Source organism: Chryseolinea sp. T2 (genome assembly GCF_037203685.1).
GTDB lineage: Bacteria > Bacteroidota > Bacteroidia > Cytophagales > Cyclobacteriaceae > Chryseolinea.
This window is the reverse complement of record NZ_JBBCAU010000009.1, coordinates 230,687-346,029: the sequence shown is the minus strand read 5'-3', so window position 1 is coordinate 346,029 and position 115,343 is coordinate 230,687. Positions and strand designations below refer to the sequence as shown.

Sequence of the window (115,343 nt, the reverse complement as noted above, 5' to 3'; positions counted from 1 at the left end):
GCGATTAATACAACCACTCGTCGACAGGTAAACCTAATTTATCGATTTTTTCTGAATAGTTTGAAAAGTCACAAGCATCATTCGAACCAAATCTTCGCAACTGTTGCGCTGGCGGATACTCATTTTTGGACTTTCTTGTTATGCATTCAGTTTGATCGACTTACGATTATGTTACTATGTAAAAATCGTCGATAAACTGATTTCCGAAAATGATAAAAGTGCCAGATCGTGATGATTATTATCACGAATCGTAGATTGTGAGAAACACCGCAACGGCTTCAACAGCCGGCACGTCGGACTGTTTCACAATGAAACATCGCGGCGCATATCCATACCGTTGCGATCAGGAATCACCGAAAAGAGTCAACTGATAAATATTAGCACGTATCGACAATAATCGGTGTGAAAAAATCCGTCACCCTGGATGATTTCCTCCACACTTTTTAATTCCAAAAATGAGAATTCGTCTCAAGGCGTGATTAGAGAAGACTCTTGTGATCAGCTAATTAGGAGTGCGATGAACTGAGTGACGTATAGCTTCCCGCCGTAAAAGGCAAAAGATTTGCTGTTGCGCAAAACGTTTACGCGCCGATTTCACAGGACGAAAGTCGTGAATCAGCGACAAAGCGTATCTTTGCCCCACTTATGCACTTTAGAAATTTACTATTACTGTGCGTACTGACCGTGGCTGCTCATGCCACCTATGCTCAGTTAAATGTGCGGCCATTAATTCTTGGACAGGATCCAATATCTACCAATGAAAATGTTCCTATCACTATTCCCTTCACTGCGCTTAGAGTAGTAGATCTTGATGATAACTATCCGAATGGATTCACGATGTCCATTGACGCCGGTACTAACTATACAGTTAACGGGCAAGAGATCACACCCGCGAGAAATTTTCACGGTCGCCTCAACGTACCGGTTCGTGTCAATGACGGAGAGGATGACAGCAATACATTGACTTTGATCGTTACGGTAAATGACATCCCTAATGTAAAACCCGTAATAAATTCTGTTCAGTCGTTGTCTACAACACGCGGAACACCGATCACACTTACGCTCGCTGATTTCTCCGTAACTGATCCCGATAATCTCTATCCGGATGATTTCACTCTAAGAATATTCAGTGGTGCAAATTATAGTCGCAGTGGCACAACGGTAACGCCAAACGCAGGATTTACCGGAACGCTCAGCGTAAGAGTAAGAGTTGATGACGGAGAAGATGAAAGCGTCGATTTCAATGCCGATGTGGTAGTAAACGCACCGTTGAACGTTGCTCCCGTAATAACAGGGCAATCTACGTTGACAACACCACAGGCGACAGCCATCACTATAACAACCGGAGATCTTACTGTTACCGATCCGGATAACACCTATCCTCAGGACTTTACTATTTCGCTGCAACCTGGAACTAATTACACGGTCAATAATCTAACGGTTACTCCTGCGCCGGCATTCACTGGCGAGCTAACGGTTCCGGTAAGCGTAAACGACGGAACTACTCAAAGTGCAGTATTCAATCTCAAGATTGATGTAACACCGGTTAACCAAAAACCTCAGATCACCGGACAGGTTGCACTGAGCACTGTTGCTGACTCTCCAATAACAATCGAGTTTGGCAACCTTACTGTAACTGACGATGACCCCTATCCTACCGGCTTTACCATGGCGCTCCGCGCTGGTGCGCACTATACCTTTTCGGGAAGGACAGTCACGCCGGAGGCAGGCTACGTTGGGCCTATCAGTGTTCCTGTCTCTATCAACGACGGAGAAGTTGACAGCGATATCTTCAATGTTGTTATCGATGTTACGCCGAAACCAAATACCAAACCTGTTATCACAGGACAAACTCCGCTTAGCACCTTCATCGCTACTTCGATCACATTAAAACTGGCGGACTTTCAGGTAACGGACCCCGACAATGTGTATCCAAACGACTTTACCCTAAAAGTTTATCCTGGCGTTGGATACTCCTTCAGCGGTACCACCATTACACCGAACCTGCTATTCCTTGGGACGCTTACCGTACCAGTGACAGTCAACGACGGACAGACAGAAAGCGACCGGTTCGACGCAAAGATTCTGGTGACTCTTCTTCCGAACGTTGCACCCGTCATTACGAATCAGACTCCTCTTTCTGTTACTTCAAGCAGTAACCTCACCATTCAGCTTGCAAATCTTTTCGTCACAGATCCAGATGACACCTATCCTAATGGATTTACACTGACAGTTTACAATGGTCAACACTATTCTGTGAATGGAACAACGATCACTGCAGATGCCGGTTTTACGGGTACCTTGAAAGTACCTGTAACTGTAAATGACGGCCATTCTGAAAGTGCGCGATACAATCTTGATGTAACAGTCAATGCACCGGTCAACGTTGCCCCAACGATTACTGCACAATCAACTCTGGAAATTAATGAAGACCAGACACAGAATGTTACACTCGGAATGCTCACTGTAGTTGATCCAGACGATCCCAACTATCCCAGCGGGTTTACGCTAAAACTACGTCCACCGGCTACCAACTCAAACTACACGCTCGATGGCAATCGCGTTGTGCCTGCTAAAGATTTCAACGGCACGCTTAAAGTGCCGCTCGTAGTTAATGATGGCAAGGATGACAGTCCAGTTTTTGAATTAATCATAACTGTAAGGCCGGTCAATGATGCTCCAACTCTTGAGGGACAAAAGGTACTCACAACTTATGTGACCACTCCAATTACAATCAGCATTTCCGATCTGGTAATTAAAGACCCGGACAATGACCCAGGTGATATTACTTTCAGAGTAAATAATGGTCCGAATTATACTTTCAGCGGACTAACGGTAACTCCAAATACAAACTTTAAGGGTGAGTTGAAAGTGAATATTACCCTCAGCGACGGCCGTGCGAATACAAATGCACAGGTCAGTGTCAGGGTAAGCGACACTCCGAACGTAGCACCAATAATAGAAGGTCAGTCGCCCAATCCTTTTATCGTAACCCAGAACACGCCGCTGGCGATTGAAATTACGAAGCTAATCGTCACCGATCCGGACAATACGTTTCCAACAGATTTCACACTTACGGTTCTTAGCGGAGCCAACTACACAGTTTCCGGCACCACTATTACTCCGGCAAGCAATTTCCTTGGTTCGCTTCAGGTGCCTGTGACAGTAAGCGACGGTACTGCCAATAGTGCACCCTTTACGGTGAGTGTTAGCGTTGTTGCCCCGAGTGCAAGGCCCCAAATCACCGGTCAGCAGAGCCTGGTGATGAATGAAGATGAAACACTAACGATCGCGCTTGCTGATCTTCTTGTCACAGACACCGACGATGTTTATCCAAATGGATTCAAACTTGATATTCTCACCGGATCCGGCTATACGTTCAATGGTACTTCTGTGACCCCCGCGAAAAATCTCAATGGATTTCTAATTGTGTCGGTGAAAGTAACAGATGCCGGTGGAAAATCGAGCGATCCATACGGACTGGCTATTCTTATCAAACCCGTTGATGATGCTCCGGTCATTACGCAATTCGAAACGACGCCACTTTCATATGAACCTGGAGCTGAATCCATATTCATCACGTCTGTATTTGATGTTGAAGATGTGGACAATGACTACCTCAGCTTCGCCGAAATAGGCATTCAAAAGAAGGTCTATACGAAGGGCTATGATGAGTTGCTGTTTTCAAGCACCGCAGCTATACGCGGAGTCTTTGACGCCGACAGTGGTAAACTTTCACTGATAGGGTATGCTACGCTGGCAGAATATAAAGAGGCCATCCGATCAATTAAGTATCACTACCGACTCAATGAGGATGAAACAGGAACTCCCCAGGCATTACCGGGAGATAAAGTCATCTATGTCTCCGTTCACGACGGACAGCTCCCAAGCGAGACAAGAACCAGAAGTATTCTCATGGAGACCACAATTGACCTTCGGATTCCAACTGCGTTCTCACCTAACGACGACACCGTTAATGAAACATGGCAGGTGCTCGCACTCTCCAATCCGCAGCAGTGTGAAAATGCACTCGTTCGCGTTTACGACAAGCGTGGCGTGCTGCTTTTCGAATCGCGGGGCATTGAAAAGAAATGGGACGGCACTTACAATGGCGTACTCCTGCCCACCGACACCTACTACTATACAGTGGATCTTAACCTATCTTATGCAAAGCGCACTTATAAAGGCGCGGTATCATTGATGAGATAAGGAAGATGCACCATAGCGAGTTACAATTGAGTCCGGTGTTAAACGGCGTATGTGAATGACCCTGAGGATGAAGATCGTGTTAAGCGCGGCGGCAAACCATTTCAATTAACTGTTTTCGTGTTCTGTCATGCGGGCCCTGATCACGGACTCCAGCTTTTTCTTTCGAAGCTTCCAAAAAGAATCAAAGTAATCAATCCATTCCTGCATTGCGATGAAACCATCCTGGCTCAGGATGCAATAGCGTTCTCTTCCAATCTCGTTGATCTTCACGAAGCCCGCCTCCTCCAGAAGTTTGATGTGCTTGGACACCGCAGGACGGCTGATGCTAAAATTGGCCGCAAGGTCGCTGATCGTAAAGGTTTTATGAGACAGCAGCCGAAGGACTTCGCGTCTGCTCGCGTCAGCAAGTGCGGAAAAGGGGTCAATTGACTGCGTGCGTGGCTTCATATGTTTTTAAGGTTTCAATTAGTCTTCGCCTGATGGACTTTTGCCAGCCGACATTCATGAAGAAATATGCGAGGTAGTTTTTCATCCCTTTAAACCCTTTGTGCTCAAGCAGCAAGTTTGTCCGGGATCCTGCTGGCGTAATCGTCCAGGAAACAATCGTATCGAGGCTAATTGACCCATCGCCCGGCCCTCCCTTCCAGCTAAATGACAATTTCTTCCCTTCGACAACTTCAAGCACTTTGCAATACACCTTACCATCAAACGGTGGCAATGGCCGCGGCCTTGTATGAAACATAAATTCATGACCAACTACCGGACTGAAGTCATTTGGCATAAGCCATTCCGAAAGAATATTTGTATCGGTCAGGCACTGCCAAACCAGCTCCGGAGGAGCATCCAGCTCCCATAGTTGAACAATTTCCTTAGTCATTGTGTAACTTTTTAGTTACGCAATGATACGTAACCCAAAGGTTACATATCAACTTTTTCTGTATCTATTTTTCAGTGCTTAATGTACTGCGTCTATAATGACAATCCAGAGCAGGTGCCGGGCTACCGCTTTTCTGTCCTCCAAAAGCGGTTGTTTGTCCAATTTTCGCATCCTGCCTTGACATTTTGGCGATATTGGAATATGCCTGGTTCTCAGAATACCAACGAAGTTTCCAAATATGGATATCAAAAATATCGCATCGTTCTTCATGTAGCATTCTGGTCATCGATCGTCATATACGATGTCGTTATATGGGGACTCGTTGATGGAAAGTATGTCGAGAAGTTTGTATCAACAATGGCTGAACTGCCCATCAAGATGGCTGCGGCCTATTTTACTCTCTATGTTCTGATCGACCGGTACTTTATCCAAAAGAAATATGCCCGGTTCCTGATCAGCCTGGTCGTTTCCATGTTTGCCTCCGGACTGATTCTCCGCTTCATGGGATACTACTTTCTTTACCCCATCTTCTATCCGCAAGGACTCACAATCCCCCTGCTATTTCTTCCCAAGATTCTGATTGCCATCTTCTATACCTATTCCTGGGTCGCTATGCTGGCGGCCGTGCATGTTGTTCGCAAATTCTACGAACATCAGTATCAGGCTAATCAGTTGTTGTTAACTACCCGTCAACTGGAGAAAGAGAAGCTGGAGGCAGAATTAAAATTGCTGAAGTCGCAAATTCATCCGCATTTCCTGTTTAATACGTTAAACAATCTTTATGCTCTTGCGCTAAGCCAAAGCAGCAAAACACCGGTGATGGTGCATCAGCTTTCCGAGCTGATGAGTTACATGCTGTACGATAGTCACCAGCAACTAGTAGAGTTGCAAAAGGAAGTAACGCATCTTCAACACTATATCGCCCTCGAGCGACTACGATATAATGAGCTCGAAGTAACGTTTGCCAATTATGTCGCTGCTGAAAACATAAAGATCGCACCGCTCCTGTTGCTTCCCTTTGTTGAAAATTGTTTTAAACACGGCGACAAGCATAAAAACAGCTGGATACATTTCGAGCTTTCCCTCAACGATGGAAACCTAACGTTCAAGACGGAAAACAAAAAGCCGGAACGCGCAGACGAGCAATCGCGTGGCGGCATCGGTTTGGACAACGTAAAAAGGCGCCTGACCCACGAGTATCCGCAGCGTCACGATTTACAGATTTTTGACACAAGAGACACTTACCTGGTGGTGCTTCAAATATCACTTAACGGAAAGAGGGAAAAATTAAGAATTAAGAATTAAGAATTAAGAATTAGCGAGAGGAGGATCGTAAGGTTCACCACTATGAATAAAGACCAAACGCAATTGCTTGACTATTGGAAACATCACACTCCAAAACTAACGGAATGAAAATAATTGAAATAAGCGACGTGACATATCACACGTGTAAAATGACGAATAAGGTGGAAGACGAAGTACTGAACCAATTCATAATTCTTAATTCTTAATTCTTAATTCTCATGAGGTGTCTGATTGTTGACGACGAACCCCTGGCCCGGCAGTTGCTTGAATCATACGTTGGGCGAATCGCTGAGTTGTCGCTGGTTGCCAGCTGCGGCAGCGCGATGGATGCGTTCGACGTACTTCAGACGCACAGTTTAGATCTGTTATTCCTCGACATTAATCTCCCCAATACGAATGGGATTGAGTTGTTGAAATCTCTTCAGCAGCGGCCACGGGTTATTTTCACCACTGCCTATCGGGAGTACGCGTTCGAAGCCTACGACCTCGATGTGATCGACTACCTGTTAAAGCCCATTTCCTTCGACCGGTTTCTTAGGGCCATCGGCAAAATCAGGCAGCTGAAGAAATATCAACCCATTGAGCAAAATCAGAATATGCCGTCTGCGTACGATGAAGCCTTTCTTTATCTGAAGGAGAATCGTGAACAGGTGAAAGTATTTCTCAAGGATATCCTGTATATCGAAAGTCTTCGCGACTACGTGCGCGTTAAGACGGCATCGCGTGAAGTTGTGACCTATCAAAAGATCAGTTATCTCGAACAGAGATTGCCACAGAATAAGTTCATCCGCGTTCACCGCTCGTTCATTGTATCCATTGACCACGTTGTGTCATTCACTAATAGTCAGGTGAAAGTCAGCGACTATACGGTTCCTATTGGTCGCAACTACAGGACCTTCGCGCTGGCGGGGTTCATGAGTCAGCCTCACAGGGCGTGACGTTTGTCGGATAAGCAGGTCGTTTGTAAGTTAACAACGGCGAGTGTCAAGGCTGCATCGCTGAAGTCTGTTCATCATGTAACTTCATTGCATCCAGGCCGTGTTTAGCATGTAAATCGGGCGTCGTCTAATCCAAAGCATTTGCCATGCAATGGTGTCGGCGATGCAGATTGTTAGTCAAGCGACATTAATCATAAACCTGCGCAATGAGCAATATTCAACTTACAATAAACGGAGTGAGCAAACACTTCGATGTCGATTCCACAATGCCATTACTTTGGGTGATACGAGACTTTTCCGGTCTAATGGGGACAAAGTATGGATGCGGCGTGGGACAATGCGGCGCATGCACAATTCACATCAATGGAAAAGCCGTTCGGTCGTGCTCCATAACGGTCGGGGCATGCGCAGGAAAGCCTGTCACGACAATAGAGGGGTTAAGCTCTGACGGCACACATCCGCTTCAAACGGCATGGGCAGATGTCGACGTTCCTCAATGCGGCTACTGCCAGGCGGGGCAGATCATGACAGCTGCCGCCTTTCTGGATCAGCATCCTGATCCAAGTGACGATGAGATCACATCTGCAATGAACGGCAACCTATGTCGTTGTGGCACCTATCCCCGCATACACGAAGCGGTTAAAAGAGCGTCGCAGAAGCGCAAGGCCACCGGGTCAGAAACGAAAACAGCTAAACCCTGAGCCTTATTGCCATGAACCGAAGACAATTTGTACAAGCATCTGTGCTCACAGGCGGCGGGCTGCTTCTCACGTTTCATCAATCGGCGGCGCAAATGCTGACTGCTGGTCGCCCGAGCAACGGCGGTGACCATACCAAACAAGTCAACGATAGCGCTATGGGCGACTTGTTAAGCATTTCTGCCGATGGACGGGTGCGTTATCAATTTATCAAGCACGAGATGGGACAAGGCGTTTCCACCGCTATGGCGATGATCATTGCCGAGGAACTATGCGCGGATTGGGAGAAGGTATCGATCGATCTGCCAGATACAAACATGAAGAAGTTTCAGAACGACAGGAATGGAGGGCACGACACGGGCGGCAGCTGTACGATCATCTATCAATACGACGTTTTGCGAAAGGCCGGTGCTACGGCGAGACAGATGCTGATCGCTGCCGCTGCAGCGCGGTGGAAGGTAACTCCAGATGCATGTTATGCTGAAGGACACCAGGTTATTAACAGGAATACCCGCGCATCACTTGGCTTTGGTGCCCTTGCAGGCGAGGCATCCAACTTCGCTCCATCGCCATCGGAATCCATTGGACTTAAGGAAGAGCGAAAGTTTAATCTGATAGGCCAGTCCAAAAGTGCAAAGGTCATCCCGGACATAGTAACGGGTCGCGCAACGTACGGGCTGGACGTGAAGGTAGCAGGCATGCTGATCGCCGTCGTGGAACGTTGTCCCGTCTTCCGGGGGAAAATAAAATCGTATGATGCTAGCGAGGCAATGGCCGTGAAGGGCGTCCGCCATATCTTCACTAATCAACAAGTTGCCGGACTTCAGCGCGAAACTCCTTTCATGCCTCATGACATTCGCGAGGGCGTGGTAGTGGTCGCAGACTCCTTCTGGGCCGCGCAGCAGGCCCGAAGCAAGCTTCGCATTGTGTGGGACGAAGGCGCAAATGGCTCCAAAAGCTCCGCGGATTTTGAACGTCTTGCCGCCTTACGCGCCATCAACAAGACGTCGCCAACTGCATTCATCGGTGATGCCGATGCCGGATCGAACATGGCACATGTAAAACGTACCATCCGCGCTTCCTATGTGTTCCCCCATCAGCTGCACAACTGCATGGAACCGCTGAATTGCACAGCGAAAGTTTCAAACAATAAATGCGAGATCTGGATTGGATCTCAGGCGCCTAACCTTATCGTTACCGAGCTTCAGCGGGTATTCGGCTTCAATGACTCCGACATCATCGTTCACAATCATGTTTCCGGCGGAGGCTTCGGACGGCGATATTATCCGGATATGGCAATCGAAGCGGCGTTCATATCCAGGGAGTCGGGCGGAGCGCCCGTTAAAATGATCTGGACGCGCGAAGACGATCATCTTTTCAACCTCGCCCATCTCTTCCAGCATATGGAGTATCAGGCTTCAGTCGATCAACAGGATCAACTGTATGCCTGGTACGAGAAGGAGATCCGAACTTATACATGGGGAGCAAAGTATGCGGATCCACAACTGCCGTTTATGGCATATGAGATTCCTAACATCCGCTACGACTTCGAACAAATGATCGATGACGAACTCGTGCATTCCTCGGCGTGGCGGGGAGTGGTGGGACACGGAAGGTTCTACAGTGAGTGTTTTGTTGATGAGGTCGCAGCGGCAATGGGAAAAGATCCTTATACCTTCAGGCGCGAACTGCTCAGAAACAAGCGCGACGTTCAAGTGGGCGACATTTATCCGGTGTCGGGATCGCGCACGCTGAGGGTGCTCGATCTCGCTGTTGAAAAATCGGGATGGCTTAAGATGCATTCCAGCAGCGACACCGGTGGAACAAAAGGAATGGGAATGGCCGTTTGTCCCTATGGCAACAGCTACGTCGCTGTTGTGGCGGAGGTAACTGTCAAAGATCAACAATTACGGATCGACCGGATGACGGTCGCAGTTGATTGCGGCCTCGTCATCAATCCTTCCGGTGTGGCTAACCAGATCTCAGGCGGTATCGTCTGGAGTCTAACGGCCCTGCTATACGGTGGACTTCCCATAGTAGACGGCCGCGCCGTCTATCGAAATTTTCATCAGAATAAGCTTCTACGGATGCGCGAATGCCCTCCGATCGACGTTCACTTTGTCGAGACAAACGACACACGTCCATGGGGTGTTGGCGAGATCTCAAGTCCAATGGGTGTGCCTGCAGTGCTAAACGCCATTTATGCGGCTACAGGTAGGCGCATCAGGAAGGTGCCTATTGATATGAAGCTTTTTTCATCCGATGGCACAACTGGCTAACCGCTCGTTATGCCCTTCTTAATAGTGGTGTCTGCACTACCCTTCCCAAACTACAATGTCGTCCATTTCATACCAACCCGGATAGAGTGGCATCTTCAGTTTCTCAATCTCATTGCGTTTGGTCTTTAAAGTTGGAGTAAGTAGACCGTTGTCTATCGACCAATCCGATTTCATCACTACCGCTTTCTTCAATCTTTCGTGGGGATCCAGGCCGTCATTTATACTCTGAAGCAGGGCGCTGAATTCATCGCGCAATTGCTGTTTGCTCTTCACACGACCTGACTGTGATAACACTATCAATGCAATTGGCTGTGGAATTCCCATTCCAACAACGCATACCTGGTCGACCGATGAACTTCCTGTGAACAACATTTCAATTGGAGCGGGGTAAACGTACTTACCCTTGTCAGTCTTGAACTGATCCTTGATGCGACCGGTGATTGTGAGAAATCCTTCTTTGTCAATTTCCCCAATATCGCCCGTGCGCAGAAAGCGTTCATCATCGAATGCTTCCTTCGTTAGCTCTGGTTCCTTGTAATAGCCGACCATATTCCCTGCCCCCTTCACGCGGATCTCACCTCCTGCTGCAATTGTTGTTTCGAAGCATGAGGCCGTGACGCCGACAGTCCCTATTTTATTCAAACCCTTTCGGTTAAGATGGCTGACACAATTTTCTGTGAGGCCGTATCCCTGGAATATCTCTATGTCAAGACGATGAAACCATCTAAGCAATTCTATTGACAACGGAGCGGCGCCGGAAAATATCTGCGTGGCACGTGACAAGCCGAGTTTCCTTTTGATTTTCGATTTTATGATCGTACCAACCAACGGTATGCGAAGCAGAATGTCCAGTTTCCCCTGAGGAATCTTCTGTATTACGCCCTCACGTATCTTCGCCCACAAACGTGGCACGGCGACGAAATGATGCGGCTGGGTGGCTGCCAGATCATCATTAAACGTAGCCAGAGATTCAGGAAACGAGAATGTCGCGCCCAGGTAAATGCCAATTGTTTCGATTGCCATACGTTCTGCAGCGTGTCCCAGCGGCAAAAATGAAAATAGCGATGGCCGTTCACGGAATCCAAACTCTCTCGTTCCTGTAGTTGCTATTACGTCGAAGCCTCCCATGGAGTGCATTACGCCTTTAAATTTTCCGGTGGTCCCAGAGGTATACATGATCGTAAAAATCTCGTCAGGCTTCCAGGCGTAAACCACTGGCAGCGGGGTATTGTTGAGCCACTGTTCCCATTGAATCTCTTCCGATATACCATAGTCACCGATGCCGATCTTCAATATTCCGTCTGGTATGCCTTCCCTTTGTTCGCTGTAGTTGTCGAGTTTTCCGACAAAGATTGCCTTCACTTCGCCATGAGCGAGGATCTGCTTTATCGAAGATGCCGTTAGGGTGGCATACACCGGCACTGACACGTGCCCGCACATCATAATAGCAAGGTCGGCCATGATCCAGTGCGCACAATTCTTGGACAGAATCGACACGTGAGATCGCGGTGGCAGCCCTTTCAGACCAGTGGCTATTCTGCGAATCTCATCGCCAGCCTGACGGTACGTATAAGTCTTCCATTTGCCATTGAAAGGTTGTCTGAGGAACAATTCATCAGGAATGGCCTTCTCCCATTCAAGGAACTTTTGAAGGATACTGCTCATTAACGAAGTACTTTAAAACGGGGATGGTTTGACCGGGTGATTATCTAATGTAATCACAATCCGCGAAAACTGAAAGTCGGGATGAGGGACAGGAACTTGGTTATCTTTGGACATGCCAACAGAAAATACACAACGATTTGGTGATCGCGTCGACAATTACGTACGCTACAGACCCCACTATCCAGAGGCAGTGTTGCACTATCTTCACGACAGCTTTGGTCTTGCACCCAGCCACACCGTTATCGACATCGGCTCAGGTACGGGCATTTCATCTGAGATGTTTTTAAAGAACGGCAATCATGTGATTGGTATTGAACCCAACGAACCGATGCGGACGCGGTCGCTGTCATTATTGAAGGATTACAGCCGCTTTGAGGCAGTTGACGGAACCGCCGAACAAACCGGGTTATCCGATGCATCAGCAGACTTCATTGTGGCGGGTCAGGCGTTTCACTGGTTTGACCGCGACCGCGCAAAGAATGAATTTCATCGCATACTCAAGCCGAACGGAGTCACCGTACTCATGTGGAATGAACGGCTCGTGGATACCGAGTTCGCGCGATTGTATGATCAGCTCATCATCGATCACGCCATCGACTACGTTACCGTCGACCATCGCAATATAGAACCAGCGATGATCGCAGCATTCTTTGCACCGGCGAAGTGCACGCTGAAGACTTTCGCTAACAGTCAGACGTTCGACTTCGAAGGATTAAAGGGAAGGCTGTCATCATCATCTTATGTTCCCAACGAGGGTCAGCCTGGTTATGCGCTAATGATCGAAGCATTGAAGGATCTGTTTAACCAATATTGCAAAGACGACGTTATCACGATAAACTACGATACTAATGTCTACGTGAGCCGGCGTGCCGAACTCTATTGAGCCCAAAAAGGTGCACCGTAGCAGGGCCCCTTTACCCTCATCCGGCCCTTACTACAGTTGCACCTGAAAAAGTACATTTATCTACGCCTCGGCTACCAGGCTACCCTCTGCTTACCGATCCACCTAGTTGTGTTACAATGTTACCCGTTGTGAAATTGCCGCCCGCATCGCCGGTTACATAAGTGCCGCCAGTATACAGACCGTTGAATTCTGTACCGTCTACCACTTCGCCCCCGGTGAAAATCGTGTATGTCTTGTTTAGCTCCAGGCGCGAGCCGCCAATCAACATCGTGTTAAAAGCAGTTGGCGCGAGAAATGTGACCACGTGTGTGCCATCCGTTGACACAACGGAAACTAGCTGGTTGTACTTGCCCGCTCCCATAATTACCGACGGAACCGAAGATGCATTCTGACTAGGTGCACTCGTCGCACCTCCAATGCCCACTACAATACCACCCGTTATCGCCAGTGTACGGGCATCGCAGTCAATACCCGCCTCCGGACCGCTCGCCCCTATCGCAATCACAATACCACCTGTTATCGTAAACGTCCCGTTCGAATCCATTCCATCATTGCCTGCACTATAGGAATAAACCATTCCACCATTGATATTGATGGCCTTGCCTGCATTCAATCCATCGTCCGTTGTGGTTGTTGTAATCGTACCGTCGTTAATCGTAAGAGTACTCTTACTTTCAATCCCCTCGCCTTCTGTCGAAATCACATTGATCTTTCCTCCGTTGATTGTCACGTAGGGATCGATGCTCTCGTCGCCATCTTCGTAGGACGCGGCGATGCCATCATCGGCTACGTTAAAATTGAAGTCACCAGCGTTGATGATGATGTGACCTTCCTCACAATCAATGCCATCGCTTGCTGCAGAGATTTTAAATGTGCCTCCATCGGCGATAAATGCCTCGTTCGCATGAATGCCGTCGGTGGCAGCACCAGCAACCTCGATATTTCCGCTTCGTACGCGAATGTAATCGTCGCTGACAATGCCATGTTTGTAGTTACCGATAACTGTCAGGCTACCTGCTCCACTGAATACCAGCTGTCCCTCGCTGAAGAAGGTTCCCTTCATGTCCTCGCTTGAGGTCGCGTACGTCTTGCCGTCGGTCAATCCATTCTCCGTTCCATCGGCGAGTACCACGAAAGCTGTCTTCGAAGATTGTATGTTGATGGCGGGCCCATCGCTGTTGGTAATCTGCACGCCATTGAGCGTGAGCTTAAACTTATTGTCACTATAGATTTTCACGGAACCATTCGAAGTAATTCCGCTTAGCTCGTAGGCCACTCCTTTTATTGTTGATGTAATAATTACATCTCCGTTATCATCGGCAATTTCGACGCCTGCACCCTGCAATGGATTCAGAATCTCAGTCGGACTGCCGAATGTGATCAGCACGGTTTTGTCGAATGTTGAATTCTCTATCAAATCATCATCATCGCTGCCGTTGTCATTCAGTCCTTCCGATATGCCAGGCACATACTCTGCACTTATCGCTACCGACTCGCCTTCGGTTACTGCCGGAGTGACTTCGTCATTGCTTGAACAACGCATGGCTGACAAGGCGTAAATGAAAATAATCATTAAGTAAATTGCTGCGGGCGTTTCATAACGCGACGCCTGCGCGGTGGTTTTGCTCTTCAATTGGCTCATTTCTCTCTCTCTTACCTGACGAAAAAACGATGCAACCAGCTCAATAAGTGTCACAATCTCTGGCATATGAGACGAGGGCCGGGAATGTGCAGCCAAGGAGGGAGAATGCCGATATCGGATGCCGGAAGTTACGAGGGACACGCGGCCCGCGATCCTAAATCAATGTTTCGATTTCGGACGCTCCTGCCCTGGATCGCACAGCAAATGAATCGCGGAGCGCTGTTATGATGCTTATTTCCCCTGGCACTGAGAGTGGCACGATTATTCACTAGTCAATGCAATTCCGATATCAGCAGTTGCCATCCGCCATGATCACGAACTACTTCACTCTCGCTGCCCGAACGATTCGCCGCTCAACATCTTACACACTTGTCAACGTGCTTGGGCTTACGTTCGGCATCACGTGTGCCATCATCATATTCTCACTGGTTCGTTACCATCTGTCGTTTGATACCTTTCATAACGACAGCGATCGTATATATCGCTTCGTTACGGAAGAGCATCGCGACGATGTAGAGTACGAATCTTCGGTGCCACCAGCCTTTGGTAAAGCATTTCGGGAAGACTATACTTATGCCGAAAAAGTGGCGAGAATCTGCGTTGCTAATTCCTTGCTCTCATTTGAAGATAAAGGGGCAACACATAAGTTCCAGGAAGATATCGCATTTGCCGACGCCTCTTACCTCGAATTATTCAACTTCCCTCTTGCCAGCGGCGTTAACGAACTTGATCAACCTGGTACGGCTGTTATTACAGAACGTGTAGCCAGAAAGTTTTTCGGCGATGAATCCGCTCTCGGAAAGGTAATACGATTCGAAAACAAAAGTGACTTTAGAATTCTGGGAACAATGGCCGACCTCCCCGGCAACACCGACTTACGGTCGGAGATCCTGCTGTCCTATTCGAATGTTAATGAACACAGCAAATGGTACGCCGCCGACGATGCATGGGGTGGTATAACGTCATCTATCAAGACATACGCACGGATGCGTCCGGGTGTGGACCCGGGTGAAGTTGAGAAGCATCTTGCAGACTATGTAAAGAAGTATCGCGCCGGCGCCAGCAATGTCCATCACTACAAACTACAACCACTGGCTGATGTTCACTTTAGTCCTCTTTACAATGGCGCAATATCGAAGACGATCCTGTGGGTACTTTCGATCATCGGTTTCTTCCTGGTCCTCACGGCATGCCTGAACTTTGTGAACCTCGCCACTGCGCAATCGGTGAGCCGGTCGCGTGAGGTCGGCGTGAGAAAGGCGCTCGGGGGATTGAGAACACAACTGTTCTGGCAGTTTACCCTGGAGACGGGAGTGATTGTATTCCTGGCCTTCTTTGTATCACTTGCTCTAGCCACTGCGTTGATCCCGATGGTGAACGAGCTGCTCGAAACGAAAATCAATATTAATCTGGCGGATGGTACCCTTTGGATATTTATGGCGCTGTTGATTGTTGCCGTTACATTCATGGCGGGGGCGTATCCTGGAATGGTGCTTTCAGGCTTCAGACCTGTTCAGGCTCTGAAAGGTATACAAGCCGGGGCCGAGACGTTAAACATCAGACGGGTTCTCATCACCACGCAGTTTTCTATTACTCACATGCTGCTTATCGGACTCATCGTCGTGCTGTCGCAGGTGAGCTACTTCCACAATACAGAACTTGGATATGAGCGTAAGGCCGTCGTGATGATTCCCATGGGATCTCATGACGAGAAGTCAAAGACGTTAAAAGAGCAGTTTCTGAGACTTCCCAATGTTGAGCACGTCACCCTGTGCTATTCGGCACCGGCCGCACCGTACAGTTGGGAAACATCATTTGGCTATGATCATCGTCAGGAAGACGAACCCTTTGGCTCCCGCTTTCAGGCGGGTGATGAAGATTATCTGAATACGTTTAAAATCGATCTTGTTGCAGGTCGCAATCTGCTTCCGTCGGACACCATAAAGGAGTTCCTCGTGAACGAAACGTTCGTAGCCAAGCTTGGCGAGACAAATGAAAGTGTCTTAGGAAAGAACATCGCGTTCAACGACCGGTACAATGGCAACATTGTAGGCGTGCTTGCCGATTATCATGATGAATCGCTGCACACTACGATCAACCCGGTGATGATGACGACATCACTCCACTACTCGAGTGTATACGCAGTGAAGATCAACATGAGCGAGGCAGGCAGTACCTTGGAGGCGCTGGATAAGACATGGTCGGCAATGTACCCGGAACAATTGTACGCTTACGATTTCCTGGATGATCAGACCGCAAAGTTTTATAAGACAGAAGATACGATGTTGGGCGTCATTGAAGTCTTTGCATTCATTGCATTGATTGTTGGATGCATTGGACTGTATGGACTGGCCTCATTCATGGCTTCGCGTAAGACCAAAGAAATTGGCATTCGCAAAGTTCTCGGAGGATCGATTCAGCATATCCTTTGGTTATTTGGAAGGGAGTTCGGTCTCCTTGTGTTGCTTGCCTTCCTGGTTGCTGCACCTGTCAGCGGCATGCTCATGACCTCGTGGCTGAGCAACTATCCCAATCGCATCGATATGGGCGCTTGGATATTTGCAGCGGATCTTTTGATCGTTGTAGTTGTTGTACTGATTACCGTAGGATTCCGTACGTTGAAAGCTGCCACAATGAACCCGGCCGGAGCGCTGAGGACGGAATAATAACGGGGATCGAGTGAGGAACAGTGTGAGAGCGAACAAGCAGGCTATACTGAGTTGCGCATGATCAATTGAAACGGATTTTTCACCTTTTCCCGCGAGTAGGTACGAACCATCTCCGCCATCGTCTTGCCCATCTGAAAAAAGTCCGTACTTAGCACTGAGATGCCTCCGGCAAGTATTTCTTTGAACGGGCTATCATTATAGGCAATGATGCCAATATTCTTGCCAAGCTTCAGGCTTTTTGCAGCAGCTTTCTTAATAACTTCTACCAGATCGGATTCCTCTATTACGATGTACAGTTCGCCAGGCGTCACACGCCGGTCGTTCGTGCATTCGATGATTTCTGACTCAAATGTCTCTTCATTACAAAAGCGCGTGAAACCTCTTCTAATACCGGCGCAATAATAACTCTCCGACGGAAACACCAGGACTAGTTTATTGTACTTCCTGATTTGATGAATACCAGTATATAGTGCAGCGTATATATCGTTTTCAAAATCCTCATAGACGCAGCCGTAAGTCCCGTGTATGCCGTCGAGATTCCTGTTTAGCAACAACAACCGGTCCTTTGGTATTTTATTGATTGCGGCAAGAATCTGAGTAGTCTCTTCAAGGAGGTGCGGCATGATTACATAGTGATCGTATTTGCCGATGTTCTCTATGATGATCTTTTCCAATATCCGGCTGTCGGACTGATGAATGTGCAAATCAACGGACGTGTCGCTATCGAGGTTGTGAACAAAGGAGTTATAGATCGCCTTCTTATGATCGCTTAGTTTATTAAGCACCAGCAATACGCGCCGGCCCGTGGGCGCATTGCCAGAAGTAACATAAAAGCCTTTACCCCGCACGGCAGCAATAACTCCGCGACGACACAATATTCTATATGCCTTCTCCACGGTATCCCGCGATAGAAAGAACTCTTCACTTGTTTCGTTGATAGACGGTATTCTGTCCCCTACTTTAACGATGCCTACCTGTATGTCAGAAACAATTGTATCTACTACCTGTTGATACTTCGGAATCTTTGAGTTCTGATCGATGTACAAAAATCCTTCAAACATAATTTCAATAACACGTTGTATGCTGCACTGTCCTGTGGAGAAATAGCTACATCATCCAATACTATGTTAAGCAATCTCTGAGAGTATATCAAGTAAAATTGTTACGCATTAGGTGCAGGTCAGAGCAGGATATGGGCTCTGAAAAACTACAAGGAATTTTATCGATGCTAACTAAATAACTAACGCATATCGGTTATGAAAAGATTTTTACTTCTAACCGTCTGTTCACTTTCGCTCACTGTTGTTACCGCACAGCAGCGCAACGTGACTGGTCGTGTAACAGACAGCAGTGATGATTCGCCTTTGCCAGGCGTTTCGGTTTTACTAAAGGGAACAAATACAGGCACTACAACGGACGGTAGCGGAACATATACGCTCGCTGTTGATGAGTCAGCTGTGCTGGTGTTTTCATTTATCGGATATGAGTCGCAGGAAGTTGTCGTGGGCACACGCACTACGGTCGATCTCGCCATGAAGCCATCTGTTAGTCAGCTCTCTGAAGTAGTGGTGATCGGATATGGTGAGAAGAGCCGCGCGATGCTTACCGAGTCCATCGGTACGATTGATTCCAAGGCGATCACGCAAATGCCGGTGGCTACACCTGAAGCTGCACTGCAGGGACGCATTTCGGGAGTTCAGATCACGAGTGTTGATGGAACACCAGGATCGCCTGTTGCCATACGCATCAGAGGCGTTGGCACCGTTGGCAATACGGCACCCCTATACGTTATAGATGGTGTGCCGGTGATGACATCCCTCGTGAACGGAAACTTTGATACCTCTCCCAACGCAAGCATACTTTCAACCATTAATCCCAGTGACATCGAAAGCATCTCTGTGCTGAAAGATGCTTCGGCCGCCGCCGTTTATGGAGTTCGCGCTGCGAATGGAGTGGTACTCATCACCACGAAGCGCGGGAAGTCCGGCGTCCCTAAAATTGCCTTCGACACCTACTTTGGCGTGCAAAATTTTCCCAAGCTTCCAAAGTGGAACAACACCGGTCAATATGTTTCCCTTACTGAAGAAGCCAATGCTAATTACAATTCATACAGAAACCTTAACCCAGGTGATGCAGGATATCTCACCATGCACCCCGATCTTCAACCAGGAAGCCCATATCTGAATGTGAACACCGACTGGCAGGATGCTGCGACGGTTACCAATGCACCCATCTTCAATTCGAATCTTTCAGTCTCCGGTGGAACGGAAGCTACGAACTATTTTGTGTCGCTGGGATATTTTGATCAGGAGGCACTGATTCCTCATTGGGATATGTCGCGCTATACATTTCGTGCGAACAGTGATTACAAGGTCGGAAAGAAATTCAAGTTCGGGCAGACGCTCACACTTTCCTATCAGGACACGAAGCGCGGATCAAACAATCAGGGAGATGGATTCATCTTTTCTTCCATTGCCAACATGCCTCCGTTCATGAGTATCTACGATGATCCAAACAATCCGATACCCGGCAACAGATACGGCTTTAACGGCAACCTCGATGTCGCTGGTCTTACGATGCAGAATCAATACGGCGTCAACACGATCGTCGACAACCACGACCGTTACTACCGTCTGTTGGGTGGTATTTATGCAGAACTTGAAATATTAAAAGGCCTTCGCTTTCGTTCGGCTGCGAACCTCGACTTCAGTTATAGCAACAACACAGGATGGAACCCGGGATACACTGCGCCGGAGATGGGTATAGCCAGACCTCAGGCTTACACGGTTACACGCGGCGAAGCGTATACGCAGGTATTTACAAATACACTCACATACACCACCAACTTCGGTGATCACAGTCTTAACGTTCTTGCCGGATTTGAATTCCAGAAACTTCGCGGTAGCGAACTTGGCGGAAGCGGCGAAAACTTTCTCAGCTCTGATCCCGACTATTACACCAGCGTAAAGAATGCCGGCACGTTGCGACCCGTCTATTCATCCGTCAGCAACAACGCGTTCGCCGGCTATATCGGACGCGTCTCGTACGACTACAAGACAAAGTACCTGTTAACAGTTTCCGTTCGTCGGGATGGAACTGCGCAATTTTCGGAAGCCAATCGGTGGGGAACGTTCCCTTCTTTTTCTGCTGCCTGGCGCGTTTCGCAGGAATCGTTTTTTTCCGACGTAGCAATTGTAAGCGACCTGAAAATTCGCGGCAGCTGGGGGCAATTGGGAAATTCGCAGACTTTCCCCTTCCCGCATCTAAGCCGTTACTCGGCAACTCCTGATTATGGCGTTGGCAATACAGGTGCGCAAGCGCCGGCACCCGTCAACTATGTTAACCCATCAATTAAATGGGAGACTGTAGAAACGCTGGACTTTGGCTTTGATCTTTCATTATGGGAGAACAAGGTCAGTCTGCTTGCGACCTACTACGACCGGAGGACGAAAGACTTTCTGTTCAGTTTGCCTATCCCGGCCGTTGCAGGCTTCACGCGTATGCCCGTGAATGCGGGAGAAGTCAGCAACCGCGGCGTTGAGCTTGAACTTGGATACAATACCACCTTTGGCAACGGACTTACCTTCAATGTTACCGGCAATTTCACGACCGTACGGAACAGGCTTGAGTCATTGGCGGAAGGCATCGAAGAGTTTAGCTCGGGCGACTATCGCACGGCCGTCGGCTATCCTATCGGTTACTTTTATGGCTATCAGATGACCGGAGTTTATCAGACACCGGACGAAGCAACGGCTGCCCTACCCGATGACTTTGCCGGCGCCACCAACCGACCTGGGGCCGGCGATGCCATTTTCCAGGACAACAACGGTCCCGCTGCTGACGACGCACCCGCAGGCAAGCAGTTCTCCGGAACACCCGATGGTAATATCACTCCGGAGGACCGGACTTTCCTTGGCAAAACAATTCCGGGATACTTCTACGGACTATCCATAAACGCCGGATACAAAGGATTTGATCTGTCTATACTTTTTCAGGGCGTTGGCGATGTGCAGATCTATAACGCTTTTCGCAGAGATGGTGAATCGCTTCTTGGGCTCGGACGAAACAATCTCAGCACATCGCAAAACCGATGGACAAGCAGTAATCCTACGAACGAAATGCCGAGGGCAATCTCCGGCGACCCCTATCAGAACGGACGATTCTCGAGCCGGTGGATAGAAGACGGCGACTTTCTCCGGCTAAGGAATGTGCAGATCGGATATACTCTTCCTTCTGCCTTACTGCAAAAGACAAAAGCACTCACACGCGCCCGCATATATGTTGCCGGCTCGAATCTTTTCAAGATCACTAATTACTCAGGTCTTGATCCAGAGGTAATGACCTATGGAACCAGCAGCACACACGTGCAGGCAAATACCGACCAGGCAAACATTCCTCAACCGAGAATCCTTCAGGCTGGCATTCAATTAGAATTTTGATCACGAACATTATGAAGAAGATATATATCTCTATTCTTTGCCTTGCCCTTTGTTTCATTCATACCCGATGTGAAAACCAACTGGACCTTGGGCCGGTTGGACAGCTAAGCGAAGATTCGTTTTATAACAACGAACGCGACTTCGAAGCAGGAACATATGGCGTATACTCTGCACTACTCACCCTGATGTGGAATGATCAATGGCTCAATGCGGAGTACCGGCCCGACGACGACATCATTCCCCCGAACAACAGCGCCGATACCAACGAAGACTTCGACTGGACGCCCACGAACGACGGCAACATTGCCTTTCTCTGGAACACTTGCTACATGGGTATATCGCGGGCCAATGTTGTACTCGATCGGCTGCCCGATGCTGCCGACTTTGCCGATGAATCGCAGAAACCGAGATTTGAGGGAGAGGCAAAGTTTCTTCGCGCGTACTTTCACTTCCTGCTCGCAATACATTACGGCACTCCTCCGGTCGTCGATAAAGTTATTGCCGGACCTGTTGATGCAACCAAGCTGCCGAACTCCGAGCCAGGACAAATATGGGACCTGATCATTTCCGACCTTACCGATGCGCAAACCATGCTGCCGGAATCACAGGGAGACGATCTGGGCCGGGCAAACTCCAACACTGCCACCGCCTTGCTGGGAAAGGTATACCTTTATCGCGCCCAATGGGACAATAATGCAACGTACTATCAGAATGCGAAAACCGAACTTACCAAACTGATTGGTAAGTACAGTCTTATTGAAAACTTCGGAGACAACTTCAGCGCTACTGCTGAAAACAATGCCGAGTCGATCTTCGAAGTTCAATTTGTATGGGGTACGGGCGACAATACCTGGTTGCCAACAGATTTTGGTTTGTCGGAAGATCAGAACGTTGGATCAGGAGCTTCACAGCGCTCGGTACATTTTCGTCCGGGCTGTTTTAACGGCGTATGTGCACCTGGTGCCAACGACAGTGGTTACGGAAACACGCATATAACGGCACCTCTACAGGCCGAATTTGAAGCCGGTGATCCGCGGCGCGTCGAAAGCATTTATCTTAATGGAGATGAATACGTTCACTCCGGCGGCGAGACGCCATTTAACAGTGCCTGGTCTGTGTCCGGTTCCACGCCGGCGAAATACATAAAGCATGACGATCCCAGCATTCCTGCCGGAAGACCGAACGCCACACTCAACAACGAGCGGGTGATTCGTTATGCTGACGTGTTATTGATGCTGGCGGAAACAAAACTATTGGGTGACAATGATGTCTCGGGGGCGGCTGAACTGATCAATGAAATACGACACCGTGCTGATCCAACGGATGCCATACTGGCGCCGCGCCCTGCCGGAGCAACGAAAGAACAAATGTGGTCGTTCCTTATGCATGAGCGGCGCGTCGAGCTTGCCGTTGAAGGACATCGCTACCATGACCTCGTGCGGTGGCATCGTGCCGGACTCATCAACATCAAGACAGATATAAATTTTGGCAGGGGTCCGGCTAATGCGAACTGGTCAGAGAAGAACCTGTTACGTCCTATTCCTCAGGCGGAACTGGATGTAAATGGCAATCTGCGGCAGAATGATCCGTACGTGGGTGGGTAGTTACAGTTTAACTTTTTAGTTTGGGTTTAGAGTGGGGTTGCCGGTTAACGCCGGTCCCTGCTCTTTTCGTTTTTCATCATCGTTTACAAGCCGGTACATCGTAACCGGGCCATCATTCCTGATCAGTGCAATGTACGTCTCCTTTCCCTGCAAGAGACGGATGGCGTTCACGGCTCCATCGGCCTTAAAATTCGTATTGCTGTTATCAACGATGCGCCAGTTCCCTTTTCCATCTCCAAACATGATCGTGCCGAGAGAGGCGTCGTAGCGTCCGAAGAGCGTCTCCTGATTATAGCTGTTGCCGACGGCGATGACATCGGAATGGCCGTCGTTGTTCAGTTCAGAGATAAGGAAGTCGTTCACCGTCGACAACTGTGCCTCTTCAGGCAACGGCTGCATGCGGAACTTCTTTCCGCCGTCATTCATAAGTACGCAAGTGGACAGCGTGTAGGCATAGCGTGGCTCGACACCGGCGAGTTCCTCTTCGCGAAATGCATTGGCAAATGATGTCGTTGCATATTTACCAAAAGTCTCAAACCTGCGTTTAAAGCCGGGCACCTGATCAATGAGCACCAGGCGATTGTGTAAAATGAACCTGTCCTGCTCTACCGGATTGTAGTAGTTGATGATCGGATCTACGGAGCCATTCCCGTCGAAGTCTTTGGCAACTATAGTAACCGGGTATTCACGCGAGGGATGAAAAAAACTGTTGGTGCCTGTGTTGCCGGCGAGAAGGTCCGGAAACCCGTCACTGTTGAAGTCACCGATGCGAAGGCAATTCCACCATCCATTAGAGGAGTCCAGGCCAAACCCGGACGTCTTGTTCAGGAATCGACTGCCATCGTTAATGAATACCGAAATCGGCGCCCACTCCCCAGCCGTAACCAGATCGGTTTTCTTATCGCCATTAACATCGATCCAAACGGCGTCGCTGATCATTCCAGCTTGCGCGAGGTCGGCGCCTATCGCGTCCGTTACGTCGGAAAATACGCCACCATCATTTCTAAGCAAAATGCTTCGTGGTGATTCCGGATACTTCCGCGGCGACAGACTGCCGGCAACGAAGAGGTCTGTGTCTCCGTCGATATCGTAGTCCGCAGCGATGACGCACTCACTTGAAGTTGTAATCAGCGGCAGATTCATAGCTTTGGCAAATTTGCCACTACCGTTATTGATAAATAACTGATGGGGTGCCGGATCATCCTGAGAACTTGCGCATGAAGAAGCCACATAAAGGTCAACGTCGCCGTCGTTGTCTGCGTCGAACATTACAGCAGCACCGTCTTCGCGCGAGGAATCTATTGGCAACGGTGTTTGCTTAAATCCACCGGGAGAATACAGAAACAGTTTTCCTGCGACTCCCTTCTCGCCTCCGATGAAAAGGTCATCGAATTTGTCGCCGTTCACGTCGCCTACGGCAACGCAGGGCCCGGACTGGCTGAGTTCGTGCAGGAGCGTGCGGGTCAACTTGATATCGGAGGGACTTTTCTCTTCGTGCGTATAGGCCAGGAGTTTTACCTGCTCGAACCATATGGCGCTCCTCCGGGCCGAGGATACATTTTCGACTTTGGCGTTACTGTTCAGCCTATCATCACCCTTCGATAGACCATCGTTCTTCGCCATTGCATCCCTTTTTGAAAAGGTAATCAATGTATCTGCCGGGACGTCGCGCAGAACAAGCTCTTTCCCATCAATCCATATGATACTTATCGAATCAACTTTCTCAACACCTCCGAGCCCGGCATGAACAATTGGCGAAACAGAAGATTGAAACCCGCGATAAGGAGTCACTTCAAAGTACTGCACACTGTCATGAGTGTAGATCCGGATCTTTTGATTCCATTCAGCTGTGTCGAGGGACTTCAGCTTGAGGTAGTGCGCACCGGCATACTTGTGTTCAGCATCTTTATATTTTGCAGTTGTATTGTTCTCATAGAGAATTACCTCCTGATCAATGTTATTCGTTACCAGATCCACATCACCATCGTTGTCGAAGTCGGCATAGGCGGCTCCGTTTGAGAATGTGGGCAGGTCAGTGCCCCATTCCTTAGTCACGTCATCAAATGCAAGTCTGCCTTTATTACGGAATACATAATTGTTCAGCTTTACTTCCGGTAGTTTTTCAAGTTCTGCATTAAAGTGCGACTGGCGACGTTCTGCTGTGCCGAACGGACTTGCACCTTTCAGGCCAAAGAAAATGAAGTCGAGGTCGGTAACATCCTTCCGGTATCCATTGGCAATGAAGAGATCTTTCCTTCCATCGTTGTCCAGATCGATCAGCAGCGGTGCCCAGCTCCAGTCGGTGCTGCTGATGCCTGCTTCGAACGCTACCTCACTGAAACGGATGGTGCTATCGGAAAACATGCCGCGATTCATCTGCAGTGTGTTCCTCATATACTGCGGCTGATAACCCATGTCCATTGCCATGTGGAAGTGATCGTAGTTCTGGCCGGGAGTCATCATCTTCATGCGTTTGTGACCGGGAGGAAGCATATCGACTACGATGATATCGGAACGAGCGTCGTTGTTGAAGTCGGCGATGTCGACGCCCATGCCGTTGTGTGTTTGATGCGACAGATAGTCTGCGGCCATGTTTTTAAAAGTGCCGTTGTGCTGATTTATCCAGATGAGGTCGTTCGACATGAAATCATTGGCTACATAGACGTCGGGCCAGGAGTCGTTATTCAGGTCGCAGATGCCGACGCCAAGACCGTAGCCTTCGATGAGGATACCGGCATCACGGGATATGTTGATGAAGGTGCCGTCGCCGTTGTTCCGATAGAGGCGATCGGTGCTGGAGGCTTCGCCATTGATGCGCTTAGGGCGAAGGTTGTTCCGGTTAAAGGATTCAAGCGCGTTGGTGACCAGATAAAGATCGGGATCACCGTCTTTGTCATAGTCGAGAAAGGCGCCCATGGTTCCATAGCCATCGTCGTCGAGTCCGAAACTGCGGGCAGATTCAACAAATTCCGGAACGCCATCTTTGATGCCCTTGTTGACGAACAGCAGATCGCGGGTGTTATCAACGCCTGCCCTACCCGCAACAGCCAGGAACACGTCCAGTAGTCCGTCCTGGTTGATGTCGATGACCGAGACACCGGTCACCCAGCGATCTGTTGTAATTCCTGCTTGTTTGGATACATCGCGGAATTTTAGTTTCCCCTCGTTAAGGTAAAGACGAGAGGACACCTGGTTGCCGCCGAAGAAAAGGTCTTCTAGTCCATCGTTGTTGAAGTCGCCGACGCCCACACCGCTACCGTTGTATATGTATTCGTAAGTGAGAGCGTTAAATGAGTCTGTGGTGATGATCGTGTTTTGAAAGTCTATACCCAGCGCGCCACCGTAATGGATTGTGAATCGCTTTTTATTAGTGTCGCCACAATTGACCAGGATAGCGAGCACAAAAAGTCCCATGATGACTCTCGTCATAATGTTCTTAAGACGCGGCAATCGCCTGCTGTCAGACAAGTAGTAGAACGTAAATAACCGCACTTGCTGTTGGCTTAAGTGGTAAGAACAAGCAGCAATTTACTTCGGTCCGCTATAGCCAGGTGTCATGTTGTGTACAGTATTTGGCAAGCTGGATCGCAAGGGTATTTCCGTCGTGCCCGATAATAAAATCCGGTCAAAAATTGCATCATTTTTTTGTGCCTAACTTGCTCAAATGGCACCTAAATTGCTTAGATTAATGACTCAAAAAGCGCGGTATGAAAAGTCATCATATGCGATTTTGAGCTGATTTCGCACATCAGAATGCTGAAACGTAGTTGTAAGAGGGTTCAAAAACCCGTTTTTTTTCGTCTATTTAGCATTTCATATCCTAAAAACGCGTTTTCCAAGCTAATTAAGCATAAAACAAACATCGAGTACGAAAGTCGGACGATACTCTGACGAAAGACTGTCGAAATAATTTTAGGAATATTTGCTTGATGTGTTACTGCAATCTTATTAACATTATGTATGGCTATCATCAATGGAAATCCGGCAGTCAATGGTGCATCTGGCACTGTAGGCAAACTCGTATACAAGCGCTGGCGGGGTAAGATCGTCCTTGCCAATAAACCGGGCAGGCGAAAGAGGACAACGGAAAAGCAACGCGATAATCAGGATGATTTCAGATCGGCTGTCCGATGGGCCAAAAGCGTGTGCAAAATTCCCGAGACGAAGGCCATGTACGCTAAAGGCATCAATGACAAAAAACACAGTGCAAATGCCGTTGCTCTTAGCGACGCCCTTAACCCACCCGAAATCCGTGAGATCGATATACTCACCTATACAGGTGCTCCCGGAGAACTCATTAGAGTGCGTGCTTTTGATGACTTTAAGGTGAAGTCGGTGTCGATCACTATTACTTCGGCCGACGACAACATCATCGAAAATGGTGAAGCACAACCCAGAGGTAAAAAAGGCCTTTGGCGAATGACCACTACGGTAAGAAATGCCAACGCTCCGGGTACTGTTTTTACTGTTTTCGCCAGGGACTTTGCTGGCAATTTGACCACAAAAAAAGCAACCATACCGGTAGCCGGTGGGAAGCCAATATCATCTGAAGGATCGCCAATTACCATTAACGACAAGAAACAGGTTATTAATGAAACAACGGGCAAAAAGGCTACAACCCGGGTAGTTGGCTCTTTCGTCAAAAAGACCTCTACGCGGAAGCCATCCACGACTTCAGGCGAGCTTTCAACTACTTCATCCGGGATTGAAAGTACGCTGGACAAGCCAGGAGAAATGACTGTCAGCCAATCGCCAGGCCCGGAAAATGAATCTGATATAACTCATCATGTTCCCAAGCCGGTTGCCCCTGGTCAAATGGTATACAGAAAAGCAACAAGGCACGATCTGCCTTCCATTGTTGGTCTGCTAGCCAATGACATGCTGGGTAAACAGCGTGAGAAGTTTCAGGACCCGTTACCGAAAGAATACTACAATGCATTCGAGCGAATCAGTGCCGATGTCAACCAGGAATTGATCGTTGTTGAAGATGACCAGTCAGAAGTTGTCGGTACAATGCAACTGAGTTTTATTCCGTACCTGACTTATCAGGGTGGTATTCGCGCGCAGATAGAAGCCGTACGGGTCAGGGAAGATCTGAGAGGTGGTGGACTGGGACAAAAGATGTTTGAATGGGCAATTGAAAGATCAAAGGAACGAAATGCTCACCTGCTTCAGCTCACCACAGACAAGCAACGACCTGATGCCATAAGATTCTATGAGAGACTTGGATTCAAGGCATCGCATGAAGGAATGAAGATGTCACTTTGAGAAGTGTCATACCCCTTCCGTTATCTTTGTATAGACGGCCAATGGCACCCGGGAAGTTAGCTATGATGAGTTTAGCAGAGCATTAAAAGAAAAGTATAGTTGAGCGTATGAGACAGTTCGTTTTCCTATCGTTGCTAATACCATTCCTTTCTCACGGACAAACTCTCTATTCAGGCCCTGGCAACTACGACCACAAATGGTTTCTAAAAATCAATCCCGACAGCTCGATTGTTCTTTTACGCAATATCCAGGACAGTGGCTTCGATGAGTATCTCGGAAGGATTTCAAGGAAGAATGATTCGCTGTTTGTTGTTAAAGTGAAATTACACTTCGAACAGGAGCCCTGCCTATCAATTAACGAATCAGCTTTATACATCCATTTTGATTCAATTTACAGCAGGAAAATTGGTAAGGTTGCGATCGTCTATTCCAATTCTGAAAGTGTTACTATTCCCGTAAACAATCGTACTAAAATTGAAGTCCCGTTAAGCAACAAGATTTCCCGGAGCAACTCTGACAAAGAATTCTTTTATGTTACCGCCAACCATAAGAATCCCATTGACAACAGTGAGATGAGGACTCATTACAAGAACAAAGACAGCTATTGTCTTGGGTTCCGCCAGGGAGAAAGTGAAACCTTTCGGGTTATTATTAAGGATGATAAAGTCCGAAAATTCGGCAAGGTTGGAAGTATTCCCAATTTCACCCTTTCGAAAATTAGTGACTAGGTGCTGGTATTGAGGCGTTCAAACAGGCACTTTTGGTTTACGGTAAAGTACTTGATTAATTGCAAGCTCTTCGATAATCAAACCATTCACGTTATGAACCAATGTTCTCTTCTGTGCATTTGCGTATGCCTTGTATCGCTTCTGTCACGGTGCTCAAACGACAAAACGACAAGCCGCGCCGAGATCAAATCCGAGATCGAACGGATTCTCAAGATTCAAGAGGATGCATACGGCAATCATTCAGAGCACGTGCTTGAGCAAGTGAAAGCCACGTGTATGGACAGCCTCGTGTTCGTTGGAGGAGACACTGGCGGCATGGTGGCTTCAGCAGACTTCTATGTACATGACCTGGCGGATGGATATATGATCAAACCACACGATTACCATTTTCAGATCTATGATGATATGGTCATTGTCAGTTCGGTTCATCAGGGTTACAAACTATTAAGCAACGATACGCTATTACTCAACTCGCGTTCTACAAAGATATTCACCCGCGATGGCGACACATGGAAGATGGCTTATGTTACCTATGCTCCGCTTCCGGTGATGTACAATAAAATTCCAACCGTTGCTGAGAGTGTACTTAAGCGTTATGAGGGTAAGTACCGACTTGACTCCTCGACCGTTGAAACTGTATCTGTACGAGACGGCAAGCTGATCTCAACCATCGGAGCAAGCGATGTAACAGAACTCATTCCGTACAACGACTCGACGTTTCTGATTGACGGGGTCTTTGGGAAGTCGGTGTTTGTGAAAGGTAAGGACGGTCGCGCGACGGGTTACTATTACGAATGGACCGACGGACAGCGGATAAGTTTTCCGGCGGTTAAATAGATCTAGGCCAATATGCCCCCCTAAAAGCCAAGCAAAGGCCAGACAAGGCACAGGATAGAACAGGACAAATTTGCCCTTACAATCGAGTATATATCCGGGTATGAAAAGTCACCTGCTGTTTCTAAGAATATCCATCCTCTTTTTTCTTTTTCAATTCAAAGCCACGCTCGCCCAGGACCCCACTCCTATTCTGGCCAGAGTCAGCGAGCCGTATCCATCAAATGCTTCTGTTACTTCAGCCCGACCGTTGGACAAGCTGGTGCTGGCGAACGTCAACGGTGCGGTTACTGTAAAAGACGGAAATGGAAATGTCTATTTCACAGCAAAGGCAGGTTCAGCAGTTGTGTTTAGCGTAGGCGGTGCGTTGGGTAAACATACCGTATTCGTCACCGATCGTAAGGAAACAAAGGAGCTGTTTTCGTTCACTGTTGACGCTGCAACGCGTATTGATGACGGCGGGAAATATTCATCCATGTTCGACCTCTTCGAGCGCAGTATGCAGACAGACACCGGCAGCGTGCGATGGAACGGGAAGCGATTCCGATATTTTGTTCCCTGGGGACTCGATCATTTTCATACGATGAAAGGGCTGCAATACTTCTACGATTTCGGTACCGAGTTCGTCGACCTGATGCGGGAGGCACAACGCGACGATGGCATGATCTGGAGCTTTGTCGAGCACATGCCCATGGACTACTTCCGCACGAGAGATGCGACAACCGGATACACGGAAAAGATCAAAGACAAGTATTTTGTTCGTCAGCCTACGGAGAACCATCCCGAATACATTTTCGTCGAGACCATCTATCAGTGCTGGAAGGCCGGTGGCAACAAGGAATGGATGATGAAGAATCTCGACGCAGCGTCGCGTGCGTTGAACTATTGCGTTACTGATCCGGCGAGATGGAGTGAGCGGTTCAAGCTGCTAAAGCGCGTATATACTATCGACTCGTGGGACTTCCAGGTAGAGGATGAATACTTGCCCGACCTGGGTATGACGAACACGATGATCATCGATCCTAAGAAGTCAAAGTTCGGCATCTTCTTTGGCGACAACATTGCCTACATAGCTGCATGTCGAGAGCTGGCGGAAATGTACGATGTGTCCGATCGGCGGGAGGAGGCAGACAATTTCCGTATGCGGGCAACCGAAATGGAAAAGCGATTGAATGAGTTGGCATGGAACGGTAAGTTCTATACGCACTTCATTGAAGAAGACCCAAAAGTGGTTAGAAAACTCGGAGTAGATGAGAAGAGTCAGTTAGCGCAATCAAATGCTTATGTAACTAATCTCGGCGTCGGGCGCGACAAGTCCCGGTCAATCACTGAAACGTATATCAAACTAAAAGACAATCTGCCCGTCGGTTCTCCGGGTGAATGGTATGCGATCTATCCACCGTTCGAAAAAGGTTTCGAACTTCATAATGCAAAGTGGCAATATATGAATGGCGGAGTTGGCGGGCATGTAGCCGGTGAGTTGGCACGCGGCGCATTTGAAAACGGGTATGAACAATATGCTTCTGACATTCTTGATCGGATGTATGCTCTCGGCAAAAAATACAACAACAAGATTTACTTCTCGTATACCGGGTCTATTCCTCCTCCTCCTCCACCGCCGCAGTTTAAGACGATCGATCTTCGGGCGCTGGCCAACATGGACACCTGGGACAAGGGTGGCAAAGGATCCATACCCTGGATGGAAGTAAAGCGCGCCGGCGACGACCTGCGAAATCTGCCGACGGGTGAACAGGTGCTCGGTAACATACGGTTTGATGTTATTGATCCGGTTAAGTCCAATCGAAAGGCTGTTGTAGCCGTGGCGAAACGGAAGGGATATCCTGTGTCTGTTGAAGTGCCCGTGAACCGCACGGCGCAATCCATTTACTTCCTGCATACATCGGGAAAGCCGACGTCGGAGAATGTTTCCGGTTCGATATCCATCGTGTACGAGGACAACTCAAAGGCTACGCGGTATATGATCATGGGAAAACAACTCACCTACTGGTGGTTTTCACAGCTTCAGACGACCCACTCTGGCATTGCCTGGTATGGTAACAATGATATCAGCAAAGGCATTGGACTAAGCTGGTGCGCGATCGACAACCCATATCCTGACAAGAAGATTTCAAAGATTATACTTCAATAGGCCGAGGATGAGACCATCTACACCGTATTGGCAATGTCGTTGTCAGACCAGAAACACTATGTGCCAGTAAATCCCGTGAGCTATGGCGGACCTGACAACTGGGCAGCAGCGACAAACATGGCTGCTTTGGTGGAAGGGCTGTGTGGCGTGAAGGATTCGCCCTCAACGGAAGCGTATACTGAACCTACGGTCGCACTGCGGTGGAACCTCACCAAAACGGATACCGTGCAGGTGACCATCCGTTACGCAGCGTCCGACGGTTACGTGGCGTATCGATATGTGAATGATGTGGCGAACAACCGGATCAGCGTTGAGTCGACAGGAAATGCAAAGGCGATCAGGTATCATTTACTGTTACCTGAGGGGGCGTCTAAGGCAATCGTTGTGGAGAATGGAGTTCCGTTGAAGACAGAACGATCCGCGGTTGGTTCGTCGGAATATGTGGATTTTAAAATGAATTCGGATAAGGTGATGAAGTTTGAGGTGAGGTATTGAATTGTTGCCTGTAATAGCTCTGATCTGCGTCGGGGGTACATTTGGCTGGATCATTAATACGGGAAGTCCTGCCTGCGTTTTTGCGGAGAAATTTGAATAGGTTGAATTTTTCATTCATCTTGCGCGCAAGGAAACCCTCGTTAACTGATTAGCTTTTATTTGTGTCTCGTTTTTTCTTCTCTGCCGTCTGCGTAGCGGCATTAACCCTGTTTTCAATCAAGGTACATTCTCAAAACAATTTCCAGCCGGGCAAAGTTGTCATGCATTCAGGTGATAGTCTGAGCGGCATGATAGACGATCAGCTTTGGCGGGAAAATCCGACAACAATCCTTTTTAAGGACCAGGGCGGCAACACTAAGTCATTTGCAGCAACCGACATCGACAGATTCTCGGTATCGAACAAGGAATACGAAAGCATGCGGCTCAGGTATGATTCATCAGGTCATTCGCGTAAGCCGACGACCAGTTCGCTGCCACAGTTCAAAACGTCACATGTATTTGCAGAGCTGCTGATACGGGGGCCAATCACCCTTTATAGGTTCGAAGAACGAAACAACCATATACACTATATTGTTTCTACCGGCGGTAACATTCAGGAATTGGTCAATCATGAATATGAACACGATGGTTTAAAGCAAACCAACAAGACGTACATCAGTCAACTGAAATCAATTATGTCGGACTGCAGTTCTGTAAGTGTAAGTGACCACCTACGATACGAGCAGCAAAGCCTTACCAAAATTGTAGAGCAATACAACCAATGCAAAGGCAGCAGCAGTGTCAGGACGAAAACCGATAAACACATTGATGATTTTGGCGTAGCAGGTTCAATAAGTTCCGATCAATTGGGCGGTTCATCAGCATTTGCAGCAAGCATGGGATACGGCGTGATGGGATTTTGGAACCATAAGTTTCCCGGGCGTCTGTATCGTTGGTCGATCTATTCCGAACTGGGATATCGAAAATTTGGTGATCAGAAAAACGAAGCAAAGCCTTATCAGTATGAGATTTCTTCGTTGAAGTTGACCATTATGGGCAGGAGACACTTCAATGTTGGAGGTGCGCGGGCATTCTATAATCTGGGACTTGGTTACAGCATGGGGCTGACGGATGAAAACAAGTATTTAACCACCAACAGAGTAACAGAAATCGATTCAGAATTTATCAGTGGCGTTATAGGACTCGGCAGCTACATCAATTATAAGTCAAAGGGACCGAGAGTGATTCTAGATGCAAGATTTGAGTATGGCAGTGGCGGTAACTTTGACACGACTGTAACCAAACATTCGTGTATGGCGCTTGGAGTGGCCATAGAGTTTTGACAAACGCAATCTGAATCCACGCTTAAGGGATCTGAATACAATCTTCGGCATCTAATGCAATATCACAGCCTTCTTTACGGCGTCGTTTTCGAACGTTACTGCCTTCTTTGCTTTCGTCGTCCGATTATCTTTGATGATTATGTCTTTGCTTGATGTACCCGAAATGTGAATGAACGTTTCGGTCTCTTCAGGAGCGGTTGAATTTCTTACGATACCGTCTGTACAGTTGTCCAGGCTGACGGCCGGTATGGCTTTGTTTCTGAGGCCTTGTCGTCCGGAGAAGTTATCGACAGTGAAACCAGTGACGTTCTTCATCACCAGTGCCGAACGCCAGGAAGACTCCGTCGGTGTTTCGCTCCATTCGACAGACACGCTGTTGAGTTGAAGATCTCTCAAGTGTTCAAAGACCATCGCGTCAGTGGCGCGTTTGTCTTTGGCGTCTTCAACGTCCATGAACAACTGAACGTTGGTCATGCGAATGTTATCCAACGGCTGCGATGGATGCCCGGTGATCGTTGTTGTGCCGCGGGCCTTTACAACGATATTGTCAATGAAGATGTCACGGATCATTCCCAAGGGCGAGGTCTCTGTTCGTTTCTTCAGCACGAACTTGCACATCTCGGCACTCCCCCACCAGTTCCAATGGCGGCGACTGGTTTCGATTGTGAGGTTGGAAAAGATCACGTTGCTTACCACGGCGCCATCCTGGACGTTAATGCCGAAGCCTTTGTTGGAATTGCGGATAACACAGTTGTTAAATACAACGTGGTGGATATCCGCCTCCCATTCTGTGCCGATCATCAGGGCCGTCGACGAGGAAGTCAGCACGCAGTTTGTCACTGTTACGTTCTCTACGGGGTTGGCCTTCCTTCCGTTTCGGGCAATGGCTTTAAGGACGATGGCATCGTCGGCGGTAATGATCGTGCTGTCAGAAATCGTAACGTTTTTTGAGGAGCAGATGTCGATGCCGTCGGCATTCACGCCTTTCTCCAGATCGGAGTAAATGTATACTCCACGGACGTTCACACGGTCGCAGTCGTTCAACCGAACCGTCCAAAGCGGCGCATTGATGATCGAAATATCTTCGAGGTGAATGTTCGTGCAGTCGTTGAGTACGAACAGAAAGATGTTCATTGCTTCGCGGCTGCGATAGTAGCGCTTCATCTCAATGCCAGCCTGACGGGCGATTTCCTGTTCCCTCGCGATTTCAGGATCAGCACCCCGCACGTTGTCGTAATCGTACCGAGCTAATCCATCGATGGTGCCTTTGCCGGTTACGCTGATGTTTTTTGCGTTTTCGGCAAAGATCAGGGCATCGGAGTCTTTCACGTAGTCGGATTCCTGCTGACTGGCAAATAACGTCGCACCTGCCTCGAGATGAAGGGTAACGTTGTCCAGTAGCTGCACCGTGCCGACGGTATATTCACCGGCAGGGACTTCAACGGTACCGCCACCTGCAGACGTGCAGGCGTTGATGGCATCGCGAAATGCTTTTGTGGCATTGTCTTTCCGAAGTCCTGTAGCACCGTAGTTCCTGACGTTGAAACTGGTTCCATCGGTACCGGCCCCGACATGCGGTACATCCTGGTTCCGTAGATTCCCATTCTTTGTATCGAAGTTGCTTGCGTTCTTACCTACGACGCCTGAGACAGAGCGCATGGCGGCAGTGCTATCTGTCAGCGTTGTAATCCCCAGCACCCCACCGGCGTACGCCAGCATGGTGCGACGAGAGAAGACGCTAGTCCTGATCTTCATAATCTGTCGGTTTAGTAAAGCCGGAGGACCTCTCCGATTTATCAAAAGGGAACATTACAACTCCTGCACAATGAAACACGCAACGTGTGAGCTATTGGTTGCTAGGCCGAAACTACTTTTTCGATGGCTGCAGGCGCAACTATTTCTTCGAAGGCGGCAGCGAGGCCTTCAGGTTCTCGGCTACCTGGAACACAAAGTCCTTGCCTTTGATGAAGCCGCCGCCCCAGGTAGCGTCGTACTTGCTGGCGATCGGCAGGCTACCCACCTCGGAGGTTGCCTTTCCTTTCTTCAGTGCGGCCAGCGTTTGATCGCGGATATCGGCCAACGAATCGCGAAACTTTTGAACGTCGGCCTTTGTACAAAGAGGACCATGACCCGGGATGATGCGCGTTTTGTCATCCATCATAGCCAATAATTTGTCGAGGCTCGAGATAAAGCCGTTGATGGATCCACCGCTTCCATAGTCGATATATGGATAGCCATAGGTAACAAACATGTCACCGAGATGGAAAACATTGGCGGTCTTAAACCAGATCGCCACGTCACCGTCTGTGTGGGCGGGATCGAGGTGGATCAATTCAATATCCTCGTCGTTTAGGTGAACGCTCATGGTGCCTGGAAACGTGACCACGGGCCATGCTGCTTTGTCACGGGGTGGCGTGACTTCTTTGGTCTGCGGATTTGTAGAGCTCGAACTCATACGCTTGCGCACGTTGTCCTGTGCAATGACTGTTGAACCCATGTGCGTGAAGTTCTCGTTTCCGCCGGAGTGATCACCGTGCAGGTGTGTGTTGATCACGAAGCGGATGTCGCCGGGATCAATTGTTTTGATGGCGCCATTGATACGATTGGAAAGTGGGGCAAACTGATCGTCAACCATCACGGTTCCATCGGGTCCGACCAGCACTCCAATGTTGCCGCCAGACCCGGTGAGGAAGTAGAGATGATCTGAAAGTTTTTGCGGAACGACTTTGACGGAGTCGAAGTTTTCCTGGGCCGATGAAATCTCACAGGCCAGTGTGCAAAGAATAAAGAGAGTAAGGGTCTTGTTCATAGCGGGTAGTCGCGCGGGCATGGCCCGGTTTGGTTGTACCCGAATGTAACGATAAAAGGCTGGATGGTAATGAATGAAAGTTTTGTTTCAGTTACAGGCTAATTCGGGATGGTAGCCCGCCATGGAACAGAATTTGAGGAGAAAGCACACCGTGCATTGAGCTTCCTGACATGAATTTGTATTCTTGCAGGCAGCGGCGTAGTTGAGTAAATCCCAAAATGGGTTCAGTTGTTACCTATTCGGAGCGGAAAAATGGCTCTCGAAGAAATCCATAATTATACGACCAGGGGGATGACATATTCCTCGGACATCATATGCCTAGTATATGAGGATTATATAAAACAACACCGGGTCTGGGCGCATCTCGCTTCATGAGGATACCATCTTTATTTATGATCAAATAACGTGGGATCGACTTGACCGCGAGATATCGAAGTAGCACTGACTCAAATTGACCATCCATTCGGAAATGCTCACCAGGAACATCGATCTTGGCAACGGCGCGCTGCCACGGTTTATCGCCTTGGTCTATTGAAATTAGAAGAAACTTCACCTTCTCCTTACCTATCTTAGCAATAAGCTCTCGCTCAGATTGCATCTCTGAAATACAAGGACCGCACCAGCTAGCCCATAAATCAATGTAAATGATTTTACCGTGGGAAATAACCTCAGCAAGTGTCATCCAATTACCCTTCAAATCTTTCATCTTCACATTAAGTACCTCAGGAGGAAATCCTTTTCCCTGCTTCAGGAAGTTATTATACAACTCATTAAGCATGTCATTTCGCGCAGTTTCCTGAGAATAAAACTTGGCAAGCTTGTCATGCAGCTTGGTGATTTGATCACGGTTCTGCTGGCCTCCCACTTCAGTAAGCCTGAAGAATATACCATACAGAATTGCATTTGAAACAGCAGGCACAAAATTCCGTTCTGCAGAGTAAATGTCCTGAGCTACAAAGGTAGAGTCGGTACGCTTTTCTCGAGGGGCCAAAGGTGTGAGAACCGCATCATTGTATGCGCCACAAAGGTTTACAAACGACGGAAATGATAACAATGCCTCATTACCAAAAATTGACTTATCGAAATCTGAGAAATATTGGCTTGGTGTATTAGAAACTCTGGCCAGGGGTTGAAGCAAATAATTGTAGTGGTCAATTCTCAACAAATCTCTTATTATCTGCGATCCATGAGGAGCAATTGCATGAGTAGCACTCAAACTGTCCAGCAATTCAAATGAAACGGCAAGATAACGTTGAGCCGCGGACTTGTATGCAAGCAAGCTGCTATCAGATTCAAATTTGTACTTATACACTTCAAACTGACCATTTCTTTTTTTGTTTCGATAAAAAAATCCGTGAATTGCAGCATTAGCACCCTTAAACTCCAGTGAGTATTGCTTAGGTACGCCATAAATGTTAAAAACGATAGTATCACCCGGAAAACAAAGGACGCTCTCGTAAAAAAGTCCAAGTTGCAATGGATGGCTTGCTTCAATTGATAATTCAAAACTGCCCTCTTGGTCCGGTTCTACACTTACGCGAGTTTCATCCCGTATCAAAGGGTCTTTGAAATAGGATATGATCAATCGCCTATCACTGTCGGCGGGAGCTTTCCAAGTTCCCCTGACTACTATGTTCTTCGCTTGTATAGCAAGACCACTTACCATGATCAGCAGTGTAAAAACTAAGCATAAAACACGCATACCCTCATATAACTTTGAATAGAGAACCCTTCTTAGTAAAGTGCCCAACACAATGCCGGGCACTTTTTAAAAGCTTTACCAGTACCCGCAAACAGCATACGTAGTAAGTGAATACTTGGCCCTACACTCATCAAGCCCTGCATTACAGTCACAACCGCCAACATTAACACTTCCAAGTACAACATCCCACGGATCCTTGCAGGTCGCCGAGCAACCGCCGCCACACCACCGGCCATTATCGTTCGCATGGCACCGCTAAGGACATCTTCGATTTTCTCGAAACTCATTTTTTCTGTGTTCATAAATTTACATTTTGTTTTGGATACGGAGATCTGTTTAGCATTTGCAGGTACAGGTCTTTTAACCCTCTTCCGTCAATATTTTTATGGCATAGCCGTTACTTATTCACATGGCTAGCAGAAAGAGCAGGAATCATCGCTATCAAATCTTCAATTGTGTACTGATTAAGCAGCAAAAATCCATTGAAGCACAGGGTCATTCTCTGCAATCCAGCATTTTGAGCCTATTTCAAAATCAGCTACTAATCCTGAGTTTCTTCCTTCTCAACAAATAATTGAACCATTTCAAAAACTTGCTTAAACATCGCCTAAGATGGCCTATGGCCCACAGCTCAACTTCACCACAACTGTTAATTCAACTTTGATGATACATTACCAAGGCAGATATCGAATTCCGCTGGCAAGCCTGCTATTGACGTCTGCTGCATTTGAAGACTTTTGAATATACCAATAGAGTGCTAATTGCATCGTAAAACTCTCCCGATGCGAGTATGAATTTCCAACTTGTCACTTACAACAATCACGAAAGAAGATTCTGCCAGAAATGTGAGCAGCATGAATACTCCTCATATGAAAATATTACTATCCAATCCGACAATCTTCGCGTTAGAAACATTGTGTTGGTTATCAAAACTTCATCACAACTGATACTTTGCTTACCCCCACAAACCTTAGCAACAAGTTTAGAGGAATTTCCGAATTCCTTGCTAACTAATGCTGTCCCCAATCGTACGGTTGTTCTGTGCAAGGCCGTAGTTTGATAAATCCCTCAACCTACTCTCCTCCCTTGCGCCTCTGCGGTGGAAAATGCGCCTCTTGCCACCTCTGCCTCTTTAATTTACGCTCGAACCCGACATAGTGCTAATTCACTCATTCGCTCCTCAATGATTTCACGGGGCTCGTTATGGCGGATTGAATGGCCTGGATCGATATTGTAATCAACGCGATCGAAAGGGCCGTAATACCTGCGATGGCAAAGATCCACCACCCCATGTCTATGCGGTAGGCGAAGCCCTGTAGCCACTGGCTCATGAAATAACCTCCAACCGGCGCCGCTACACCAAATGCTATTGCCACAAGGATGATGAAGTCTTTAGATAACAGGTTAACAATGCTCACAATCGTTGCGCCCAGCACCTTCCTGATGCCGATTTCTTTTGTGCGCTGCTCGGCTGTAAACATTGCCAGGCCCAGCAATCCGAGGCAGGAGATCACAAATCCCAGCACGGCAAAAGTATTCGTGAGTTTGGTGACGACCTGTTCGCTGTGATATAGTTTGTTGTACTCCTCATCCATAAACTGAAACGCCACGGGATAGTTAGGATTAATCTCCTTGCATACCCTTTCAATGCTGCTCAGGCCTTCTGCTGTTTTGCCCTGTTCCAGGCGTAACATTATTACACCGAAGTATTCGTATTCCTTCACATCGATGAGCAGCGGTTTGATTGGCTCACGAAGCGAGCTCACGTGATAGTCTTTCAGCACTCCAATGATGTGTCCCTTCTTGTTCCACGCCGAGATCCACTTGCCAATCGGGTCGGTCATGCCCATTTGTCGCAGGGCTTCCTCATTGACCATAAAGGCGTCTGCCGAGTCCGTTGCAAATGATTTTGAAAAGCCTCTTCCTTCCACGATCTCAAGGTTCATGATGTTGACGAAGTCATATCCGACAGAAGCAGGCTTGAAGCCAACAGAAACATTCTTCTTCCCTTCCCAGTTGATGGCGTCATCACCTGTGTTGGTCTCATTGAATCCATCCTTTTCGTCGACTACGAAGCCCATGCCGTGGGGCGCCTCAGTACTTCTGTCGACCATCGCGATGCCCGGCATTTTCAACGCGCGCTCCTTGAATAGTGCGTACTTCGGATTCAGTTCGCCTTCAATCTGAATATAGACGACATTGTCGCGGTTGTAGCCCAGATTTGTGTTCTGCACAAAGTTCGTTTGTGAAGTGATCACGATGGTAGCGATAAGTAAGAGGATAGACAACGCGAATTGAAAACACACAAGTCCCTTTCTGAACCATACCGCCGAATGGGTGAAAGTGAGCGCGCCGCGCAGTATTCTCACCGGTTTCAGAGACGAAAGGTAGAGTGCAGGATAACTTCCGGCAATGAGTCCTGTGATGAAAGCGAGACTCAGCGCGGCATACCAGTATACAGGATTGAAGATCGGCGAAGTGATGTGTTTCCCGGTGAGGTCGTTAAACAACGGCAGCAATAGCTGCAGGAGAATAACGGATACGCTAAGCGCCACAAAAGAGAGCAGGATCGACTCGCCGAAGAACTGCCTGATGAGGCTCGAGCGCGACGAGCCAACGACCTTGCGAACGCCCACTTCCCTGGCCCGCTTCAACGAACGCGCCGTCGCCAGGTTCATGAAATTGATGCAGGCAATGATCAGGATGAATATGGCAACTCCGGTGAAGATCTTCACATAGAGCATTCTTCCCTCCCGGGGCTTGCCATTGACGAAGTTTCCGTAGAGATACTGATCGCCGAATGGACGCAGTCCGAGCGAAACTTTCTCCGGCGCCTTTGGATCGACGCGTCGTTGAAGGAACTGATTCAGCTTAACTTCCACCTGTTTTGGATCTGCATTCCCATCGAGGAGAAACGACGTATAGATCTGATGTGAAGGGAAGTCAAGCGTGCGCAGCTGGGCATCCCAGTTTAGAAGGAAATCGAATTGCCAGGAGCTCTGCGGCGCGACGTTCTCATATACAGCATTAACAACAAAGTCCAGGCGATTTTCATAACGCATCGATTTGCCAATGGCTTGCTCGGGAGAGTCAAAGAAGTACTCCGCCATCGATCGAGAGATGGCCATGCTGCTCACATCGTGCAATGCCTTGTCGGGGTTGCCGGCCAGGATTGGATACGAGAACATGTTAAAGAAATCTTTGCCGGCACGGGAGCCTTTAAACTTTTGCATCTTCTCTCCAACCTGGAATGTTTCTGGATGTCCCCAGGGAAGTTCATAGCCTGTCATATAGGCGCTTGTCATCTCAAGTTCGGGGATGGCGAGAGCGAGTTCGTCTAGGGCGTCCGTTGCCGCGCTGTCCTTACGTAGGTTAAAGATCACGTTGAAAGGCGTGCTGTAGCTTCCGGTGGTTTGTCCGTTGCCGGAAACGGTTTGGTATAAAAGAAACAGTCTGTCTCCATTAGCATGAAAGTTATCCATCGCCTTTTCATCCCTCACCCATAAGAAGATAAACAGACAGCAGGTCATGCCAAGTGCGAGGCCGGCAACATTGATTGCTGAAAAAGACTTTTGCCGAACGACATTGCGAAAAGCAACTGTGACGTAGTGATTGAACATGTTCATGCCTGATGATGAATTTGCGTATGGGGATTTCTTTCTTTTAATGGCAAAGGGTTTGATGAAGCCAAGCACGTTTCTGATGTAGTCGATGCGCGCCTTAGCGATACCGTGGCGATTGACCTGATATTCGAATTCTTCCTCGAGGTCGCCCTGAACTTCTTCCAGCAGATGAGAAGCGCAGTACCATTGAAGCAAGCGTGTCGCCCAGCCCGGGGGTGATATCCTTGAATGTTCCCGCTTCATATTCCCTCGATCTTCATGGTTGATGGTAACAGGCTCCAGAGACGCGAACGCACTTCCTTCATTTCATTTAGCGTTGTGCGACCGAAGGCCGTGATCGTGAAGATGCGCTTCCGCCGGCCACCACGTTCCTGAGTGGGCTCGCCAAACTTTGAAACAATCATTCCTTTTTCTTCGAGGCGATGCAGGGAAGCATGGACCTGGTTGAGTCTTACACTTCGTTGTGTTTGTTCGATGATCTCGTGCGTGATTCGTACGCCATAGGCGTCGTCTTCAAGCATCGCGACGATCAGCAGAACGATCTCTTCGAATTCACCTAAGTAGGATCCTTTCATGATGCGTGGATGGATTAAATCCACTTTTGCTGATCAAACGTCCTGCCAGTGTAAAAATGGGCTTTTTGAGCAGATTTGACGGATTGATCGGAATTGTGTTAGATTGATTTGTTCGCAGGCAAACATGGATGTCCGGTAATGGAATGGGATCTAACTGCGGCTTTGCTTTCAAAATAGGTTGATGCCCGCTCGTAGTCAATGGGTAGGGCCGCCGCGAATAAAATGCAGGGTCGGGAGGCAAGGGAGTTTTAGAGTTTTCGGGAGGTGCGTTGATTTGAAAGGGCTTCACGTTTGCTATGGTTTCATTTTGATGGCGCAGTGGTTGTAGCTGGGTTAATTCCGAGACAGCGCGGAGCGCCGCAGGCACGGGAGACTGCGGCTTTGCTTTCCCACACTTTAATACAGGGTGATTGCCTACTGTTGTCTATGTGTAGGGCCGCCACGAATAAAATGCAGGGTCGGGAGGCAAGGGAGTTTTAGAGTTTTCGGGAGGTGCGTTGATTTGAAAGGGCTTTACGTTTAATATGATTTCATTTGATGGTTTAGTGGTCATAGCGGGGTTAATTCCGAGTCAGCGCGGAGCGCCGCAGGCACGGGAGACTGCGGCTTTGCTTTCCCACATTTTAAAATAGGGTGATGACTTTTGTAGTCTCAAAGTAAAATTTATCATTTAGTTATATGAATACATTCAAAATACGTCACTCGGTTGTCTTTAGCTTAAAGCATAAAAAAGGTTCTTCAGAAGAGAAAGCATTTCTGGATGCTGCGAGAAAGTTGTCAGCAATACAAGGCGTGCACCATTTCGAATGTCTTCTCCAGGTAAGTCGAAAGAATAATTTTGATTATGGGTTGTCAATGGAGTTCGATTCTCAGGAGGCCTACGATGCTTACAACAGAGATCCGGCTCATGAGGCGTTCGTCAAAACATTTTGGGTGCAAAATGTGAAGGAGTTTCTTGAGTTGGATTTTGAGATCATGAGATAACAACTACCGATTGCCCACTATGCTACTTCAAACACAGAGGCTAAATCTGCGTCACTTTCTTCTCACGGATTCAGCATTCGTTCTACGCCTGCTCAACGAACCGTCTTTCCTGAAATTCATTGGAGATCGAAAGGTCCGGACAAATGACGATGCGCGCGTCTATATCGCCAACAGATTTATTGCCAGCTATGAAAAGAACGGCTATGGGTTGTACATGGTCGAAGACAAGCAAGGGACACCAATCGGAATGTGCGGACTCGTGAAGCGCGATCCTGTGGAAGATCCTGATGTTGGCTTTGCCTTTGTTCCGGAGGCCTGGCTGAAAGGATTGGGCTACGAAGCAGCCAATGCTGTAATGGACTATGCGCGACATACCTTAAAACTTAAAAGAGTGTTGGGTATAACTGTTCCGGATAATGTCGCTTCTATAAAAACACTGGAAAAGCTGGGATTAAAATACCTTCGCGCGGATGTTACGAAGGATACAAATGAAGCGATCCGCATTTACGAGATCATCATGTGAGCAATTTAGGTCCATGCCTGTCACCAGGGTTGGGTCAGATTAAAAACAGCTATAACAAAAAGTCTATTTATGTGATAACTCTAGAAATGCTGAAGTGTTTTCGCTAGCTTGATCATATTCAGAACGTTGGACTTTAACTCGTTATCGATATGAAAAAATTACTTCACCAGGTCATCATGCTTTTTGTGCTGGGCATTTTGCAAACCATGCTGCCTTCTTCGTATTGTTTCGCTCAATATGGATCAAACGATTATGTGCTCGCCACGCAGGCACAGGTCGATGCGTTTGATCCGGCCGTGCTCCAGGGACGAAATCTGGTAATATCCGGGTCTGACATAACAAACATCGACCGGCTGAGTAGTCTTGTTTCAGTTAGTTCACTCTTCATTGACAACAATCCATTGCTCACTTCCCTTAGCCCGTTGAGTAATATCGACAGCCTGTATCATTTGAGAATTAATAATAACGGAGCGCTGTCAACGATAACTGGCTTTGGCGCTTTGCATGATGTATTCCATCTGGAAATTTCTGGAAACGTGAATTTGACCAGCATCAGTGGTTTTAACGCCGTTCAAAAGTTGGGGATGCTAATCGTCAGTGACAATGCCAAGCTCGCAAATATTACAGGGTTTCAACACCTTACTACCATAAAGTATACAAACAGATATTCATTTGGAAATATTACGATAACAAACAATCCTGAGTTGACCAACTTCGACGGCTTACTTTCGGTGAAAGACGTCGATTACATTGACGTGAGCTATAACGCTAAACTCAGGAACCTGCATGGATTGTCAGGTCTAAGAACAATTTCGGGAATGGGTGTCAATTTCTCCCACAATGCAGTGCTGGAGGATTTTGACGCGCTTGCCAATACTGTGCCCACCGTAGATCCGAGAATTTCCGGCAGTGTAATTGTTTACCTGGACCACAATCCTCTGTTAACGAAGCCCTGCGGTGTTTATCAGATAATTGACAAGTTCGACTATCTTTTAACAGCGAGCAGAGTTAACATCGAAGGCAGCGGCTTTCACATGTATCAGCTTATTGAATGTGGTGCGACACGACTTACAATTCAGCCCGCTGCTTTGGTTGCTTTGAATTTCAATGAAACCTCAGGAACAGCTATCAGCAATACTGGAACAATCAACGCAACATTTTCACGGTCTGCTGGCACACCTCAATCCAGCACGAATGTGCCTGCAAATGCCGGAGGCTCTAACTCGATTGATTTCGGAACGACAACCGGCAACTATTACGTTGAAGGAACTGCGCCCCTGGATGGCCTCAGGAACCTGAATGGATTTACGCTTACCGGATGGCTGAACTGCAAGTCGAATGTAGTGGGAAGTGGAGGCAACCGCATTGTCAGCTGGATCAATAACGGTGGTGAAGGAGTAGATCTTGTTTATCAAAGTAATGGAAGTCTTAGGCTTGGGGTTGACGGTTGGCCAGACAACTCGCCTGCATTTAGCTCTAGTGGAAAAATTCCGACCAGTGCGTCGGGTCCGACCAGCAACTGGCGATTCTTCGCAGTCACCTATCAATCTAACGGTCAGGTTCAATTCTATTTTGGCACCACGACAGCTGATGCAACGCTTGATGTTATTAAAACGTACCCGGGTCCGGGCGTTACGGGAAGTGCTATTGGCAAACTGGCAATTGGGGCGTTCAATGATGCTACGCGAGGTGCCAGCACCTATAATCGTATGTTCCGCGGACTTATCGACGAAGTACAGATCTACAATTCGGTACTTGACTATGAAAAGATACTTGCCATTCAGCACGCGGTAGGATCACCGACACCGACTAAACCGGTAATTACGCTCGTTTCCAAGACATCTAACTCGGCGACTCTGAAGTGGACACCCTCGACAGGGGCTTTTCCCAATAATACTTACGAATTTTATAAAAACGGAACCTTGATGACAGACGGCGTTACATTGGGTAGCGACATCTCTAATCAGGCCACCATCACAGGACTTTCTCCGAATACAACGTATACTTTTGCAATCAAAGCCACGGATATTTTAAACAATTCAGTCTTCAGCGATCCTATTACCGTCAACACTAATCCGGCATCGCTCTTAAGACTCGAGGCTGAAAGTTATAATGGCGGCAATGGTATTGTCCGGACGGCGACAACAGTAGAAAGTACTGATGCCCTTGACTGGATCAGATTTGACAATGTTAACCTTGGCAGCGGATACAATAAAATCACGACCCGATATGCGAAAGGCAACAACGTAAACGGTTCTGCAACGGTAAGGCTGGGCAATCCTACATCGGGAGCTTTGATAGGTACGCTGACCACGTCTTACACCGGTGGCTGGGGTACATTTGCCACGACACAGGCGACTTTGAATGGCGCTTCCGGATTACAGACTGTGTACGTATCGTGGCCAAGCGGGGAGGGAAATGGAAACTACGATTGGTTTGAATTCAGCAATGGCACTTCTGATACAATGCCTCCTACAGCGCCCTCAAATCTCAAGATTGACTCGCAGACGGCCAACAGCGTGACGATGTCATGGACAGCCGCGACCGACAACGTGGCGGTTACACGCTACGAGGTATACAATAACCTGACTCAACTTTTGGGAACATCTGCAACCACGTCTATTACCCTCAGCAACCTTTCGGCAAACACAACATACGGGTTTAGCGTACGCGCGTTCGATGCGGCTGGCAATATTTCATCCTACTCAAATACAGTGGCCTTCACTTTAAATTCACCTCCAGTGCTGCGGCTAGAAGCAGAGAGTTACAACGCCGCCACCGGCATCGTCAGGCAAGCTAACACTGTTGAAAGTACCGATGCATCTGACTGGATAAGATTCGACAATGTAAATCTCAGCAGCGGCTACACAACGATCACGACCAGGTATGCCAAGGGAAACAGTGTTAATGGAACAGCTACGGTAAGACTGGAAAATCCAACTACTGGAACATTGCTCGGAACACTTACGACTACTTATACAGGTGGCTGGGGGATGTTTGCAACTGCCTCAGCTCCATTAACCGGAGCCAATGGTCTGCATACCCTCTACGTAACCTGGCCAACTGGTGAGGGTAATGGCAATTTCGACTGGTTTGAATTCAGTACGCAATCCAGCCAGTCGGCATCAGCTCGCGAAAACATGCCGATCGCGCCACCAACTGTAGTGAACGTTGAAATTGAGTTCGAGAACAAACTGCTCCAAAACTATCCTAATCCATTTTCAACTGAAACTGAGATCGGTATATCGCTGGATCATAACGTCAAAGTTGCGCGGATAGCGGTACGCGATGTTACGGGAAGAACACTGCATGACATTGAAGTCGTGACGCGGGGAAAAACATCAGTTACGGTGTCCTCGGAAACCATGAATTCTGGCTTTTACTTTTATTCTCTAACTGCAGACGGCAAGGTTGTCGACAGCAAAAGAATGGTGCTCATTCGTTAGAATTTTTGGTTTACTCACGAAGCGATCCGGATTTATGAGATCCTGATATTAGGCGCAAGTCTTAAGGCGAACACTAGTCTTACCGTTAGTCACAATTAAGTATTTTTTACAATTGATTTACCTGTAGATTAGATCATTAACCGGGAAACTAAAAATTCAATCGCTATGATTGTTCTGGAAACGCCGCGGTTAATTCTTCGCCACATTAAAGGCAGCGATTTCAATGAACTGCTTCGGATGAACAGTGATTCTGTCGTGATGAGATATGTGGGAGACGGCTCTGTGAGAAATCACGAACAAATGGAGAAAAAACTTGACGTGCTTATTTCGCACTATACGAGAAAGCCGGGCCTCGGAATATGGGCCACGGTGTCGAAAGATACCGGCCTGTTTGTTGGCGCAAGCGGGCTTGTCTATTATGACAATACACCTGAAATCGAGATTGGCTATCGCATGCTGAAGGAATATTGGAACAACTGTTACGCTACTGAGGCTTCGTTTGGACTACTGGAGTATGGCTTCACGAAACTCAAGCTTCAAAAGATCGTTTCATCGGCCCATGTTGACAATCTCGCATCAAGGCGAGTGATGGAAAAAATGGGAATGACTCACGTAGATGACAGAGTTCACTATGGATGCCTTCAGGCCTACTATGAAATAACATCAGAGAAATTCCGGCCAGTCCGTAGTTGATTTCAGTTCGACACTAAGAGTGTGATAAGACCGGGTACAAAGACGTCGTCGGTGAAAGAAGTTTATTAAATTAGCGTTCTTATGAACGGACTTTCACCAGAAAAAATGAAACCAACAACCATCCAGATTGCCTGCATAATTTCTCTGTTCACCCTTTCAAATTTCGTTTTCTCACCGGCGGCAAAGGGCCAGCGAAAAGCAGCCTCTAACCAGGAACTCAGGACCGGTGCAGAACAACTTGATCAATACCTACCCATGCTGAAAGGCAAGCGGGTAGCTATGCTTGCAAATCCAACGTCGATCATTGGCAAGTCTCATTTGGTTGATAGCTTGAAGAACCTCGGCATTAACATTGTCAAGGTCTTCGGACCGGAGCATGGTTTCAGAGGCAATGCAAGCGCTGGTTCTCAGGTGGCCGATGAAGTGGATGCCCGCACAAAGATTCCCATCATATCACTTTATGGAAAGAAGAACAAACCCACGAAGGAGGACCTTGCCGATGTAGACATCATGATCTACGACCTGCAGGACGTTGGTGTCAGATTTTATACCAACATCAATGCATTGGTCCGGCTGATGGAGTCGTGCCAGGAAAGCGGGATACCACTGCTGATCCTGGATCGTCCTAATCCAAATGGTTATCTCATTGATGGCCCGATACTCGACATGCAGTATAAGTCAGGCATCGGAATGTTTCCTCTTCCGATGTCGCATGGCCTTACCGTTGCAGAGTTTGCCCAGATGGCCAACGGTGAAGGATGGCTGACGAACAAAGTTAAGTGCGATCTGAAGATTGTTAAAGTATCCAACTACACACACGATACTCCCTACACGCTGCCCGTAAGTCCGTCGCCCAACCTGAACACGCAACAGGCCGTACTCTTATATCCGTCCACCTGCATGTTCGAGGGAACGTACCTCAACCTGGGAAGAGGCACTTATTTTCCTTTTACCGTTCTGGGAAGTCCCGAGCTGAAAGGGATCTATCCATTCTCTTTTACACCGACCAGCATCAAGGGAATGGCCGAGACACCGTTGTTTATGAATCAGGCGTGTTACGGGCTTGACCTCAGGAATTACGATGTGAGCAAACTGCGCGAGAGCAGAAAGATAAACCTTGAGTGGATTATGGAGCTTTATAAGGCCCATCCTCACAAAGAGAAGTTTTTTGATTCGAGCCTCAGCAGGGAGATGGGTGTAATTGAAAGGCTCATTGGTGTTGGATCGTTTCGACAACAGATCATAGATGGAAAGTCGGAGGCGGACATCCGTGCGAGCTGGGAGCCGGGGCTGAGTGATTACAAGAAGATGCGTGTGAAGTATTTGTTGTATCCGTAGGGTTGATTGGATGCGTCAATTTTTTTGAGCGTCAAGAGATGTTATTCAATTTGTGTTGTGCGTTGCGTGCGATGAAAGCGGAAATGTTTTTGAACGATTGCGCGTCGCACGCGAAGCGTATTATTTCGCTCTGTGCTACAGACAGAAGATCCCCTCCGGGGATCGAATGCAATCTGCTACAGATAGAAGATCCCCTCCGGGGATCTGAATCCGGGATCGAATGCAATAAGAATGTCCGGACGCTCTCTCACTTTCACTCGCGTTGTCCGGACATTCAAAACCACGGTTCCCCAAACGACTAGGTATGCGCGATAGCTTCTGAAGGCAGGCTGATGTCGTCAGTGACCATCTGCGTGCGTATTGCTTTCTTCTTATTCAGGTCGCCCCAACCGAAGCGGGCAGACCAACCATCCATGATCTTATAGATGACAGGCACGACAATCAGCGTAAGGAACATTGAGGAAATCAATCCACCAATGATTGCCCATGCCAGTCCGTGCTTGATCGCCCCTACTCCACCGCTGGCCAATGCGATAGGAATCATACCGATCACCATGGCGATCGTTGTCATGAGGATGGGACGGAGTCGTGCGTTGTTTGCGTGAACGAGGGCTTCGTCGGTGCTATGGCCTTCTTCTTTCATGTGGTTGGCAAAGTCGACGAGCATGATCGCGTTCTTGGCCACCAGACCAATCAGCATGATGACACCCAGGATACTGAATACGTTCAGCGTATTATTTGTCAGGGCCAGCGCAAGCAAGGCGCCGATCAATGACAACGGGATGGAGAACATGACGACGAAAGGTCGTACATAATCATCGTAGAGCGCCACCATGATTAGATACATGATCACGATCGACAGAAGCAACGCCACGCCTAATGTACCGAACGCATCGCCCTGGCTTTCTGCATCGCCACCAAACACGTAGCTCACGCCCACGGGTTTCTGAAGCTTCTCAAGCTTTTGAGTATATTCAGTAACGACCATGCCTGACGGGCGACCGATCACCTGCGCCTGCACGTTTACAGACGCCATCTTATCGCGACGCTCGAGTACCGTTGGGCCGGCGTCGTCAGTTACTTTGGCAAACTCTGATAGTTTGATGCTGTGCTGCCTGTTGTTGACAAACACGATGTTCTCAACATCCTGGCGGCTCTTGCGGTCGAAATTATCGAAGCGAATATTGATGTCATACTCATACTCGCCCTGGCGGAACTTCAGTTTATTATCTGAGTCAGTTCCGGCGAATGCTGTCTGCATCGTAGCACCAACCATGTCCATGCTGACGCCCAGTGCCGCCATCTTATCGCGGTCGAGTTCTACGCGAAGTTCGGGGTTGCCGTCTTCGGCTGTCAGTTTTGGATCAGAGACGCCATCGATGTTTCTAAGTTCCGCGAGCGCTTTCTTGGCAAAGCTCATGGCGCTGTCCTGCTCCGCTCCCATCACGACCAGGTCGATCGCGGCACGGTCTGCTGTGCCCATGATACTGATCGGTGTGGTTGTAACCTTTGCACCCACGAGCATTGCGGCCAGCTGCTGTTTTATTTTTGCAGCGTAGATATCAGATGATTCGGTACGTTCTTCTTCGGGGATCATCGTTACCGTGATCTCTGACTTGTAGGCTGTTGAACTGGAAGAACCCATGCCACCTGCTGCACTGCTCTGACCAACCGTTGTTGTCATCGCCTTGATTAAGGGCTGCTGATGCAGGAAGTTCTCAGCGCGCATAGTCATCTGGTTGGTTGTTTCGATAGACGCATCCTTGGGAAGCTCGATGCCCACCATGAACTGTCCGCGATCGCCTTTGGGCATGAACTCGCCACCGATAAATCCTTTGCCTACGAGCATGAACGAAGCGATCAGCAGCACGATCGTAAGCATCAGGACCCAACGCTTGTGGCTCAATGACCAGCGGAGTAATGACGTGATCCAGTTTGTGAACGCATCCAGCTGACGTTCGAACCAGAGGATGAACTTCTCAAATACGTTCTTGCCCGTAATGTGCTCCAGTTTGCCGAAGCGCGATGAAAGCCACGGCACGACAGTAAAGGAAACCAGCAAGCTCAGCATTGTGGAGATCATCACCGTTACACAGAACTGGCGCAGGATCATCGACACCAGGCTGTTCGTTAATGAAATGGGAAGGAATACCACTACGATCACCAAAGTGATAGAAATAACCGTGGTTCCGATCTCACTCACTGCATCGTAGGCAGCCCGGACACGGTTCTTACCCATCTCCATGTGGCGATAAATGTTTTCGAGTACGACAATGGCATCATCGACAAGGATGCCCACCACCAGTGAGAGCGCGAGCAGCGACATCAGGTTCAGTGAGTAGCCGAACAACCACATACCTGCGAAAGTTACCATCAGCGACAACGGTATCGATACCATTACGATGAGGGCGTTTCTGAAACTATGCAGGAAGAGCAGCATCACCACTGCCACCAGAACGATGGCTATGAAGAGATCTTTGAGCACGTCGTTGGCAGACTCGAGGGTAAACTCGGATGTATCTGTGGCAACGGAAAGTTTAACATTGTTGGCAGCAAACTCTGACTCAATCTTTGTGATCTGCTTATGTACTTCTTCACTTACGGAAACCGCGTTCGCGTCGGACTGCTTCATAATCTGAACGATGATTGTGGGAGTCTGATTCTGGCGAGCCAGTTTGGCAATATCTTTTTGCGCGTCCTGAACGTCGGCAACGTCGCGCAGGCGCACCTGAGAACCGTCTTCGGCGGTCTTAACGACAAGGTCGCGCAGCATGTCGATGTTTGAATATTTTCCCGAGAGGCGAATCGAAAGCTGATCATCGCTGGTCTGAATTCGTCCGGTAGGATAATCGACGTTCGCGTTTGTGACAGCCTGTCGCAATTGAAGCAGAGAAATCTTCTGAGCATTTAACTTGCCCGCATCGACATTTATTTGGAATTCGCGCTCAATGCCGCCCACCAGTTGAACCTGAGCTACGCCAGGGAGGCGGGACAACCGAGGGGCCAGACGCTGGTCCATGAGATCATAAAACTCCCGTGCTTCCAGCCCTGACGTTGCAGAGAGCGTCATTACCGGCAGGTCATCAACCGACAGCTTGTTGAGCGTTGGCGTTTTTGCATCTCCGGGGAGATCTGACAGGCGTGCATTCACTTTACGCTGCGCATCTTCGAGTCCCGCATTCGGGTCAGCACCGGTGTTAAGTTCAACCGTTACGACCGACACACCTTCCATCGAACGCGATGTGAGCTTCTTAATGTTCTCCATCGACGCTACGGCGTCCTCAATTTTCTTCGTCACCGTGCTCTGTACCTCTTCCGGTCCGGCGCCCGGGTACACCGTTGTAATCGTGACCACCGACGTGCTGAACTTCGGCAGCAGCTCATAGTTCAGCGACCTGTAGCTGATGAAGCCCAGGATGCCCAGGATAGTAAAGACTACCACCACCATCGTGGGCCGACTAATCGATATCGCTGTTATTTTCATTGTTTGATTTTTTCGAATGTTAAATTGCACGCGTCTACAGATAAAAGATCCCTCCGGGATCTAAATGTCCCTACGGGATCATAATGCTCTATTGAATGACGGTAATTTGGGTCCCATCAATGAGGTTGATCTGACCTGAGGTGATCACCTGATCGCCAGGCTTAAGTCCATTTCTGATCTCAACGACACTTCCGTGTACGCGTCCGGCCACCACGTTGCGTGTTCTGGCTTTACCGCCGTCGTTCACAAATATTTTGTTGCTGCTCACGCCGCCCTGGAAGGCACTGCGCGGAATGAGTAATGCTGAAGTCTGATTTGCACCCGCAAATTGCGCAGAGCCATACATACCGGCCTTCAGTTCCTTACCTGCAATATTTCTGATCTCAATCTCTATCGGGTAATTAAGTGATGCATCGCCCTTAGCTGAGACGAATGTCACTACACCCTCGTACGTTACTTCAGGGTATACCGATGCACTGACAGAGACTTTGTCGCCTGTTTTGATTTGCACCACCTGGTACTCAGTAACACTGAGTGTAAGCTTCAATCTCTTATCGTCTACTATCTCGAAGATTTTGTTGCCTGGCGCGAGGTAAGAACCAATCTCTACAAAGCGCGCGTTGATAATCCCACTGACTGGAGCTTTGACAAGTGCATTGCTAAGGTTCTTGCTCGCCTGTACAAAATGAGCCTGCTCGGTATCAAGCTGCAGTCTTGCGTCATCAACCTGCTTCTGTGTCACACCGCCGCTTTGCAGGGCCTGTTCATACCGTTGAAGGTTTTGCTTTGCCTGGTCCAGTCTTGCCTGCGCGGCCACACGATCGGCGCTCAGAATCTCGTTGTCGATTCTTGCCAACGCCTGCCCTGCTGTTACGGCACTACCCTCTTTTACATAAAGTTCTTTTACACGTCCCGATGTTTCAGAAGTAAGCTCGATCTGATTGATCGCCTCGAACTTTCCATTCTCTTTGAACCCGGCGTTCAGCGACTGGTGTTCTACCGTATCGATGGTGACGGGCACAGCGCCCGACATGCTCTCTTTAACTATCGCCGTACGCTCAGCATTATCTCGCTGATTGGCGTTTAGCTTCCACGCGATCAGTCCAAGTGCTGCTGCAATGGCGCTGGCATATATTACTATCTTTTTCATGTTATCTTCGTTTGAGTGTTTGATCTGCTTAGTTACTGAATCATCTGCATCAGCGTTCCGCTTGCGCGCATCGTTTCGAGTTCCGCCAGCTTGTAGTTCAGCATGCTCTTGACGTAAATATTTCGAGCCTCTAAAAATGCTGTCTGCGAATCCAGCAGGTCTGTTAGCGAGCTGAGTCCAAGGTTGTAGTTGGCAAGGTTCGCATTGTATACCTGCTCCGATAAGCTTACGTTCTCCTGTTGTGCGCGAATCGTTGTAAGCGTGTTGCGCATTTGAATGTTGGCGCTTTCCAGCGATGCATCCAGCTCAAGTTCCTTTGCTGCACGCTGCTTGTGAAGTTGTCTGATCTTGATCTCGCTTTGTGCAGCACGTGAATGCCTTGAAAGACCGCTGAAGATCGGCACCTGCAGGCGGAGACCCCAGCTGCCCATGCCATAGGTTATCGCCTGGTTCTGACCCGTTAATACCTCACCCATGGTATTACCCATCACGTTGTAGCTATAATTGAAATAAAGATTCAGCTTTGGATAGTTCTCTGCGCGTATAGCATTGCGTTGCAGCGTGCTCAGTCGTATTTGTGCGTCAAGCGACTGCAACTCTGTGCGCGATCCCATCTGACTTACGCCTGCGTCTTCAAGCGTTGGGATTTTGACGTCATCGATATTGACCGTATCCAGCTGAAGCGCTGTCGCCAGCGGAATTCCCATGATCACTTTAAGCTTGTTCATCTTCAGGGCGACATCATTCTCTGCCTGCGTAAGTCTTGAGCGTGTGTTGATCAGGTTGACGTGCATACGGTCGAGATCGACCTTCTTCAGCAGTCCGCTTTTATACTGTCCTTCCGACGCCGTGATCAACTGTTCCAGAATTGCTGTTGATTGTCTCTGAAGTCTTACTTCTTCCATACTGCTCAGCACTTCATAGTATTGCGCAGAAACATCATGGATGACCTGTTCTTTCGACTGCTTCGTATTCAATTCAGCATACTCGCGCCCTGCCCTCGAAGCCTTTAAACCGGTGAAGGCAGCCATGTCGAACACGGGCTGCGATGCGTCTACAGCGACAGCAGAACCATACATAGTTCCGGCTGTGATCTTGGTTGGTGAATCACTACTACCACCGCCAAGTCCGCCGGGCAATACCAGCACCTGCCGTTTGTAGTTGTTCGTAGCGTTTCCCGAACCGTTGATCTGAGGCAAAGTCTTAGCGCGCGTCTCAACGATTTGCTGTTCGACATTTTCCTCTTCCAGTTCGCTTACTTGTATGGAAGGGTTTTCAGCGATCGCCACCTTCAGCAGATCGCTAAGAGAGGCGGGCTTTGTCTGGGCCATTGTAACTGCTGCGCTGCAAAGCGACAGCAGGACGGCCATAAATGTTTTTGTACTCAATTTCATATTAGCTACCAGACTTGTTCGATTGGTTTCGTTCAACTCGCTGGTTATACGACAAAGTTCGGGGCTACGGAGGGCGGAAAAGACCCCTTCCGCACTGAGGCTGACAAAGTCGCTGCTGAAGGGGAAAATGAGCGGGCTGAAGTTTTGAGGTGATTGGACGGTTACCATGGTCAACCGCAAAGAATTCGAATAATCGTATTTGATTTGCATTGTGAGGAGATCAGGCGCTTCGGGCAAGCTCCAGGACGGTTCAGATGCCGTTATCGATTGTTCAGTTAGTTGGTGAGCAGCACGGTGTGCGGATTGAGCGAACTTTGGGGAGGTTTGAAATCACGCAGGAATTGGAGAATATGAAAGGCGTCGTGTATTTTATAGGCGCCCTGGGAGAACAGAGTGAGGAACAGTGTGAGAGTGAAGATAATGGACCAAATTAGCCCACTCTCACACCCACACTCACTCTGTTTTATGGGGCAGTGTGAGAGTGAGAGCGAGAACAGAGTGAGGAACAGTGTGAGAGTGAAGATAATGGATCAAATCAGCCCACTCTCACACCCACACTCACTCTGCTTTATGTGGGCGAAGAAAAGGCAACAAACAATGACAACACAACATAACAAAGTGCAGCTTTTCCTTGGCCGGCACCCGATGGTAGTAGCCGTACCGATCGCAATGATCGTGTACTACACCCTGGCGTTCCTCGCGAATCCGTTTGTCAGTCTCTGGCATCGAAGCACCGTATACGACGTCGCCGTTCAGCTGCTGGGAACCGCTGCTTTTTGTACCGTGATACTCATAGGAAGTTTAAGGATCAGCCGCGTGCTGAATCAACGACTGGCCTGGTCCGACAAGCCACTGCAGAGAGTAATTGTTCAGTTCATTGCACAGCTGATGCTTGCGTTTATCTGGTCGTCGATATTTTCGTTTGTGATGGCCCTCGTATTTTATCAGATCAACATCTTTGATGTTCTGCGAGAGCAACAGTTAAATACAGAACAACAGCTGAACGTGTGGCGTTATACGTTCTCGTCTATAATGCTCTCGATCGTAATCAGCTTTATGCTTGGCGCCAGAAACTTTCGCGTGGAGCGCGATGCACTTAGACTGCAGGCGGCACAACTAAAGCAGATTGCCATGCAGGCCGAACTGCAGTCGCTCAAGCTGCAGCTGGATCCCCATTTCATGTTCAATAACCTCAGTACGTTGTCGGGGCTGATATCCGACGACAGAGAGCTGGCACAAACATTCATCGAACACCTCGCGCGCGTGTACCGGTATATGATCATGAATATTCACAGCGACACGGTTTCGTTGCAGAAAGAGCTTAAGTTCATTCAGTCGTACATATATCTTATCAAGATCAGGCATTCGGAAAACGTTGACATCAGGATTGATATCCCCGATGAATATCTTCAAAAGCAAATCCCTCCTATCACCTTGCAGCTTCTCATTGAGAATGCCATCAAGCACAATATCGCCACCGAGGCCCATCCGCTGAAAATTTCTATCTTCATCAGCGAGGGGAAGCTTATGGTTTCAAATACACTGCAACGGTTACCCAATGCTCCACTGACATCCTCTAAGGTTGGACTCGAAAACATTAAGGCGCGTTACAGGATCGTATTCGGAAGTGAGCCTCTGATCTCGCAGGACGACAAGTCATTTTCTGTTTCGCTGCCGCTGGCTGACTGAACAAATACGCCTATGACATTTGTAATCATCGAAGACGAAAAACCCAATGCCATCAGACTTAAGCGCATGGTGGAAGAGATCGACGCAAGCTACCAGGTAGTTGCTACGATCCACACCGTTTCGGAGGCCGTAGAGTGGTTCACCAACAATCCACATCCCGCTATAGCCCTAATGGACATCCGCCTCGCAGATGGACTCAGCTTCGATATCTTCAGCCGTGTAAAGATCAGCAGCAGTGTGATCTTCACCACTGCATATGACGAATATGCCATCCAGGCGTTCAAGGTCAACAGCGTTGACTACCTGCTTAAGCCTATAGAAAAGGAAGAACTCGTGAACGCCGTTGAGAAAGCGAAGAGTCTGCACGTGAGCGCTTCTACCGATCCTTATATCTCTGAGCTGCTCTCCTACATCAAACGTAAGGATGTTAAATACCGTACAAGATTTTTGTTTCCGTACAAGGATGGATTTAAGACCGTAAACGTCTCGGACATTGCGTTCATTTATTCAGAGGCGAAAAACACGCATATCGTTCTGCAGAATGGCAGCATGCAGCTAGCGGGACAGACGCTGGAAGAGCTTGAGGAGCAGCTGGACCCGGACCAGTTCTTCCGGGCGAACCGTCAATACATTGTAAACATCAACAGCCTGGAATCGATACACAACCACTTTAACGGCAAGCTGAAGGTTGTGGTGAAGAATCATGATGATCACGAGATACTGGTCAGCAAGGAGAAGGCGCCGGTGTTTAAGCAGTGGCTGGACCGTTAAATGCCACTGCAACTGGTGGTGCGAATCAATCGAAGAATTGATAATTGACAATTGATAATTAGGGAGGGGCTTTCGCCCCTTTTTTGATTTTCGTACTTCACGTTTTATGCCCGGCTAAGGCGCACAGTATCATGAGCAGGCACTATGCATTAAGACAAAGCCCCGGCAGGGGCTCCACAATTATCAATTGTCAATTATCAATTATCAATTTCCTTCTCCTGGCACAAGACCTTTTTCCCAGTACATAAACCCATTTCCTGCGCACATAAGACTTGTTATTGCGTTTGGATTTGAGCATTCAAACTAAAATCTTGCTATCTCAAATACTATCGTGTTATCAATTCAAAAAAAGAACCACATGAAATTCAGACTTGTATTATCGTTACTACTTCTGTCAGCATGTTTTGCTGTATCCGCGCAGGAAAAACAATCCCGTAAGGGCAAAAAGGGTGACGCAGCCGTTGCTGAAAAAGGACTCATCAAAATATCCGTTATGTATCCGTTTTCAGAAGGCAAGACCTTCAATATGGAATATTATGAGACCAAACACATGCCTATGGTGGCAGGTTACCTGGGATCAAATCTCGTGAAGTACACTATAGAGAAAGGTGTTGCCAGTGGCATTCCTAATCAGCCCCTGCCCTATATGGCAATCGGCACATTCTACGTGAAGGACCTCAGTGCATATCAGGCTGCAATTGCACCCAACAGAGATGCTATCAGGGCCGACTTCGCGAATTATACGAACGTTGCCCCGGTAATCTTAGTAAGTGAAGTAGTGAAGTAATTGCGTTGAAAGCATTGACAAAGCATCGGGTTCACGGAGTGGCTACCCGATGCTTTGTTTCGTTACCTATAAGAGTTCAGACGTTACTGATTATGGCCTTCCCAGCGTGGTGATCACCTCATCCAACTCCCCTCGAGTCTTTGCATCAGAAGGCCAGGATGATTTCAAATAGTGGGGATTGATACGGGTCAGCGTGTCACTGATCACAAGCTCAGGATGGACTAGAAGACTCTGATGAAGCACTTCGGTGGGCAAAGTATCTACGTGATACTGGCAGATGCCACAAAGTTCACTCCTCTTTTTAAAGAGTTGTTCGAGTGCCAGTTCGTACTCCAGCAGCCTGGAAAAATCCCGACCCGCTCCGAATTCCCAGGTCATATCTCCTGAGGCCCACAAACCTTTATAGCCATCAACAATAGCTTCGTCGAGGGAGTTTTCGAGCTTGAGCAACATTCCGCTTACATCGAAGTCTCTGCCAGATGATACCGGATCGGACGACATGATGAGACGTCCCCGGGTTACCTCTGACTGTACATCAAGGCCACCGGCGGCAAGCGTTGAACGCAAACCGGCTACCATCGGAGCGCTGTTCAAATAAAGAATCCGGTATCCATCTTGGAGCACACGCTGTATGATGACAGCCAGCATGGGAAGCTTCTGAGAGGGCGCGCCTCCGTAAATCAGGCATTGGTGACGACGGTCATGTTCCATAAGCTTACAGAGAGATCCAAAAATTACTAAATTTCTTTCAATGCTGCGTTACCATCAGACAATTCAGTATGGAGACGATTGTCATAAACAACGTACCGGATACTGTACGCGGCCTGCTAAGGCGATTGTGGAATCATCTGCGAGACTTGTTCCAAAGTTCATTTGCTGGCATGACACTCACCAGAAGTCGGGTATAGTTGTCGTGCCGCCCTGGGTTCTGCAGTCGGCGCAACTTGGATGCGAGAACGTGTAGCCCACAATCCCCACACCCTGTACATAGATTGGCTCAAGCAGTATGGTAGTAACGGGTGACATCACACGAAGATTGGCAAGCGGCACTGACTGGATTTCATCGGGCAGACATGGAGCGCGCATCGTCTGGTTAGCAATGTTTCGCGGAAGATCGTTCAAGCCCACGAAGATCCGTTGTTCCTTAACTTCGCCTCCTCCGAAATAGCCAAGGACTACATTGTCGTTATTTTCACCGTGAATGTTGCCTGTTACCGCGTACGGCATCGGATCAAATAATCCGCCTAGTTCTTCAGTAGTTTCTCTCAGCTTAGACCAGAACTCATACTCTGCCTTCGAAAGCGTTCGTTGCTTAACATTAATACTGTATCGTCGCGAAAGCCGTTCCGATCCGGCTGGTACGGATGACAGCTTGAAATTTGAAACCAGGTCATCTGAAAGATTCAGTGTATTGTAAATAAGAATATTGGCAGATGGCAAAGAGCTCCAGCAAATATATATCCGTTCGTCAATGCTTCTTTCAATGGCTTCTCCTCCGATCAACTTGTAGAATGACACAAACGACGAGGTATGCTCCCATGTCTCGTCATAATCCCATTTGTAGTATCGTCCATTTCCCGATGGCTCGTGTGTATTCACATAAAAACCAAGAGCATTTTTGTCCTCACGGAAAATGATACTGTCTATGTTGGGCGTGTGAATTAGTGTGATGAAGTCTGACCGATAATTTTCTCCTGAGGCAAGGGTAATGTTGAGACGGTATTCTGCGTTCATGTCCCACGTAGCTGAAGACGTCACGTAATTGCCTTTGCCTGTGCCTGTAAGATGAACGATGGCTCCGTCGTTGCGTTCGATGAACACCCGGGCGTCGTCGATGACCTCCGGCACAGCGACTGTGTCCAACGGGAGGGCTGCTGTTAACCGAACGTTCGCTGATTGATCCGACGCATTGATAAAACCATCGACAACCAGCAAGTTTAAATCGGACTGACTGACCGGTGCCGGATACGGATCGAGGCAGCCCATGAGGCAGGAAAGGGCGACAGCCAGGGGCTGAAGCCGGAAGGTCAATTTAGGCATGGCAACGGCAATTTACTCTGGCTTACCATGGCCATCAATACCGCTTATAGCGGTAAAGGAAGGTGAAAACGAAAGAGCTACTCCTCGCTGCGTTCTTCTCTTTTCCGATAATAGTAGTGCAGAGATTTGGCGTTGCTTCCACAATCCTCCATGCTGCACCAGCGGCGCATCCCATTCTTAGACGTATCCAGGAACAGCCACCCGCATCTCGGGCACTCCTTTATTCGCTCGAGTTTTCCCGAGAGCAACACGTCCTGTGCTGACTTCACAATGGGTCCTGTGATTCTCAAAAACTGATCTGCATCAAATGCCCATCGGAGCACAATCTCTCCTGATTCTGCAGCCATCTGAAGATGTGGACTATAACGAGCCATTACTTTATTAAACGAATCCAGGTCAGTTGGTTTGATACGTTGTTTCTGACTTAGCGGATAGAATAGATCATAGATGAGCGTCCTGAGCTGTATCGCCTGGGTAAAAAATTCCTTTGCGCCTCTGGAACGTTCCGCCGCGGCCCTTTCAAGAGTTGTGAACGCGGAAGATTCGATTGCCTTCGCTTTTCGTGCCCAGTAAAGCAATTCGTGGAATGATTTTACCAGATCTCGTCCGGAGCCATCTTTCCGGTCGGGAACGGTATTAACGTAGTCTAGGCACAGTGCACCACCATCAAGGCGCAGATCGTCGATCGCAGGAATCTTCATTATTCAAAAATACTGATTTCCAGTAAAACTCATAAAGCCGGTAAAAATATACTTCACCAGTTAAACTAGTTTAGATAGTAATACGTAATATTACCATCAAACAAACGTTTAATGGTAAAGTCCATATTACCAGGCGCGGTTTTGGTATGCCTTTTTGCGGGCGTCCGGGCGCAAACTCAAGACGCAACAGCGTTGAGACCCCTGCACGTTAGCGGCGTCATCAAAATCGACGGCATACTGGACGAAGAACTCTGGGGACGCGCTTCCGTGCTGAATGACTTCGTGCAGTGTCAACCGCAGATTGGCGGGACACCCACGGAATCAACCACAGTCAGATTTCTATATGACGACGAGTTTATCTATATAGGCGTAGAGGCCCTGGATGCCACACCCGAAAAGATTATTGCCACCGGGCTCGAACGTGACATCTACTACGGAAGCGACGATAACATTTCCCTTCTGATTGACACGTATCACGATCAACGACAGGGCATCCTTTTCTCCACGAATACACTTAGTGCAAGATTCGACGAAGAGGTACTTGACAACGGCAATTTTTTTAACGCCGCGTTCAATACCTTTTGGGACGTGCGATCGGCCCGGAATGAACGTGGATATGCTACCGAATTCAGAATTCCCTTTTCATCGCTGCGTTTTCACGCGAGGGATTCCGTCGTGATGGGCATCAAAGTCATACGCTACATTAAGCACAAAAATGAGTTGGCAATCTTTCCGGCATCAGACGCCTCGGTTGCCAACGCCGCCTGGCGGGTGAATAACGCTGCGCCAATCGTATTCGACAGACTCAAGAGCAAGAAACCATTTTATGTTGCTCCATATGTAAAAGGGACTTATCACGACTTTAAATTCTGGAACAGCCAAACTGATCGCGTCGCGGCTGACCGAACCTTTATGCCGCGTAACTATTTTCATCACCGCGCTACTGTTGACAAGGTGATCAGCAACATCGGACTTGATGTTAAGTATGGTCTTTCCAAAAACTTTACACTCGACCTTACCCTGAATACCGATTTCGCTCAGGCCGAAACCGATAATCGCGTCCTGAACTTTACGCGGTTCGCTGTAAATCTGCCCGAAAAGAGAAACTTCTTCCTTGAATCAAAGGATTATCTCGGGTTCACGACCGGATCCGGGGTAATGCTCTTTAACTCCAGAACCATTGGTATTGAAAAGGGTCATATTGTTCCCATTATCGGAGGAGTGCGACTCTCTGGAAAAGCTAACCGACTTCAGGTGGGCTTGCTAAACGTGCAGACGGCTGCAGTGGATCCAATAGCGATCGATCCACAGAATTTCACAGTAGTACGTTTGCGCCAGGAGGTCTGGGACAACGGCAGTTATGTTGGAGGTATTGCCACCAACCGTGCCTCTAAACGCGGCACAAGTTTCCGAAATCAAACGTTTGGAGTTGATGCACTCCGCCGGTTCCGCGACAATCATTGGATTCTCGGCGTTAATCTCGGCGCAACAAATGACCATAAGCAGGGTATTACAGCATCGACTAGTATGGCCAACGTCGTGGTAAACCGGGTGTCGGCACTGGGCTATAACCTTACTTCGTCAATTGAGTACGCTGGACGAGACTTTAAACCCATGGCCGGATTCCGCTTCGACTCATCGTACGTGACGGCGAACATAAGCAACGGCTACATATGGAAGTATAAAAAGTCAGCCAAGATGAACCTGTACTGGGTGACACAACTGATCGACTACCGGTACAGGATCATAAACGACACTCACGAATCGGTGATGACGGAAACAGAACTGGGCACTTCTTACAAGAACGGGATGAGCTTTGTTGTCGCGCCCTTCGCGGGCCGCGAGTACCTGCCTTACGACTGGAATTTTGTAGAGGACGTGATTGTGCCCGCCAATTATTACAACTATCGTGGAATAAGATTAAGGTTCGACAGCAAACAAACCGGCCGCGTGAATTACGCGATCACGACGCGTTATATGGGTTTTTATGCAGGAACCAGATTCAACTTAGTGGCTAGCGGCTATTATGCCATTAATAAAAACTTCCGTCTTACCAGCAGCTGGGAAATGAACATATTTCAATTTCCGGTCCGCTATTCGCAAAGCGGCGTCTCTGACTTTCAATCAAACCTGATAACCTGCGGCGTCGCTTTTTCCCAATCGATATACCTATCTGCGAAGGCACTCATCCAATACGACGACATTTCGAAAACCCTTGGCGGCAATTTTCGCGTTCGCGTAAATCCCAGAGAAGGAACCGACCTGTACATCGTATATAATCCCAGGCTACATACCGCATTCCCTAATCTCGACCGGCCGCTGGTGGATCAGCAGACACTAATAGTAAAGTTTACCAGAACATTCCGTCTGTAAGACTAATTATCTATCGGTTGATTTTAACGTTATCTAAAATAGCCTTCATTCTGACTACCTGATCCTTATTCACCTCCGCCAGATTTCGGACCTCCCCAATGTCTTCCTTGAGGTTATACAACTGTGGCACGCGGCTATTTCCCAGTTCTGTATTCGTGTCTTTGTTAAGCACAGGACCTTCGGAAGGCTCGATGTATTTCCAGTTTCCAACGATAAGGCTAAGGGTAGAATTGAGGGACTGTTGTACCACGTACTCCCTGGACTGCGGCTTCTTATTTAACAACGTGTTCAGGTAGTTCTTGCTGTCGAGCGAATCCGAATTGCTGACCTTTTGTTGCGTGAGTGCAGCGAACGACGCATAAAAATCAATCTGGCTGAATAACGCATTTGACACTTTGCCCGGAGAGATGGTGCCCTTCCACGAAACGATAAAAGGCACACGGGTGCCTCCCTCGAACGCGCTGTACTTTCCTCCCCGGAGCGGACCTGCCGCCTTGTGATCACCCAACTTTGCGACGGCCTCGTCAATGTACCCATCATCGATCACAGGTCCGTTGTCGGAAGTAAAAATGATAAGTGTGTTCTCCATTAAATTATTGCGCGCGAGAGCATCGAGTATATCACCGACGCTGCTATCGAGTTGCAGGATAGCATCGCCCCTTGGGCCCATGCCGCTTTTGCCAGCAAATCGCTTGTTGGGCATGCGTGGCACGTGGATGTCGTGCGTAGAAAAGTAAAGAAAGAATTTTTTTGACTTATTCAGGTCGATGAAGTCTACTGCCTTTTTGGTGATGACGTCTGCCATATCCTCGTCAACCCACAAAGCTGATTTTCCACCGGTCATATAACCGATCCGGCTCACTCCGTTGACGATAGTCTGATCGTGGCCGTGGGAGAATTTCATCTTTAGCAGTTCGGGATTTGATTTGCCTGTTGCGTCGTGATCGTTTAATGGCGGGCCATAGCTGACCTTTATCGGATCAGCGGGATCGAGGTTTACAACTCTATGATTTTCAACGTACACGCAAGGCACCCTGTCGCCAGTGGCCGGAATGAGAAACGAATAGTTGAAGCCAATTTCAAGAGGTCCAGGTTTGATATCGCCATTCCAGTCAGGACCACTTTGAGGTCCGAGTCCGAGGTGCCACTTGCCGACGACGCCAGTAGTATACCCCGCCCGTTGTAGCATGGAAGGCAGCGTAGTTCTGTTTGTGGGTATTAACAAGGCCGCGTTTCCCGGCGCAATGCCAGTGCCTCTTTTTCTCCACGCGTACGTGCCTGTGAGCAACGAGTATCGGGAGGGAGTGCAGGTTGCAGATGTAGCGTACGCCTGTGTGAATCGTACTCCGCTTGTTGCCAGCCGGTCGATGTTGGGAGTTGCAATTGTCTTGGCTCCATTGGCGCCAATGTCGCCGTAGCCGACGTCGTCCGTGTAGATCAGGACGATGTTGGGCGTGCCGACAATTTTCTGACTCCAACTGGTACAGGTTACGGAGATCAGGATGATTATGGTGTGCAGGATTCTTATAGCGAGCTTCATTTGAGCGATAATAATGAAAAAAATCCCACCGCGAAAAGGCATTGCGATTTCGGGAAGCTCCGTACCATTAAACTCTTTGGCTAAATGATCTCCAATTGCTAAATTCAGATTGAAGAAGTTCCAAGAGTAACCGTTGTACATTAACAACTAATGAAATGAATAAAGCTCTCCTGGCAGTACTATTCTCCTGGCCGCTTTTAGTTTATTCTCAGGAAAAGGAACCCGAAAAGACGCTCCGCTCTGACACCGTAGTCATCACAGGAAAAATCAACATTCCTATCAACGCAAAAGGGCAAGTCGTTGCAACATTCTATATTATCGATTACCTGTTGGCGGCTGAGCGCACTTACTTCTCGGTCATAGATTCAACGGGGAATTTTCACGTTAGATTCTTTCTCAGGAACACTCAGGATATTTCCTGGAGATTTGATAAAGCTCAACCTTCCCGCCAGCTATTGCTGGCTCCGGGTGATTCTCTGCACATCGTTGTAGATCAAAGCGGGTTTCACTTCAGCGGCGCCAATGCGAAGGCATCGAAGGACATACATAACATGCGAACTCCTGAAGAAAGCACTCAATACTACTATGAGCGTGAGAAGGGACTAGGCCTGGAGCCGGAAGAATACCTGAAGTTCTGCAAGGAAAGGTTTGACAAAGATGCGCAATGGGTTGAACAGTATTGCAAGGAGAGAAATTGCTCTGCACTGTTCCTGGAATGGTATAAAAGCAACAACGAAGTCAGCTACTTCTCGGACCTACTCGCGTTCAGTTGGAAAAGTCTGAACTATGGACTTGGTAGTACTGTGAGACTACGAGGCGAGCGTAAGCTTAAGTACGATTCATCATTCTGGTCTTCCATGAAACCCAGTGATCCCGCATATCTGCTATCGTCACGTTTTATATTCTTACTGAACGGCTATTCGCACCGATATACCCGCGAATCTTCGGCGCCAGCGGAAGCACAAAAACTCAAATTAAGTCGTATCGCCGAGATCCTTAATCAAAAGGTAACGACGGAAAGCAATGATGCCGATACCAGAAAGGAGCTGAACTTAATAAAAGAAATGTACAGGATGTCGGAGCAGGGCGAACCCGTCGACACAGCCATGCTCAGGGTTTACTGGAAGATCGCTGAAAGATACGATACCGAGCTTAAAACAATGGAAAGCAGGTGGTGGATTGAAAGGCACGCGGCGAATCTCACAGACATTGCGGATACCAATATTGCCGATATCCTTTTGGTTCAATTCTTTTCGAATGCGCAGGAAGACTACAACGACATTGATTATCTCTACAATACAGTCTTTCCGAAAATAAGAAATGCACAATACCAAAACATTGTGACGGCGGAGTATACAAAAAACAAGTCGCTTCAGAAGGAAGTGATCGTTGACACCAACGGCATCCGCTTTGTGCGGGTGAGTCTTAACAAGACTGGCGATCAGTTGTTAACGCAGATTGTAAAACAGAATCCTGGCAAACACATTCTTCTCGACTTCTGGGCAACCTGGTGTTCACCGTGCCGATCGGATTTTAACAAAATGAAGGCGCTGAAGGCAAAATTGCCTTCTGATAGTATTGCGTATGTCTATCTATGCTGTCAGTCGACACAGGAGGACTGGGTAAAGGACGTTAAGAATATGGATGTGAAGGGGCAGCACTGGTTTGTTTCGCAGCTCCAGTACAATGATCTGCAGAAGAAGCTTAAGATTTCCGGGTTTCCCTCCTACCTGCTGATTGATGGAAATGGTAAGATCTACAAGGGTTTTAGTTTGTGGGATGAAGAAGCGTTTGTAGAAAAGATCCGAGGGATCGTGCGCAGGTGAGGTATTTGAAAGTGAAGAAAAAAAAAGGATGAATAAATTACGTTGTATGAGCGACATCATTTTGATGCTGTCGAAGTAAGTATACGAATATTATCCAATAGGGCTACCCATGGTGAACCGCCAGCATCCAGGGTACCTGTCGTTATTTAGCATCATCGAAAAAAAGATCAAGGTTTTCCTGATTGGGATTAAGATTTCCAGAAGATGAATGTGTGCCATGATAATTCCCCTTACAGCAGATTTCAACGCCGTGGCAAAGATTAGTTATAGAAAAAATTTATTTGAGGTTACCAAGGTTTACAATTTGCTATATACTTGCCGGTTTTGAGATTGCGCATCAAACTCCCAGTTGTCATGATTAAACTTCTACGTCTCATTCTCCTTTTAGCAATCCTTTCTTTCGGCGCTTCCGGTGCCTTTGCGCAGATTGAAGATTATCGCCTCTGGATTTCCAGAAATGCAGGTGGAAACGGCTATGGGCAGATTTCCAGCGTGAATGCCGACGGCTCTGCTTACGATCCAGGATATGTATTTCAGGGTAACATGGACGGCAGTGAAGCAACTGCCCCGTTAAAGGGGAAGGATGGTCAGCTGTATGGCACCACTAACCGGGGTGGGAAATTTAACCGCGGTACGCTATACCGGCTTGCCCCAGATGGAACAGGTTACGAAGTTCTCGTCGACTTCGATGGTGAAACTGGCAGCAGTCCCCGTGATCTGACGGCCGCCAATGACGGCACACTCTATGGATTAATAAGCGATTTGGATCACCAGCGGTTATTCGCGTATGATCCCGGTTCACAAATGCTGGAAATCGCCTACGATTTTGCTGCAACGGAGGCAGGATACAACATTCATCTCAGCGCGGGCGAAGATGGTGTTATTTATGGCACGTCCATTAATACCAGTTACGATGGCAGTCACTTGTTCAAGATTGATCTCAACACCGGTACTTATAGTCAAATCCACTCCTATCCGCATCTCAATCTTGGCGCACCATTGCTGGCCTCCGATGGAAATCTTTATTTTACTGCTGAGGGAAGTAACCAGCCTGTGTACGGCGCGGTTATTTATCGGACCTCGACTGACGGGTCCAGCTCGAGCGTTCTCTTTGATATCAGCACGATAAATACAAATTCGGCGTTCTACAAGTTGTCTGAGTTCGAAGGATATCTGTATGGGGTTATTTATCCCGGTGTCTATCCATTTGCTGTATTTCGCGTATCACTGGACGGCACTGACCATTCTGCCGTACATACATTTTCGTTCGGTGAAGCCAGGTCGGCTATTGGTCTTGAATTAAGAGCAGGCGGTTGGCTGTATGGTACGGCGGGGAAAGCAGATAATAGCTCGTTTCTATATCGCATGCAACCCGACGGATCTGAGTTTAGCATAATTGACGAAAACAGTCCCCCGTCGGGAGTAGAAGAAGATTTCTACACAGTTGAAACAGTGGCTCTCAAGCAGTCTATAATGAGCTTGAGCTCACATGGTAGACGAACAACGCTAAAAAACTTTCCACTCAACGACGTCGAGCCACTTTACGTCGCGTCACTTCCAACGGGTGGGCTAATGGGCAGGGTAAGTAAAGGTATTTTCACTGTTTCTACGGACGGGACGAACACTTATAAGAAATGGCCGATCGACACTCAGCCTAATGAGGATTACGCTGAAAGCGGAGCGATTGCGGACCAGCAGGGTAACTTATATCTTCAATGGTCGGGTTCCAGGCGCATTGTCAAGATCTCGCTGGACGGCACGCAGTCGACTGTACTAGAGTTTGATACACCTGACTACGCTAACTCACTAACAGCAAAGTTATTTCTTTCATCAGACGGATATTTGTACGGAATCACGAACGCAGGCGGACTAAATGACAAATCGCGGCTTTTCAGAGTAAAAACTGACGGCACAGACTACAGCGTTCAGCATTCATTCGATGATAACAACTATGCCCAACGTCAGCCGATAGCCTTTGAACACGATGGGTACCTGTATGGCGTTTGGAAGGGAGGCGCCAATAACTCAGGTTATGTGTACCGGTTCTCCACCACCGGAAACACATTCGAAAATATTTTGGACTTTGACGCCGGTACAACGGTCATGTTTGAATATGTCCGGATGTTCAAAGGAAGCGATAACATGATTTATGTAAACTCGGTGACGGGTGGCTCTGAAGGGAAAGGTATCATATTCCGGTTCGCGCCCAACGGCGGTGGATATGAAATTCTTCACGAGGTTTTAAGTTCCAGTCCCGAACAGGAACATTTTCCTGCCCAGGTTGTTGAAGGTCCCGATGGAAAACTTTACGGGATTACCATAGGCGCCTTAAATCGTCCGGCCGGGGTTCTGTTTGCAATGGACAAGGACGGGGAGAACTTTCATGTGACCCATCAGTTTGCCCCTAATATAAATGGGCTATACATCGCGGAAATGGAGATTTTGTTTGCTCGCAAGAAGGACCACGACATAACGTTTGCCCTGGACGACAATTTCGTCTGCGGTGGCGTACCGGTCACCCTGAATGCTTCATCAACTAAGGGTCTGCCCATTAGTTTCCGGTCAGTTAATCCGGCTATCGCAACCGTGGAGGGATCAGCATTAAAATTCGTAGGTGCAGGCGAGACAACTATCATAGCGGAACAGGTATCCAATCCGTTTTACACCAGATCGCCGGCGACGCAGATCATTACGGTTGAGAAAGGTACACAGATCATTCCTTCTGACGATATCGAGCCGATTACCATTCCCGCGCAAACGGGAACCGACGCTACTGTAACGCTACCGGCTACAACCAGTTCTGGGCTTCCCATCACGTACACGGCCATAACCGACAACATCACTGTTGATGAGAACAAGATCGTCATCCTTGAGGCCGGGCGTGCGATAGTGGCTGCGGACCAGGAAGGAGATGAAAACTACTTTCCAGCTGCGCGAATCGAAATAGCTTTCTGCGTAAACGCTCCGAAACCAATCATTACGAGCGAAACCGCTTCAAATGCTGCTTTGAAATTGAGTTCATCTAATAAGATCGGCAACCAGTGGTTTTACAACAATGAACCCATCGCGGCCGCAAGTGGTATCTCATTGGAGATTTCAGAAACCGGGCTGTACAACGTACAGACAACAATTGAGGGTTGCCAGAGCGAGATGTCCGACGGTTACGAGTATACCATCACGGGTATCAACACCATTGAAGATGCGTTCCGCGTATATCCGACCGAAGTAACGGACAAGCTGGTGATCGAAAAAACGCAGGACTACGAAAGCACTTTCGAAGTCAGCGTAATCGATCTGGGCGGCAAGGAAGCATTGGGAGTATCTGCTTCCGGCGAAAAGCAACTGTATGACCTTAGTCGCCTGCCAGGCGGAATATACATTGTGAGAATCAAAACTGCAGAGACGGTTCATCGAGTCAAGATTGTGAAACGGTGATCGAATAGTACAGCCCGGGCTGACACCCCAGTCTCACTCTGGTTCATCTGGTGGGAATAATTTTGATACTGCACGCATGCATCCAACATATACCCTACGTAGTATGGACGACATCATTTTGCAGCTATCAAAGAAAGTATATGAATACTACCCTATAGGACTTCCTTCTCTTAACGAACAGCATCCCGGTTACGAATCTTTGCGTCTCATTATTGAGAAAAAGATCAATTCGCTGATCGCCAAACAAGAAACGGAATGGACAAGGTTGGCATCGCGCGTACAGGCCCAAACAGGGTATACCGTCTATGATCAGGCCTATGAGCAGTTTCCTAATATCGTGCTGAGAATAGACCTAGGCGAGGAAAGCATGCGGCGCTTTACTGTGAGACGAAATGTTTACCTCGTTGTGTCTTTACTTACTGACCATTTTACAATCTACTGCGACGAAGAAGTACTACTTCGGCAGGGTTCTGAGCATCGAATAGTTGCACGAGTTCTCTCCAAACGATACGCCCCACAGGAATCATTTAACTTGATTAAGGATTTAGAATCTACTATGGGTGATATGTTTCCCGGACACCAGCACGTTTCTCACGATCTCCTGTTTGGCGTGAAGATGAACGGAGGTGTACCGCATGGAGAGGACCAGGAGTCAATGAGGCGGAGCTTTCCTCTTTATAATTTTCTGTTTGGAAGGTTTCCGTTTTTTGAAATGGCGGAAATTGCAGAGTAAGAACGGGCGCGTAGAAAGCAGGGTGAGGAACAGTGTGAGAGTGAGGAAGTGGGAGGAACAGTGTGAGGAAGAGTGAGGAACAGTGTGAGAGTGAAGTGCTCCGCAGTGTGAGAGTGATACACTTCATTGTAATTATATGGAAATCGTTGATGATGATCACTCTGAGACTAATTCAACGTTGGCCATAATAAACAGACACGTCACACCGAAATTGAGACGATTTCCGTGGAAGGGCAAGGTCAATTACCAATCTTCATAACCACGTGATGTTATGTCGCTGTATTGTTTATCAAGTCTCTTCTGCAGACCCTCCTCTTGTGTGTAGCCCGCAATCTTAATGAGGCCCTTACTGGAACTTTTATTCGTTACGGGCGGCGTCATACAACTGACGTTCATTCCAGCCCGCTGCATTGCAAGCGTTCTATTTGAAAAGGCATTGTCATTGGGTGCTTGCCCGCAAACTTCAAAGGTTTTCTTTGAGTCGTCCCGCAGGATTAGCCAGAATCGAGTGATCATCATAGCAAGTACTTGTTTAGTTCCATACAAAAGATCGCGGTACAAATCAGAAACGAATTAATGATTTTGTACTTGGCGATTTCAAAATATTGAGGCAACAAGGACTGCTCTGTTCTGTTCTATGATTAGTCACGGCGTTATAGGTATAGTAGCAAAAGTATATAATAAACTACTATCCAGGGAATTAGTAGGCTACGCAATACAGTGTGAGGAACAGTGTGAGAGTGAAGTGCTCCGCAGGAACAGTGTGAGAGCGAAGTGCTTCGCATAATCACACCGCTTTCTTTTCCAAATTTTTAATCATTGCAAAGAGTATTCTTGAAAGCTCATCGGCGTGCTCGTAAAATCCGCGGAACGCAATTTCATCAAGAGCTGACTCGTCTTTGAGTACGTCAAGGATAGCGATGCATTCAAAAAGGGAGCTCCTCGCCACGACGTAAAAATTCCTTCGGTCGGGTTTGCTGAATCGCCCCGAGCCTTCGGCAAGATTTAGGACTATGCTAAATGCGGCTCTTCGGAGCTGATCGGAAGTGGTACGGTCCAGGCTCCTCGACTTGATGAATTCACGAATGGAACCATTGAAGGTCTTTGCCTTTTTGTAGACGTGGAGTCTTTCGAAATCGAACATAAAGTAAAGACAGAGTGGAACAAGGTCAGAGTGAGGAACAGTGTGAGTGAAGGTAAGGGAAATGCCAGTGGGATCTGGATGTGTAAGAGTAGGGAATAGAAGACAATAAAAAGGCAGGAATAATGGGAGCGTGTGAGAGTGAGGAACAGTGTGAGAGTGAGGAAAAGACAGCGAAGGTGTTTCGCTTTCGCTCTCACACTTTACTCTCACTCTGTATTAGTGTGGGGAACAGTGTGAGAGTGGAGGAAAAAAACAGAGCGAGTGTGAATTCGCTCTCGCTCTTCACACTCGCTCTGTTTTTTGTAGTCCGTACGGGAAAAATACCCCTCTTTTCAACACTTTCACATTCTTTACAAAACCTTTCAGATTATCAGCACTTTATGCGTATTTTTGGGATGCCCGATGTAAAGTATTATTAAGCTTTTACAGGCTTCTAGTACTCATTGCGGTACTCACCACTATCACCAAACGCATTTTAAGGCGATATGAGCAACGATCTTCGCGGACTACGGGTTTACTACCTTCTTGACCAACGAAGCATTCCTGCCCGAAATAAAGGGAGAATCCTGGCACCTATCCGAATCGATCTGAAGTACCCACAGGGCGCCGAAATGATACACCTTCGATTTCCGATCGGCCTGAAGGGTAACCCAAAGTACTTCCACGATCAACAGTTCCGCGGCGGGGAAACGAACGGGGAAGAAAAAAACCAAATTCTGAAAAACCTGAAGGGCCATGTCCAAGCGATCTATCTCGCAGGGATAAATGCAGGCCAGCTTCCGCCCCGGGAAGAATTCAAGGCGCGGATTCTCGCGTTCTTCAAAGAAGCCAAAACTGAAAAGACCATTTCGGGGCATTTGGATGACTACATCCAATACATGAATGCACGAAAAGAAGCCGGCAGAATTAAGGGAAAGTCGGTCATCTACACGCTTGAAAAACTAAAGGGGTACCTCGAAGAATTATATCGCCGGTCTGCCTTCGGTTTTGAATCAATTGATGCCAATTTTGAGACCCGTTTTCTTCAGCTACTCGTTGAGAAAAAGCTTGGTCCAAACACAATCTCCACGTTCGTCAAGCGACTGAAGATGTTCTTGAATTGGGCAACCATCAACAACCTAAATCGAAATGCGATTTACAAATCCTTTGAGCTAAAAGAAGAAGCGCGGGAAATTGTCGCATTGTCCGAGATTGAAGTACAGGCCCTGGCCAATCTAACCTTAGAAAAGCACAAGAATATCACGCATGGCGGTACGAAAGTCGTTCGCGATTGGTTTATAGTTGCTACTCAAACAGGATTGCGATACAGCGACCTTCACAAGATCGCGCAGCCACAATTAACACCAGTGCCTGGCGGATACGACCTTCGTGTGAAGACGATGAAAACAGGCGCCGAAGTCGTCATTCCTGTTTCGCCAGTCCTGTACAACGTCTTCAAAGAATACAACTTTGAAATGCCCCTCCCCCCTAGCAATCAGAAATACAATGCAGGGCTGAAGCGTATTGGAGAAAAGGCAAAACTGACAAAGGAGTTGTCATCACACGTTGCGCGCAAAACCTTCTGTACTGTCCAATACTCGAAGGGAGTGCCTACGCAATACATCATGAAGATTTCAGGCCACCGAACAGAAAAAGAATTCTACCGATACATCGGTGTCGATGGCAGTGAGAATGCGCAATTGATCCGCAAGATGAACACCGACTTCGTAATTCAGCACGAAGAAAAGGCGAAGATGACGGTTAACAAATAGCCATGCGACGACGCAAGCCGGAAAATGAATCAATTAGTTTCGTGACAAAAGAAACTTTTGAACAACTCGTTGCTCGACTCAATGGACGTCCACGGCCAATGTATCCCCGGCGACTTGCGATCTGGCTCGAATTCTTCAAGCCTGCAGAAAACACTTTTGAGCGAAGGAAAAACATCATTCCGCCCTTGTCAGTGGGCTATGGAAATCAGCGAATATCATTCGCCCCGGTTAGTGAATCAGAAATTCAAGCATATCACAAATTGATTGGTAAACACTTCCCACAGGGTCAACCAAAGGGAGTCAAGGCCGAGACCATCCAAGAAAGAATACAATGCGCTCACGCCGTAGAAAAGCTCATGTTTCAGCACGGCATTGGTGTTACCAAGGCCATGGCGTTATATTCTGAAAGAATACCAAGCAAAATCCGAAAGACAGAACGCGCCGTTGCATTTCTAAAGGAAATTCGGAAAGCTTACTATCGCCGCGCCTTATTCGTCAGTCCAGCAATTGCCGAACAAATGGCAACAAGGACGTTTGGGCAATTCAAAGAGGATGGCAGAAGAAAAGGCCAATATCGATCAAGTTCTATTGATCGAGAACTGATAAGCTATTTCGCGAGCGTCGAAAATTTCAAAACGATTCAAGAGGCTGCAATCATCAAGAAGTGAGCCGTTTGTGTCATTCGACCGGCAAACCTTGCGCGCTTTTTTTTGGTTGGCATAAGTTGCTGCAATTTTCCATTGTTAAACATCAATTACAATGGAATCAACAGCAATGTCGGTGCTCACTCCCGGTGAAGTGATGCAGATTTTCAAGATCTCACGCCCCACGTTCGGCGACTGGTGTCGCAAAGGAATTTTTCAAAAAGTGTCTATCCCCGGTCGACGACGTACTTATGTCACAAAGGCTTCCGTCGACAAGCTTCTTCAAACTTCGAAGCCGGTGGCCGACTGACATTTCATGAATTCCAAACACCAAAATCAATTCACACTATGCAAACCATTTTCGAAAAGCTTCGAGCGATGCGAACAACGCATTGACCTAAAAGCCCGCGCGTCAGTCGGCGAATTCGACTACACTTCAATTCTACCTAACGATGTTCAATCCAAGCAGCAACTTTTCGAGCGGTTGCGAGCTGAAGGCCTCGAAGAAACGTCGGCACTTTTCAACGTAATCTTCGAACGGTACGGATCAACACTAAAACTTAGAAAATAGCTTATGGCACTAATCTATGACTATCAGCCAGACCGTGACCAAGCGTTGAAGGCTTGGGATGTTTCGAATTCGAGAGGTCCACGAATGGTGGAGGTGGCGAATCGAATCAGCGACGAAACCGGCTTTCGTATATCGCCCACGTTGGACGCCGATCATGCACCTCTTACTAGCCTATTGAAGGACATTCCGACGTTCCTAAACTTCGAGATTTTTCCGCATTTAGTCGATCGGGCAGTTGACGAAGTCTCCGACAAAATACTTCAAGGTGTGTTCGATCAACGCGATGGAATACTAGTGCCAGGGATGCCTAAAATGTCGCTTGATGCATTCAAGAAAATGTTCGTTCCGCCGCGGAAATCAATTATCGAATACTGTGGCCATGGCTATGCAATAAAACATTCGCTACTACGGCTTTCATCTTCATCCCGCAAGCTTGTAACCAGCAACTTCACAATCAGAAAAGGAACTTTGAATGTGGATCCTGATTCGAGGCAACAAGTGTCCGACGCATTAACGCTTTTTGCTTCTGATCGACAACGTGCCTTTCACGAGGAAGCATGCGAACTGCTAAAACAGCTGGCAGGACTCGAATTCAAGTATCGCCAATCCACTGGTTTTATAGTGAACAGTCTTCACGATGGCCGCTATGAATTCAACTTGAAGCAGCTGGCACACATCAAATAAACAGGTGACATTTTTCAGGCGGAAACAGGATTCTTGAATGATTGCTAAGAAGGGAACAAACACACGATTCAAGCCAGGTCAATCGGGCAACCCATTGGGCAGACCAAAGAGATTGCCATCCCTTGACCGCGCTCTTGTCGATGTGCTTGGAAAGGTTGACAAACATGATGTCACAGTTTTGCAGCGAATAGTCGAAGCGTTGGCCCGTAAAGCAATGCGCGGTGATATCAGAGCAGCTGAACTTTTGCTTGACCGTGGATTTGGTAAAGCGAAGGCAACCTTGGGGGTCACGGTCGAAGGTGAGATAACGCAATTTTTGAGAATGACACCCGAAGAAAAGCTTGCCTATATCAAAAAACTTGAATGCGATGAATGACAACAAAGATGCCGCGAAGGCACTAAAGCAAATTGAACTGATCAAGAAATTCGGGCATCGGCCTGATACCTGGCTGTATGATATCAATCAGCCGGAAATAGTTTGGCAACCCGATCGCCCCGACGTCAAGATTTCATTGGATGAAGCTGAAGAAATTGTCGACGCACTTGATTTACCTGCGATTGTGGTATTGCCAGACAATGGCCAATGAATGAGTGAAAAAAAGCGGGTATCAAACGCCATTCGATACCCGCTTTCAAAAAAAAGAATGAAATGTCCGGGAGTAAAATTACAAATGAAGTTCGCATTCCGCGAAAGATCTTGTCCGAAGCCCTTCGACGGCGGGAGATACGTGCACTTCACGCATGCGCGATCGCTAAAATCAACGGTGGTCACAGGATGGAATTGAAGGCGCTACAATCAAAGATTTCAGTCAGCGACCGGACGCTTCGCCGCTACATCGAAGCAATGATGGCACGCGGTTGGGCCGGCTGCGACGGGCAATACCTTTTCCCACGAAGTTGGCGGCGATTGAAAGTATCAAAGCGGGGCGGCTTGTTCCTGGCAAATTCAACAGCGACGACTAAGGATTTGGAGGTGATGGCGTTTGTTGCCTCGCTGAAAAGTCTTATCCGGAACTTGGGTAGTCCTCGCTCGCAAAAGGGAAGAGCTACGCCAAAGGACTACCCGAGCCGGTATTTGTGTAAAGCATTGGGGATAACCGAACGAACCTTCCAACGCTTAAAATCTCGGGCCGTAAAGGAAAAGCTAATTTCAGTCAAAAGGCAATATCACGTTGTTGGCAAGGCAAAGCACGCAAAGGCTTTGATTCAAAACCTTCCCGGCCTACCGTTGTTTGTCAAAGAAGGGAAGACTATCTACCCGATCCCTTCAAGGATTGACTTCTTGGTTTAGTGTTTCCCTTTGGAATCCCTTCTAATAACCACGCCATTTTTGTCCAAAGTGAAAATCGATACCTTTGCAATCAGCCACTTAAAAGTCCGGGGCGCCCTGGTGGCTGGCGCTCAAGAATCCTGCTGCATTATTCGTCCGTGAAAGGACACAGGTTGAAAAAATGCGAGCCCGTTACGTGTAGCGGGCTTTTTTTTGGACCCAACAACCATATTAAGTTTATTGTTCTTACCTTATCTTTACAATACTTAAACTTTAACTGGCTAATGCGTGATAAAGTGTGGTCGGCACTTGTCAATCTTAAATTCAAGGGTTACGTGATCGCCATAATGTTGGGCAGGTTTCAAAAGCGAGGCAGAAACCTAGATGTATTCCTCGCGGTAGCATCATCTACGAGCATAGCAGCTTGGGCGCTTTGGCAGAAATTTCAAATGGTGTGGGCGGGTGTTATTGCACTTTCGCAAGTGCTCACAGTAGTTAAGCCCTACTATCCATTCAGAAAGTATGCAACTGAATTCACTTCAAAGTGCGCCAAGGTAGAATTGCTCAACATCGAATATGAAAGGCTTTGGGACAAAATGCAGCTTGGAACAATTTCAGAAGAAGACGCGTCGGAAACCTATTATTCCTTGCAACGGCAGGTCAGTGAAGTGATGATGTTTGGTGAAGACACAATTTTCGAAGTACCAAAATCAGTAGAGCAAGAAGCAACCCAACGGGTGGCGATATTCTTAAAGGCTAATTATCAAGTTTCGATATTGAAAGAATCAAACAGTAACTAACATGGCTAAGCAAGATCCTAAACCATCAGGAAAAGCGCCCGAGAAATTCACCAACGTTGACCGGCCTGAAACCAGAAAGACTATTCCCGATTTCAAGCTGACTCCGCCACCCCCGCCGCCACCTCCAAAAACTGAAGGTTCGAAGTAGTTTCCCAACTTTAAGTACTCATTGAAGTACCCATTCCCACAAACAAAAAATGCAACACACTGTTGTTTAGCATGTTGCACTTGTATCCAGTAGTCCGTACGGGAATCGAACCCGTGTTACCAGAATGAAAATCTGGTGTCCTAACCCCTAGACGAACGGACCGTCTTTTTCTATTTAAAACACAACTTTTGACCTCTCGATTTGAGCTTCCCGGAGGGCATCTCCAAAACGAGGACGCAAATATAGATCGCAGCTGATTAAATGCAAATTATTTGCAAACCTGTGCAGTAAAATTTTGCGAATCGGCCCCGCAATTTCGTTGGTTTTAGCCTCTAGGCTGTTATTTTTGGCATCTCTTTAAAAATTTAACCAGACATCACAATGACGAAAGTAGGAATTAACGGTTTCGGACGCATTGGACGACTTGCGTTCAGAGCCGCCATTGGCCGTAAGGACATTGAAATTGTCGGCATTAACGACCTCGTTGATCCCGAGTACATGGCCTACATGCTCAAGTACGACTCTACTCATGGCAAGTTCGACGGAACAGTATCTGCCGAGCCAGGCGCCCTCATCGTAAACGGAAAAAAGATCCGTGTGACTGCAGAAAAGGATCCCGCAAACCTTAAGTGGAATGAAGTTGGAGCCGAAATCGTCATCGAATCTACCGGTCTCTTCCTCACACAAGCTGACGGACAAAAACACATCACTGCCGGCGCCAAGAAGGTTGTCTTCTCCGCTCCTGCTAAAGATGACACTCCTACTTTCGTAATCGGTGTTAACGATAAGAAACTTACAGCACAGCACACGATTGTATCAAACGCTTCCTGTACCACAAACTGTTTGGCTCCTATCGCGAAAGTTCTGAACGACAAGTTCGGAATCGCTGAAGGTTTGATGAGCACTATCCATGCTGTGACAGCAACTCAAAAGACCGTTGACAGCCCTTCTATGAAAGACTGGAGAGGTGGCCGCGGTGCATATCAGAATATCATCCCTTCATCAACCGGCGCTGCCAAAGCAGTATCGCTGGTAATCCCTGAACTGAAAGGCAAACTTACCGGTATGTCTTTCCGCGTACCCGTTGCTGACGTGTCCGTAGTTGACCTTACCGTTCGCCTGGAGAAAGCAGCGAGCTATGAAGATATCAAGAAGGCAATGAAGGAAGCATCTGAAGGTGAGTTGAAAGGTATCCTCGGTTATACAGAAGATGATGTTGTATCTTCTGATTTCCTCGGAGATGCACGCACTTCAATTTTCGATGCAAAAGCTGGTATCGCCCTTAGCGACAAGTTCGTGAAAGTGGTTTCATGGTACGATAACGAGTGGGGTTACTCAAACAAGCTGGTCGACCTCGTGGTTGCCCTTGCCAAGCTTAAATAAGCTTCCGGATCGACTAAATAGTCATCTGAACCATAAGCAGTTAACAAAAAGGCTGTTCCGGTAAGCGGGGCAGCCTTTTTTAGTTTTATCTTAGTGTAAAGAGGTTTGTCCGGTTTAGAACTGAATCTGCGGGATATGGAGGGGAATCGTAACTCTTCCTGATCACGGACGCACTGGCAAATACTGCCGGCCTGAACGACACGTTGATTCTATCAGAAAAACCGATGGCCCTTAAACAGCATCGTTCACCCATTGGCTATCCGGAACTGTGAGCACGTATTACTCCATATTAGGGATCGATTCGAGAGCTGATGCTACTTCCGTCAGGGCTGCTTATAAGAAGCTGGCTATGGCGTACCACCCTGACCACAACCCAGGAAATCCGGAAGCCGAGGAAACTTTCAAGATGGTGAATGAGGCGTATCAAACGCTGTCGGACCCTGTCAAGCGAGCGCGTTATGACGGACTCCTCTTTCCTCAATATACGATCCCACTCAATTATGACTATGAACGACCGCGGCGCAATCTGAGACGCCCGGTGCCTGCCCGGCCATACTATCAGGTCGACAGTCAGTACTTTCGGATGCAAGCCGTATCGGTACTGGTCTTCGTAGCTCTGGCCGGACTTGGGTTCGCTTTGATGAGCATCATTCACTATGTAGTTGAACGTCGCCAACTCGAGGCCTACATGCAGGAGACCAAAGAGCTGGAGCATGCCGGTGTCCTTTTTGCCTCGGGTCAGTTTGATGATGCCTTTGGTACCGTTCGGCGGCTCACGGAAGAAGCGCCTCTTGAGTATCGTCTCCGGGCAACCAGCGACAGTCTTGAGCATGCGCTACGCGATCTGGCGAACGTACACTTCGATTCAAAAGAGTATCAGGAGGCAGCGACACTTTATGCTATCCTCGCCAGAAATGAGGAGCCCGCATCTGTCGAAACGCTTAGGAAGATTGCCATGACCGAGTACTACATCGGCGACTATGTTCAGTCTCTGGAGGCGATGAAAGAGCTTCACCGGCAGTACCCGGAAAGCCCTGAACTTGTATATAGTATTGCTTTAATGAATCTCGATAAAGTCCAGAATATCAATGAGGCAATGCGCTACTTTGAAATCGGAAAATCACTACATCAGAGGCGGATCCGGGAGCAGTACGGAATCTCATTTGTCAACCTGGTGAATCCGGCCGGAGTGGTTGAATTGTACTTTGACGTCCTTCACGGCAGCGCCCGCTGTAACATTCTTTTGAGCAAGTTTGATGAGGCGGTAAAGGACTGCGACGATGCGGTGAAGATCCGTCCTGACGTTGGCGATGCGTATCGGTTAAGGGCGCTTGCAAATGCCCGGAGGCGCAAGATGGAAACCGTATGCCGGGACCTGGCCAGGGCAAGGAGACTGGGGGCGAAAGATCTTGAGGTGCTGGAAAAAGAGTTCTGCCTGTGAAGACAGTGTGAGGAACAGTGTGAGGAACAGTGTGAGAGTGAAGAAAAGGAATAAATATGTATCGCTCTCACACTCCACTCTCACTCTGATTCCTTCTGGCGACCCGGAATGCGCCGTGGCCGGAATCTGATCTGTCCGTAGTTGCATCTCGCCTGATGATGACTATTATCACGCATTAAATCGTCGTAAACCGTTACTTTTACCCGGCCTTTCGGAGCGCTTCCGCGGGGGCACGTTAAACATTGACAAAGAACCCTTTAACCAGCAATTATGGCAGCATTGAAAGATGATCAGATCAAGTCGGTTCAGAAGAGCTATTTCAACATCCTCGCCCTCTTCCTTGGGGGTGATGTTATTGAAAGCCGCTTTCTCCGGTGCCTGCTCAAGTGGGGCTTTCAGCTGAAGCTTACACCTGAAGATCTTAAGAATGCCGATGTAGATATTTCACACCTCAGTTTCACCAGCATTGGTGACAAAGTTGATAAGCTCGAAGCCATCTATCACCTGGTGTATATGATCTATCTCGATGAGGTAGTGGAAGACATTGAGCTTGAGGTTGCTACGATATATGCGGGCAAACTCGGATTCAAAGCGGGCATTGTCGCCGAGTTGTTCAAATCCATAGCAACTGAAACCTTCGATGAAGGCAGCACAAGAAACGTCAGACAAGAAGTTATAGATTTTCTTAACCTGTACGAGGTTTAATTACTGAAAATCATCATATTAGTGGCTTGTATTGAAAGTAACGCCCCATAGGCAATACAAGTTCACTAACTGATGTTGCACCGCTTTTTTTGCATCATTTGTACATTTTTGCTCCTGATCACCTCAGCGGGTGCCGTATGCGTTGCACAGCAACACGCAGATATTCACGCATTTATTGACAACTGGCATAAGGCAGCCGCGGAAGCTAAGGCCGATGTATTTTTTGGGTCGATGGCTTCAGACTGTATCTATATCGGCACTGACAAGACAGAGCGCTGGACGAAAGCGCAGTTCATTTCCTTTGCTAAACCATATTTTGATAAGGGAAAGGCCTGGGACTTCAAGCCTTACGACCGTGACCTTCATGTAACGTTGGAAGGCAAAAGTGCATGGTTTTCCGAACTTCTTACAACGTGGATGGGAGTGTGCCGGGGGTCCGGAGTATTAGCGAAGGAAAATGGCAAGTGGGTTTTTAAGCAGTACCATCTGTCTGTGACGGTCCCGAACGATCTCGTCAGGGATTTCATCACGCTCGTAGAGAATTTTGAACGGAAGGCCAAGCCTTAGATTTTTTGGCATCCTTCCCATTTTGAATAAAAACGGAGCTGAAGAGGCATACATACTTCTTTGCTACCAGCGTATGATTTGGCTTTAGTTTCGGTGGAAGGGAGGTCCTTCTATTGACGATTTTTGTTTCATAGCAACTGCGACTTTTATGACTTATCCAAGAGCAACAACATCAAACTCCAAGACCTCGACACGGCTTCGCCAAATACTGGTACTAGTGTCGACCATCGTGGTGGGCATGCTGGTATCGGTCTTTGTTAACGCGTAATACTTTCAAGGTTCGACATAAGTTTTTACTAAACTGAATCCCGGTGAAAACCGGGGTTCCCCCCATGCTGCAAGTGATCGGCGATCAGAAGGGCTGACACCGATGACGAGCAGCAACAACCTGGTTAGTTTTAGTCCCGCCTTTCCGGCGGGACATTTTTTTTAGCTTTACGGGATGGACTTAACCGCCGAGAGCTTCCTCACCTACCTCGCTCAGACCACCGACTCTCCTTATCTTATAAGTATTGACCGTGCCGAAGGATTGTACCTGTACAGCCCGGACGGAAAGCGCTATGCCGATCTTATCTCAGGGATAGGTGTGACCAGTGTGGGGCACAGGCATCCTCATGTGATAGAGGCAATAAGGCAGCAGCTGGATCGTCACATGCATGTGATGGTGTATGGAGAATTCATTCAGTCAGCTCCTAACCTGCTGGCCCGAAAGCTGACCTCGAAATTGCCAGCGGGTCTCAACTGCTGCTACTTTGTGAACTCGGGAACGGAGGCCAATGAAGGAGCATTGAAGCTGGCGAAACGACACACCGGAAGGACAGAGATGGTTTCGTTCCGGAAGTCGTATCATGGCAGCACTCATGGTTCGATGAGCGTATCCGGAAACGAGGTGAAGAAGCAGGCGTTCAGGCCGCTGCTTCCTGATGTTGCGTTTATAAATTTCAACGTTGAAGATGATCTCCAGCACATAACCGAACGAACGGCCTGCGTAATCGTGGAGACTATTCAGGGTGATGCCGGAGTTCGCGTCCCATCAAAGCGGTACATGAAGTTGCTGAGAAAGCGATGTGATGACACAGGCGCCATGCTCATCCTGGACGAAATTCAGTGCGGTATGGGCAGAACGGGTACCCTGTTTGCCTTCGAACAGTTCGACATCGTGCCGGATATCCTTACCGTTGCAAAGGCATTCGGCGGAGGCCTTCCGATCGGCTGTTTTGTTGCCAACCGCGATGTCATGAGAGACTTCACGCATGATCCTATGCTGGGTCACATCACGACATTTGGAGGCAACCCGGTATGCTGTGCCGCCGCGCTGGCGACTTTGGAGGTAATCGAAAACGAGCGTTTGCTCGAAAAGGTGGAGCAAAAGGGTAAATACTTTGAGAGTCTGCTTACGCACAGGGGCATCAAAGAAATACGTCGTATCGGACTTATGTTTGCCATCGACTTCGAATCGGCCGATGTGGTATCGCGCATTGTTGAAGAAGGCAAGAAACTGGGCGTGATCTGCTACTGGTTCCTTTCGCACCCCTACTCTTTCCGCATTGCGCCACCGCTGACCATTACGAATGACGAGATCAAAGAATCCGCCGCTCTCATTTTACAGGCGGTCGAGAATGCTTACATTCGATCATGAATGCTGATCAACCGGCCGACCGGCTGGACTACCTCTACAAACTGCTTGTTGTCATTGGCCTGCTCATTACCGCTACCATCCTGGCCGCAGATATCGTTGTGCCCATGGCGTTTGCCGGATTTCTTTCTGTCGTGATGTTACCGGCAATAAAACGGATGGAAGCGCGTAAGATCGGAACCGCGCTTTCGATCACTATAGTTTTATTCGCCACAGTCATCCTGATGGGATTGGCGATGTGGCTCGTGGTCAACCAGGTCGTTTCACTTATCAACGATCTTCCCAATCTTCAGGCGCGTTTCGAAAGTTCGCTTGACAAACTCAGCAGTGTCTTACTTAGTGACTTCGGCATAAGTACAGTTGAGCAGAAGAAGCTATTAGGTGAATTCATGCGCACTGTAAGCTTTTACCTGGGTGACGTGCTGCTCACCACAACTAACGCAATATCCACTGCCATTCAAATCCCGATTTATATTTTCCTGTTCCTTATCTATCGCGATAGGTTCAAGCAGTTCTTCATCTCATTGTCGCCGCGATACGAGGAGCTTGGCTGGCATCGCGATGTTGAAAGAGTAGTTCAGGGTTACATTTCGGGACTTACCCTGGTGACTCTTATCATAGCTGCGCTTAACTGCGTTGGGCTGCTGGCACTGGGAATTGATCATGCCATCTTCTTTGGAATATTATCGGGCGCACTTACCATCATTCCTTATGTTGGTATAATCATTGGAGCCATGTTTCCGATTGTAATGGCGCTCATCACCAAAGACAGTGCCTGGTATGCTGTCGGTGTTGTTATTGTATTTCTGATGGTGCAGTTCCTGGAAGGAAATTTCATTACTCCGCGCATCACGGGCTCTAAGGTGAGCATCAATGCGCTTGCTGCCATCATTGCTTTGCTGGTAGGTGGAAAGATCCTTGGAATACCAGGAATGATTCTCGCTGTTCCTGCTATAGGGGTACTGAAGATTCTGCTCTCTCACAATGAACGGTTGAAGCCTCTGGTTATCCTTCTGGAGGATCAACCCATTGAGTCGCCGCCGCCCCCGGCTGAAACCGTGGATCTGGAAAAAGCCAGCGAGGTATAATGAAGTATTACAATTTTTCTATCACCAGGTTGTGGTTGGTATAGATACAGATGTCGGCAGCAATGTTGAGGCTTTCGCGTACGATCTCTTCTGCGCTCAGATGAGTAGCATGTTTCTTTAAGGCCAATGCGGCGGACTGAGCGTACATGGCGCCCGATCCAATAGCGGCAACCTGATGATCTGGTTCGAGCACGTCGCCGGTTCCCGAAAGGATCAGGATTTCATCTTTGCTTGCAGTTATCATCATCGCTTCGAGCCTTCGAAGGAAACGATCCATGCGCCAGTCCTTGGCCAACTCTATGGCTGCACGCTTCATGTTACCGCCGTAGCTGTTCAGTTTTTCTTCGAACCTTTCTATCAGCGTGAAAGCGTCGGCAGTCGATCCTGCAAAACCTGCGAGGATCTTTCCATCAGCAAGCTTCCTGATCTTTCGCACATTGCTTTTGGCAACGTAGTTGCCCATTGTAGCCTGTCCGTCTCCGCCGATTGCGAGCTGCCCATTATGAAGGACAGCGAGTATGGTTGTTGCGTGAATCTTTTCCATAGTAGGGCAATTGACAATTGACCATTGATAATTGATAATTGACAATTGATAATTTTAGAGGCCCCTTTCGGGGCCTTTTAGTTAGTGTTGGAGAATCGGGAAATACTAATCCCAAGTTTCCCGAATCATTATAAGCAAATACCGGAGATCAGTATTCTAAAGTATTAGAACAGTAGAGCTAGATCAAAATTCTGACCGGATCTTCGAGAAGTCCTTTCAGGGTCTTGAGGAAGGCCGAACCAACAGCACCGTCAACGGCTCTGTGGTCGCACGACATCGTAACCTTCATGATGTTTCCAACAACAAGCTGACCGTTCTTCACGATGGCTGTTTCCTTGATACCGCCAACGGCGAGGATACACGCGTCTGGAGGATTGATGATGGCCGTAAATTCTTCGATGCCAAACATACCGAGGTTGGAAATCGTGAATGTGCTTCCTTCCCAGTCAGATGGCTGGAGTTTCTTATCGTGGGCTTTTTGTGCCAGTACCTTTACCTCCTGCGCGATGTGAGACAATGACTTGCTGTCAGCGAATCGAACTACGGGAACGAGCAATCCGTCTTTAACAGCGACCGCTACTCCGATATGAACGTGGTGGTTCTTGCGCATCTTATCGCCGAGCCAGCTTACGTTAACGTCGGGATGCTGACGCAACGCAGCAGCTACTGCCTTGATCACCATGTCATTGAAAGATATTTTAACAGGACTGATCTCGTTGATGCTCTTGCGTGCTTCAACGGCTTTGTCCATGTTGATCTCCATTGTGAGATAGAAGTGCGGCGCGCTGAATTTGCTTTCCGCGAGTCTGCGGGCAATGGTCTTGCGCATCTGCGATACTGGCACTTCTTCGAAGCTTTCCTGACCGACCACCTGAGGCAATGAAACAACAGGCGCTGCAGCACCTTCTTTCTTCGTGGCCGGAGCTGCTGCGCCCGGCTTGAAGTTTTCTACGTCCTTCTTGGTTATACGTCCATGATCGCCTGATCCTTCGATCTGACCAATATCGTATCCTTTATCTTTCGCGAGTTTCTTTGCCAATGGGGAGGCTTTGATCCTTCCATTGGAAGCGTGGTCTGCAGTAACAGCTGTTTCAACTGGTGCGGCTTCCGGCTTCTTTTCTTCGGCTTTACCGACCGGTCCCGATCCCGAACCTTTTGACTCATGTGCCTTAAGGAGCGTCTTCCAGTCAGCATCTTTCTCACCGATGACGGCAAGTACTCCGTTCACTGTCACCGCTTTGCCTGCATCGGCACCGATGTAAAGCAGCGTTCCGGTATTGTACGATTCGTATTCCATTGTGGCCTTGTCGGTTTCGACCTCAGCCAGTAGTTCTCCTGACTTAACGCTGTCTCCCACTTTCTTGTGCCAGGCGGCGATTACGCCCTCCACCATGGTATCGCTCATTTTCGGCATCAGTACGACTTCGGCTTTAATGCCGCTGGTATCGATGGCTGCGGCTTCCTTCTTAGGCTCCGCAGCGGGTGCTTCCGCCTTTTTAGGCTCTTCTGCTTTTCCGCCCGATGCAGCAGCATTTGACGCCCCTGCCAGCAGTGCTGAATAGTCCTCGCCTTTGTTTCCGACTATGGCCAGTACATCATTCACCTTTACAGCCTGACCCTCAGGCACTCCGAGATAAAGTACGGTCCCCGTATTGAAAGACTCGTAATCCATCGTAGCCTTGTCTGTTTCTATTTCGGCCATTAATTCTCCCGACTTCACTGAATCACCCACCTTCTTATGCCATTTGGCGACCACTCCCTCGGTCATGGTATCGCTCATCTTCGGCATTCGTATGATCTCTGCCATTGGTCTGTATGTTTAACTAAGCTCTTAAGACTTTAAGACGCCAAAAATAGTCTGAAATAGTCCGAATTTCAAGCCGGTCAGAAGCCGATGTTCCCGATAAAAAACTCAAAAACCATCCCAGCGTCGTTGAATTTGTTCTCCAACCTGTAGGTGGATCGCAATCCCACTTCACCGCGCGGCAAAAGTCTGAAAATATTGAAGTCGATAGTTGCTTCAACCCCGAGGGATTGGTAGGTCGCATTTGTCGGGGATTGGTAGACATCGAGGTTTTTGATGTCATAGTAATACTGGTATCCCTTCCCCTGGCCCCAGTCGTAGAAGAAGTTTGCCTTAAGTCGCTGGATATTAAGGATCGGCCCCAGCGCTATGTCGGGGTACCAGACGGGAAGCGCATAGTTGAACTGTGCCGTGGTGAACTCTGCGTCGTCGGGATAGCTGTGCCCGCGTGGTTTGGGTATCCGGTTTCTGAATGTGTAGGTATTTGGCTGATAACTTTCCAGTGCGTGTTGAGTAGCGAGGCGTGTATAGAACACGTGGTGCTTTGCAAGACCGGGGAAGTAAAAGGCACCCCGGGCAGCAAACAGGTTGCCCTCGAAATCACCGCCGAATGGAGTTGAGAGATAGTCTATCTCCAGCGTCTGGCCCCACCGGTACAGGAAGTCGCGTTCGCTGCGCTTCAACAGATTGCTAAATGAAATATTGAATCGGTTGTAAAGAAGGTCGCCGTCGTTCAATTGATCCTGAAACATGTACGCGAGCGTATCATTGAGAAATGTGATTCGTGAAGGGCCTTTATATATGACCTCGTTGTTTCGGGTTACTGTATTGTTAAAATCAGTCGTGTGCGTGTAGCCTACTGCGTTACCGATGGTGAGATTGCGGTTATATTTGGATCTGGTTAGCAGAAGTGGAATCCGAAGCCCCCCTTCCACTGTGGTTTCCTTCCATTTAAAATCGGCCTCTGCTCCGAAAGCGGTTTCCTTATTTTCCCGATCTCCGTAAGAAACATTCAGATCGATGATCGGATACAGTCCCTGATAGCTAAGACCGCCTTTCCATCCGGAGGTATGTTCGTCGAGGTCGTAAAAGTATCCGGCGTTAAACTCGAATGTACTCAGCAGATCACGTGAGAAGATACCAGCATTAATCTGAACAAGGTCGTTGCTCACGTATGGCCCCCAGGTGTAAGGGTTTACGATACCCGAGATCTTATGGTAACGTGAAACGGGATATTTTTGCTGAGGTATGGCTGACCAGAAACCTGCTCCATGCTCCTGGTTCACCAGGGTTTGAGATAAACTGGTGTTGTCCTCTGGCGGAGGCGAGAAGGGTTGCCACGAAGATGGATCAAAAGCTACCCGGACTATGCTTAATCCATCACGGGTCTGTTCACTGTAATAGATCCATTTGCCATCTGGCGAAACGGTCGGGCTATAGGCCCCATACTTACTTGACGTGACCTGGAAGCGTAAACCGTTTGTAAGATGAATTGCGTAGATGTTATCAATTCCTGAGACGGGTGACGCAATGAGAAGATAGTCGCCATAAATGTATGGATGACCAATGTTTTCATTAGCCTGTGGTATCAAATCGCGTGTGGCTGACCCTTTAACATCCATCAGGGTAACTGTTTTGACTCCTGACTGACCTTTCAATAACACGATGGATTTTCCATCAGGAGTCCATCGCGGCATAGAAAGGAAGTTGTTGTCAGTATTGGGGAAAGCCCTGACCTCGCTTCCAGATGCGACGTCAATAATCACCAACTGATGCTGGTAGTCGCTTGTTGATCGAATTGCTGCTACTGACTTTCCATCGGGTGATAGTGCTGGCGCTACTAATCTGCCGTGTGGATCACTAACGATGCGTGTCTTGCCTGTACTCAGGTCGTAAATCTTGATGCGCGAGAAATTCTTCACACGCCAGCGCGGATTGAATCCATATTCGGCCCAGGCAAGTCTGCCTGCACTGGCCGATAACATGCCGGCATCATTCACATAGCCCGGAGTAAATACGGTTCTTATTCCTCCCTTCTCCAGTAAAACAAACTGTTCAATGTCGCCAATGCCTTCCTTCATGGCAATCACAGAGCCATCACTGAGCGCCTGTGGGTATTTGAAATCCGTGTATGCTTTGCCACTGCTTTTGAAAATTGTCTCGAACGGTGTGATTTGAAGTTTATCGACTTCGGCCTGCCACTCCTTCTTGAGCTCGGCTGCCATATCATTAAACACCCCGGTGACATATCGGCCCGTCTCGCGGTGTAATGCATTGGAGAAGGTGAACGGCATGATTGGCATTCCCCATGCCCGTGTGGTGACTTTGTTCCAGATGTCGGGGTCGCCGGTCTTACGCCTCAGATAGCTTACCATGTGATAACCCAACACATAATGGTCGGGTATCTGATGTTTGTAGGAGCGCAGGTATTGCTTGTGATAATTGAATGTTCGGCCTTCGAGAAAATTTGTTCTGAAAACGAGATCGAATCGCGGAATCTTACCCCGACCCGATGGCGTGAATGTCGTTTCTGTTGCCACTGCATCGCCCTCCCACAGCCATTGAGGCGCAGCTATGTGCGACATCCCTACGAAGGTGGTACCACCAAACAGAAAGTAAATCGCCTTGTTCAGCCCCCGTGTTGCCTGCTTGTATTGTACGACGTGACGGTACTCATGTGATGCGAGCATGTCGAGCCAATCGTTGGTACCGACGAAATTATAATCCTGTGCCGGCATCGTGTAGAATTCCGAACGCCGTGGCAGGTAGGATACAAATCCATTTGATTGGGATGACTGATTCTGAAGAATGATGGTGATACGCCTGGGAGTTTCTCCCATTGACTTTGCTTCAGGCGTCTGGATGTGTTCGAGCGTATTGGCCACCCGTTGGGCCTGGACATCAAAACCCTGCGGAAACAAAACCCTGAAGTGCGGGGTCTGCACCTGATCAAATTTCAGATTTGTAGGGTTGTTCTCAAGAACCGACTGCGCGACGGCACCTACATAGAACAGGCAAAAAAGAACACCGGCCAGAAGCGCTTTCATCAGTTCACAATGATACTGGAAATATGTGCTTCCGGCCGGTGAAATGCAAACATCCCGGGCGTCTTTCTATGCTTAGTGAGACATAAGACGCAACAGAGATGCCCAGTTGATAATAAACGGCTACTGCTTCACTACGACTTCGCTCACGTCAACGGAGCTCGCCTGGAAAAAGCCGAGCGCACCATTCGACAAGTTCGAACGCGAATTTGAAGGTGGCTGTCCGAAAAGGCCTCCGTCGTTGGTCAACAGTCTCTGCAAATCATTATAGAACACAAATGCGTCGCGCGATATGCTATACATTTCTACTCTTGCCAGATCGCCTGGGGCATAGTAAACCGGCGAGGGAACACCATCGATGTTCTCACCCAACAGTTCATCGTCGGCATAATAGATGTCGGTATCGGAATAAACAGTCAGCGAATCGTTGCGATAGAATTTAAAGAGGTAGTAATCGGTTGTATTCTGTGGCTCTTTCGCGAACATCAGGACCTCATAAAACTTACCTGCCTTATCCGGATCGTCGCGTTCCTCTTCATTGATCTGGCTCGTCAGCGAATCGATTTTAGTTACCGGGTTAAGAAGGTCATTTGCTTCGTAAACCTGTTCGTCTACCAGCACCTCCAGGTGATAGTTTCTGCCAACAACTCCTACAAATGGTATTGTCGGAAGATAGTAGCCGGCAGAGTCTGCTTTGCCCCCGGGGTTATGAACAAAATCGTAGTGGTTCCCTGCATCGTCGGTTACGGTTACAGCTGCATTCTCGATCCGAGGAGACGCTCCAGTTTCATAAAAACCTGAGGAACGGGTGACCTTCACATACTGGTAGCCGGAAATATTGGTCACTTGTCCTTCGATAATTACGTGCGGCTGTCCCTGAGATACGTCGAGCATAACAGTCTTCTCGCATGCTGTCAATGCCAGGGCCACAACAAAAAGCGATAATATATTCAGTTTCATTTTTTCAGAATTTGAAGTTGTACGTAATAGAAGGAAGGATCGGGAAGAGATAAATCATGCGCGCTTCCTTCGTGCGTCCGTCGCCAATCACATCACCATCGTCGTTCTTTGTCGTTCTGGTGTATATCGTAAATGGATTTGCGCGGTTGTATACGTTATAGATGGACAGCACCCATTGACCGCGCCACTTCCTATCCCCTTTCGGACGAGGATTGTAGGTGGCCGATATATCGAGACGATGATATGCCGGCAGCCGGTAGCCATTGCGTTCCGTAATGACGTCAGGATTGTAATTCTGATATTCAAACTTCGCAGTTGGGACCGTTGTAGGACGGCCGGTGCTGTAGGTAAAGTTTGCGCCAAAGCTCCATTGAGGACTGAGATCGTAGGCTGCCTGGATGTTAACAACGTGACGGCGGTCGTAGTTTGCCGGGAATGTGCGACCAAGGTTAACACCTTCGATCTTGCGCATCGTCTTTGACCACGTATAGCCTACACTACCCGTAAGCTTGCCCTCGCGGCGCGCAAGGAGGAGTTCTGCCCCATAAGACCATGACTTACCCTGGCGGTATTCAGTGGGAAGATCTTCATTGAAGAACACTTCGGCATTATCCGCAAAGTCGGTTACGTTGCTGATGTTCTTATAGTATGTCTCAAGAGAGAACTCATATTTATTGTCCATAAAATTCCGGAAGTAGCCGGCGGCAACCTGATCGGCGAGTTGTGGCTTCAGGTAATAACCGCTTGGGTTCCACGTGTTGAAGGGAACGGGCACGGTACCTGCGGCAATCAGGTGAGTATTCTGAACCATGCGGTTGTAAGACAGCTTCACAGATTGACCTTCGCCAATGATGTACCTCACACCGATGCGAGGCTCGAGATTAACATAGGTCTTGATGTTATCCCATGCGCCATACTTTAGGGTATCGCTGCGTTCAACATTGATATTGTCTTTGGGATCGACGTATGTGTACTGATCGTATGGTCCGATGTTCTGAAATATCGACAACCTTAGTCCATAGTCCAGGGAAAGTTTGGGAGTTACGCGCTGCTGGTTGCTAATGTAGAACGCGTGATCAAGTGCATACATGTGCTCAAGTTCGACCTCTTCAAAGATTGAGGCTTCGGAATTTGGTGATATGCGACCAGGCGAGAAGCGTCTGCCGGTGACATGGTATCCGAATGTCAATTCGTTGTTTGTATTGATGAAGTAGGCCAGGTCGTACTTCACGCTCATCTCCTGCAAAGAAGAGGTCCATTTGAATCCTTGCGTAGGATCTTTAAGTTCCAGTTTGTAATCAAAGTTGCTGGCAATCGCTGTAAGATTAGAAAAGAGCCTGTCGCTGAAGAGGTGATTCCACCGAAGCGTTCCTGTTGTGTTTCCCCATTGGAATCCAAAATCATCTCCAAACTTAAAAGCGTCGCGTCCGCTGTAAAAGGCGGCAAAGAAGCGATTGCTGTTGTTTGCCTTCCAGTTGAATTTGGCATTGACATCGTAGAAGTTTACAAGATTGTCCTGGCCGGCCATTTTCATAAACACGTCAACGTATGACCTACGCGCAGAAATAATATAAGAGCTTTTCTCTTTTTTTAGTGGCCCTTCAACCATCATCCGCGCTGCCATTGAGCCAATGCCACCCGAACCATGAAACTCTTTGTTGTTTCCATCTTTGGTTCGGACATCGAGTATGGATGACAGACGGCCACCAAAGCGGGCCGGTATTCCACCTTTGTACAATTCTGAATCTTTGATGACATCTGCGTTGAATACAGAGAATAACCCGAACAAGTGTGACGGATCATAGATCGGGGCTTCATCTATGAGTATCAAATTCTGGTCTGCACTTCCTCCGCGCACATAAAAACTTGAAGTGCCCTCCCCGGCGGTGATTACTCCAGGAAGCATCTGAATGTTCTTAATGATGTCGACTTCTCCAAACAACGCGGGCAACTTCCGGACCTGATTCATGTCGAGAGTATTCTTGCTCATCTGCAATGAAACCACGTTCTCGTCGATGGCGCGCTCGGAGATAACAACTTCTTCCATCACTTCGGCCTCCGCGGACAGCTGCACATTATTTTCGATATCATGATCGAGGGACACCGATTGCTTTTGGATCGTATAGCCCAGGTAACTGAACTGCACGTCATAAGTTCCTTTGGGAAGTGTTAGCGAATAGAAGCCATATGAATTGGTGACGGTACCTGCTTTCAATGCCGGAATGTAAACAGACACACCAATCAGTTCTTCTCCGTTGGCATTGTCTTTAACATAGCCATTCAGCGTGAACTTCTCCTGTGCCCATGTGGCAAGGCTGCATGATATGAACACAACCGTTATTAATATTCTCATCATTCGTTAGGGGTTTTGTAGCCTTCAGACAATCGTACCAGCATTTACCCCTACACCCTTCAAAACAAAATGCAAAATATGATCGCTGAACACTCTCATCACACGTAGGGAGCGCGAAAATAGTTACTTTGCCAACGTTTAATTTATTGTTTCACCAAATAAGGGGGAGATTGTAAGCAATTGACATTTATTGCCTTTTGCCGCACATACAATCTTCAACGCGATTATGTTCAAGCGATTGAAAGAGCTCTATCAGCAATACAAACCTTATGTAAGAATTGATCTTGTAATGTACGGGGTGTTGTTGCTGCTGATTGTACTGTACTTCATTTACAGTCTCATCTTCGATTAGGAACATTGAGGACGCGTTCGTAATCACAAATCAACGAGCAATACAAACGTTGTAGGTGGCAATCCGATCCAATCACTTTTATCGTCGTGCAGGATTGCCTCAGTTGCCTTTAACGAAAGTAAGAGTTACTGCCAGTGCTGCTTGCTTTAGAGGATTAGCGCTCACTGCCTGAGGTTGGCAAATGAAAAATTGAGCGTTAGTAACTAACATATGTCTCGTGTCGCGCCGGGAATCTTCGAAGAGCTACAGTCCGCGGAGGAGCAATAACAAGTCCATTATCTCCCGGCGGATTTTCAACAGCTGAAGAGCAAGTGCGCCATCGATCTTTTGAGCCTGGAGACTATTCATGATTTCCTCATCGCTCAAATATTTTCTTTTGTGTGTCGTCGTCGCCATATGACTTTAGTTTTTGCATCATATCCAAGCCTGTTAACAACAGTGCCAAAGTCTTCGATCATCCGATTATAACCTGATTTACAACGATTTGCAATAACGTCAGTTCATTCAATTGCAGGTAATTCGAGCGCAATTATTCCCCATTCTGGGTAGTCATGAATATGTGAAGATGAGCAGTGCGTTTTTCGCGGGCCAAAGCTAAAAGTGGCAAGCAGGAATTTATAGATCCTCTCGCACGACGGAACTGTCTAAAAAATAAAACCCGGTCATCAGTGATGACCGGGCCAAAACGCGAATTTTGATTTAGTGCTTTATCAAGCCTCGGGACTTTTTATCCTCCAGCGCTTGTGATGATGATCTTCATGTGTTTCGGGGAACAGGAGCTTTACAATTCTGAAGGCGATCAGCGCAAACACTCCGTAGGCGGAGATGAAGCAACCGATGATCAAGAGAATGTTCATAGGGGTATGGTTTGACATCTCCAGAGAGAAATTGATGCCACCTGCTCCCGGCCACCCCTGCCGGCATGATGGAGAAACATGAGAAAAAGTGCGTTTCCAGGGGAAATTGTGAATATTTTTCACCATTTGACGGCCTATTTCAGGTAGCCTCTTTAAGAACTGTGACCGTCAAAACCGGACCATTTTGAGACCGAATTTCGGCCCTAAGTCCTGAAATGGGCGTCGCAACGACACGAAAAACCTCACTAAATTGATGAGCGGCCCATGCGCTCGCGAATTCTTTGTTAATTGCTCCTGCGCCAGATTCTTCGTTTCCTGATGCTCAAGATTGACTGCCACACGCATATCCTGCCGCGCAAGCTGCCGAACTGGACTGAGAAGTATGGCTATGGCGATTTCATCTACCTTCAGCACCACAAGAGGGGCTACGCCAAAATGATGCGTGGCAACCAGTTTTTCCGGGAGATCAGGGAGAATTCCTGGAACCCGGAGTTAAGAATCCGGGAGTACGAAAAGTTCAACACCAGCGTTCAGGTCGTTTGCACTGTTCCAGTGATGTTTTCGTATTGGGCCAAACCTTACGACTGCCTGGATATTTCACGCTTTTTAAATGATCACATAGCCGAACTTATTCAGGGGCATCCGCAAAACTATTTAGGGCTCGGAACCATCCCCATGCAGGACAGTGAGCTTGCGGTGATGGAACTGGAGCGTTGTAAAAGTGTCGGATTAAGCGGCGTGCAGATTGGATCGAACATTAATGACCTGAATCTGAATGAGGAGCGGTTCTTTCCCATTTTTGAGGCCTGCGCGAAGCTTGGTATGGCGGTTCTTGTACACCCCTGGAATATGATGGGCCAGCAGCAAATCCAACGCTACTGGCTGCCATGGCTGGTGGCTATGCCTGCCGAAACGACCAGGGCAATTTGCTGTATGATATTTGGCGGAATTTTTGAAAGATTGCCAGAACTCAGAGTGAACTTTGCACACGCGGGTGGGTCGTTTCTGCCCACTATTGGGCGCATTGCAAAGGGATTCGAATGCCGTCCTGATTTAGTGGCCATAGACAACGCTGTTGATCCGAGGAAGTACCTCGGCAAGTTCTGGGTTGATAGTGTCACGCACGATACTTTTATGCTGGAGTACGTGCTGAGGCTGCAAGGATCGAAACGTGTCACACTGGGTTCGGATTACCCTTTTCCGCTGGGCGATCTGGAGATTGGAAAGTTCATTGAAAATATGAACCTTGACCAGGAGGTGAAGGCGGATATATTTTACCGATCAGCGCTGGAATGGCTGAATGTTGATATTGAAAGATTTAAGGAATGAACCGAACGCTACCATTAGTATTTATACTGTTTACCATACTGCTATCACGGAACGTCTATGCGCAGCAGCAGCGTGTTGACGAGTACCTGGTTCAAAAGGAACAAATGAAGAAGGCCGCGCTCATGCGGGAAATGGACTCGGGCGTATATCTCATGGATGTCGGCAAGTACGAACTGGCAGATTTGAAGTTTCAGCATGTTCTTGACAACGTAAGAAGCGTGCCCTCTGATCTCACCTTCTATTTCGGAAAGAATTCATTTCAATTGCAAAAGTACAAACAGTCGATCGACTGGCTTACGAAGTACATCCAGCTTAAAGGAACGAATGGTCAGTTCTCCAAGGAAGCAGTCGAATGGCTGAGACAGGCGGAAACGGAATACATGAAGGAAAAGGCAACTGCATCGGTACAGACAGGTGAAGTGTTGTCGACCGACTATGACATTGACTGTGGTCCGGCGGGAAAGGTTACATGTCCTGTGTGCAAGGGCGACCATGTCGTGATTAAGAAGGGCGCATTTGGCGACGAGTACAAAACCTGTGTGTACTGCGATGAACATGGCTGGCTGACCTGCGACGAGTACAACCGATTGCTAAGAGGTCAATTGAAGCCCCGGGGGTCCGTGAACTGACGGACGAATTCCTTCGACACTTTTTATTGTCATAATTGCGTAAATTGCGACTTGGTCAGCCTGCAACTGACTTCAAATTTTATGGCATTATACAATCGAACCAACGGCCGCGAGCTCAAGGAAGAAATGCGCGCCGCTACGGAAAAGCGAACTACTATTTCGTTTTACAAGTATCACCGGATCGATGATCCACAAGCTTTTCGGGACCAGCTTTATGCCGAACTGAATATCCTGGACGTACTTGGGCGCATATACGTAGCGTTGGAAGGTATCAATGCCCAGATCAGCGTTCCATCCGACAAGGTTGATGCTTTCCGCACTTACCTGTATTCGATTTCATTTTTAAGTGGGATAAGGCTAAACATTGCCGTCGACGACAATGGGAAGTCTTTCTTCAAACTTAAGATCCTGGTTCGGAAAAAGATCGTTGCCGACGGACTAGACGACAGCGAATTTAATCCTGCAAATACTGGTGTCCATGTGAATGCCGCGCAATTCAATGCGCTGGCAGACGATCCCAACACAGTTATCGTAGACATGAGGAACCACTATGAAAGCGAGGTTGGATACTTTAAGAATGCGATATTGCCCGACGTCGATACCTTTCGCGAGGAGTTACAGATTGTCGAATCGCTGATGAAGGAACATGAGGACAAGAACCTTCTTATGTACTGCACCGGTGGAATCAGATGCGAAAAGGCAAGCGCATGGATGAAGTACAAGGGCTTCTCCAATGTTTTTCAGCTTGAAGGTGGCATTATAGAATATACGCGTCAGGCAAAGAAAGACGGGCTTGAGAACAAATTCATTGGAAAGAATTTTGTGTTCGACGAACGGCTCGGTGAGCGTATCTCCGATGATATCGTTGCTGTATGCCATCAATGTGGCAAGCCTTGCGACGACCATACGAATTGCAAGAACGATGGATGTCATCTGCTTTTTATCCAATGCAAGGAATGTGCGACTATCTATGATGGTTGTTGTTCTGCGGATTGCAAAAAGATCATGACGATGTCTGTTGCGGAGCAGAAGGAACTTCGCAAAGGAATAAATAAGGGCCGTCAGGTGTTCCGAAAAGGCCGTTCATCTCATATTCGAACTAATCCCCAGGCCGACCGGTTACAGGACGCTTCTCAGCATGATTAACCAGCAGAGTCCGATACGGATCGGCATCATCAACGTGTCGGACCGGGCCAGCGCGGGTATCTATGAGGATATACCAGGAAAGGCTATCGTGGAAACATTGAATGAGTACTTGTTAAGTCCATGGGAAAAGGTGTATGCCGTTATTCCCGATGAACAAGCGCTAATAGCTCAAACGTTGATTGACATGGCTGACGATCAGGGTTGTTGCCTGGTTATCACGTCTGGTGGAACTGGTCCTTCGAAGCGCGATGTAACGCCAGAGGCGACCGAGTCTGTCTGTAATAAAATGATGCCGGGTTTCGGAGAATTGATGCGAGCTACAAGTCTTGCATACGTGCCCACGGCCATCCTTTCAAGACAGACGGCAGGAATCCGCAATCAAACGTTGATTGTGAATTTGCCGGGGAAACCCCGCTCAATAAGACAATGCCTGGATGCTGTGTTTCCAGCCATACCGTATTGCATTGACCTGCTGGAAGGACCGTTTATCGACTGTAACGAAGACGTCATTAAGGTGTTCCGCCCTAAATGACTAATTTTATAAGCTATGGCTCGAATAAAGTATTACTACGACACGGAGACCTGCAAGTACGAGCGGGTGAGGACGCGTACCAGCGACGTTATTCTCAACGGATTAGGTATCGGTTCCATGACCGTGTGTATGGCGGTAGGGTTGTTAATCTTATACAGCACCTATTTCGAATCTCCCAAAGAGCTTCTGTTAAAGAACGAAGTGAGGGAAATGGAATTTTACTATGCGAGCCTTGGTAAGGATGTACAAACGCTGAGTACCATTCTTGAAAACATCGAATACCGCGACGACAACATCTATCGCGTTGTGCTGGGAGCTGAGCCGATTGAAAAGTCTGTAAGACATGCAGGTGTTGGCGGCGTTGAACGCTACATGGACATCAAGCAAAAAGACTTTTCACACGAAGACCTCGTTGTGGAATTGCATGAGAAGGTAGATCGTCTCAGACGCAAGCTTTACATTGAATCAAAATCACAGGACGAGGTAGTTGTACTTGCTGAGCAGAAGGAAAAGCAATCTGCATCTATTCCTGCCATTCAACCTATTTCTAACAAGCAGCTTGTGGCCCTTGCATCCGGATTCGGATGGCGCACGCACCCCATCTACAAAGTAAAGAAACTGCATCAGGGTATTGACTTTGCTGCTTCAATTGGAACTCCGATTTATGCGACAGCCGATGGTGTGATTGCAGATGCGAAAGTACAATTCAGCGGTTATGGAAAGTCGGTGGAGATCGATCATGGATTCGGATACCGTACCCGCTATGCGCACATGCACGGGTTCGTTGTTCACAACGGGCAACGTGTTAAGCGCGGTGACCTTATCGGTTACGTAGGTAACACAGGACTTTCTACAGCGCCTCACCTGCACTACGAAGTTTTGCTGAAAGGCACGCAGGTGGATCCTGTTCATTACTTCTATAACGACCTTAGCCCTGCTGAATACGAAAAGATTCTGGAGCTGGCATCCATCGAGAACCAGTCCCTTGGAATGTAAAATCATACAAACACCCACTAAAAAGACCCGGCGCGTGCCGGGTCTTTTGCTTACCGCCTGAAAATACGATTTGAGCAAGGTTGAAAGCGGCGTATTGGTGTCTCACAATTGACTACAACAAAATCGCTCACGCGTGATCACCTGGTTTGCTAGTTTTGCGTTACGGCCATTTATGAAAAGGGCTACGTGCACTCTTTTGCTTTTTGCCACCGTTCGCTTAACGGGCTCGGTGCTTTATGGGCAAGGCTGCAGTGATGCAGGCTTCTGTACAATGGGTGCCATGAAGCCTGACCAGGCATACAACAAGAGAATAGCAATACGATTGCGTTCGATCGAAGTTGGTTTCTATCGGGGAACAACCCCATTGACACCGGTGATCTACGTGGCAACAGCTGATCTTAACTTCGGCATCAACGATAAGACATCATTTCAGATCAAACTTCCCTATCAGGTGGTGCGAGGTCAGCTCGGCAATACTTCAGGCCTTGGAGACATATCTCTTTGCCTAACCAGAAATGTCGTGAGGCATCGCACCTTTGATTTGAATGTCTCATTGGGTATGAAGCTTCCTACTAACGGTGCCGATAAGAGTGAAGATGGCTTTCCGCTGCCGATGTATTACCAAACGAGTCTTGGTAGTTTTGATGCCGTAGCAGGGGTCTCACTAATCTCCAGAAAATGGCTGCTTGCAACCGGCATCCAGCATCCCTTTAACCAGAACAAGAATCAGTTTTTGTGGTCGGCCTGGGAGAGCAGTTCGGAAGATCAGGAGTACATTCACCGATATGCGAATTCCCGTGAGTTGTACAGAGGGACGGACATCATGTTTCGCATTGAACGGAATTTCAGATTTTCGCAATGGAACTTTGCCGTGGGTATGTTGCCTATCTATCGCCTTAATCATGACGAGATCACGGACCGGTTCGGCAAGCGCGTACAACAACCTAACACAACGGGATTGGCGATGTCCGCGCTTATCTCGACAGGATACAATTTCAATGTAAACTCCGGAGTGAAGTTGCTTGTCGGACACAAGCTTGTTCAGCGCGATAACAATCCCGACGGTCTTACCCGGGAGTGGGTGTCTACGTTGAGCTACTGTTACAAATTTTGAATCTATAGGATCCTGGAATGGATCAGGATTAGTATGAAATGGCAGCATTGCTCAGGCCTTTCAAAGGCAATGGCGCCATTCAGCACAAGACTGGCACAAGATTGAATGAAGCAGATACTTACAGTCGTTCTCTTAATGCACGCCATCAGCGGACTCGCGCAACGGGTGCCCTATGCTGATTCCTTGCTGCTCGATGGTCAGTATACGGAAGTTATCCGCTGGGCCGATCGCGAGAAGACTACGAATAATTCCGCCTGGACGATTGCTGTGATGACACGCAAGGCTGAGGCCTATGTGCGGTTGGGTCGATTCGAAGAGGCGGAAACGCTGCTTGCTTCTCTCACTTCATCCGGAACCGATTCAGAATCAAAGGCAGCCGTTGATATCGCCTTTGGCTCACTCTATCTGAACGAAGGGCTATACGAAAAATCTGAAGACAAACTTGAATCGGCACTCCGCATACTCGCCTCGTCGACTACTTCGGACCTGTACCTGGAATCAGAGGCACTCTCCTATCTGGGCAATCTTCGTCGTGCCACAGGCGAGTACGCGCAGGCCGAAGAGTTCCTTCTACGAAGCCTCGCTCAACGCGAGAAGCTGTTCGGCAACAACAGTGAATGGATTGCAGCCTCCTACAACGACCTTGGGTTGGTACACGGGCAATCCGATCCCGACAAGGCTCTGAGCTTTTACGAAAAAGCGCTGGGGATATATCAGACGTTGCATCCACATGCACATCCCAAAATTGCCATAGCACTCACAAATATCGGCTTTGCATACGGTTCGTTAGAACTGTATGGCGATGCCACTACCAATTTGGAGGAGGCGCTGAGGATCTGGGAATCGATTTATCATGACGCACACACGACAAAAGCGTTTTTGAATTTAAGTCTTGGAGAGATCTACAGGAAGCTTAAGAACTTCAATAGTGCAACAGCATACATCGAGAAGTCTATAAGTCTTTATCAACGTTCAGCGGGCAACAAACACCCTGATCTTTCAGCGGCCTGCAACGCCCTCGGCAATGTGATGGTGGAACAGGGAAAGCCCGGGAAGGCACTGGAATGGTATCAGCGCGCTTTAACCAGCAACATTAGCTCGTTCGACGACCAAAATATAAACCACACACCAAGAATGCAGGGCTACTACAATGGCCGGACGCTCCTGAATACGATGCTGTATCGGGCACAGGCACTGGAGGCGCTGTATCTTGCCCGAACCTTACGCATGACCGACTTAGTGAAAGCCCGTGACGCATTAATGTCATGCGACACCCTTGTAAGTCAGCTTCGTCAACAGATTGCCAATGAGTCCGACAAGTTAGCACTCGGAGCAATCGCGGCACAGGTCTATCAAAATGGTGTGCGTATATGCGTGGAGGCCGCTGAAGTTGCACTGCAAAAAAGAGACTGGTACCAGCAGGCATTTTATTTTTCAGAGAAGGGAAAATCCGCAGTACTTCTGGAAGGCATCTCGGAAGTAAAGGCCAAAGCCTTCGCCCGCATTCCTCAGCCACTTCTGGAGGAAGAAAGACAGATGCGTGCAGCTCTTGCGTTAGCAACGACACAACTGGCAAAAAAGCCTTCTTCTGAAGAGGAACAACTTGTCCGTGAACATTTATATCAGACCCAGCGTCAATACGAACAGTTCATCAGCCGCCTGGAAAATGACTTTCCCCAGTATTATAATCTTAAATACAATGCGGCGGCACCAACCGTGCCGGAACTGCAAAACCATCTTGATGGAAACACCGCTATCGTCAGTTACCTGATCGATGAGGATCACAAGAGTATTTACATATTTGTGGTCACAAGGAAGAATTACCGGGTATACCAACGCCCTCTTCCGGCAGATTTGGATCGAAGTATCACCGGATTAAGGAATGGCCTTGTCTTCAATGCAAAAGAACCGTACCGGAAGAGTGCTGAAGCCTTGTCGGGCCTGTTACTACCCAGAGTTCCGGGGAGCATCAAGCACCTGGTAATTATTCCAACGGGACGGCTAGGCATGATTCCTTTCGAGGTGCTGTTGACAGCATCTTATAAAGAAGAAAAGATTCCTGATTACCTGATACGGAAATATTCTATTCGGTATGAATTTGCGGCATCGCTGATATTGCAGAAGTCGAAGCCCGCGCCAACACGGCAGGCAATTCTTTTGTGTGCGCCCGTGAAATTCAGCGAGGACGACCTGAATGATCTTCCCGGCAGTGAAGCAGAAGTGCAGGCAATCGATGCACTGTTCTCGCGTCACCAATATGAGCGTACAACTTTGACCTATGCAAGAGCAACAGAAGATGAGTTACGGGGCACTCAGCTTAATCAGTACAAGTATCTGCATTTTGCAACGCACGGCATAGTGGACGAAATTCATCCGGAACTTTCACGCATTTACTTAAGCGGCGGTGACGCGAACGATGGTTTGCTGTACTCCGGAGAGATCTACAACATGGAGCTCAATGCAGATCTTGTGACTTTGTCGGCCTGTCAGACGGGGTTAGGAAAGATTTCACGGGGAGAAGGTGTTATAGGATTGTCGAGGGCACTTGCGTATGCAGGGGCGCGTCGCATGATTGTATCGCTATGGAAGGTTTCGGATGCATCGACGTCGCTCATGATGCAGTCATTTTACGATAATTTGCTTGACCATGGTGACATGCTGCCTTCCGGGGATTTGAGAACGGCAAAGATTAAGATGATCGAATCGGAAAAATATGCCGCACCGTACTACTGGGCACCGTTTGTTATGATTGGATATTGACGGAGATTTATTCTGCCCATACAGTAGTTTATGATGTCACTCACAACTACTGTAGGGTGCAGATATAAACACATGTGAACGCTATGGCAAAAAAGCTTTTCACTGTGTGGAGAGAAGTTTAAAGTACGACCTTAAGTTCGACTTTTCCTAAAGAATTTCTGAAACTTTGTTTACCCTGAAAAATTGGCTTTTTTGCGCAGTGTTTGCAACCGCAATGTGGCAAGTTGTTCATGGATTGCAAACGAAACAGGAATAGTAATATACTGATATCCAGATATTTAAATTGTTATCAACAAACACTCCACATTCTATCCACTTGATCTCACACATGATCGAAGACAGTTACAAATTGCGTGGCTTGAGGCAAAAATTGGTGAAGAAACTCGCCGAAAAAGGCATTAAAAACGAGGCCGTTTTAGACGCTATAAACCGGGTTCCCAGGCACGTTTTTTTTGAGAATGCGCTGATCGATCATGCCTACCAGGACAAGGCTTTTCCCATCGGAGAAGGACAGACAATATCGCAACCTTTTACCGTTGCATTTCAAACAGAACAGCTGGAGATCAAGTCTGGCGACAAGGTACTGGAGATCGGTACAGGTTCGGGATACCAGGCTTGTGTTCTTCTCGAAATGGGCGCCAAAGTATATACCATCGAATACAACAGGGTTCTGTTTGAGCGTACCCGGGAGTTCCTTCCTCAGCTTGGATACAAGCCTTACTTCTTTCATGGAGATGGTTCGCAGGGCGTGCCTGCAAAAGCACCCTATAATAAGATTATCGTGACTGCCGGCGCTCCCGTTGTGCCTTCTGCACTAACCGACCAGCTTGCCGACAATGGAATCCTAATCATACCTGTAGGAGGTCGTGATAAGCAGACCATGGTAAAGATCCGGAAGCGAAATGGAACGCTGGTAAAAGAGGAGCTTTCAACATTTGCATTCGTGCCTTTGCTTGGCGCAGATGGATGGAGGAAGTAAAGCGGTGACTAATGCAGGTCTGCAGACCGTAGGAAGCTATAATTGTATTGTCCCGCATGGTTGTTAAACTCGAAGGTTATCGCCTGTCGCAGTTCCTTATTCTCAACAAAGTCAACAACTGTCATTGCTATAATTTTTGCCGCACGCAACATGCCACGGTGTCCAATGTTATGTGCACTGAAAATGGTCGCTGGCCACTGATGCATGGGCACGGACGGCAATGTTTGGACGACAAAGTAGATCTCCGGCGCGATCCAGCTTGCATCACCGATGTCGCTCACATAGCCATACAATGTCTCACGTTGCGAGTGGTCGATAAACGGAAGCAGCTGATAAGCAATCCCGCTACTCTCCTTCCCCAGATGCTGCTGAAGGTCCTTAACAAACTGTTGATCTTCGGCCGAATATTTTTCAGGGTCAAGCGCGTTCATGTTGCTATAGACTGCGCGCATAGCGGTGACGTTGGGCAGGAACTGATGCTTTGCATCCAGCACACGAAGCATGCCTTTTACAGCAACTTCGGCTGATATTTGAGTCACAGATTTTTTTAGCGCGGACAGTAGTTTGATCGCTTCCTCCTGATGGACGGTCTGAACAATAATGTCAAACCTCACAGAATCTCCGATCACCTGATCTTCACCATTCATACTGATTTCATAATTTAGCCGCTCCATTGGAGACATCCCAGCGCGCAATTGAGCAAGCACCCGCACAAAACGTTCCGTAGCAGTAAGAGTATTGTCTGTTGAGAATTCACGAAGTACATTCACAGAGGTGCCGGTGAACACGGCCTGTATCTTAAAGCGAGCATCCCAGGGCGAAGTTGCCGCAGCTGTGACTGGTGAAGGGTGCCAGTAAATGCTTATGTCCAGATCATCGAAATATCCGTCGCCGGCGAGGTAGCTTTTTGTTCCAATCCCACCTTCATCACTCGTGCCGTAATATCTGATCGTACACTTCAAACTGCCCTTCCTGATTAAGTCAGCCAAAGCAAGCGCTGCTCCGAGGCTGCCTGCTGCTAAAAGATTGTGATGTCCCCCATGACCGAAGCTTTCCGGAAACTTCGTGGACCGATACGGAGCCACCTCATTGAAGGCGTTCAAATCACTATCATATTCTCCAAACAGACCAATGACCGGCCCTTCAGTGCCATAGGTTGCCAAGAACACCGTCTTGAAACCACAAAGTTCATCACTTATAACGAATCCATTTTCGCGGAGTACGTCCTTTAACAATCCGGCTGATTTTATCTCGGCTAGTGGCGGCTCGGCATAGGACCAAATTTTATTGGCAACTTCAACCAGCTCTGGTTCGCGATTGTTGATGTTCCTTATCACGTTCAGCTTGAGCCGTTGAGTCCGGGCAAGCTGTGCGGAAGTTTGTTCACTGACGAAGAACAGTACGAATACAGTCAGTAACGATTTTGACAACTCCATTGCATTAATGTTTTGCTCGACAGCTATATGACTTTCTCTTTTCGGGGCTAAGTGTGTCATAAACCGGAACGCTTACCGCTTTCCATTCACTGTACCAGTGATCCGGATCTCTCTTATAAGCCGTGTAAACAGCTGTGAAACGGGATCGGTCGCCGGTGAATGCCATGATCATTCTGCCTTTACCATCAGGGTCATCCCATTCTCCTTCCATAAGACCATTGTGGAATGCGCCCGTTAACTTGCCATAGATGTCTGCAGGTGTTACAGTAATTACATATTTACCAGTAACGCTTTCACCATCAATAGTCAACTCTACTGGTCCTACATTCGTACAATACTTATAGGTTATCGATTGTGACCATACCACAAACGACGTGAGCACAAGTGCAATTGCAATCAAAGTTTTCATGATCTTTTTAAGAAAGCTTATTTGATTCATCGGAGGACCAAAAACATTTAGACAGATATCGGCGCTTTCTCGACAAAATCAATTGGCAGAGCTAAAATGGCCGGGGCACTTCCTGCAGTGACATTTCTCTTTTCCGAATGCTTGACTCAATACATGATAAGGGCGTCCTTTATGTTCATATGATCCCCATCAGCACTGTCCGGCGACCGGGACGCATCAGCATTCATATTCTCGTCGGTGTACTCGTCTATGCGATCGTATTCATCTATTGCATTTTCAAGTTCGATGATGTGAGTCTGGCTGTTGCTTACAGTCTGATGGTAGCCTCTGTTTATGTCTTCACTGGCTTCTTCAATTGCTATTTCCTGATGCCCCGATACTATCAGCGGCATCCGATGGGGTACTGGTTGTTATCGGTACTATTCATCCTTCTGGTTACTTCAATAAGAATGCTATTGGAGCACAAGCTGTTTTACGACTGGATGAACTATCGATACTTTTTCAACTATTCAAAGGAACATTTCTCATTCTCGTTTGTCACCATAGTCGTTTCGTTTCTATTCGGTTCACTGGTTCGTCTCGCACTCAACTACATGTTGTTGCTTCAGCGCGATGAACAACGCAAGAGTGAACACATCCATGCAGAACTGCAGTTGCTCAAGTCTCAGGTGCAGCCACATTTTCTATTCAATGCTTTAAACAATATCTATTATCTTTCCTATTCAGGGTCAGAGAAAACGACGGAATCAATACTCAGGTTATCGGATGCAATGCGTTACTTCGTGGACGAAGCTCCCAAGTCTGTCGTGTCTCTCAATTCGGAATTGGAATTTATCAAAGACTACATTGAAGTTGAGCGTATTCGATTTCCGAGACCCCTGTGTGTTAAGTGGTCTGTCGACAACCGCCTGGAAAAACATCCGTTGATTCCCCCAATGTTATTTCTTCCACTGGTAGAAAATGTTTTCAAACACGGCCTGGACAAGCGTTCAGAAAGCAGCTTTCAAATTTCTGTATCAGTCGACGCGACATCTCTCGTTTTTCGGGTTATCAATGGTGTTCCCGGGCAACGCTTGCAAGGAACTACAGGCACCGGACTCAACAATCTGAGAAAGCGACTGGTACTTCTATACGGCGACCGTTTTCGCCTCATCACAAAGGCAGAAAGTGAGAATTTTATCTCTGAATTAACTATACCGCTGGAAATCCTATGACCTGCATGATCGTTGACGATGAGCCATTGGCTGCCGACCTGCTGGCTACTTACGTTGGACAGGTTCCCTATCTGGCCTTGCAACACAAATGTCACCTCGCTTCCGATGCTTTGAGCTTCCTCAGAGACGAATCCGTGGATCTCATTTTTGCAGATATTAACATGCCGTTCATTAACGGAATGGAATTCGCAAAGATTCTTCCCCGCGAACAGAAGGTGATATTCACCACGGCTTATTCCGGATATGCAGTCGAAAGCTATTCGGTGAGTACAATCGACTATCTCCTTAAGCCGATAACCTTCGAGCGCTTCGTTCAATCTGTTGACAAGGCTTCGCGGACTGTTTTAAGAAGCAGCCATGCCGTAGTCGAAAATATTTCACCGGATTCATTTTTTGTGAAGTCGGGCAAGTCCATGATTCAAATACAATTCAGAGACCTTCTTTACATTGAAGGGCTCAAAGATTACGTGTTCTTCACAACGGAACGGGAACGACACATCGTGTACAAGCGTATGAAGGACCTGGAATCAATGCTTCCATCAACTTTCATAAGAGTTCAGAATTCGTTCATCGTAAACACCGACCACATCACAAGAATCGAGGACAACCACGTATTTGTGCTCAATCGTCAAATAGCAATCGGGCCGAAGTATCGTGAAGATTTCTTGAAACGGATCATGACAAAGATGCTGTGAGACTCGATGCGCAGCGTTATACACCATGATCATAGGCCATTTTCATAAACCGCAGCACCTCGCTGTTGATATCCTGCTTGCGTTTTATTCTCAGATGATGATTGAACTGATGTGCATCACCAGGAACCTGGGCGATCTTCTCAAAACAAAGATTGTCTGTATACGGCTGTTCAAATGGAATGACGATATGGACGAAGTCTTTCCCTATCCGGGTCACATAAGCAATACGCTTACGGGGCGTTGCAATGCCAATCATCGTCTTTGCCGGAATGGCCTTTACACTGCCAAACTTTGAAAACTGATCGACGAAATAGTGAAATAAAGTTACCGTCTCAACTGGTTTACCAGCGATAAATTCTTCCAGGGATTGGGGCTCATCTGTTTTCATAACCGTTTCGTTAGGTGGAAGTCAAAGCTTCCGCGAAACGAAACTGCGAAATATTTTGGAATGCTTTTCATGCAATGCGTTGACCTGCCGCACGTCTGATCCCAATAGAAAACATGTTACAGAGCAACACCTGAAGACAAAAGTTACTGATCCAAAGTCAGAATTCGGTTGTGAGGTATGTCTTGAAATCAGAGAATGCCGAAGACATCTTTTTCGACTGCTTGTTCCTCGACAGAAACTTCTGCAACGTGGAGGGTATTTCAATTTCTCTGCCTAAAGTCTCTTCGACGACTTCCTTGAATTTTGCCGGGTGCGCCGTTTCAAGAAAAACGCCTGTCACGTCTGATTGTACCTCGCGCATGTACTTCTTCATACCCAAGTAGCCCACCGCGCCATGAGGATCCATTACGTAGCCCGCAGTGGCAAATACGTGTCTCATTGCCGCGCGGGTTTCATCGTCTGTAAATGCATAGCCCGAAACGTGCTTTTGAAGTGCTGACACGTCACCACCGAATAGATCCAGCATTCGAACAACGTTGCTTGGACTTCCCACATCCATGGCGTTACTAATGGTCATTTGCGACGGACGCGTAGTCAGTTTGTGCGTACGAAGAAATTCAGGAACAACATCATTTATGTTCGTTGCGGCAACAAAGTGGCTTATTGGCAGTCCCATTCTCTGAGCCAGCAGCCCTCCCGTGATATTGCCGAAGTTGCCACTGGGTACACAAAATACCACCGGCTTGTTTCTTTGTTGCAACCTTGAGAAAGCATAAAAGAAATAGAATGACTGCGGTATCAGCCGGGCAATGTTGATCGAATTCGCGGATGTCAGGAAGTATTTGTTCTTCAGCTCTTCATCCAGAAATGCAGTTTTGACCAGCCGTTGGCAATCGTCGAATGTACCATCAACTTCGAGCGCAGTTATGTTGCTACCCAGTGTGGTGAATTGCTTCTCCTGTATGTCACTCACCTTGCCGGAAGGATACAACACTACGACCCGCGTACCCTTTACGCCCAGAAAACCATTCGCCACCGCGCTTCCGGTATCACCTGAGGTTGCCACCAGAATGATAATTTCCCTCTCCTGCTGCTTTGCAAAGTATCCGAGCAGCTGAGACATGAATCTCGCCCCAAAGTCCTTAAAGGCCATCGTAGGGCCGTGAAAGAGCTCCAGCGCATAAATATCCTCTTCTACCTCAGTGAGGGGTGCATCGAATGCCAATGTATGAGATACTATCCTTTCCAGTTCGGCAGGCGGGATAGAACCCGACAGCAAATTCTGAGCTACTGCAAGGGCCATTTCCTGAAAGCTCATTTTGGGGAGCCGATTGAAAAAATCCGCCGACAGTGCTGGAATTTCTTCGGGCATATATAGTCCGTTGTCGGGTGCGAGTCCCTTCGTTACTGCTTCCCGCGCATCGGCAGTCAGGTTGTGGTTATTGGTGCTATAAAACTTCATTTTCTCTTTTCAGTTCAATGTATCCTGGTGCTGTGAATGTGTGTGGCACCTTAACTACATGCTGCGTTAATAGTCATGTAGTTAAAGGCTGAACGGCGGCATCACACTACTTTCGCACCGGACATGTTTATTTTGGAGACGAACACGTCGCTCTTTAGGTTCAATTCCGCGAACTGCAGTTGGATCGCCTTTCCAACACTGTCTGCGATGCTGTATTCAGTGCTCAGAGCAAATATTGTAGGTCCTGATCCAGAGATGCCGGCGCCCAACGCTCCCGACTGGAGGGCAATACTTTTTATGGCCTTGAATCTGGGTATGAGAACGGAACGAATGGGTTCGGCGACAACGTCGTGGAGCGAGCGTTGAATCAGTCCATAATCGGGTTTCATAAGGCCCGCCACGAGACCGGCAATGTTACCCCATTGGGTAATTGCGTCTTTCATAGGAATGGACGACTTCAGAACACGGCGTGCATCTTCGGTTCTCAATTCAAGGTGAGGATGCACGAGGGTACAATGCAAATCGGCAGGCGTAGGAATGCGTGTTACGTCGAGAGGAGCATATCCTCTGATCAGCACAAATCCACCCAACAATGATGGCGCAACGTTATCGGCATGCGCAGAGCCTGATGCGATCCGTTCAGCCTCCATGGCAAATGGCAGTAACTGCTCACGTGTATAGGGACGGTCCATCAGTTCGTTAATTGCCACCAACGCGGCCACAGAACTGGCAGCGCTCGAACCCATGCCACTTCCCAGAGGCAGTTTCTTATGCAGGACGATCTCCACACCAGCGTCGCTCTCGAGGTGTTTCAGAAATGCATTGACCGCGACGCCGGAAGTGTTCAACGTTGCATCCATCGGCAATCTTCCATCATCGCCGGTAATTTGCTTGATCACCACACCAGGCTTGTCCTTCAGTGTGAGAATTACTTCGTCGGACGGAGATTCTACAGCAAATCCGAAGATGTCAAAGCCGCATGAAACATTGGCCACGGTGGCTGGTGCAATCGCTTTTATCGATTTCATGTGTTAGTGTTTTGTTAGGTTAAGGACACATGGAATCGCAGGCCAGAATCCCTTTCTCAATGTAAATGTTTTATGTGGCGATTTCATAGATGAGTTACTTGGCATAATGTCCGATGCGTATGATATCTGCGAAGACGCCGGCCGCGGTGACGTCTGCTCCGGCACCCGGACCTCTGATCACCATTGGGCGCTCATGATAGCGGGCTGTGGTGAGCAATATAATGTTATCACTGCCGGACAGTGAATAGAACGGATGGGTCTGGCCAACGCTGCTCAGTCCGATTTTGACCTGACCCCGATCCAGCACCGCCATATATCTCAGCTTCTCCCCTTTCGCTGCTGCTTCCTGACGAAGCGTTTCAAATTCATCATCGTGTTGTGCCAGGCACTTGAAGAATTCCTCTACGGGCATATCCTTTCGGCAAGACTCAGGTACAAGATTCTCGACCTTGATGTCATCAAGTTCCATAGAGAGTCCTGCCTCGCGCGAAAGGATGAGGATCTTTCGTGCCACGTCCATGCCATTCAGATCGTCTCGTGGATCCGGCTCTGTATATCCTTTGACTTTAGCTTCACGAACCACCTCGCTGAACTTTTTACCTTCCGTGAATGTGCTGAATATGAAGTTCAGTGTTCCACTTAAGACGGCTTCAATGCTCAGGACGTTATCGCCACTCAGCAGCAGGTCATTCATGGTATTGATCACCGGCAAGCCGGCGCCGACATTGGTCTCGTACAAAAATTTTACACCACGTCTGAATGCGATGTCTTTCAGGCGGCTGTATGACTCCATGCTGCCGGAGTTTGCTTTTTTGTTGGGAGTAACAATTGAAATATTAGCAGACAATATCGATTCATAGAAGCCGGTAACGTCAGGGCTACTGGTGCAATCCACGAAGATGCTGTTTGAAAGGTTTAACATGACCATTGAATCGTAAAACGACTGCATGCTCATGGCCTCGCCTTCCTTTTGCAACTGTTCGAGGCAACTATCAAGCGACAATCCCTCCTCGCGGAAAAGCATTTTGCGACTATTTGCTACTGCTACTACCGTGACTTCAAGAAGATTTTCCTTGGCCAGTTTTGCGAACTGGTCCTTAACCATGGTCAGCAGCGCCTTGCCAATGAGTCCGGTGCCTACCAGAAAAACGCTCAGCACTTTACGGTCCGAGAGGAAGAAAGCTTCATGAAGAGCGTTTAGTGCTTTGGCTACGTCGTGCCCTGGTATAACTGCCGAAATGTTTCGCTCGGACGACCCCTGAGCAATAGCCATAACGTTAACGCCGTTCTTTCCCAGTGCGCTGAACATGCGTCCGCTGGTGCCAGGGCTGTGCTTCATGCCGTCGCCCACAACGGCTACGATTGAAAGATCACTCTCCACCTGTACCTCGTCGATTTCCTCACTTTTGATCTCGTACTGAAATTCCTTTTCGATGGCCAGTTTTGCCCGACGAGCATGCAGGTTCTCGACAGCGAAACATATCGAATGTTCAGACGAAGCCTGACTAATCAGAATAACATTCACCTGTTCGCGGGCGAGGGTGGCAAACAGGCGTGCTGAAGCACCGACAACTCCCAGCAATCCACTCCCCTGCAAGCTCAGCAAACTCACCTCACTCATTGTCGAGATGCCCTTGATCATTTTGCCATTTGCAGACTTGGCGTGGATAACGGTACCCTTAAACGCAGGATTGAAAGTATTTTTTATCCAGATCGGAATGTGGTTCACCATCGCAGGCTGCATCGTTGCAGGAAATATCACCTTGGCGCCGAAATGCGACAGTTCCATTGCTTCTTCATAGCTCATTTCCGGAACGGTAAACGCTTTCTTCACTTTCCTGGGATCAGCAGTCATCATACCATTGACGTCTGTCCAGATCTCCAGGTCGCTGGCGTGTAATGCGCCGGCGAAGATTGCCGCTGTATAGTCTGAACCGCTCCGACCGAGTGTCGTCGTTTCACCACTTTCAGAAGTAGCAACGAACCCGGTGATGATTTGGACCTCTTCGTGATGTTTGAAGTGATCCTGGATAAGTTTGTTGGTCTTGTCAAAATCCACCTTGGCGTATCCAAAATGGTTGTCGGTACGGATCACCTTTCTTGCATCGAGGAATGAAACATCATGTCTGGCATCCTTGAAAGCTTCGGCAATAATGTATGCCGACAATCGCTCGCCGAAGCTCATAATGAAGTCAAGGGTGCGTGGTGTTCTTTCCTTTACCAGATAAATCCCGTGAAGCAGATCTTCCAGTTCATTGACCATGAACTTAACCTGAGCCAGGATTCCACTCTGACGTTGAATTATAATCAGTTCGTTAACGGCTTCAAGATGCCGGCTTTCGAGCTCGGCCAGTTTTTCTTTGTATTCCAGATTTCCTTCAAGGGCAAGCTTACTGATTTGAATGAGCGTATCCGTTACACCACCAAATGCCGAAAATACAATTGCTACTTCCCCTTTAAGATAGGGTTCGACTATTGCTATCACTTCCTTTATCCTGGCTGGGGTGGCAACTGATGAGCCGCCGAATTTTATGACTTTCATGTACAGACGTTATTGAGGGTATTGTTGATTCAATTCGAGTTGATTGAGAGACACCTTTCCTGGAAAGGGCACTAATCGGGCATGGTTGGGTATTATCACAGCGCACGGGTCACCCCGTAATACCTGTAATAGAAATAATAATAATAATAATAGCGGATGTAATGCCAGCCACGTTCCTGTTGATCAGGAATATTGATGTGAATGATGATGCGGCTTGCAGCATAGCGGCCCGAAATAATAAAATGATACCCTTGATTGCAAAGTATTTTTTTAGATTTTTGCACGAACTAACGGTTAGTAGTCTTTCGGTAACGATTGTAATCATGGTGCTTTGGGTGCCTTACCGATGATATCTTAGCTCTTAAGCGCTAGCCATTCACAGATAAATGCAATCAACAAGCATGGCGAGAAAGAAGAAATTTCCGCGGGAATCAGCGGTTAGCATGACTGAGTTGGTCCTCCCCAACGATACGAATACACTCAACAACCTGATGGGTGGACGACTCATGCACTGGATGGACATTGTGTCGGCGATTTCGGCGCAAAAGCACTCGAACAGGATCGTCGTAACGGCCTCTGTTGATAACATTTCATTTAAACATCCGATCCGGCTGGGAAATGTTGTGACGTTAAAGGCCCGCGTTACGCGTGCGTTCAATTCGTCCATGGAAGTTAGAATTGACGTAGATGCTGAGGACATTCCTTCCAGTACCAAAATGGAAAGTAACAGTGCGTATTTCACTTTCGTCGCCGTTGATCAGCTTGGCAAGCCGATAGACGTTCCTGAAATTGAACCTGAATCTGAAGATGAAAAAATTCAGTACGATGGTGCATTGCGCAGAAGACAACTCAGGTTGATATTAGCGGGAAGAATGAAGCCATCTGAAGCCAAGGAATTGAGATCTATATTTGATATTTCGGAATGATAAATTCAACGATAGCAAAGCATATCTTTCATCAGGATCTGTATCAGCTGCCCCACGGGGTTCTGGTGCTCATACCCTGTGAGTGGGATAAAGTAACTGATACCGAGCAGCAACTGCTCGCCAAAATTCTCTCATCAGTAAAACTGTCGCTGGCTGCCGTACACATTGTGACAGCATCCAGTTTCACGACCGCCGATGCGTTGATCTATGAGGCAAAAACCATATTGAGTTTTGGAGTTCCATTCAAGGGTGTTAATCAATCCTATGAAGTGAATACGCTGGATAACGTCGAAATAGTGTATGCAGACGCGATTGGAGCACTGGATGACTTGCGTAAGAAAAATCTCTGGGTTGCTCTGCGGCAGGTTTTT

The 115,343-nt window shown here is 47.9% G+C and carries 91 protein-coding genes and 1 tRNA gene (1 of these 92 cut by a window edge); 56 read left to right on the top strand and 36 right to left on the bottom strand.

Translation table 11 applies throughout. The features are described 5' to 3' along the window. Positions 1–645: 645 nt before the first annotated feature. The gene (locus WBG78_RS26300) at positions 646–4,209 is read left to right on the top strand and encodes an Ig-like domain-containing protein (protein WP_337329500.1); all 3,564 of its coding nucleotides are present in this window, start codon (positions 646–648) and stop codon (positions 4,207–4,209) included. Between the two features lie 105 nt (positions 4,210–4,314). Here the strand turns inward: WBG78_RS26300 and WBG78_RS26295 are convergent, their stop codons facing one another. Beyond that, entirely contained in the window at positions 4,315–4,656 is a 342-nt protein-coding gene (locus WBG78_RS26295; protein ID WP_337329499.1) for an ArsR/SmtB family transcription factor, read from the bottom strand. Then, a complete protein-coding gene (locus WBG78_RS26290; RefSeq protein WP_337329498.1) occupies positions 4,631–5,086 on the bottom strand; it encodes an SRPBCC family protein in 456 nt (151 codons plus the stop codon). The genes WBG78_RS26295 and WBG78_RS26290 overlap by 26 nt, the downstream gene beginning before the upstream one ends. Before the next feature lie 201 nt (positions 5,087–5,287). Here WBG78_RS26290 and WBG78_RS26285 point away from each other — a divergent pair, with 201 nt between their 5' ends. From WBG78_RS26285 to WBG78_RS26270, 4 genes are all read left to right on the top strand, one after another. After that, entirely contained in the window at positions 5,288–6,391 is a 1,104-nt protein-coding gene (locus WBG78_RS26285; RefSeq protein WP_337329497.1) for a sensor histidine kinase, read from the top strand. Positions 6,392–6,609: 218 nt separating this feature from the next. Next, complete coding sequence (locus WBG78_RS26280) at positions 6,610–7,329, top strand: LytR/AlgR family response regulator transcription factor (protein ID WP_337329496.1); 720 nt, start codon at positions 6,610–6,612, stop codon at positions 7,327–7,329. A gap of 206 nt (positions 7,330–7,535) precedes the next feature. Then, entirely contained in the window at positions 7,536–8,030 is a 495-nt protein-coding gene (locus WBG78_RS26275) for a (2Fe-2S)-binding protein (protein WP_337329495.1), read from the top strand. A gap of 11 nt (positions 8,031–8,041) precedes the next feature. Next, positions 8,042–10,306, top strand: a complete 2,265-nt coding sequence (locus WBG78_RS26270; protein WP_337329494.1) for a xanthine dehydrogenase family protein molybdopterin-binding subunit — start codon at positions 8,042–8,044, stop codon at positions 10,304–10,306. 36 nt (positions 10,307–10,342) lie between these two features. Here the strand turns inward: WBG78_RS26270 and WBG78_RS26265 are convergent, their stop codons facing one another. Continuing rightward, complete coding sequence (locus WBG78_RS26265; protein WP_337329493.1) at positions 10,343–11,971, bottom strand: AMP-binding protein; 1,629 nt, start codon at positions 11,969–11,971, stop codon at positions 10,343–10,345. A 112-nt stretch (positions 11,972–12,083) separates the two neighbouring features. Between WBG78_RS26265 and WBG78_RS26260 the strand changes: the two genes are divergently transcribed. Further along, the gene (locus tag WBG78_RS26260) at positions 12,084–12,854 is read left to right on the top strand and encodes a class I SAM-dependent methyltransferase (RefSeq protein ID WP_337329492.1); all 771 of its coding nucleotides are present in this window, start codon (positions 12,084–12,086) and stop codon (positions 12,852–12,854) included. A gap of 100 nt (positions 12,855–12,954) precedes the next feature. On the opposite strand, the gene WBG78_RS26255 is transcribed toward WBG78_RS26260, so the two are convergent. Beyond that, entirely contained in the window at positions 12,955–14,583 is a 1,629-nt protein-coding gene (locus WBG78_RS26255) for a carbohydrate-binding domain-containing protein (protein WP_337329491.1), read from the bottom strand. Positions 14,584–14,792: 209 nt separating this feature from the next. On the opposite strand from WBG78_RS26255, the gene WBG78_RS26250 reads away from it, so the two are divergent. After that, entirely contained in the window at positions 14,793–17,183 is a 2,391-nt protein-coding gene (locus WBG78_RS26250; protein ID WP_337329490.1) for an ABC transporter permease, read from the top strand. Between the two features lie 44 nt (positions 17,184–17,227). Here the strand turns inward: WBG78_RS26250 and WBG78_RS26245 are convergent, their stop codons facing one another. Further along, positions 17,228–18,247, bottom strand: coding sequence for a GntR family transcriptional regulator (locus tag WBG78_RS26245; RefSeq protein ID WP_337329489.1), 1,020 nt, complete (start codon positions 18,245–18,247; stop codon positions 17,228–17,230). A gap of 195 nt (positions 18,248–18,442) precedes the next feature. Here WBG78_RS26245 and WBG78_RS26240 point away from each other — a divergent pair, with 195 nt between their 5' ends. Both WBG78_RS26240 and WBG78_RS26235 read left to right on the top strand, forming a co-directional pair. Then, entirely contained in the window at positions 18,443–21,625 is a 3,183-nt protein-coding gene (locus WBG78_RS26240; RefSeq protein WP_337329488.1) for a SusC/RagA family TonB-linked outer membrane protein, read from the top strand. 11 nt (positions 21,626–21,636) lie between these two features. Further along, positions 21,637–23,229 (top strand): RagB/SusD family nutrient uptake outer membrane protein, encoded by a 1,593-nt coding sequence (locus tag WBG78_RS26235; RefSeq protein ID WP_337329487.1) that lies wholly within the window; start codon positions 21,637–21,639, stop codon positions 23,227–23,229. 15 nt (positions 23,230–23,244) lie between these two features. Here the strand turns inward: WBG78_RS26235 and WBG78_RS26230 are convergent, their stop codons facing one another. Continuing rightward, positions 23,245–26,658 (bottom strand): VCBS repeat-containing protein, encoded by a 3,414-nt coding sequence (locus WBG78_RS26230; protein WP_337329486.1) that lies wholly within the window; start codon positions 26,656–26,658, stop codon positions 23,245–23,247. Between the two features lie 531 nt (positions 26,659–27,189). Between WBG78_RS26230 and WBG78_RS26225 the strand changes: the two genes are divergently transcribed. From WBG78_RS26225 to WBG78_RS26200, 6 genes are all read left to right on the top strand, one after another. Continuing rightward, entirely contained in the window at positions 27,190–28,497 is a 1,308-nt protein-coding gene (locus tag WBG78_RS26225; RefSeq protein WP_337329485.1) for a GNAT family N-acetyltransferase, read from the top strand. Between the two features lie 107 nt (positions 28,498–28,604). Next, entirely contained in the window at positions 28,605–29,225 is a 621-nt protein-coding gene (locus tag WBG78_RS26220) for a hypothetical protein (protein ID WP_337329484.1), read from the top strand. 93 nt (positions 29,226–29,318) lie between these two features. Further along, positions 29,319–30,062 (top strand): nuclear transport factor 2 family protein, encoded by a 744-nt coding sequence (locus tag WBG78_RS26215; RefSeq protein ID WP_337329483.1) that lies wholly within the window; start codon positions 29,319–29,321, stop codon positions 30,060–30,062. A gap of 100 nt (positions 30,063–30,162) precedes the next feature. Continuing rightward, positions 30,163–32,208 carry a hypothetical protein gene (locus WBG78_RS26210; RefSeq protein ID WP_337329482.1) on the top strand — a complete coding sequence of 682 codons (2,046 nt, stop codon included), beginning with the start codon at positions 30,163–30,165 and terminating at the stop codon, positions 32,206–32,208. Positions 32,209–32,241: 33 nt separating this feature from the next. Beyond that, positions 32,242–32,703, top strand: coding sequence for a hypothetical protein (locus WBG78_RS26205; RefSeq protein WP_337329481.1), 462 nt, complete (start codon positions 32,242–32,244; stop codon positions 32,701–32,703). A gap of 161 nt (positions 32,704–32,864) precedes the next feature. Further along, the gene (locus WBG78_RS26200) at positions 32,865–34,025 is read left to right on the top strand and encodes a hypothetical protein (RefSeq protein WP_337329480.1); all 1,161 of its coding nucleotides are present in this window, start codon (positions 32,865–32,867) and stop codon (positions 34,023–34,025) included. Positions 34,026–34,076: 51 nt separating this feature from the next. Here the strand turns inward: WBG78_RS26200 and WBG78_RS26195 are convergent, their stop codons facing one another. The 6 genes from WBG78_RS26195 to WBG78_RS26170 form a co-directional block, all read right to left on the bottom strand. Next, entirely contained in the window at positions 34,077–35,780 is a 1,704-nt protein-coding gene (locus WBG78_RS26195; RefSeq protein ID WP_337329479.1) for a glycoside hydrolase family 28 protein, read from the bottom strand. Positions 35,781–35,919: 139 nt separating this feature from the next. Continuing rightward, the gene (locus WBG78_RS26190; RefSeq protein ID WP_337329478.1) at positions 35,920–36,855 is read right to left on the bottom strand and encodes an MBL fold metallo-hydrolase; all 936 of its coding nucleotides are present in this window, start codon (positions 36,853–36,855) and stop codon (positions 35,920–35,922) included. 289 nt (positions 36,856–37,144) lie between these two features. Then, positions 37,145–38,500 (bottom strand): TlpA family protein disulfide reductase, encoded by a 1,356-nt coding sequence (locus tag WBG78_RS26185; protein ID WP_337329477.1) that lies wholly within the window; start codon positions 38,498–38,500, stop codon positions 37,145–37,147. Positions 38,501–38,568: 68 nt separating this feature from the next. Continuing rightward, positions 38,569–38,838, bottom strand: a complete 270-nt coding sequence (locus WBG78_RS26180) for a hypothetical protein (RefSeq protein WP_337329476.1) — start codon at positions 38,836–38,838, stop codon at positions 38,569–38,571. Between the two features lie 867 nt (positions 38,839–39,705). Next, positions 39,706–42,402 (bottom strand): permease prefix domain 2-containing transporter, encoded by a 2,697-nt coding sequence (locus WBG78_RS26175; protein ID WP_337329475.1) that lies wholly within the window; start codon positions 42,400–42,402, stop codon positions 39,706–39,708. Then, on the bottom strand, positions 42,399–42,734 hold the full coding sequence (locus WBG78_RS26170; protein ID WP_337329474.1) for a PadR family transcriptional regulator: 336 nt from the start codon (positions 42,732–42,734) through the stop codon (positions 42,399–42,401). The genes WBG78_RS26175 and WBG78_RS26170 overlap by 4 nt, the downstream gene beginning before the upstream one ends. A gap of 678 nt (positions 42,735–43,412) precedes the next feature. Between WBG78_RS26170 and WBG78_RS26165 the strand changes: the two genes are divergently transcribed. The 5 genes from WBG78_RS26165 to WBG78_RS26145 all read left to right on the top strand — a co-directional run bounded on the left by WBG78_RS26165 (position 43,413) and on the right by WBG78_RS26145 (position 49,718). Further along, positions 43,413–43,718: a Dabb family protein gene (locus WBG78_RS26165; protein ID WP_337329473.1), complete on the top strand. Its 306-nt coding sequence runs from the start codon at positions 43,413–43,415 to the stop codon at positions 43,716–43,718. A 19-nt stretch (positions 43,719–43,737) separates the two neighbouring features. Beyond that, a complete protein-coding gene (locus WBG78_RS26160) occupies positions 43,738–44,241 on the top strand; it encodes a GNAT family N-acetyltransferase (RefSeq protein ID WP_337329472.1) in 504 nt (167 codons plus the stop codon). Between the two features lie 149 nt (positions 44,242–44,390). Continuing rightward, the gene (locus tag WBG78_RS26155) at positions 44,391–47,687 is read left to right on the top strand and encodes a carbohydrate-binding protein (RefSeq protein WP_337329471.1); all 3,297 of its coding nucleotides are present in this window, start codon (positions 44,391–44,393) and stop codon (positions 47,685–47,687) included. A gap of 165 nt (positions 47,688–47,852) precedes the next feature. Beyond that, positions 47,853–48,380 (top strand): GNAT family N-acetyltransferase, encoded by a 528-nt coding sequence (locus WBG78_RS26150; protein WP_337329470.1) that lies wholly within the window; start codon positions 47,853–47,855, stop codon positions 48,378–48,380. Positions 48,381–48,461: 81 nt separating this feature from the next. Continuing rightward, positions 48,462–49,718 carry an exo-beta-N-acetylmuramidase NamZ family protein gene (locus tag WBG78_RS26145; protein WP_337329469.1) on the top strand — a complete coding sequence of 419 codons (1,257 nt, stop codon included), beginning with the start codon at positions 48,462–48,464 and terminating at the stop codon, positions 49,716–49,718. A gap of 298 nt (positions 49,719–50,016) precedes the next feature. Here WBG78_RS26145 and WBG78_RS26140 read toward each other — a convergent pair whose 3' ends face one another. From WBG78_RS26140 to WBG78_RS26130, 3 genes are all read right to left on the bottom strand, one after another. Further along, entirely contained in the window at positions 50,017–53,202 is a 3,186-nt protein-coding gene (locus tag WBG78_RS26140; RefSeq protein ID WP_337329468.1) for an efflux RND transporter permease subunit, read from the bottom strand. Between the two features lie 88 nt (positions 53,203–53,290). Next, the gene (locus tag WBG78_RS26135; protein ID WP_337329467.1) at positions 53,291–54,352 is read right to left on the bottom strand and encodes an efflux RND transporter periplasmic adaptor subunit; all 1,062 of its coding nucleotides are present in this window, start codon (positions 54,350–54,352) and stop codon (positions 53,291–53,293) included. Between the two features lie 32 nt (positions 54,353–54,384). Continuing rightward, positions 54,385–55,746, bottom strand: a complete 1,362-nt coding sequence (locus tag WBG78_RS26130) for a TolC family protein (RefSeq protein ID WP_337329466.1) — start codon at positions 55,744–55,746, stop codon at positions 54,385–54,387. Between the two features lie 597 nt (positions 55,747–56,343). On the opposite strand from WBG78_RS26130, the gene WBG78_RS26125 reads away from it, so the two are divergent. The 3 genes from WBG78_RS26125 (at position 56,344) to WBG78_RS26115 (ending at position 58,993) form a co-directional block, all read left to right on the top strand. Beyond that, on the top strand, positions 56,344–57,435 hold the full coding sequence (locus WBG78_RS26125) for a sensor histidine kinase (protein WP_337329465.1): 1,092 nt from the start codon (positions 56,344–56,346) through the stop codon (positions 57,433–57,435). A 12-nt stretch (positions 57,436–57,447) separates the two neighbouring features. Then, the gene (locus tag WBG78_RS26120; protein ID WP_337329464.1) at positions 57,448–58,206 is read left to right on the top strand and encodes a LytR/AlgR family response regulator transcription factor; all 759 of its coding nucleotides are present in this window, start codon (positions 57,448–57,450) and stop codon (positions 58,204–58,206) included. A gap of 358 nt (positions 58,207–58,564) precedes the next feature. Beyond that, positions 58,565–58,993, top strand: a complete 429-nt coding sequence (locus WBG78_RS26115; RefSeq protein WP_337329463.1) for an EthD family reductase — start codon at positions 58,565–58,567, stop codon at positions 58,991–58,993. A 90-nt stretch (positions 58,994–59,083) separates the two neighbouring features. Here the strand turns inward: WBG78_RS26115 and WBG78_RS26110 are convergent, their stop codons facing one another. The 3 genes from WBG78_RS26110 to WBG78_RS26100 form a co-directional block, all read right to left on the bottom strand. After that, positions 59,084–59,704, bottom strand: a complete 621-nt coding sequence (locus tag WBG78_RS26110) for an MEDS domain-containing protein (protein WP_337329462.1) — start codon at positions 59,702–59,704, stop codon at positions 59,084–59,086. Positions 59,705–59,881: 177 nt separating this feature from the next. Then, on the bottom strand, positions 59,882–61,033 hold the full coding sequence (locus tag WBG78_RS26105) for a DUF4249 domain-containing protein (RefSeq protein ID WP_337329461.1): 1,152 nt from the start codon (positions 61,031–61,033) through the stop codon (positions 59,882–59,884). A 77-nt stretch (positions 61,034–61,110) separates the two neighbouring features. Then, positions 61,111–61,734: a CGNR zinc finger domain-containing protein gene (locus WBG78_RS26100; RefSeq protein WP_337329460.1), complete on the bottom strand. Its 624-nt coding sequence runs from the start codon at positions 61,732–61,734 to the stop codon at positions 61,111–61,113. A 111-nt stretch (positions 61,735–61,845) separates the two neighbouring features. Between WBG78_RS26100 and WBG78_RS26095 the strand changes: the two genes are divergently transcribed. Further along, on the top strand, positions 61,846–64,107 hold the full coding sequence (locus WBG78_RS26095; protein ID WP_337329459.1) for a carbohydrate binding family 9 domain-containing protein: 2,262 nt from the start codon (positions 61,846–61,848) through the stop codon (positions 64,105–64,107). A 10-nt stretch (positions 64,108–64,117) separates the two neighbouring features. On the opposite strand, the gene WBG78_RS26090 is transcribed toward WBG78_RS26095, so the two are convergent. Further along, entirely contained in the window at positions 64,118–65,647 is a 1,530-nt protein-coding gene (locus tag WBG78_RS26090) for a sulfatase family protein (RefSeq protein ID WP_337329458.1), read from the bottom strand. A 155-nt stretch (positions 65,648–65,802) separates the two neighbouring features. Between WBG78_RS26090 and WBG78_RS26085 the strand changes: the two genes are divergently transcribed. The 3 genes from WBG78_RS26085 (at position 65,803) to WBG78_RS26075 (ending at position 71,641) form a co-directional block, all read left to right on the top strand. After that, positions 65,803–67,473: a TlpA family protein disulfide reductase gene (locus WBG78_RS26085; RefSeq protein ID WP_337329457.1), complete on the top strand. Its 1,671-nt coding sequence runs from the start codon at positions 65,803–65,805 to the stop codon at positions 67,471–67,473. A 354-nt stretch (positions 67,474–67,827) separates the two neighbouring features. Then, the gene (locus WBG78_RS26080; RefSeq protein WP_337329456.1) at positions 67,828–70,908 is read left to right on the top strand and encodes a choice-of-anchor tandem repeat GloVer-containing protein; all 3,081 of its coding nucleotides are present in this window, start codon (positions 67,828–67,830) and stop codon (positions 70,906–70,908) included. Positions 70,909–71,011: 103 nt separating this feature from the next. Beyond that, positions 71,012–71,641, top strand: a complete 630-nt coding sequence (locus WBG78_RS26075; protein WP_337329455.1) for a hypothetical protein — start codon at positions 71,012–71,014, stop codon at positions 71,639–71,641. Positions 71,642–71,884: 243 nt separating this feature from the next. Here WBG78_RS26075 and WBG78_RS26070 read toward each other — a convergent pair whose 3' ends face one another. Both WBG78_RS26070 and WBG78_RS26065 read right to left on the bottom strand, forming a co-directional pair. Beyond that, positions 71,885–72,160, bottom strand: coding sequence for a hypothetical protein (locus WBG78_RS26070; RefSeq protein ID WP_337329454.1), 276 nt, complete (start codon positions 72,158–72,160; stop codon positions 71,885–71,887). A gap of 268 nt (positions 72,161–72,428) precedes the next feature. Then, on the bottom strand, positions 72,429–72,785 hold the full coding sequence (locus WBG78_RS26065) for a four helix bundle protein (RefSeq protein ID WP_337329453.1): 357 nt from the start codon (positions 72,783–72,785) through the stop codon (positions 72,429–72,431). A 485-nt stretch (positions 72,786–73,270) separates the two neighbouring features. Here WBG78_RS26065 and WBG78_RS26060 point away from each other — a divergent pair, with 485 nt between their 5' ends. From WBG78_RS26060 to WBG78_RS26015, 10 genes are all read left to right on the top strand, one after another. After that, entirely contained in the window at positions 73,271–74,536 is a 1,266-nt protein-coding gene (locus WBG78_RS26060) for a site-specific integrase (protein WP_337329452.1), read from the top strand. A 185-nt stretch (positions 74,537–74,721) separates the two neighbouring features. After that, positions 74,722–75,204, top strand: a complete 483-nt coding sequence (locus WBG78_RS26055; RefSeq protein ID WP_337329451.1) for a hypothetical protein — start codon at positions 74,722–74,724, stop codon at positions 75,202–75,204. Positions 75,205–75,295: 91 nt separating this feature from the next. Beyond that, entirely contained in the window at positions 75,296–75,490 is a 195-nt protein-coding gene (locus WBG78_RS26050; RefSeq protein WP_337329450.1) for a helix-turn-helix domain-containing protein, read from the top strand. Between the two features lie 6 nt (positions 75,491–75,496). Then, complete coding sequence (locus WBG78_RS26045) at positions 75,497–75,751, top strand: hypothetical protein (RefSeq protein ID WP_337329449.1); 255 nt, start codon at positions 75,497–75,499, stop codon at positions 75,749–75,751. A gap of 3 nt (positions 75,752–75,754) precedes the next feature. Next, complete coding sequence (locus WBG78_RS26040) at positions 75,755–76,435, top strand: hypothetical protein (protein WP_337329448.1); 681 nt, start codon at positions 75,755–75,757, stop codon at positions 76,433–76,435. A gap of 37 nt (positions 76,436–76,472) precedes the next feature. Continuing rightward, positions 76,473–76,811 (top strand): DUF5681 domain-containing protein, encoded by a 339-nt coding sequence (locus tag WBG78_RS26035; RefSeq protein ID WP_337329447.1) that lies wholly within the window; start codon positions 76,473–76,475, stop codon positions 76,809–76,811. Further along, positions 76,804–77,022: a hypothetical protein gene (locus WBG78_RS26030; protein WP_337329446.1), complete on the top strand. Its 219-nt coding sequence runs from the start codon at positions 76,804–76,806 to the stop codon at positions 77,020–77,022. Before WBG78_RS26035 ends, WBG78_RS26030 begins: the two co-directional genes overlap by 8 nt. A 62-nt stretch (positions 77,023–77,084) precedes the next feature. Further along, the gene (locus WBG78_RS26025; protein ID WP_337329445.1) at positions 77,085–77,726 is read left to right on the top strand and encodes a hypothetical protein; all 642 of its coding nucleotides are present in this window, start codon (positions 77,085–77,087) and stop codon (positions 77,724–77,726) included. A gap of 314 nt (positions 77,727–78,040) precedes the next feature. Further along, positions 78,041–78,505 carry a hypothetical protein gene (locus tag WBG78_RS26020; RefSeq protein WP_337329444.1) on the top strand — a complete coding sequence of 155 codons (465 nt, stop codon included), beginning with the start codon at positions 78,041–78,043 and terminating at the stop codon, positions 78,503–78,505. Between the two features lies 1 nt (position 78,506). Beyond that, positions 78,507–78,653: a hypothetical protein gene (locus WBG78_RS26015; protein ID WP_337329443.1), complete on the top strand. Its 147-nt coding sequence runs from the start codon at positions 78,507–78,509 to the stop codon at positions 78,651–78,653. Positions 78,654–78,743: 90 nt separating this feature from the next. Here the strand turns inward: WBG78_RS26015 and WBG78_RS26010 are convergent. Beyond that, positions 78,744–78,815: transfer RNA gene (locus tag WBG78_RS26010), tRNA-Glu, on the bottom strand. Between the two features lie 213 nt (positions 78,816–79,028). Between WBG78_RS26010 and gap the strand changes: the two genes are divergently transcribed. From gap to WBG78_RS25980, 6 genes are all read left to right on the top strand, one after another. After that, positions 79,029–80,036 carry a type I glyceraldehyde-3-phosphate dehydrogenase gene (gene gap / locus WBG78_RS26005; protein ID WP_337329547.1) on the top strand — a complete coding sequence of 336 codons (1,008 nt, stop codon included), beginning with the start codon at positions 79,029–79,031 and terminating at the stop codon, positions 80,034–80,036. Between the two features lie 268 nt (positions 80,037–80,304). Then, on the top strand, positions 80,305–81,477 hold the full coding sequence (locus WBG78_RS26000) for a DnaJ domain-containing protein (protein ID WP_337329442.1): 1,173 nt from the start codon (positions 80,305–80,307) through the stop codon (positions 81,475–81,477). Between the two features lie 270 nt (positions 81,478–81,747). Beyond that, complete coding sequence (locus WBG78_RS25995; RefSeq protein ID WP_337329441.1) at positions 81,748–82,182, top strand: hypothetical protein; 435 nt, start codon at positions 81,748–81,750, stop codon at positions 82,180–82,182. 72 nt (positions 82,183–82,254) lie between these two features. Next, a complete protein-coding gene (locus tag WBG78_RS25990; RefSeq protein ID WP_337329440.1) occupies positions 82,255–82,749 on the top strand; it encodes a nuclear transport factor 2 family protein in 495 nt (164 codons plus the stop codon). A gap of 442 nt (positions 82,750–83,191) precedes the next feature. Further along, positions 83,192–84,388, top strand: coding sequence for an aspartate aminotransferase family protein (locus WBG78_RS25985; RefSeq protein WP_337329439.1), 1,197 nt, complete (start codon positions 83,192–83,194; stop codon positions 84,386–84,388). Continuing rightward, the gene (locus WBG78_RS25980; RefSeq protein ID WP_337329438.1) at positions 84,385–85,473 is read left to right on the top strand and encodes an AI-2E family transporter; all 1,089 of its coding nucleotides are present in this window, start codon (positions 84,385–84,387) and stop codon (positions 85,471–85,473) included. The genes WBG78_RS25985 and WBG78_RS25980 overlap by 4 nt, the downstream gene beginning before the upstream one ends. 7 nt (positions 85,474–85,480) lie before the next feature. Here WBG78_RS25980 and hslV read toward each other — a convergent pair whose 3' ends face one another. The 5 genes from hslV to WBG78_RS25955 form a co-directional block, all read right to left on the bottom strand. Further along, positions 85,481–86,017: an ATP-dependent protease subunit HslV gene (hslV, locus tag WBG78_RS25975; protein WP_337329437.1), complete on the bottom strand. Its 537-nt coding sequence runs from the start codon at positions 86,015–86,017 to the stop codon at positions 85,481–85,483. Positions 86,018–86,195: 178 nt separating this feature from the next. Continuing rightward, positions 86,196–87,824: a pyruvate dehydrogenase complex dihydrolipoamide acetyltransferase gene (locus WBG78_RS25970; RefSeq protein WP_337329436.1), complete on the bottom strand. Its 1,629-nt coding sequence runs from the start codon at positions 87,822–87,824 to the stop codon at positions 86,196–86,198. 77 nt (positions 87,825–87,901) lie between these two features. Next, positions 87,902–90,868, bottom strand: a complete 2,967-nt coding sequence (locus tag WBG78_RS25965) for a hypothetical protein (RefSeq protein WP_337329435.1) — start codon at positions 90,866–90,868, stop codon at positions 87,902–87,904. 120 nt (positions 90,869–90,988) lie between these two features. Further along, the gene (locus WBG78_RS25960) at positions 90,989–91,825 is read right to left on the bottom strand and encodes a DUF4249 family protein (RefSeq protein ID WP_337329434.1); all 837 of its coding nucleotides are present in this window, start codon (positions 91,823–91,825) and stop codon (positions 90,989–90,991) included. A gap of 4 nt (positions 91,826–91,829) precedes the next feature. After that, positions 91,830–94,181, bottom strand: coding sequence for a TonB-dependent receptor (locus WBG78_RS25955; protein WP_337329433.1), 2,352 nt, complete (start codon positions 94,179–94,181; stop codon positions 91,830–91,832). A gap of 223 nt (positions 94,182–94,404) precedes the next feature. Here WBG78_RS25955 and WBG78_RS25950 point away from each other — a divergent pair, with 223 nt between their 5' ends. Next, positions 94,405–94,530: a hypothetical protein gene (locus WBG78_RS25950; RefSeq protein ID WP_337329432.1), complete on the top strand. Its 126-nt coding sequence runs from the start codon at positions 94,405–94,407 to the stop codon at positions 94,528–94,530. A gap of 243 nt (positions 94,531–94,773) precedes the next feature. On the opposite strand, the gene WBG78_RS25945 is transcribed toward WBG78_RS25950, so the two are convergent. Both WBG78_RS25945 and WBG78_RS25940 read right to left on the bottom strand, forming a co-directional pair. After that, complete coding sequence (locus tag WBG78_RS25945) at positions 94,774–94,926, bottom strand: hypothetical protein (RefSeq protein WP_337329431.1); 153 nt, start codon at positions 94,924–94,926, stop codon at positions 94,774–94,776. A 314-nt stretch (positions 94,927–95,240) separates the two neighbouring features. Then, positions 95,241–95,387, bottom strand: a complete 147-nt coding sequence (locus tag WBG78_RS25940; protein WP_337329430.1) for a hypothetical protein — start codon at positions 95,385–95,387, stop codon at positions 95,241–95,243. A gap of 318 nt (positions 95,388–95,705) precedes the next feature. Here WBG78_RS25940 and WBG78_RS25935 point away from each other — a divergent pair, with 318 nt between their 5' ends. The 8 genes from WBG78_RS25935 (at position 95,706) to WBG78_RS25900 (ending at position 104,872) form a co-directional block, all read left to right on the top strand. Continuing rightward, on the top strand, positions 95,706–96,716 hold the full coding sequence (locus tag WBG78_RS25935) for an amidohydrolase family protein (protein ID WP_337329429.1): 1,011 nt from the start codon (positions 95,706–95,708) through the stop codon (positions 96,714–96,716). Next, positions 96,713–97,345, top strand: coding sequence for a hypothetical protein (locus tag WBG78_RS25930; protein WP_337329428.1), 633 nt, complete (start codon positions 96,713–96,715; stop codon positions 97,343–97,345). Before WBG78_RS25935 ends, WBG78_RS25930 begins: the two co-directional genes overlap by 4 nt. 81 nt (positions 97,346–97,426) lie before the next feature. Next, positions 97,427–98,491 carry an oxygen-dependent tRNA uridine(34) hydroxylase TrhO gene (trhO, locus tag WBG78_RS25925; protein ID WP_337329427.1) on the top strand — a complete coding sequence of 355 codons (1,065 nt, stop codon included), beginning with the start codon at positions 97,427–97,429 and terminating at the stop codon, positions 98,489–98,491. Next, positions 98,484–99,023 (top strand): molybdopterin adenylyltransferase, encoded by a 540-nt coding sequence (gene mog / locus WBG78_RS25920; RefSeq protein ID WP_337329426.1) that lies wholly within the window; start codon positions 98,484–98,486, stop codon positions 99,021–99,023. Before trhO ends, mog begins: the two co-directional genes overlap by 8 nt. A 15-nt stretch (positions 99,024–99,038) precedes the next feature. Then, positions 99,039–100,019, top strand: a complete 981-nt coding sequence (locus tag WBG78_RS25915; RefSeq protein ID WP_337329425.1) for a M23 family metallopeptidase — start codon at positions 99,039–99,041, stop codon at positions 100,017–100,019. Between the two features lie 172 nt (positions 100,020–100,191). Next, positions 100,192–101,133, top strand: a complete 942-nt coding sequence (locus tag WBG78_RS25910) for a hypothetical protein (RefSeq protein WP_337329424.1) — start codon at positions 100,192–100,194, stop codon at positions 101,131–101,133. A 105-nt stretch (positions 101,134–101,238) separates the two neighbouring features. Further along, the gene (locus tag WBG78_RS25905) at positions 101,239–103,893 is read left to right on the top strand and encodes a CHAT domain-containing tetratricopeptide repeat protein (protein ID WP_337329423.1); all 2,655 of its coding nucleotides are present in this window, start codon (positions 101,239–101,241) and stop codon (positions 103,891–103,893) included. A 328-nt stretch (positions 103,894–104,221) separates the two neighbouring features. Further along, a complete protein-coding gene (locus tag WBG78_RS25900; protein ID WP_337329422.1) occupies positions 104,222–104,872 on the top strand; it encodes a protein-L-isoaspartate(D-aspartate) O-methyltransferase in 651 nt (216 codons plus the stop codon). A gap of 8 nt (positions 104,873–104,880) precedes the next feature. On the opposite strand, the gene WBG78_RS25895 is transcribed toward WBG78_RS25900, so the two are convergent. Both WBG78_RS25895 and WBG78_RS25890 read right to left on the bottom strand, forming a co-directional pair. Then, on the bottom strand, positions 104,881–106,308 hold the full coding sequence (locus WBG78_RS25895) for a hypothetical protein (protein WP_337329421.1): 1,428 nt from the start codon (positions 106,306–106,308) through the stop codon (positions 104,881–104,883). 4 nt (positions 106,309–106,312) lie between these two features. Then, entirely contained in the window at positions 106,313–106,717 is a 405-nt protein-coding gene (locus WBG78_RS25890) for a hypothetical protein (RefSeq protein WP_337329420.1), read from the bottom strand. A gap of 137 nt (positions 106,718–106,854) precedes the next feature. On the opposite strand from WBG78_RS25890, the gene WBG78_RS25885 reads away from it, so the two are divergent. Together WBG78_RS25885 and WBG78_RS25880 are read left to right on the top strand one after the other, a co-directional pair. Then, positions 106,855–107,931, top strand: a complete 1,077-nt coding sequence (locus WBG78_RS25885; protein WP_337329419.1) for a sensor histidine kinase — start codon at positions 106,855–106,857, stop codon at positions 107,929–107,931. A gap of 5 nt (positions 107,932–107,936) precedes the next feature. Beyond that, a complete protein-coding gene (locus WBG78_RS25880; RefSeq protein WP_337329418.1) occupies positions 107,937–108,626 on the top strand; it encodes a LytR/AlgR family response regulator transcription factor in 690 nt (229 codons plus the stop codon). A gap of 16 nt (positions 108,627–108,642) precedes the next feature. On the opposite strand, the gene WBG78_RS25875 is transcribed toward WBG78_RS25880, so the two are convergent. From WBG78_RS25875 to WBG78_RS25855, 5 genes are all read right to left on the bottom strand, one after another. Next, a complete protein-coding gene (locus tag WBG78_RS25875; protein ID WP_337329417.1) occupies positions 108,643–109,014 on the bottom strand; it encodes a DUF5655 domain-containing protein in 372 nt (123 codons plus the stop codon). A 157-nt stretch (positions 109,015–109,171) separates the two neighbouring features. Then, on the bottom strand, positions 109,172–110,476 hold the full coding sequence (gene thrC, locus WBG78_RS25870) for a threonine synthase (RefSeq protein ID WP_337329416.1): 1,305 nt from the start codon (positions 110,474–110,476) through the stop codon (positions 109,172–109,174). A gap of 101 nt (positions 110,477–110,577) precedes the next feature. Further along, entirely contained in the window at positions 110,578–111,504 is a 927-nt protein-coding gene (locus tag WBG78_RS25865; protein ID WP_337329415.1) for a homoserine kinase, read from the bottom strand. A 94-nt stretch (positions 111,505–111,598) separates the two neighbouring features. Next, positions 111,599–114,046, bottom strand: coding sequence for a bifunctional aspartate kinase/homoserine dehydrogenase I (gene thrA, locus WBG78_RS25860; RefSeq protein WP_337329414.1), 2,448 nt, complete (start codon positions 114,044–114,046; stop codon positions 111,599–111,601). Positions 114,047–114,141: 95 nt separating this feature from the next. Then, positions 114,142–114,330, bottom strand: coding sequence for a hypothetical protein (locus tag WBG78_RS25855; RefSeq protein ID WP_337329413.1), 189 nt, complete (start codon positions 114,328–114,330; stop codon positions 114,142–114,144). A gap of 117 nt (positions 114,331–114,447) precedes the next feature. Between WBG78_RS25855 and WBG78_RS25850 the strand changes: the two genes are divergently transcribed. After that, on the top strand, positions 114,448–114,972 hold the full coding sequence (locus tag WBG78_RS25850) for an acyl-CoA thioesterase (RefSeq protein ID WP_337329412.1): 525 nt from the start codon (positions 114,448–114,450) through the stop codon (positions 114,970–114,972). Next, positions 114,969–115,343, top strand: partial view of a hypothetical protein gene (locus tag WBG78_RS25845; protein ID WP_337329411.1) — the 5' portion only. The gene runs 9 nt beyond the window's last position; 375 of the gene's 384 nt are visible here — the first part of the coding sequence; its start codon is at positions 114,969–114,971; its stop codon lies beyond the right edge, outside the window. The genes WBG78_RS25850 and WBG78_RS25845 overlap by 4 nt, the downstream gene beginning before the upstream one ends.

Excerpts from the sequence above, each read along its gene's own strand:
- WBG78_RS26300 (WP_337329500.1), top strand. The coding sequence starts at position 646 with ATGCACTTTAGAAATTTACTATTACTGTGCGTACTGACCGTGGCTGCT.
- WBG78_RS26295 (WP_337329499.1), bottom strand. The coding sequence starts at position 4,656 with ATGAAGCCACGCACGCAGTCAATTGACCCCTTTTCCGCACTTGCTGAC.
- WBG78_RS26290 (WP_337329498.1), bottom strand. The coding sequence starts at position 5,086 with ATGACTAAGGAAATTGTTCAACTATGGGAGCTGGATGCTCCTCCGGAG.
- WBG78_RS26285 (WP_337329497.1), top strand. The coding sequence starts at position 5,288 with ATGCCTGGTTCTCAGAATACCAACGAAGTTTCCAAATATGGATATCAA.
- WBG78_RS26280 (WP_337329496.1), top strand. The coding sequence starts at position 6,610 with ATGAGGTGTCTGATTGTTGACGACGAACCCCTGGCCCGGCAGTTGCTT.
- WBG78_RS26275 (WP_337329495.1), top strand. The coding sequence starts at position 7,536 with ATGAGCAATATTCAACTTACAATAAACGGAGTGAGCAAACACTTCGAT.
- WBG78_RS26270 (WP_337329494.1), top strand. The coding sequence starts at position 8,042 with ATGAACCGAAGACAATTTGTACAAGCATCTGTGCTCACAGGCGGCGGG.
- WBG78_RS26265 (WP_337329493.1), bottom strand. The coding sequence starts at position 11,971 with ATGAGCAGTATCCTTCAAAAGTTCCTTGAATGGGAGAAGGCCATTCCT.
- WBG78_RS26260 (WP_337329492.1), top strand. The coding sequence starts at position 12,084 with ATGCCAACAGAAAATACACAACGATTTGGTGATCGCGTCGACAATTAC.
- WBG78_RS26255 (WP_337329491.1), bottom strand. The coding sequence starts at position 14,583 with ATGCCAGAGATTGTGACACTTATTGAGCTGGTTGCATCGTTTTTTCGT.
- WBG78_RS26250 (WP_337329490.1), top strand. The coding sequence starts at position 14,793 with ATGCAATTCCGATATCAGCAGTTGCCATCCGCCATGATCACGAACTAC.
- WBG78_RS26245 (WP_337329489.1), bottom strand. The coding sequence starts at position 18,247 with ATGTTTGAAGGATTTTTGTACATCGATCAGAACTCAAAGATTCCGAAG.
- WBG78_RS26240 (WP_337329488.1), top strand. The coding sequence starts at position 18,443 with ATGAAAAGATTTTTACTTCTAACCGTCTGTTCACTTTCGCTCACTGTT.
- WBG78_RS26235 (WP_337329487.1), top strand. The coding sequence starts at position 21,637 with ATGAAGAAGATATATATCTCTATTCTTTGCCTTGCCCTTTGTTTCATT.
- WBG78_RS26230 (WP_337329486.1), bottom strand. The coding sequence starts at position 26,658 with ATGACGAGAGTCATCATGGGACTTTTTGTGCTCGCTATCCTGGTCAAT.
- WBG78_RS26225 (WP_337329485.1), top strand. The coding sequence starts at position 27,190 with ATGGCTATCATCAATGGAAATCCGGCAGTCAATGGTGCATCTGGCACT.
- WBG78_RS26220 (WP_337329484.1), top strand. The coding sequence starts at position 28,605 with ATGAGACAGTTCGTTTTCCTATCGTTGCTAATACCATTCCTTTCTCAC.
- WBG78_RS26215 (WP_337329483.1), top strand. The coding sequence starts at position 29,319 with ATGAACCAATGTTCTCTTCTGTGCATTTGCGTATGCCTTGTATCGCTT.
- WBG78_RS26210 (WP_337329482.1), top strand. The coding sequence starts at position 30,163 with ATGAAAAGTCACCTGCTGTTTCTAAGAATATCCATCCTCTTTTTTCTT.
- WBG78_RS26205 (WP_337329481.1), top strand. The coding sequence starts at position 32,242 with ATGTCGTTGTCAGACCAGAAACACTATGTGCCAGTAAATCCCGTGAGC.
- WBG78_RS26195 (WP_337329479.1), bottom strand. The coding sequence starts at position 35,780 with ATGAAGATCAGGACTAGCGTCTTCTCTCGTCGCACCATGCTGGCGTAC.
- WBG78_RS26190 (WP_337329478.1), bottom strand. The coding sequence starts at position 36,855 with ATGCCCGCGCGACTACCCGCTATGAACAAGACCCTTACTCTCTTTATT.
- WBG78_RS26185 (WP_337329477.1), bottom strand. The coding sequence starts at position 38,500 with ATGGTAAGTGGTCTTGCTATACAAGCGAAGAACATAGTAGTCAGGGGA.
- WBG78_RS26180 (WP_337329476.1), bottom strand. The coding sequence starts at position 38,838 with ATGAACACAGAAAAAATGAGTTTCGAGAAAATCGAAGATGTCCTTAGC.
- WBG78_RS26175 (WP_337329475.1), bottom strand. The coding sequence starts at position 42,402 with ATGAAGCGGGAACATTCAAGGATATCACCCCCGGGCTGGGCGACACGC.
- WBG78_RS26170 (WP_337329474.1), bottom strand. The coding sequence starts at position 42,734 with ATGAAAGGATCCTACTTAGGTGAATTCGAAGAGATCGTTCTGCTGATC.
- WBG78_RS26165 (WP_337329473.1), top strand. The coding sequence starts at position 43,413 with ATGAATACATTCAAAATACGTCACTCGGTTGTCTTTAGCTTAAAGCAT.
- WBG78_RS26160 (WP_337329472.1), top strand. The coding sequence starts at position 43,738 with ATGCTACTTCAAACACAGAGGCTAAATCTGCGTCACTTTCTTCTCACG.
- WBG78_RS26155 (WP_337329471.1), top strand. The coding sequence starts at position 44,391 with ATGAAAAAATTACTTCACCAGGTCATCATGCTTTTTGTGCTGGGCATT.
- WBG78_RS26150 (WP_337329470.1), top strand. The coding sequence starts at position 47,853 with ATGATTGTTCTGGAAACGCCGCGGTTAATTCTTCGCCACATTAAAGGC.
- WBG78_RS26145 (WP_337329469.1), top strand. The coding sequence starts at position 48,462 with ATGAACGGACTTTCACCAGAAAAAATGAAACCAACAACCATCCAGATT.
- WBG78_RS26140 (WP_337329468.1), bottom strand. The coding sequence starts at position 53,202 with ATGAAAATAACAGCGATATCGATTAGTCGGCCCACGATGGTGGTGGTA.
- WBG78_RS26135 (WP_337329467.1), bottom strand. The coding sequence starts at position 54,352 with ATGAAAAAGATAGTAATATATGCCAGCGCCATTGCAGCAGCACTTGGA.
- WBG78_RS26130 (WP_337329466.1), bottom strand. The coding sequence starts at position 55,746 with ATGAAATTGAGTACAAAAACATTTATGGCCGTCCTGCTGTCGCTTTGC.
- WBG78_RS26125 (WP_337329465.1), top strand. The coding sequence starts at position 56,344 with ATGACAACACAACATAACAAAGTGCAGCTTTTCCTTGGCCGGCACCCG.
- WBG78_RS26120 (WP_337329464.1), top strand. The coding sequence starts at position 57,448 with ATGACATTTGTAATCATCGAAGACGAAAAACCCAATGCCATCAGACTT.
- WBG78_RS26115 (WP_337329463.1), top strand. The coding sequence starts at position 58,565 with ATGAAATTCAGACTTGTATTATCGTTACTACTTCTGTCAGCATGTTTT.
- WBG78_RS26110 (WP_337329462.1), bottom strand. The coding sequence starts at position 59,704 with ATGGAACATGACCGTCGTCACCAATGCCTGATTTACGGAGGCGCGCCC.
- WBG78_RS26105 (WP_337329461.1), bottom strand. The coding sequence starts at position 61,033 with ATGCCTAAATTGACCTTCCGGCTTCAGCCCCTGGCTGTCGCCCTTTCC.
- WBG78_RS26100 (WP_337329460.1), bottom strand. The coding sequence starts at position 61,734 with ATGAAGATTCCTGCGATCGACGATCTGCGCCTTGATGGTGGTGCACTG.
- WBG78_RS26095 (WP_337329459.1), top strand. The coding sequence starts at position 61,846 with ATGGTAAAGTCCATATTACCAGGCGCGGTTTTGGTATGCCTTTTTGCG.
- WBG78_RS26090 (WP_337329458.1), bottom strand. The coding sequence starts at position 65,647 with ATGAAGCTCGCTATAAGAATCCTGCACACCATAATCATCCTGATCTCC.
- WBG78_RS26085 (WP_337329457.1), top strand. The coding sequence starts at position 65,803 with ATGAATAAAGCTCTCCTGGCAGTACTATTCTCCTGGCCGCTTTTAGTT.
- WBG78_RS26080 (WP_337329456.1), top strand. The coding sequence starts at position 67,828 with ATGATTAAACTTCTACGTCTCATTCTCCTTTTAGCAATCCTTTCTTTC.
- WBG78_RS26075 (WP_337329455.1), top strand. The coding sequence starts at position 71,012 with ATGGACGACATCATTTTGCAGCTATCAAAGAAAGTATATGAATACTAC.
- WBG78_RS26070 (WP_337329454.1), bottom strand. The coding sequence starts at position 72,160 with ATGATGATCACTCGATTCTGGCTAATCCTGCGGGACGACTCAAAGAAA.
- WBG78_RS26065 (WP_337329453.1), bottom strand. The coding sequence starts at position 72,785 with ATGTTCGATTTCGAAAGACTCCACGTCTACAAAAAGGCAAAGACCTTC.
- WBG78_RS26060 (WP_337329452.1), top strand. The coding sequence starts at position 73,271 with ATGAGCAACGATCTTCGCGGACTACGGGTTTACTACCTTCTTGACCAA.
- WBG78_RS26050 (WP_337329450.1), top strand. The coding sequence starts at position 75,296 with ATGGAATCAACAGCAATGTCGGTGCTCACTCCCGGTGAAGTGATGCAG.
- WBG78_RS26045 (WP_337329449.1), top strand. The coding sequence starts at position 75,497 with ATGAATTCCAAACACCAAAATCAATTCACACTATGCAAACCATTTTCG.
- WBG78_RS26040 (WP_337329448.1), top strand. The coding sequence starts at position 75,755 with ATGGCACTAATCTATGACTATCAGCCAGACCGTGACCAAGCGTTGAAG.
- WBG78_RS26035 (WP_337329447.1), top strand. The coding sequence starts at position 76,473 with ATGATTGCTAAGAAGGGAACAAACACACGATTCAAGCCAGGTCAATCG.
- WBG78_RS26030 (WP_337329446.1), top strand. The coding sequence starts at position 76,804 with ATGAATGACAACAAAGATGCCGCGAAGGCACTAAAGCAAATTGAACTG.
- WBG78_RS26025 (WP_337329445.1), top strand. The coding sequence starts at position 77,085 with ATGTCCGGGAGTAAAATTACAAATGAAGTTCGCATTCCGCGAAAGATC.
- WBG78_RS26015 (WP_337329443.1), top strand. The coding sequence starts at position 78,507 with ATGGCTAAGCAAGATCCTAAACCATCAGGAAAAGCGCCCGAGAAATTC.
- WBG78_RS25995 (WP_337329441.1), top strand. The coding sequence starts at position 81,748 with ATGGCAGCATTGAAAGATGATCAGATCAAGTCGGTTCAGAAGAGCTAT.
- WBG78_RS25990 (WP_337329440.1), top strand. The coding sequence starts at position 82,255 with ATGTTGCACCGCTTTTTTTGCATCATTTGTACATTTTTGCTCCTGATC.
- WBG78_RS25985 (WP_337329439.1), top strand. The coding sequence starts at position 83,192 with ATGGACTTAACCGCCGAGAGCTTCCTCACCTACCTCGCTCAGACCACC.
- WBG78_RS25980 (WP_337329438.1), top strand. The coding sequence starts at position 84,385 with ATGAATGCTGATCAACCGGCCGACCGGCTGGACTACCTCTACAAACTG.
- hslV (WP_337329437.1), bottom strand. The coding sequence starts at position 86,017 with ATGGAAAAGATTCACGCAACAACCATACTCGCTGTCCTTCATAATGGG.
- WBG78_RS25970 (WP_337329436.1), bottom strand. The coding sequence starts at position 87,824 with ATGGCAGAGATCATACGAATGCCGAAGATGAGCGATACCATGACCGAG.
- WBG78_RS25965 (WP_337329435.1), bottom strand. The coding sequence starts at position 90,868 with ATGAAAGCGCTTCTGGCCGGTGTTCTTTTTTGCCTGTTCTATGTAGGT.
- WBG78_RS25960 (WP_337329434.1), bottom strand. The coding sequence starts at position 91,825 with ATGAAACTGAATATATTATCGCTTTTTGTTGTGGCCCTGGCATTGACA.
- WBG78_RS25955 (WP_337329433.1), bottom strand. The coding sequence starts at position 94,181 with ATGATGAGAATATTAATAACGGTTGTGTTCATATCATGCAGCCTTGCC.
- WBG78_RS25950 (WP_337329432.1), top strand. The coding sequence starts at position 94,405 with ATGTTCAAGCGATTGAAAGAGCTCTATCAGCAATACAAACCTTATGTA.
- WBG78_RS25945 (WP_337329431.1), bottom strand. The coding sequence starts at position 94,926 with ATGGCGACGACGACACACAAAAGAAAATATTTGAGCGATGAGGAAATC.
- WBG78_RS25940 (WP_337329430.1), bottom strand. The coding sequence starts at position 95,387 with ATGAACATTCTCTTGATCATCGGTTGCTTCATCTCCGCCTACGGAGTG.
- WBG78_RS25935 (WP_337329429.1), top strand. The coding sequence starts at position 95,706 with ATGCTCAAGATTGACTGCCACACGCATATCCTGCCGCGCAAGCTGCCG.
- WBG78_RS25930 (WP_337329428.1), top strand. The coding sequence starts at position 96,713 with ATGAACCGAACGCTACCATTAGTATTTATACTGTTTACCATACTGCTA.
- trhO (WP_337329427.1), top strand. The coding sequence starts at position 97,427 with ATGGCATTATACAATCGAACCAACGGCCGCGAGCTCAAGGAAGAAATG.
- mog (WP_337329426.1), top strand. The coding sequence starts at position 98,484 with ATGATTAACCAGCAGAGTCCGATACGGATCGGCATCATCAACGTGTCG.
- WBG78_RS25915 (WP_337329425.1), top strand. The coding sequence starts at position 99,039 with ATGGCTCGAATAAAGTATTACTACGACACGGAGACCTGCAAGTACGAG.
- WBG78_RS25910 (WP_337329424.1), top strand. The coding sequence starts at position 100,192 with ATGAAAAGGGCTACGTGCACTCTTTTGCTTTTTGCCACCGTTCGCTTA.
- WBG78_RS25905 (WP_337329423.1), top strand. The coding sequence starts at position 101,239 with ATGAAGCAGATACTTACAGTCGTTCTCTTAATGCACGCCATCAGCGGA.
- WBG78_RS25900 (WP_337329422.1), top strand. The coding sequence starts at position 104,222 with ATGATCGAAGACAGTTACAAATTGCGTGGCTTGAGGCAAAAATTGGTG.
- WBG78_RS25895 (WP_337329421.1), bottom strand. The coding sequence starts at position 106,308 with ATGGAGTTGTCAAAATCGTTACTGACTGTATTCGTACTGTTCTTCGTC.
- WBG78_RS25890 (WP_337329420.1), bottom strand. The coding sequence starts at position 106,717 with ATGAAAACTTTGATTGCAATTGCACTTGTGCTCACGTCGTTTGTGGTA.
- WBG78_RS25885 (WP_337329419.1), top strand. The coding sequence starts at position 106,855 with ATGCTTGACTCAATACATGATAAGGGCGTCCTTTATGTTCATATGATC.
- WBG78_RS25880 (WP_337329418.1), top strand. The coding sequence starts at position 107,937 with ATGATCGTTGACGATGAGCCATTGGCTGCCGACCTGCTGGCTACTTAC.
- WBG78_RS25875 (WP_337329417.1), bottom strand. The coding sequence starts at position 109,014 with ATGAAAACAGATGAGCCCCAATCCCTGGAAGAATTTATCGCTGGTAAA.
- thrC (WP_337329416.1), bottom strand. The coding sequence starts at position 110,476 with ATGAAGTTTTATAGCACCAATAACCACAACCTGACTGCCGATGCGCGG.
- WBG78_RS25865 (WP_337329415.1), bottom strand. The coding sequence starts at position 111,504 with ATGAAATCGATAAAAGCGATTGCACCAGCCACCGTGGCCAATGTTTCA.
- thrA (WP_337329414.1), bottom strand. The coding sequence starts at position 114,046 with ATGAAAGTCATAAAATTCGGCGGCTCATCAGTTGCCACCCCAGCCAGG.
- WBG78_RS25850 (WP_337329412.1), top strand. The coding sequence starts at position 114,448 with ATGGCGAGAAAGAAGAAATTTCCGCGGGAATCAGCGGTTAGCATGACT.